The 102,069-nt window shown below is 60.1% G+C and carries 86 protein-coding genes and 1 pseudogene; 40 read left to right on the top strand and 47 right to left on the bottom strand.

The features are described from left to right. Positions 1-444: 444 nt before the first annotated feature. Positions 445-906: an HIT family protein gene (locus JJD66_RS16670; protein WP_200648574.1), complete on the bottom strand. Its 462-nt coding sequence runs from the start codon at positions 904-906 to the stop codon at positions 445-447. 105 nt (positions 907-1,011) lie between these two features. Continuing rightward, positions 1,012-1,956 (bottom strand): LysR family transcriptional regulator, encoded by a 945-nt coding sequence (locus JJD66_RS16675; RefSeq protein WP_200648575.1) that lies wholly within the window; start codon positions 1,954-1,956, stop codon positions 1,012-1,014. Between the two features lie 155 nt (positions 1,957-2,111). Between JJD66_RS16675 and JJD66_RS16680 the strand changes: the two genes are divergently transcribed. Beyond that, positions 2,112-4,427 carry a TonB-dependent receptor gene (locus JJD66_RS16680; RefSeq protein ID WP_200648576.1) on the top strand — a complete coding sequence of 772 codons (2,316 nt, stop codon included), beginning with the start codon at positions 2,112-2,114 and terminating at the stop codon, positions 4,425-4,427. On the opposite strand, the gene JJD66_RS16685 is transcribed toward JJD66_RS16680, so the two are convergent. Then, positions 4,398-5,585: a CynX/NimT family MFS transporter gene (locus tag JJD66_RS16685; protein WP_200648577.1), complete on the bottom strand. Its 1,188-nt coding sequence runs from the start codon at positions 5,583-5,585 to the stop codon at positions 4,398-4,400. The genes JJD66_RS16680 and JJD66_RS16685 overlap by 30 nt on opposite strands. Continuing rightward, on the bottom strand, positions 5,572-6,033 hold the full coding sequence (locus JJD66_RS16690) for a nucleoside deaminase (RefSeq protein ID WP_200648578.1): 462 nt from the start codon (positions 6,031-6,033) through the stop codon (positions 5,572-5,574). Before JJD66_RS16690 ends, JJD66_RS16685 begins: the two co-directional genes overlap by 14 nt. A 105-nt stretch (positions 6,034-6,138) precedes the next feature. Here JJD66_RS16690 and JJD66_RS16695 point away from each other — a divergent pair, with 105 nt between their 5' ends. The 12 genes from JJD66_RS16695 to JJD66_RS16750 all read left to right on the top strand — a co-directional run bounded on the left by JJD66_RS16695 (position 6,139) and on the right by JJD66_RS16750 (position 18,182). Continuing rightward, positions 6,139-6,990, top strand: coding sequence for a LysR family transcriptional regulator (locus JJD66_RS16695; RefSeq protein WP_200648614.1), 852 nt, complete (start codon positions 6,139-6,141; stop codon positions 6,988-6,990). Positions 6,991-7,225: 235 nt separating this feature from the next. Continuing rightward, positions 7,226-8,038 carry an energy transducer TonB gene (locus tag JJD66_RS16700; RefSeq protein WP_200648579.1) on the top strand — a complete coding sequence of 271 codons (813 nt, stop codon included), beginning with the start codon at positions 7,226-7,228 and terminating at the stop codon, positions 8,036-8,038. 25 nt (positions 8,039-8,063) lie between these two features. Further along, positions 8,064-8,786 carry a MotA/TolQ/ExbB proton channel family protein gene (locus JJD66_RS16705; RefSeq protein ID WP_200648615.1) on the top strand — a complete coding sequence of 241 codons (723 nt, stop codon included), beginning with the start codon at positions 8,064-8,066 and terminating at the stop codon, positions 8,784-8,786. A gap of 1 nt (position 8,787) precedes the next feature. Beyond that, entirely contained in the window at positions 8,788-9,189 is a 402-nt protein-coding gene (locus tag JJD66_RS16710; protein WP_105225387.1) for an ExbD/TolR family protein, read from the top strand. Between the two features lie 185 nt (positions 9,190-9,374). Beyond that, positions 9,375-12,305: a glycosyltransferase family 32 protein gene (locus JJD66_RS16715; RefSeq protein WP_200648580.1), complete on the top strand. Its 2,931-nt coding sequence runs from the start codon at positions 9,375-9,377 to the stop codon at positions 12,303-12,305. 191 nt (positions 12,306-12,496) lie between these two features. Beyond that, the gene (locus JJD66_RS16720; protein ID WP_200648581.1) at positions 12,497-13,078 is read left to right on the top strand and encodes an alpha/beta hydrolase; all 582 of its coding nucleotides are present in this window, start codon (positions 12,497-12,499) and stop codon (positions 13,076-13,078) included. Between the two features lie 48 nt (positions 13,079-13,126). Then, positions 13,127-14,053, top strand: a complete 927-nt coding sequence (locus JJD66_RS16725) for a sigma 54-interacting transcriptional regulator (RefSeq protein WP_054920316.1) — start codon at positions 13,127-13,129, stop codon at positions 14,051-14,053. 106 nt (positions 14,054-14,159) lie between these two features. Further along, positions 14,160-14,942, top strand: a complete 783-nt coding sequence (locus tag JJD66_RS16730; RefSeq protein WP_034125470.1) for a MetQ/NlpA family ABC transporter substrate-binding protein — start codon at positions 14,160-14,162, stop codon at positions 14,940-14,942. Between the two features lie 316 nt (positions 14,943-15,258). Next, the gene (locus tag JJD66_RS16735) at positions 15,259-15,924 is read left to right on the top strand and encodes an amino acid ABC transporter permease (protein ID WP_003187615.1); all 666 of its coding nucleotides are present in this window, start codon (positions 15,259-15,261) and stop codon (positions 15,922-15,924) included. After that, the gene (locus JJD66_RS16740; protein WP_034125471.1) at positions 15,905-16,564 is read left to right on the top strand and encodes an amino acid ABC transporter permease; all 660 of its coding nucleotides are present in this window, start codon (positions 15,905-15,907) and stop codon (positions 16,562-16,564) included. The genes JJD66_RS16735 and JJD66_RS16740 overlap by 20 nt, the downstream gene beginning before the upstream one ends. Continuing rightward, complete coding sequence (locus tag JJD66_RS16745; protein WP_198716283.1) at positions 16,561-17,337, top strand: amino acid ABC transporter ATP-binding protein; 777 nt, start codon at positions 16,561-16,563, stop codon at positions 17,335-17,337. The genes JJD66_RS16740 and JJD66_RS16745 overlap by 4 nt, the downstream gene beginning before the upstream one ends. Further along, positions 17,334-18,182, top strand: coding sequence for a transporter substrate-binding domain-containing protein (locus tag JJD66_RS16750; RefSeq protein WP_003187618.1), 849 nt, complete (start codon positions 17,334-17,336; stop codon positions 18,180-18,182). The genes JJD66_RS16745 and JJD66_RS16750 overlap by 4 nt, the downstream gene beginning before the upstream one ends. A 99-nt stretch (positions 18,183-18,281) precedes the next feature. On the opposite strand, the gene JJD66_RS16755 is transcribed toward JJD66_RS16750, so the two are convergent. Beyond that, entirely contained in the window at positions 18,282-19,442 is a 1,161-nt protein-coding gene (locus tag JJD66_RS16755; protein ID WP_200648582.1) for an AAA family ATPase, read from the bottom strand. A 121-nt stretch (positions 19,443-19,563) separates the two neighbouring features. Here JJD66_RS16755 and JJD66_RS16760 point away from each other — a divergent pair, with 121 nt between their 5' ends. The 4 genes from JJD66_RS16760 (at position 19,564) to JJD66_RS16775 (ending at position 27,183) form a co-directional block, all read left to right on the top strand. Next, positions 19,564-20,646 (top strand): efflux RND transporter periplasmic adaptor subunit, encoded by a 1,083-nt coding sequence (locus JJD66_RS16760; protein ID WP_200648583.1) that lies wholly within the window; start codon positions 19,564-19,566, stop codon positions 20,644-20,646. Next, entirely contained in the window at positions 20,643-21,713 is a 1,071-nt protein-coding gene (locus JJD66_RS16765; RefSeq protein ID WP_096143912.1) for an efflux RND transporter periplasmic adaptor subunit, read from the top strand. Before JJD66_RS16760 ends, JJD66_RS16765 begins: the two co-directional genes overlap by 4 nt. Continuing rightward, a complete protein-coding gene (locus JJD66_RS16770; RefSeq protein WP_200648584.1) occupies positions 21,710-24,775 on the top strand; it encodes an efflux RND transporter permease subunit in 3,066 nt (1,021 codons plus the stop codon). The genes JJD66_RS16765 and JJD66_RS16770 overlap by 4 nt, the downstream gene beginning before the upstream one ends. 218 nt (positions 24,776-24,993) lie before the next feature. Next, the gene (locus JJD66_RS16775; RefSeq protein WP_200648585.1) at positions 24,994-27,183 is read left to right on the top strand and encodes a glycoside hydrolase; all 2,190 of its coding nucleotides are present in this window, start codon (positions 24,994-24,996) and stop codon (positions 27,181-27,183) included. A 108-nt stretch (positions 27,184-27,291) separates the two neighbouring features. Here the strand turns inward: JJD66_RS16775 and JJD66_RS16780 are convergent, their stop codons facing one another. Next, entirely contained in the window at positions 27,292-27,918 is a 627-nt protein-coding gene (locus tag JJD66_RS16780) for a class I SAM-dependent methyltransferase (protein WP_200648586.1), read from the bottom strand. 176 nt (positions 27,919-28,094) lie between these two features. On the opposite strand from JJD66_RS16780, the gene JJD66_RS16785 reads away from it, so the two are divergent. Next, entirely contained in the window at positions 28,095-29,198 is a 1,104-nt protein-coding gene (locus JJD66_RS16785; RefSeq protein ID WP_200648587.1) for a hypothetical protein, read from the top strand. 2 nt (positions 29,199-29,200) lie between these two features. Here JJD66_RS16785 and JJD66_RS16790 read toward each other — a convergent pair whose 3' ends face one another. The 11 genes from JJD66_RS16790 to JJD66_RS16840 all read right to left on the bottom strand — a co-directional run bounded on the left by JJD66_RS16790 (position 29,201) and on the right by JJD66_RS16840 (position 40,452). Then, entirely contained in the window at positions 29,201-29,845 is a 645-nt protein-coding gene (locus JJD66_RS16790; RefSeq protein WP_003187635.1) for a methionine ABC transporter permease, read from the bottom strand. Continuing rightward, a complete protein-coding gene (locus tag JJD66_RS16795; protein ID WP_060772800.1) occupies positions 29,835-30,950 on the bottom strand; it encodes a methionine ABC transporter ATP-binding protein in 1,116 nt (371 codons plus the stop codon). The genes JJD66_RS16790 and JJD66_RS16795 overlap by 11 nt, the downstream gene beginning before the upstream one ends. Next, on the bottom strand, positions 30,947-31,762 hold the full coding sequence (locus tag JJD66_RS16800) for a MetQ/NlpA family ABC transporter substrate-binding protein (RefSeq protein WP_054896665.1): 816 nt from the start codon (positions 31,760-31,762) through the stop codon (positions 30,947-30,949). Before JJD66_RS16800 ends, JJD66_RS16795 begins: the two co-directional genes overlap by 4 nt. 142 nt (positions 31,763-31,904) lie before the next feature. Next, a complete protein-coding gene (locus tag JJD66_RS16805; RefSeq protein ID WP_200648588.1) occupies positions 31,905-33,257 on the bottom strand; it encodes an LLM class flavin-dependent oxidoreductase in 1,353 nt (450 codons plus the stop codon). Next, positions 33,257-34,450, bottom strand: a complete 1,194-nt coding sequence (locus tag JJD66_RS16810) for an SfnB family sulfur acquisition oxidoreductase (RefSeq protein ID WP_200648589.1) — start codon at positions 34,448-34,450, stop codon at positions 33,257-33,259. Before JJD66_RS16810 ends, JJD66_RS16805 begins: the two co-directional genes overlap by 1 nt. Before the next feature lie 39 nt (positions 34,451-34,489). Next, positions 34,490-35,731, bottom strand: coding sequence for an SfnB family sulfur acquisition oxidoreductase (locus JJD66_RS16815; protein ID WP_200648590.1), 1,242 nt, complete (start codon positions 35,729-35,731; stop codon positions 34,490-34,492). A 185-nt stretch (positions 35,732-35,916) separates the two neighbouring features. Further along, positions 35,917-36,705 (bottom strand): hypothetical protein, encoded by a 789-nt coding sequence (locus JJD66_RS16820; protein ID WP_105225398.1) that lies wholly within the window; start codon positions 36,703-36,705, stop codon positions 35,917-35,919. 370 nt (positions 36,706-37,075) lie between these two features. Beyond that, positions 37,076-37,822: an L-cystine ABC transporter ATP-binding protein TcyN gene (gene tcyN, locus JJD66_RS16825; protein WP_014716461.1), complete on the bottom strand. Its 747-nt coding sequence runs from the start codon at positions 37,820-37,822 to the stop codon at positions 37,076-37,078. A 3-nt stretch (positions 37,823-37,825) separates the two neighbouring features. Next, entirely contained in the window at positions 37,826-38,491 is a 666-nt protein-coding gene (gene tcyL, locus JJD66_RS16830) for a cystine ABC transporter permease (protein ID WP_003187646.1), read from the bottom strand. Then, a complete protein-coding gene (tcyJ, locus tag JJD66_RS16835) occupies positions 38,491-39,285 on the bottom strand; it encodes a cystine ABC transporter substrate-binding protein (protein ID WP_014716462.1) in 795 nt (264 codons plus the stop codon). Before tcyJ ends, tcyL begins: the two co-directional genes overlap by 1 nt. A 171-nt stretch (positions 39,286-39,456) precedes the next feature. Beyond that, positions 39,457-40,452: a D-cysteine desulfhydrase gene (locus tag JJD66_RS16840; protein ID WP_200648591.1), complete on the bottom strand. Its 996-nt coding sequence runs from the start codon at positions 40,450-40,452 to the stop codon at positions 39,457-39,459. A 166-nt stretch (positions 40,453-40,618) separates the two neighbouring features. Between JJD66_RS16840 and epsC the strand changes: the two genes are divergently transcribed. From epsC to mgrA, 3 genes are all read left to right on the top strand, one after another. Next, positions 40,619-41,545 (top strand): serine O-acetyltransferase EpsC, encoded by a 927-nt coding sequence (gene epsC / locus JJD66_RS16845; protein ID WP_014716464.1) that lies wholly within the window; start codon positions 40,619-40,621, stop codon positions 41,543-41,545. 399 nt (positions 41,546-41,944) lie between these two features. Continuing rightward, positions 41,945-43,906 (top strand): choline transporter BetT, encoded by a 1,962-nt coding sequence (betT, locus tag JJD66_RS16850; RefSeq protein ID WP_167514232.1) that lies wholly within the window; start codon positions 41,945-41,947, stop codon positions 43,904-43,906. Positions 43,907-44,033: 127 nt separating this feature from the next. Then, positions 44,034-45,071, top strand: coding sequence for an L-glyceraldehyde 3-phosphate reductase (mgrA, locus tag JJD66_RS16855; RefSeq protein ID WP_200648592.1), 1,038 nt, complete (start codon positions 44,034-44,036; stop codon positions 45,069-45,071). A 126-nt stretch (positions 45,072-45,197) separates the two neighbouring features. On the opposite strand, the gene tauD is transcribed toward mgrA, so the two are convergent. From tauD to JJD66_RS16890, 7 genes and pseudogenes are all read right to left on the bottom strand, one after another. Further along, on the bottom strand, positions 45,198-46,034 hold the full coding sequence (tauD, locus tag JJD66_RS16860) for a taurine dioxygenase (protein WP_200648593.1): 837 nt from the start codon (positions 46,032-46,034) through the stop codon (positions 45,198-45,200). A 14-nt stretch (positions 46,035-46,048) separates the two neighbouring features. After that, on the bottom strand, positions 46,049-46,885 hold the full coding sequence (gene tauC / locus JJD66_RS16865; protein ID WP_200648594.1) for a taurine ABC transporter permease TauC: 837 nt from the start codon (positions 46,883-46,885) through the stop codon (positions 46,049-46,051). Beyond that, positions 46,882-47,661, bottom strand: coding sequence for a taurine ABC transporter ATP-binding subunit (tauB, locus tag JJD66_RS16870; RefSeq protein WP_054896655.1), 780 nt, complete (start codon positions 47,659-47,661; stop codon positions 46,882-46,884). The genes tauC and tauB overlap by 4 nt, the downstream gene beginning before the upstream one ends. A 17-nt stretch (positions 47,662-47,678) precedes the next feature. Further along, entirely contained in the window at positions 47,679-48,656 is a 978-nt protein-coding gene (tauA, locus tag JJD66_RS16875) for a taurine ABC transporter substrate-binding protein (protein ID WP_034125493.1), read from the bottom strand. A gap of 183 nt (positions 48,657-48,839) precedes the next feature. Next, a complete protein-coding gene (gene gshA, locus JJD66_RS16880) occupies positions 48,840-50,423 on the bottom strand; it encodes a glutamate--cysteine ligase (RefSeq protein ID WP_105225405.1) in 1,584 nt (527 codons plus the stop codon). Between the two features lie 214 nt (positions 50,424-50,637). Further along, a pseudogene (locus tag JJD66_RS16885) lies at positions 50,638-51,020 on the bottom strand (PaaI family thioesterase). Continuing rightward, complete coding sequence (locus JJD66_RS16890) at positions 51,020-53,344, bottom strand: Tex family protein (RefSeq protein ID WP_105225407.1); 2,325 nt, start codon at positions 53,342-53,344, stop codon at positions 51,020-51,022. Before JJD66_RS16890 ends, JJD66_RS16885 begins: the two are co-directional and overlap by 1 nt. Positions 53,345-53,699: 355 nt before the next feature. Here JJD66_RS16890 and ompR point away from each other — a divergent pair, with 355 nt between their 5' ends. Together ompR and JJD66_RS16900 are read left to right on the top strand one after the other, a co-directional pair. Further along, entirely contained in the window at positions 53,700-54,440 is a 741-nt protein-coding gene (gene ompR, locus JJD66_RS16895; RefSeq protein ID WP_003187669.1) for an osmolarity response regulator transcription factor OmpR, read from the top strand. Positions 54,441-54,557: 117 nt separating this feature from the next. Beyond that, positions 54,558-55,871 (top strand): ATP-binding protein, encoded by a 1,314-nt coding sequence (locus tag JJD66_RS16900; RefSeq protein ID WP_003187671.1) that lies wholly within the window; start codon positions 54,558-54,560, stop codon positions 55,869-55,871. Between the two features lie 140 nt (positions 55,872-56,011). On the opposite strand, the gene rimK is transcribed toward JJD66_RS16900, so the two are convergent. From rimK to rimA, 3 genes are read right to left on the bottom strand one after another with little or no spacing between them, the layout of a single operon-like run. Continuing rightward, positions 56,012-56,917: a 30S ribosomal protein S6--L-glutamate ligase gene (rimK, locus tag JJD66_RS16905; protein ID WP_003187674.1), complete on the bottom strand. Its 906-nt coding sequence runs from the start codon at positions 56,915-56,917 to the stop codon at positions 56,012-56,014. After that, a complete protein-coding gene (gene rimB / locus JJD66_RS16910) occupies positions 56,914-57,396 on the bottom strand; it encodes a retropepsin-like aspartic endopeptidase RimB (RefSeq protein ID WP_003187676.1) in 483 nt (160 codons plus the stop codon). The genes rimK and rimB overlap by 4 nt, the downstream gene beginning before the upstream one ends. Positions 57,397-57,409: 13 nt before the next feature. Further along, positions 57,410-58,189 (bottom strand): S6 modification regulatory phosphodiesterase RimA, encoded by a 780-nt coding sequence (gene rimA, locus JJD66_RS16915; protein ID WP_054896652.1) that lies wholly within the window; start codon positions 58,187-58,189, stop codon positions 57,410-57,412. 116 nt (positions 58,190-58,305) lie between these two features. Here rimA and JJD66_RS16920 point away from each other — a divergent pair, with 116 nt between their 5' ends. Beyond that, positions 58,306-58,713, top strand: a complete 408-nt coding sequence (locus tag JJD66_RS16920) for an RNA-binding S4 domain-containing protein (protein ID WP_003236026.1) — start codon at positions 58,306-58,308, stop codon at positions 58,711-58,713. Positions 58,714-58,849: 136 nt separating this feature from the next. Here the strand turns inward: JJD66_RS16920 and JJD66_RS16925 are convergent, their stop codons facing one another. Then, complete coding sequence (locus JJD66_RS16925; RefSeq protein WP_034125497.1) at positions 58,850-59,653, bottom strand: phosphatase PAP2 family protein; 804 nt, start codon at positions 59,651-59,653, stop codon at positions 58,850-58,852. 124 nt (positions 59,654-59,777) lie between these two features. On the opposite strand from JJD66_RS16925, the gene hslO reads away from it, so the two are divergent. After that, a complete protein-coding gene (hslO, locus tag JJD66_RS16930; protein WP_054920269.1) occupies positions 59,778-60,680 on the top strand; it encodes an Hsp33 family molecular chaperone HslO in 903 nt (300 codons plus the stop codon). Between the two features lie 179 nt (positions 60,681-60,859). Continuing rightward, complete coding sequence (locus JJD66_RS16935; RefSeq protein WP_005783824.1) at positions 60,860-62,401, top strand: phosphoenolpyruvate carboxykinase; 1,542 nt, start codon at positions 60,860-60,862, stop codon at positions 62,399-62,401. Positions 62,402-62,483: 82 nt separating this feature from the next. Here JJD66_RS16935 and JJD66_RS16940 read toward each other — a convergent pair whose 3' ends face one another. The 4 genes from JJD66_RS16940 to JJD66_RS16955 form a co-directional block, all read right to left on the bottom strand. After that, entirely contained in the window at positions 62,484-63,347 is an 864-nt protein-coding gene (locus JJD66_RS16940) for a DMT family transporter (RefSeq protein WP_234452254.1), read from the bottom strand. A gap of 160 nt (positions 63,348-63,507) precedes the next feature. Then, on the bottom strand, positions 63,508-63,864 hold the full coding sequence (locus JJD66_RS28335; RefSeq protein WP_200648595.1) for a DUF1493 family protein: 357 nt from the start codon (positions 63,862-63,864) through the stop codon (positions 63,508-63,510). 726 nt (positions 63,865-64,590) lie between these two features. Next, entirely contained in the window at positions 64,591-65,190 is a 600-nt protein-coding gene (locus JJD66_RS16950; RefSeq protein ID WP_200648596.1) for a Fic/DOC family protein, read from the bottom strand. Beyond that, the gene (locus JJD66_RS16955; RefSeq protein ID WP_105225412.1) at positions 65,190-65,360 is read right to left on the bottom strand and encodes a YhfG family protein; all 171 of its coding nucleotides are present in this window, start codon (positions 65,358-65,360) and stop codon (positions 65,190-65,192) included. Before JJD66_RS16955 ends, JJD66_RS16950 begins: the two co-directional genes overlap by 1 nt. 175 nt (positions 65,361-65,535) lie before the next feature. Here JJD66_RS16955 and JJD66_RS16960 point away from each other — a divergent pair, with 175 nt between their 5' ends. The 3 genes from JJD66_RS16960 (at position 65,536) to JJD66_RS16970 (ending at position 69,318) form a co-directional block, all read left to right on the top strand. Then, positions 65,536-66,711, top strand: a complete 1,176-nt coding sequence (locus tag JJD66_RS16960) for a tetratricopeptide repeat protein (RefSeq protein ID WP_200648597.1) — start codon at positions 65,536-65,538, stop codon at positions 66,709-66,711. 225 nt (positions 66,712-66,936) lie between these two features. Continuing rightward, positions 66,937-68,874 carry a RecQ family ATP-dependent DNA helicase gene (locus JJD66_RS16965; RefSeq protein WP_200648598.1) on the top strand — a complete coding sequence of 646 codons (1,938 nt, stop codon included), beginning with the start codon at positions 66,937-66,939 and terminating at the stop codon, positions 68,872-68,874. Between the two features lie 12 nt (positions 68,875-68,886). Then, on the top strand, positions 68,887-69,318 hold the full coding sequence (locus JJD66_RS16970; protein ID WP_200648599.1) for an acyl-CoA thioesterase: 432 nt from the start codon (positions 68,887-68,889) through the stop codon (positions 69,316-69,318). A 146-nt stretch (positions 69,319-69,464) separates the two neighbouring features. Here the strand turns inward: JJD66_RS16970 and JJD66_RS16975 are convergent, their stop codons facing one another. From JJD66_RS16975 to fdhD, 3 genes are all read right to left on the bottom strand, one after another. Next, positions 69,465-69,947, bottom strand: coding sequence for a glycine zipper domain-containing protein (locus JJD66_RS16975; protein ID WP_034125502.1), 483 nt, complete (start codon positions 69,945-69,947; stop codon positions 69,465-69,467). A 348-nt stretch (positions 69,948-70,295) separates the two neighbouring features. Further along, positions 70,296-72,644 carry an FdhF/YdeP family oxidoreductase gene (locus JJD66_RS16980; RefSeq protein WP_198715432.1) on the bottom strand — a complete coding sequence of 783 codons (2,349 nt, stop codon included), beginning with the start codon at positions 72,642-72,644 and terminating at the stop codon, positions 70,296-70,298. Next, positions 72,641-73,480: a formate dehydrogenase accessory sulfurtransferase FdhD gene (gene fdhD / locus JJD66_RS16985; protein WP_003187702.1), complete on the bottom strand. Its 840-nt coding sequence runs from the start codon at positions 73,478-73,480 to the stop codon at positions 72,641-72,643. Before fdhD ends, JJD66_RS16980 begins: the two co-directional genes overlap by 4 nt. Before the next feature lie 242 nt (positions 73,481-73,722). On the opposite strand from fdhD, the gene lysM reads away from it, so the two are divergent. Further along, positions 73,723-74,163: a peptidoglycan-binding protein LysM gene (gene lysM / locus JJD66_RS16990; protein ID WP_200648600.1), complete on the top strand. Its 441-nt coding sequence runs from the start codon at positions 73,723-73,725 to the stop codon at positions 74,161-74,163. A 46-nt stretch (positions 74,164-74,209) separates the two neighbouring features. On the opposite strand, the gene yrfG is transcribed toward lysM, so the two are convergent. Then, a complete protein-coding gene (gene yrfG, locus JJD66_RS16995; RefSeq protein WP_054896644.1) occupies positions 74,210-74,872 on the bottom strand; it encodes a GMP/IMP nucleotidase in 663 nt (220 codons plus the stop codon). Between the two features lie 87 nt (positions 74,873-74,959). On the opposite strand from yrfG, the gene nudE reads away from it, so the two are divergent. Further along, the gene (gene nudE, locus JJD66_RS17000; protein WP_105225417.1) at positions 74,960-75,526 is read left to right on the top strand and encodes an ADP compounds hydrolase NudE; all 567 of its coding nucleotides are present in this window, start codon (positions 74,960-74,962) and stop codon (positions 75,524-75,526) included. Beyond that, on the top strand, positions 75,523-76,359 hold the full coding sequence (gene cysQ / locus JJD66_RS17005) for a 3'(2'),5'-bisphosphate nucleotidase CysQ (RefSeq protein WP_200648601.1): 837 nt from the start codon (positions 75,523-75,525) through the stop codon (positions 76,357-76,359). The genes nudE and cysQ overlap by 4 nt, the downstream gene beginning before the upstream one ends. 127 nt (positions 76,360-76,486) lie before the next feature. Here the strand turns inward: cysQ and JJD66_RS17010 are convergent, their stop codons facing one another. The 7 genes from JJD66_RS17010 to rfbB are packed head-to-tail and all read right to left on the bottom strand — an operon-like array spanning position 76,487 to position 83,556. Beyond that, positions 76,487-76,942: a thioesterase domain-containing protein gene (locus JJD66_RS17010; RefSeq protein WP_034125508.1), complete on the bottom strand. Its 456-nt coding sequence runs from the start codon at positions 76,940-76,942 to the stop codon at positions 76,487-76,489. 26 nt (positions 76,943-76,968) lie between these two features. Further along, positions 76,969-78,354, bottom strand: coding sequence for a sigma-54-dependent transcriptional regulator (locus JJD66_RS17015; RefSeq protein WP_198715434.1), 1,386 nt, complete (start codon positions 78,352-78,354; stop codon positions 76,969-76,971). Further along, positions 78,351-80,159 (bottom strand): sensor histidine kinase, encoded by a 1,809-nt coding sequence (locus tag JJD66_RS17020; RefSeq protein ID WP_198715435.1) that lies wholly within the window; start codon positions 80,157-80,159, stop codon positions 78,351-78,353. The genes JJD66_RS17015 and JJD66_RS17020 overlap by 4 nt, the downstream gene beginning before the upstream one ends. A gap of 34 nt (positions 80,160-80,193) precedes the next feature. Next, positions 80,194-81,063, bottom strand: coding sequence for a dTDP-4-dehydrorhamnose reductase (rfbD, locus tag JJD66_RS17025; RefSeq protein WP_200648602.1), 870 nt, complete (start codon positions 81,061-81,063; stop codon positions 80,194-80,196). Beyond that, positions 81,060-81,605: a dTDP-4-dehydrorhamnose 3,5-epimerase gene (gene rfbC / locus JJD66_RS17030; protein WP_198715437.1), complete on the bottom strand. Its 546-nt coding sequence runs from the start codon at positions 81,603-81,605 to the stop codon at positions 81,060-81,062. The genes rfbD and rfbC overlap by 4 nt, the downstream gene beginning before the upstream one ends. Beyond that, complete coding sequence (rfbA, locus tag JJD66_RS17035; RefSeq protein WP_200648603.1) at positions 81,602-82,477, bottom strand: glucose-1-phosphate thymidylyltransferase RfbA; 876 nt, start codon at positions 82,475-82,477, stop codon at positions 81,602-81,604. The genes rfbC and rfbA overlap by 4 nt, the downstream gene beginning before the upstream one ends. Further along, entirely contained in the window at positions 82,474-83,556 is a 1,083-nt protein-coding gene (gene rfbB, locus JJD66_RS17040) for a dTDP-glucose 4,6-dehydratase (RefSeq protein WP_198715439.1), read from the bottom strand. The genes rfbA and rfbB overlap by 4 nt, the downstream gene beginning before the upstream one ends. A 151-nt stretch (positions 83,557-83,707) precedes the next feature. On the opposite strand from rfbB, the gene JJD66_RS17045 reads away from it, so the two are divergent. From JJD66_RS17045 to JJD66_RS17055, 3 genes are all read left to right on the top strand, one after another. Further along, positions 83,708-86,617 carry an aminotransferase gene (locus JJD66_RS17045; protein WP_200648604.1) on the top strand — a complete coding sequence of 970 codons (2,910 nt, stop codon included), beginning with the start codon at positions 83,708-83,710 and terminating at the stop codon, positions 86,615-86,617. A 121-nt stretch (positions 86,618-86,738) separates the two neighbouring features. Further along, positions 86,739-87,845, top strand: coding sequence for an agmatine deiminase (gene aguA, locus JJD66_RS17050; RefSeq protein WP_200648605.1), 1,107 nt, complete (start codon positions 86,739-86,741; stop codon positions 87,843-87,845). A gap of 235 nt (positions 87,846-88,080) precedes the next feature. Then, positions 88,081-88,296 carry a hypothetical protein gene (locus tag JJD66_RS17055; RefSeq protein WP_200648606.1) on the top strand — a complete coding sequence of 72 codons (216 nt, stop codon included), beginning with the start codon at positions 88,081-88,083 and terminating at the stop codon, positions 88,294-88,296. Positions 88,297-88,480: 184 nt separating this feature from the next. Here the strand turns inward: JJD66_RS17055 and JJD66_RS17060 are convergent, their stop codons facing one another. Then, positions 88,481-90,556, bottom strand: a complete 2,076-nt coding sequence (locus tag JJD66_RS17060) for a TonB-dependent receptor (RefSeq protein WP_200648607.1) — start codon at positions 90,554-90,556, stop codon at positions 88,481-88,483. A 408-nt stretch (positions 90,557-90,964) separates the two neighbouring features. Here JJD66_RS17060 and JJD66_RS17065 point away from each other — a divergent pair, with 408 nt between their 5' ends. After that, the gene (locus tag JJD66_RS17065; RefSeq protein WP_034125518.1) at positions 90,965-92,251 is read left to right on the top strand and encodes an OprD family porin; all 1,287 of its coding nucleotides are present in this window, start codon (positions 90,965-90,967) and stop codon (positions 92,249-92,251) included. A gap of 81 nt (positions 92,252-92,332) precedes the next feature. On the opposite strand, the gene JJD66_RS17070 is transcribed toward JJD66_RS17065, so the two are convergent. Genes JJD66_RS17070 through JJD66_RS17080 form a run of 3 tightly spaced genes read right to left on the bottom strand, consistent with a single transcriptional unit; the run spans position 92,333 to position 95,671 of the window. Beyond that, positions 92,333-93,910, bottom strand: coding sequence for a M48 family metallopeptidase (locus tag JJD66_RS17070; protein WP_200648608.1), 1,578 nt, complete (start codon positions 93,908-93,910; stop codon positions 92,333-92,335). Between the two features lie 14 nt (positions 93,911-93,924). After that, complete coding sequence (locus tag JJD66_RS17075; RefSeq protein ID WP_014716500.1) at positions 93,925-94,290, bottom strand: hypothetical protein; 366 nt, start codon at positions 94,288-94,290, stop codon at positions 93,925-93,927. 37 nt (positions 94,291-94,327) lie between these two features. Next, entirely contained in the window at positions 94,328-95,671 is a 1,344-nt protein-coding gene (locus JJD66_RS17080; RefSeq protein WP_200648609.1) for a CHASE2 domain-containing protein, read from the bottom strand. A 303-nt stretch (positions 95,672-95,974) separates the two neighbouring features. Here JJD66_RS17080 and JJD66_RS17085 point away from each other — a divergent pair, with 303 nt between their 5' ends. The 4 genes from JJD66_RS17085 (at position 95,975) to JJD66_RS17100 (ending at position 101,772) form a co-directional block, all read left to right on the top strand. Continuing rightward, a complete protein-coding gene (locus JJD66_RS17085) occupies positions 95,975-96,751 on the top strand; it encodes a helix-turn-helix domain-containing protein (protein ID WP_200648610.1) in 777 nt (258 codons plus the stop codon). A gap of 104 nt (positions 96,752-96,855) precedes the next feature. Next, positions 96,856-97,794 carry an aromatic amino acid exporter YddG gene (gene yddG, locus JJD66_RS17090; RefSeq protein WP_200648611.1) on the top strand — a complete coding sequence of 313 codons (939 nt, stop codon included), beginning with the start codon at positions 96,856-96,858 and terminating at the stop codon, positions 97,792-97,794. A 1-nt stretch (position 97,795) separates the two neighbouring features. Further along, positions 97,796-99,598 (top strand): B12-binding domain-containing radical SAM protein, encoded by a 1,803-nt coding sequence (locus JJD66_RS17095; protein WP_200648612.1) that lies wholly within the window; start codon positions 97,796-97,798, stop codon positions 99,596-99,598. Positions 99,599-101,004: 1,406 nt separating this feature from the next. Next, positions 101,005-101,772 carry a DUF1883 domain-containing protein gene (locus JJD66_RS17100; protein WP_200648613.1) on the top strand — a complete coding sequence of 256 codons (768 nt, stop codon included), beginning with the start codon at positions 101,005-101,007 and terminating at the stop codon, positions 101,770-101,772. The last annotated feature ends 297 nt before the right edge of the window (positions 101,773-102,069 follow it).

Raw genomic sequence — 102,069 nt, forward strand, 5'->3', positions numbered from 1 at the left:
CCCAAATCACTGGCGGATTACGGGCACACCGAGCCTAAGCGAGGTGCCGAGTGGTGGGGCAAGAGCGCTTTGCTTACTTTCGCGCTTTTCGAAAGTGAGCCGCCGTCAGGGCGGAACCCTAAGTGGCAGTTACCGCAGGAATGGATATGTGCACGGTCCAACTGTGTTGACTGTCAGGCCGTCTTCGCAGGCAAGCCAGCTCCCACATTGGATCGCGGGGCATCAGTTATATCTGTGTCGGCTGCCAGGTCGTCACGGGAGCAAGCTCCCTCGCCACAGATTTAGCGTCGTGCCGAAGTTGTGTAGATACCTATGGCCATCGCAGGCAAGCCAGCTCCCACAGTTGAAATGCATTTCCCTGTGGGAGCTGGCTTGCCTGCGATGACGGCCTGACAGCAGATACATATCTACCTGCCACCCCGCGATCAAATGGTGGGAGCAGGCTTACCCGGCGAAGGACCTGATATGAGCGGCCAGTCCTGCCAGCGCTTTATCATCTGCCCTGGCAGCGTCATGGGAGGAGACATAGCCTTCATAACGCTCAAAATATTTGTCCTGGGTCGAACTGATTTTTTTGAAGGCGCTATCTTCCCCGGTCCCGTGCATCGGGAATAATTTGGCGTGCAGATGATCGACGCCATAACCCTCCAGAATCATGCCCGTTCTAGCCACACCTTTTAGCGCTTTGTCCAAAAGCTTCGCCGTCTTCTTGGCTGCGATGACCAAGTCACACAGCACGGCGTCCGGTTCGGCAAACGCATAGCTGCCGTGATGGGTTTTGGGGATAACCACACTGAACCCCGGCGTATTGGGAAATATGGAGAGAAAGGCCATGTGGGTCTGGTCTTCCCACAGGAGGTGGGAGGGTGCAGTACCGCGGGCAATGCTGCAAAAGATACAGTCCATCAAACGCGCTTCCTCGTGCGGGTCAAAAGGTAGACCCTCTTGTATGTGATCTTTGTTATCTAATGATGACTTCACTGACGTTGCGGGCCGCGGTTCACCGCTTGGTCAGACCGCAATATTTTCCAACGCATAAGCATCCTCGTCTCTCTCATCAATCTCCTTGATCTGCTCAATCATCGCCTGCGCCAGCGGCGACAACCGATACCCTGCGCGGCTGACGATCCCGTAGCGGGTGTAGCGCTCCTCCAGGTTTTCGTCCAAACCCTCAATCTGCAAACACACCAGTTCGCCGCGGGCCATGTGCAGCACGTCGCTGTTGGCGCTGACGATGCCGATGGCGTCCGAGCGCAGCACCACGCCCATCAGGCTATAGCCGTTTTCGCATTCCACATTGGGCTGGTAATCCGGCCGGCCGCTGAGGTCGACGATGACTTTGCGCAGGTTCGGCGGGCGGATGGTCACTGCCAGGGGGTAGCTCATCAGCTCGGCGGCGCTGACGCTGTTGCGCACGGTCAGGGGGTGCCCGGCGCGGCAGCAGAAGTGCCAACGGCGCGGGCGCAGGCGGTGGGTGTGGTAGTCGGGGTTGGCTTCGAAGTGGCGGGTGTCGGCGACGAAGAATTCGAACTCTTCGCTGAGCAGACGTTTGCCCAGGCTTTGCCAGTCATCCACCTGGAACTGCACGCGGGCCTTGGGGTAGCGCCCGATAAAACTGCCAATGGCACGCGGGACTAACCCACCGGCCGGCGCGGGGCCGCAACCGAAACGCAGTTCACCGGCTTCCAGGCCATTGAACTGGCTGATTTCGTTGGCCAGTTGTTGTGCGCCGCTGACCAGGCGCCGTGCATGTTCGAGCAGCACCTGGCCTTGCTTGGTGGGCGCCAGGTCCTTGCGGCCGCGGTCCACCAGTTGGCAGCCGGCGCTGTGTTCCAGGGCCTGGATGCTGCGACTGAACGCCGACTGCGACAGGTTCACGGCCAAGGCTGCCGCGACAAAACTGCGTTGTTCAGCAAGGGCGATGAAGTGGCGAAGCTGGCGCAAGTCGATATGCATTTTTCACATCAAAAATATCCGGGAAATGCATTGGCTATGCATTAGGTCGACTCCTTATAAAGGCTATCTCTTATGCAGTAAATGTTCGTAAAAACATAAATAAATAACCTTTGGGAATATGAGGCGACGAGTATTCCGGGGTTTTGGAGCCGCTTATGAGTTTGTTCAAGTCCTTGCCCCTGGCTGTTCTAGTGGCCGGTAGCAGCAGTTGGTCACCGTCCCAGGCCGCTGAAACACCCGCGCCTGCCGGCAAGGGCGAAAGCGCCAGTGGCCAACTGGAAACTGTCACGGTCACTGCCCGGCGGCGTACCGAAAGTGCCCAGGCCGTGCCGACGCCCATGAGCGTGCTCGGTGGCCAGGCCCTGGAAACCCAGCGGGTGTACCGCATCCAGGATTTGCAGCAACTGGTGCCCAGCGTCAACGTCGCCTATATGCATGCGCGCCAGTCCAGCGTGTCGATCCGCGGCCTGGGTAACAACCCGGCCAGCGATGGCCTGGAAGGCAGCGTGGGGCTGTATATCGACAACGTCTACCTCGGGCGCCCGGGCATGGCGGTGTTCGACCTGATGGACATTGAGCAGCTTGAAGTTTTGCGCGGCCCTCAGGGCACGTTGTTCGGCAAGAACACCACTGCCGGGGTCATCAACATCAGCACCCGCGCACCGAGCTTTACCCCGGAGCGCAGCATCGAAACCTCCCTGGGCGAGGACGGTTATTTCCAGACCAAGGGTACGATTTCCGGCCCCCTGACCGATGACCTGGCAGGGCGTTTCTCGGCCTATCGCACCCGCAGCGACGGCGACATCAAGAATGAACACGACGGCCATGATCTGAACGGCGGTTCACGCCAGGGCTTTCGCGGGCAACTGCTGTACAAGCCCAACGAAGCGTTCAACCTGCGCTGGATCGGTGACTACAACGAAGAGGATTCCAGCGCCGGCACCCGCGTGCTGTACAGCACCGGCCCGACCATCAATGGCACCAACCTGTATCAATCCCGGGCCAACGCGGCAGGCGCCACCCTGGTGGACGGCACCCATCGCAAGGTCAACCTGGACAACGACCAGCACGTCACGGTGTTCCAGGGCGGTACCTCGCTGGAAGCCAATTGGACGCTGCCCAGCGACTTCACCCTGACCTCGGTGAGTGCTTACCGCTGGTGGAATTTCACCCCGAGCAACGATGATGGCCTCAACGTACCGGCGTCGTATAACGCCGGGGTTTCGGTGGAAGATAAGCAGTGGTCCCAGGAATTCCGCTTGGCGTCGCCCAGCGGTGGTTTCTTCGATTACGTGCTCGGCGCCTACTACTTCGGCTCCGACCTGGATAACAAATCCTTTGCCTACTACGGGCCCAAGGCCGATATCTGGAACGGCACGCCCGCCGGTTCGTTGAGCAATGTGAGCAGTGTGGGCAACGGGCATATCCGCACCGACAGTTTCGCGCTGTTCGCCCAAGGCACCTGGCACCTGACCGAGCGCCTGGATTTCACCGCCGGTGTGCGCGGCACCTACGAAGAGAAAAGCGCCTGGGTCACGCGCAGTGCGCCCGTCGGTGGCGCGGCGGTCAGCGGGGCCGCCGCCATGGCGCGGCGTGGGCGTACCGGGGCCTATGACTCGGGCGACCTGTCGCAATACAGCGCCACGCCGTCGGGGCTGCTCAACCTCAGTTATCACTTCAATGAAAACCTGCTGGGCTACGCGACACTGTCCCATGGCGAGAAGTCCGGCGGTGTGAACCTGGCGGTGGGGTCTGCGCCGACAGCCGGAGCCGACTCATTGCTGATCGGCACCGAGCGCGCCAACAACGCCGAGCTGGGCTTCAAGAGCACGCTGTGGGACCGCCGCCTGCAACTCAATGCCAACCTGTTCTGGACCCAGGTCAACGGCTACCAGACCAACGCCTACGACCAGGACAACCGCGTGCAGTACCTGACCAACGCCGGCTCGGTGCGCTCGCGGGGCGTGGAAGTGGAAAGCACCCTGGTGCCGATCAAGGGCCTGACCCTGAACATCAACGGCTCCTTCAATGACGTGACGTACCTGTCTTACAAGGATGCGCCATGCCCGCCGGAAACCAGCCTGCGTCCAGGTGCGCCGGCGTCCTGCGACTTGAGCGGCCACCAGGTGGTGGGCGCGTCCAAGTGGATTGCCAACGCCAACGGCGAGTACAAGTGGAACCTGGCGAACGGCTTCGAACCCTACGTCACCGCCAGCTACGCGTTCCGTTCCAAGGCGGTGGGCACCGTGGAAGATTCCGACTACGGGCAGATCCCGGCGTATGCGGTGGTCAACCTGTCTACCGGTTTGCGCGGCGACTATGACCAGGGGCAGTGGGATGTGTCGCTGTGGCTGAAAAACGCCTTCGACAAAACCTACTACACCACCCTGTGGACCGGTGGTAACGGCGGTTACGAGGGCCTGCTGGGCACGCCGCGCACCCTAGGCGTGACTGGGCGCTACGACTTCTAGGTCGGTGCGATAGGTGGCCGGGCTGAACACCCGCGTCACCAGCAGCATCGCCACCACCGTCACCGTCAGCACCACCCAGGCACTGACAAAGTTGCCGGTAAGCTCGCGCAGCCAGCCGGTCAGCCACGGCGAAACCGCATTGATCAAAAAGCCCACGCCTTGCACGAACGCCGCCAGTTGCCCCGCTTGGCGTGGGTCGCGATGGTGGTCGAGAGTCAGCAGCAGGCTCAGGGCAAAGCACGCCCCTAACCCGAAGCCGCACAAGGCCACCCACAGGTGGGGATATTCCTGCGGCGCAATGATCAGGCCGAGGTAGCCGATGGTTTGTGCCAGTAGGCTGATGCTGAGCAATGGGCGGCGGTCGATACCGCGTTGCGCCAGCACCGGCATCAGTAGGGCGGCCGCCACCTGAAAAATCGTCATGAATGCCAGCAACGACCCGCTGGGCAGCACGCCCCAGCCCAGTTGCTGATAGTAGGCCGGCAGCCACGCGACCATGCTCATGTAGCCGCAATTGACCAGGCCGAAATACAGCGCCAGCAGCCAGGCGCGGCGGTTGCGCAACCCTTTGAACGCAGGTACCTGCTGTGGATTGCGTGCGGCGCCCAGCGGCAGCCAGGCCCACAGCAGCAATGCCCCCAGCGCCGGCAAGAGCCACACGCCCAGGCCTGCCTGCCATTGCTGGAAATGCGTGGCTACCACCGGACTGAGCAGCGCCGCCAGGCCGCCACCGGCCATCAGCGAGGCCGAATACACGCCCATCGCCACCGGCACACGGTGATGGAATTCACGCTTGATCATCGCCGGCACCAGCGCCTGGATCAGCGCCACACCCGCACCGCCAAGCAGCGCGGTAACCAGCAGTGCCGAAGCCTGGCCCATCAACCAGCGCGCCAGGCACGCCAGCAGAATCATCAACAAGCCCAGGGCGATACCGCGACGCTCGCCCAAGCGCGCCTCCACGCGCACGCCGACCAGTGCCACCAACCCCATGCAGATCACCGGCAGGCTGGTGAGCAGGGCGCTGCTCTGAAAGCTCAGGCCGGTGGCCTGGCGAATCTCGCCGAGCAGCGGGCTGATGGAACTGAGGATGGGGCGCAGGTTCAGGCCGAGCACCACCAGCAGGCCCCAGCCGGCGAGGGATTTATTCAGGGTCATGCAGGGTTTTCCACTGGTGATACAGCGCAGTCATAGCGGCATCGGGCAGGTGCTGAATGGGCAGGCGTTGCGCGTCGATGGGCAAGCCAACCTGTTGGCTGATGGCTGCGGTCGACAGGCCGAACGGCTCGGCCATTTCGTTGCTGGCGGCAAACACTACGCGCTCGACGCCGCACAAGTACAAGGCGCTCAGGCACATCGGGCAAGGCTGGCCGCTGGCGTAGATCACGCACCCTTCCAGGCGTGCACCCAACTGCCGGCTCGCTGCGCGAATTGCCAGCAGCTCGGCGTGGGCGGTGGGGTCCTGGGTCAGGTGGATCTCATTCACGGCTTCCACCAACATCTCATCGTTGCGCGTCAGCACCGCACCGAAGGGGCGGCCACCTTGGGCGACGTTGGCGCGGGCCAAGGCGATAGCGCGTTGCAGGTGTGGTTGATCGTTGGTCATACAAGGCCCCGGGGTGCGATGAAAGGTGAAGTATGGTCAGCCAGCAAGGTATGCTGAAATTAAATATAAACATGCCAATCAGTGGCAAACGAAATGGTGATGACGTTGTTCGATCCCGTGTTGTTGCGCAGCTTTGTCGCCGTGGTGGACTGCGGCAATTTCACCCGGGCGGCCGAGCGCCTGCATTTGACTCAATCCACCGTCAGCCAGCAGATCCGCCGTCTGGAAGACGCAGTGGCCTGTCAGTTATTGGACCGCGATCAGCGCCGGGTAGTGGCCACCGCCGAGGGTGAGCGTCTGCTCGCGTATGCGCGCCGTATTCTCGCGTTGCACGAAGAAGCCGCCGACGTGCTGATCAACCAGCAAAGCGACGGTGTGTTGCGCCTCGGCGTGCCGGAGGATTTCGCCGCCGAGCGCCTGATGCCGCTGCTATCGGCGTTTGTGGTGGCCTATCCACGGGTGCGTCTGGAGGTCACCAGCGGTCTGGGCCCCGAATTGCAGCGCCAGTACCGGGGCGGTGAGTTCGATGTGTTGCTGGTCAAGCAGATGGGCGACAGCGACGACTGCGTGGCGTCGTGGCCCGAGCCCTTGTATTGGGTCGACAGCCTGAGCACGCCGGCGCTGGGCCGCGACCCGCTGCCGCTGGTGGCTTTCCCCGTGGGCGGCCTGTATCGCAACGACATGCTGCATCATCTGGAACGGGCCGGCTGGCGTTGGCGCATCGGCTATTCCAGCGCCAGCCTGGCCAGTGTGTGCTCGGCGGTGGCGGCAGGCTTGGGCATCAGTTTATTGCCAGAACGGGTGTTGCAAGCGGGCCATCGCATACTCGGTCCAGAGAGTGGCTTGCCACCTGTTCATGGCGTGCGGTTGGCCCTGTATGGCCGCAGTGGTTTGGGCGCAGCGGGCCAGAGTTTGTTGGACGAGTTGCTGGCGTTGTGCAGTGGGAACCCGCACTGAGCCCATACCTTTGACGAATATTTTGTATGCCTTTAAGGCATTGAAAAACAACGGCTTGAAGCCAGGCCACGGACCCCATGGCTTTGGCGTAATCGGCTGTTTTATTTATGCGTTTTTGTTCTATATATAACTTTAAAGATTACTTTAAGAGATAAGTGTCTGGCACCGATGATTCAGCCCTCGACGGGCCTTCACGCTGGCCCGTCGGTTTTTCAAAACCGCAGGGAGTGAATCAATGGGCAAAGTCCAGACCGCCGCCAGTGCACCTGAGGCGCAGTGGCGTCAGGCACCGAGTGGTGAGCTGGTCGACCTTGGCCGGCCGCATCGCGCGCCGTTGGGTCAATTGCGCCTGCAGAAGACCCCGAAGCGTTTTTCCAGCCGCCGCGAAGGGGTTTTGCTCGGGTTGCTGGTGTTGGCGCTGCACGGTGCAGTGATCTATTGGGTGAGCCAGAAACCCACGCCGGTGCTGCCGATTGTGCCGCCGGAAATTCCACCGATGACCATCGAATTTTCCCAGCCGGCGCCGCCGGTGGTTGAGCCGCCACCGCCTGTACCACCACCACCGCCTCCGCCTGTGGTCGAGCCCCCGCCGCCGCTGGTGGATGAGTTGGCGGCCAAGCCGGCGCCGCCCAAACCCATTGCGAAACCCAAGCCCAAGCCCGTGCCTAAACCTGAGCCCAAGCCGGCCCCCAAGGCCGTCGAGCAGCCACCTGCACCACCGACGCCAGCGCCACCTGCACCGCCCGCACCTGCGGCGCCAGTGCCGGTGACGCCTGCTTCGGCCAACGCCGCGTACCTGAAAAACCCGGCGCCGGAATACCCGTCACTGGCTCAGCGTCGCGGTTGGGAAGGCACGGTGTTGCTGCGGGTGCAGGTGCTGGCCAGCGGTAAACCGGGTGAGATCCAGGTGCAAAAAAGCAGTGGTCGCCAGCAGTTGGATGACGCGGCATTGGCGGCGGTGAAGCGCTGGAGTTTCGTGCCTGCCAAACAGGGCGATGTGGCCCAGAACGGCTGGGTGAGCGTGCCCATCGATTTCAAGATTCATTAATTATTCAGCGGCGCAGAGGGAAAACATCATGGCATTGGCATCTCCACTTGAATCCATCGAAAGCGCGGTGATCTGGCTGCTGGTGGCCTTTTCGGTCGCCACCTGGGGCCTGGCCTTGCTCAAGGGCGTGCAGTTCGGTCGCCTCAAGGCCCAGGATCGCAAGTTTCACAAACAGTTCTGGGCGGCATCGAGCCTCGACTCGGCCGCAGAACTCGCCGAAACCCAGCCTGGCGCCGCCGCCCGTGTAGCCCAGGCCGGCTATGCCGCGATCCAGGTGGGCGATACCACCCACGCTGCGGATTTGAGCCAGGCGATCAATCACCAGGACCGCCTCGAACGCGCCCTGCGCCAGCAAATCGTGCGTGAGCGCCGCTCCCTGGAAACCGGTCTGGCTGTGGTCGCGAGTATCGGCAGCACCTCGCCGTTTATCGGCCTGTTTGGCACCGTGTGGGGGATCATGGAAGCGCTGAAGGGGATCAGTGCTGCCGGGTCCGCCAGCCTGGAAACCGTGGCGGGGCCCATCGGCGCGGCACTGGTGGCGACCGGCGTGGGGATCGCCGTCGCGGTGCCTGCGGTGCTGGTCTACAACTACTTTTTGCGCCGCCTGAAGCTGACGGCGGCAGACCTGGAAGACTTTGCCCACGACTTCTACAGCCTGGCGCAGAAAAACGCGTTCCGCGTGCTGTTGCACCCAGCGCTGATCAAGGCCGGCGTCGGCAGCCCGCAGAAAGTGAAGGAGGCGTCCTGACATGGCCTTCTCCACGCAAGACAGTGATGAGGTGCTGAGCGAGATCAACGTCACGCCGCTGGTGGACGTGATGCTGGTGCTGCTGGTGGTGTTTATCGTCACCGCGCCGCTGTTGACCAACTCGATCCCGATCAACCTGCCCAAGACCCAGGCCGTGGCGCCGGTTGAGCAAAAGGACCCGCTGGTGGTGAGCATTGATGGCGCCGGCAAATTGTTTATCAACAAGGACGAAATCCAGCCGGATCTGCTGGAGTTCAACCTGCAGTCGGCGAAGGCCAAGGACCCCGATGTGCGGGTGCAACTGCAGGCTGACGATGGAGTGAACTACGGCGAAGTGGCACGAGCCATGGCGTCGATTGAGCGTGCGGGCATAACCAGGTTGTCGGTGATCACTGCACGTTAGTTTCAAAAAGTCTCGACAGTTTTTGGGCCGCTTTCCTTGGCAGGGTGCGGCCTTTTTTTATTTAAGCATTACATGTTTACAGATGTTGCACAGGAAAAGAATTTACATGTTTCCGAGCGTGCAATTCTCGGCCGCATGCTTATTCTGGTCAGCGCATAGAGTGATTTAATTAATGGAGTAATTGCATGTCTATACGCGTTCCTGTCCAAGTCGTGAATACGTTCGTTAATCCCCATTTAACGGTTGAAAAGCCTGAAGAAAAGCCTGCGGTAATGGCATCTTCGAACAATCGTATGGCCGGCCTGCGACATCCATCTGCCTGTATCTTGCCCACGCTGGCTGACTATAAGAGAAAACAGAGTTTACTGCAGGGTGCTGAAGCACTACCTATACCAGGAGGCGGGAGCAACTCGTCATTGAAGAAAAACGCTCGTTTAGAATCTTATATCAGTAAGCAAACCGCCGACTTTGTAACGCCCGAAAACGAAATTTCCACTATTTTATCTGCAAAGATAAAGCAGCAATGGGGTGTGGATGTTGATCCGGATAAAACCTATCTGGTGACATTTAAAGATGACAGTGAGGATGAAAAAGAGGTGGTAGAAAAAATCACCCTGACGCAAGCAGCATTGAAAAACAGGCAAGATGTAACAATTAAGAAAGATGAAAGCTGGTTTGTAAAGATTGGCAAGTACTTTTCGCCAGCGATATATATTTACAACCAGATTGACGGTTGGGTGCAGGAAGCAAACACTCGACAAGGTATTTATAGGGAGCCCAGTGCGCCGGGCGATGCCCCCTATAATGCCGACACCCGCGTTTCCATACCGGTGGATGACTTCAAGGCATTAGTCTGGGATACAGACCGGACCCAACTGTATAAGAAAACCCTTGATGGGTTTTGGGACAAGCACAGCGAATCTTATACGGCATTGAGTAAAATCTCGTTTGTCAAAGCCATCAATCTGCAGCGCCTGGAAGGGAGCCTTGGCCCTGCCGAGACGGCACTCGCCCAGCGGGCGTTGGGGCCTGTTGCGCAAAAGGATTGGTCCAAGCTGACGGTCCAGGATTTTGAAGGGCCTGCCGTGAAGGACCCGGATCTGAACATCGGCCTGCTGAGCATCAATGGGTTTGAGTCGACCGACTTGATGTGTGTGACCGATCGGAAAACCCAGTTGACGTTGCTTTACATCCCTGGCAACTCCTCGCCAATACATCGCTTCGATAATCCGCAGCAAATGACAACGTGGCTGGCCGGGCAAGCCTCGGACCCCGTAAAGCGCGCGTCCTTGTTGACGCACTTTTCCCTCAAGGATCAAGCTGACAGAACGTTTTCAGACGGCGTACGTCAGACCCTGCAAGGGATGGGAAACTGGTCCGATGCGCAGGCATCAGGCAATGCTTTCCTTGCGAGCCTCAACGGTTGGGTGCCGGATCGTTTCATCGCTGTTGAGCAGTTGCACGGCGATCCTTTCGAAGCGGTCAAGGTTCGGCAAAAAGCACGGTCCTATTCGGACGCCGACAATGCGATTGTCAGTGACGGGGACTACACCAAGAACCAGGTGCTGCATGTCGTGGAAGAGGCTACCAAGGTCGCCATGTTCATGACGCCCCTGGCGCTGGTGATGCCCGAAGTCGCTATAGGGCTGGATGTTTTCTTCCTGGCCGCCGGGGCTGCGCAGACGGGTATCGGCATTGATGATGCCGTCCAGGGAAAAGCAACGGCTTCCGACCGCATTGTGTTTGGCGTGTTGAACGCCGTACCGCCGTTGGCCACTCACGCGGGGGCACCACTGGCGAAAGCGCTGACAGAGAGGATGTCTGGCGGTGGCGTTGCAGCAGGGGTTGATGCTGCAACCCGCACACCTGCTCAAGTGACTGAACAAGCGCGCCCATTCTTCAGGACACCACAACGTGTCAATGGGCATATCGGATACCCGATGGGGCCCGTCTCACCTCCAGTGATCCTTGACGAGGTCAGGGTGCCCATGGATGACGTGAGGCGCATGATCGGGAAAGACTATATGGTTTATGTCGGTCAATACGGTACCAAAGTTACGTATGACGTCGAAGCGGGTCTTTGGCGCGGGCTCCAGGCCAATGGTCAGGTGAACGACATCTTTTATTGGCGTAAAGGTCAAGGACGGTGGCTGGGTGGCACTCAAGCCGAAGCGATTGAGGCCAGTAAAAATGCGCCTGCTTCGATGACAACCAAAGTACTGAAACTACCGAGGATGCCGGTACTGCCGTCCGGCGCTACAGAGGTGCCGAAAGTGATCCACTATTTCTGGGCCGGCAATGAAATGCCGGAAAATCTACTCAATAATATTATGGAAAATTCCCGGAAAAGCCCCGGGTATAAATCGATTGTTCACGTTGATGCCAATGACGCGGATACTTTTCAGAAAATACATTCAGCGTTGGATCATAAAGTGGGCGGGCTTGAAGTACATGATTTAAAGGCCGATGAAAGTTTTCAGGCTCTGAATGCAGGTCAATACGGCGAGATGTATCAGTTTTTCCGTTCAGGGCGTGGGCAGAATTTAGCGGCGTCATCGGACGTCATGCGCGCGGTGCTAATGAAAAAGTACGGCGGTATCTATCTGGATACGGATGATGCACTGACCTTTAATGTGGGCGAGGTCACATTGAAAGCCACGCCTAATGATATCTTGATGAACGTGCCGGTTACTTATGAACCTACGGACTTCAATGGGTTCAACACCAGTAATTTTGCCAGCCATCCAGACAACCCTGTATTTGACGAGATTCTGGAGACAGCGTATGAGCGATTCAAGGCAAACGAAGAGTGGCTGAACGCTAATCGTCCCTTTCTGAAGGAAAATTCGACAGCCGCAGAGCGGCAAATTTATAACGAGTATGAAAAGAAAATTTTCGAGATCACTGGGCCGAGAATGTTTGGTGATGTATTGGCGCAAAAAGAGTATGGATTTTTTTCAGAAGTTGAGGAACTGACGGATCTGTTGAATGCGCGTATTTTACTTCCGCAAGCATATGCGGAAAAACTTACACAAGCGCGTGATTATTATATGGCGATGAATCATAAGCTCGGAGTTGCTATCGGCTCGGAACACTCTATGCATCATTCTCGCTGAGGTTGGCTCGGTCATTGCGCCGCGGTGGCCGGGGCGCAATGGCCGTTTTTAATGAAGGGGTGGGTACCAGCAAATTCTGAAAAGGTTTAAATTCCGTTTGGTTATTAACAAATTCTTTTTTATTCCTTATTGGTGTGTGAACCTCACCCTATACTGACCAGCAACGTTAAACGCTGCAGGAGGGCACACCCATGCACAGCGAGTCGATTCGTTATCTGATCGTGCCGGGCTGGCAAGGATCGCCAGAAGATCATTGGCAAACCCATTGGCAGAAGAGCTTGCCCAACAGCGCACGGGTGGAACAGGCCGATTGGCTGACGCCGCGTCGCGAGGATTGGGTCGCCGCACTGGCCGAGGCCATCGCTGCCGACAGCACGCCGGTCATCCTGATCGCTCATAGCCTGGGTTGCATCACCGTCACCCATTGGGCCGCCACTGCCCCCGTGCACTTCTTGCGGCAGGTACGCGGCGCGTTGCTGGTGGCACCGGCGGATGTCGAACGCCCTGCGTGTGCCCCTGCACTGCGCAATTTCGCCCCTATTCCAACTGACCTGCTGCCATTTCCCAGCCAGGTGGTCAGCTCCGACAACGACAGTGCCGTAAGCGCCCCCAGGGCTCTGGAACTGGCGCGTCAGTGGGGCGCCGAAGCCGGCATCTTGTCGGGCGCCGGGCATATCAATGTGAAGTCCGGCCACCGGCGCTGGGAGCAAGGGTTTGCTTACCTCTATCGCCTGCAACATCGCCTCGAGCACCACGCTCGGCGCAGCGCCTAATATTTTTTCAACGCCCCGTCCCTGAGTGGATTGGGGCGGGAGCCTGCCATGAGTCTGCATGAAACCTTCGGCCAGCCATTGCTGACCTTCCCGGACGCGGAAAAGAGTCCGCTGAGTATTCGCGCCAAAGCTCTGGTGTTTGTCGACCCACGCTCACGCCAACTGCGCGAAGAGCTGGAAAGCCTCGCACCACGAGCCTTGCCTGTGCTGATCCGCGGCGAGACCGGTAGCGGTAAAGAACTGCTGGCACGGCATATCCACCGTGGCAGTGACCGTACTGGCCTGTTTGTCTCGGTCAACTGTGGCGCAATCAGCCCCACCTATGCCGATGCCGAGTTGTTTGGCTATGCCGCCGGCAGTCACAGTGGCGCGGCGAGCAGCCGGGCGGGTTGGTTCGGCTCGGCCAATGGCGGCACCTTGTACCTGGATGAGATCGGCGACTTGCCGCTGCCGATCCAGGTGAAATTGCTCGCGGCTTTGGAAAACCACGAAGTCACCCGTGTTGGTGCCCACCAGCCCAGCCCGGTGGATGTGCGCCTGGTGGCCGCCACCAGTATCGACCTGGCCCAGGCCGTGGCCGTGGGCAAGTTTCACGAGCGTCTGTTCCATTATTTGAGTGAGGGCCGGTTGGACCTGCCGGCGTTGCGCGAGCGGGTGGGGGATATCTTGTCCCTAGCCGAATATTTCCTCGGCATCTACAGCCAGCGCCTGGACCTCCCGGTACCACTGATCAGCGACGCCGCCCAGCAGGTGCTGGAACACCACACTTGGCCGGGTAATACCCGCGAACTGGAAAACGTCATTCACTTTGCCTTGCTGGTGAGTAGTGGCGATGAAATCTTGCCCGAGCATTTGAACTTGCCAGCGGCGGGTTCGCCGCTGGAGCAAGTGCGTCGAATTTTGGCCAGCGCCAGCCCGGCCGAGCAGGAATCGGTGCGTAAATTCCTGTATGAGCAAAATGGAATATCAACGTGAATAAAAGATATTGTTCGGGAATAAAAAATCTAGGTATTGTCCTTTCCACGCCGCGATAGCACTTCGCTGGCACCTCACATAAAAACGGTCGTTAGAAGGACATTGCATGAAAAAGGTTCTGTTGTTTACCGCTCTGGCGGCTGCCCTGACTGCTGGCTTTGCCCAGGCCAGCGAGAAACTGGTGGTGGCTGCTACGCCGATTCCCCACGCCGAAATCCTCGAGCTGATCAAGCCGACCCTGGCCAAGGAAGGTGTGGACCTGCAGATCAAAGTCTTTACCGACTACGTACAGCCAAACGTGCAAGTCGCTGAGAAACGCCTGGATGCCAACTATTTCCAGACCCTGCCGTACCTGGAAAACTTCAACAAGGGTAAAGGTACCAATCTGATTACCGTGGTGGGCGTGCACGTTGAACCCTTCGGCGGCTACTCGAAAAAGATCAAGAAAATCGAAGATCTGAAAGATGGCGCCACCGTGGCTATTCCGAACGAAGGCTCCAACAGCGGCCGCGCCCTGTTGCTGCTGCAAAAGGCCGGTGTGATCACCCTCAAAGACCCGACCAACGCCCTGGCCACGCCGAAAGACATCGCCAGCAACCCGAAGAACCTGAAGTTCAAAGAGCTGGAATCGGCCCTGCTGCCACGGGTGCTGGACCAGGTTGACCTCGACCTTATCAACACCAACTACGCCCTGGAAGCTGGCCTGAACCCGGCCAAGGACGCGTTGATCATCGAAGACGCCAAATCACCTTACGTAAACTTCCTGGTGGCCCGCCCGGATAACAAGGACAGCGATGCTATCCAGAAGTTGGCCAAGGCCCTGACCAGCCCGGAAGTCAAAGCTTTCATCGAGAAGAAGTACAACGGCGCGGTGGTGCCAGCGTTCTGATGTAAGCCAAAACCCCCTTCAAGGTTTCAACGCCGACGGCTACTACAGCGTCGGCGTTTTTTTATCTGAAATACAGTCAAAACTGTGGGAGCTGGCTTGCCTGCGATAGCGGTGGGTCAGTATCACAGCTGTATCTGACAGACCGCTATCGCAGGCAAGCCACCTCCCACAGAGGTAAGTTTTTTGGTGATATGAATATGCTATCTAGGTATTTAAAATTTGATTTTTATACCTTTAAAGTTCGCGCTAACCGACGTTATCCACGTCGGAATGGACTGCGCTCGCGGCATTACCCATGCGGCGATATGGACTGCACATGACCTTTGATTTCGCTTTTATCCTCAGCACGCTGCCGGCCTTTCTCAAGGCCGTGGGTGTGACGCTGCAAGTCGGCCTGATCGCCATTGCCACGTCCTTGCTGGTGGCGCTGATCAACGCTGCGCTGCTGGTGTTTCGCACGCCTTACCTGTCGCGCCTGGTGGCGCTCTATGTGGAGCTGGCGCGTAACACGCCGTTGTTGATCCAACTGTTCTTCGTCTATTTCGCGCTACCGGCCCTGGGTTTCAATATTTCCGGGTTCTGGGCGGCGATCATCACCATGACCTTTCTGGGTGGCGCCTACCTCACCGAAGTACTGCGCGCCGGTGTGGAAGCGGTGCCGCTGGCGCAAATCGAGTCGGGCAAGTCCATTGGCCTGTCCGACTGGCAACTGCTGCGCCACGTGATCCTGCCCCAGGCCGGTATCCTCAGCCTGCCGGCGTTGTTCGCCAATTTCATTTTTCTGCTCAAGGAAACCACCGTGGTGTCGGCGGTGGCGGTGCCGGAAATTCTCTACACCACCAAGAGCTACATCGCCCTCTACTACAAAACCTACGAAATGCTCGCTGTGCTGACGCTGATTTGCGTGCTGTTGTTCCTGCCGTTGTCGCTGTTGCTCAGCCGCCTGGAAAGGAGGCTCCAGCATGGCCAGTTCGGGTCTTGAGTTGCTCTGGGTGTCGTTGCCGCAACTGGGCAAGGGCGCTGCGCAAACCCTGTCGATTTCGTTTTTGAGCATCGCCTTCAGTACGGTTGGCGGCGTGCTCTACGGCGTGCTGCGCACCTTGAATAACAAGGCGATCAACGGCGTGCTGCGGGTCTACCTGGAACTGTTCCGCGCCATTCCGGTGCTGGTGTGGTTGTACCTGCTGTTTTTTGGCGTGCCGATCTTCTTCGGTCTGAGCATCCCCAGTTTCTGGTGCGCGGTGCTGGTGCTGTCGTTGTGGGGCGCCAGCGAGGTGGGCGAAGTGGTGCGTGGCGCGTTGCATTCGCTGCCCCGTGGCCAGCGCGAAGCGGGCTTGTCGATTGGCCTGTCCGGCCCGCAGTTGTACGGCTATGTACTGCTGCCCCAGGCCCTCAAGCGCATGACGCCGCCGACCATCAATGTGTACACGCGCATCATCAAGACCAGCTCCCTGGCGGTGCTGATCGGTGTGGTGGATGTGATAAAGGTCGGCCAGCAAATCATCGAGCGCACCTATGAGTCGGTATTGATCTACGGTGCGCTGTTCCTGTTTTTCTTCTTTATCTGCTACCCGTTGTCAGCCGCCTCCAAGGTGCTGGAACGGCGCTGGGCCCAAGCATGAGCGCATTGATCGAGTTCCAGGGTTTCAACAAATTCTTCGGCGAGGCGCAGGTGCTCAAGGGCATCGACCTGAGCGTGCAGCGCGGCGAAGTGGTGGTGATCCTCGGCCCCAGCGGCTGTGGCAAAAGCACCTTGTTGCGCTGCCTCAATGGGTTGGAGGTTGCTCACAGCGGACACTTGCGCTTTGCCGGCAAAGAGCTGCTGGATAAAACCACCGACTGGCGCCAGGTACGCCAGGACATTGGCATGGTGTTCCAGAGCTACCACCTGTTCCCGCACATGAGCGTGCTCGACAACATCCTGCTCGGCCCGCTCAAAGTGCAAAAGCGCGACCCCCGGGAGGCCCGTGAGCAGGCGGAAAAATTGCTGGAGCGCGTGGGCCTTGCCGACAAGCGCGACGCCTTCCCACGCCAGCTTTCCGGTGGTCAGCAACAACGCATCGCCATCGTCCGCTCGTTGTGCATGAACCCCCAGGTCATGCTGTTTGACGAAGTCACCGCGGCCCTCGACCCGGAGATGGTCAAGGAAGTGCTGGAAGTGATCCAGGACCTGGCCCGCGATGGCATGACCCTGCTGATCGTTACCCACGAAATGGCCTTCGCCCGCGCCGTCGCCGACCGCGTGGTGTTCATGGAGGCCGGTCGCATCCTCGAACACAACACCCCCGAGGCATTCTTTACGAACCCGCAGACCGCACGCGCGCAGCAGTTCCTGGAGAAGTTCTCCTTTGTTTCAACACTGCCCAAAAAGATCAAGGAACTGGAGCTGATATGAAAAAGTTACTGCTGCCACTGTTTGCCGTCGCCTTGCTGGCCGGCTGCGATAAAAAGGCCGAAGAGCCGGTAAAACCCGCGGCTGTGAGCTACATCGACAAAATCAAAGCGCGGGACAAGCTGATTGTCGGCGTGTTTACCGACAAGCCGCCATTCGGTTTTGTGGACGAAGCGGGTCGTTATGTCGGCTTCGATACCGACATCGGCCGTCAATTCGCCAAGGACCTGCTGGGCGATGAAAACAAGGTGGAGTTTGTCGCCGTGGAACCGGCCAGCCGCATTCCCTTCCTGCAAAGCGACAAGGTCGACCTGATTCTCGCCAACATGACCGTGACGCCTGAACGCAAGGAAGCGGTGGACTTCACCAACCCCAACCTGAAAGTCGCGGTGCAGGCTCTGGTGCCGAATGACAGCGCCGTCAAAAGCCTGGATGACCTGGCAACCCGCACGACCATCGTCACCACCGGCACCACGGCGGATATCTGGCTGACCAAGAACCATCCGGACTGGAAGCTGCTCAAGTTCGAGAAGAACTCCGAGTCGCTGCAGGCGCTGTCGGCTGGCCGTGGGGATGCCTATGCGCAAGACAACCTGGTGCTGTTCAGCTGGGCCAAGCAGAACCCTGGCTACCGCGTGCTGGAAGAGAAGCTGGGTGATGAAGCGCCGATTGCCCCGGCGGTGAAGAAGGGCAATACCGAGCTGCGTGACTGGGTGAACGCTGAGCTTGCGAAGCTGGGCGAGGAGAAGTTTCTGCTCAAGCTTTATGACCAATATGTGCGAAAAGAACTGAGCGATGACACCAAGCCTGAGAGTGTGATTGTTGAGGGTGGTAAGTGGCAGGGCTGAGATCGCTATCGCAGGCAAGCCAGCTCCCACCTTTGAATGTATTCACACATCAAAATGTGGGAGCGGGCTTGCTCGCGAAGAGGCCGGTGCAGGCAACGCCTACTCCGGCCAGTGCCAGGCCGGCCCATCCAGCATCCCTTGCCCCACAATCCGTGTCTCCCCCAACACCTTCTCCAACACAATCGAGTTACACCCCTCATCCTGCTGCAACGCCGCAATCAAGCGGCTGGCATGGCTCACCACCCACACCTGGCACTGCTTCGACGCCTGGATAATCAAGCGCGCCAGTGCCGGCAACAGGTCGGGATGCAGGCTGGTCTCCGGCTCGTTCAGCACCATCATGGTCGGTGGCCGTGGAGTCAGCAGCGCGGCGATCAGCAGCAGGTAGCGCAGGGTGCCGTCCGACAGCTCCGCCGCCGACAACGGGCGCAGTAAGCCTTCCTGATAAAACTCGATGGCAAAGCGACCGCCCTGCAATGGCTGGATATTCAGGCGCGCGCCGGGGAACGCATCGCTGACTGCGCGTTGCAGCGCCTCGGGATCACCAATCTCGCGGATGGTCTGCAACGCAGCCGCCAGATCGCGGCCATCGTGGTGCAACACCGGCGTGCGCGTGCCCAACTGTGGCTGGCGCACTGGCGCGTCCACGTCGCTGCGGAAGTGATCGTAAAAGCGCCAGCCACGAATGCTTTCACGCAACAGCAGCACTTCCGGCGAGCCGCGCAGGTTGCCGACCTGATCGAACAGACTGTGGTAGTTCGGTGTGTGATGCGCCAGCACATCCCACGTACGGCCTTCGCGGGCACGCACCATCGGCCCTGAGCGCTGCACCAGCAGGCTGGCCGGACGGTAGACGTGGCCGGCCCAGATGCATTCCTTTTTTACTTCGGGGTCCAGTTTGAAGGCCGAGAGGGTTTTTTCGGGTAAGCCCAAAGAGATTGCGTAGCTGAAGTCCTCGGCGGCAAAGCCCAGGCGCAGGCGTTTGACGCCTTGGCGCACGTTGGATTCGACCGGCACTTCGCCGCTGCGCATACGCCGGGTGATGGTTTCCGGCCCGGCCCAGAAGGTCGAATCCAGCCCGCCTTCACGGGCCAGTGCATTGATCACCCCACCCTGGGCGGTTTCGGCCAGCAGGCGCAGGGCGCGATACAGGTTGGACTTGCCGCTGCCATTGGGCCCGGTCACCAGGTTCAGCCGGTCCAGGGGCACCACCAATTTGTTGATCGAGCGGTAATTGGCCACCGCGAGGGTTTTAAGCATGTGTATTTAGTCAGCATGGGAACCATTGGAGTATGGGATCCTCCATGCAGATAAGGAACCCTGATCTAAGCTCACAGTCGCATACACACTTGAACGTCGGCATCACGCAAAAGGAGCCTGCATGGGCGGTCGCACCTCGACATTTATTTTCAGCCTTGGCCTCCTGGCGCTGCTCAGCGGCTGTGGCCAGGACAAAGCCGAGCCCAAGCAGCATTCGCGGGTGTTCGTGCAGACCGTGCAGTCGGCGGATTTTGCCGCGGCGGTGACGCTGACGGGTGATATCCAGGCGCGGGTGCAAACCGATCTGTCCTTTCGCGTGGGCGGCAAGATTATCCAGCGCATGGTCGACGTGGGCGACCGCGTCACGGCCAGGCAAGTCCTGGCCAAGCTCGACCCCAAGGACCTGCAAACCAACGTTGATTCGGCCCAGGCCCAGGTCGTGGCCGAACAGGCGCGGGTCAAGCAGACCGCCGCCGCCTTTGTGCGCCAGGAAAAACTCTTGCCCAAAGGCTATACCAGCCGCAGCGAATATGACGCCGCCCAGGCCGCGCTGCGCAGCAGCCAAAGTGCCCTGGCCGCTGCCCAGGCGCAGTTGGCCAATGCCCGCGAAAAATTGGGCTACACCGCGTTGATTGCCGATGCCCCGGGGATCATCACGGCGCGCCAGGCCGAAGTCGGCCAAGTGGTACAGGCCACCGTGCCGATCTTCAGCCTCGCCCGCGATGGCGAACGTGACGCCGTGTTCAACGTGTATGAGTCCTTGCTGGTGGAGCCGCCGCCCGACGCGCCGATTACGGTGAGCCTGCTGGACAACCCGAGCATCAAGGCCGTGGGGAAAGTCCGCGAAGTCACGCCCGCCGTGGCCGCCAATACCGGCACCGTCCAAGTGAAGATCGCCCTGCAAAGCCTGCCCAAGGGCATGGAGCTGGGGTCGGTGGTCAGCGCCACCGCCAATGGGCCGGCCAAGGCGAGCATCGAGCTGCCTTGGTCAGCGCTGACCAAAGACCTCAACGAGCCAGCCGTTTGGCTGGTGGACGGCGAAGGCAAGGCGCAGTTGCACAAGGTCACCGTGGCGCGCTACCTCACCGGCAAAGTGATCATCGGCGAGGGCCTCAAAGGCGGTGAAAAAGTCGTGATAGCCGGTGGGCAATTGCTGCACCCCGGCATGGTCGTCGAGATCGCCCAAGCCGGAGCGCAGCCATGAAGCAACTGACGCTCATTGTCGCCGCCAGCCTGTTGCTGATGGCCTGCTCCAAGGAAGAGGCGCCGCCCGAACCCATACGCCCGGTGCTGTCCATGGAAGTGAAGGCTGAAGACCAGGAAAACCTCGGTCGTTTCGCCGGCACCATCCAGGCCCGCTATGAAAGCAACCTGGGTTTCCGTGTGCCGGGCCGCATCGCCCGTCGCGCCGTGGATGTCGGCGCCGAAGTGGAGAAGGGCGCCCTGCTCGCCGTGCTTGACCCCACCGACCAGCAGAACCAATTGCGCGCTGCCCAGGGCGACCTGGCGCGCGTACAGGCGCAGTTCATCAACGCCCAGGCCAACGCTCGGCGGCAACAGGAGCTGTTCAATCGTGGCGTCGGCGCCCAGGCCCAGCTGGATGTGGCCCAGACCGATCTGAAAACCACCCAGGCGACCCTCGACCAGGCCCGTGCTTCGGTCAACCAGGCCAAGGATCAGCTCAACTACGCAGAACTGCGCACCGACCATGCCGGCATCGTCACCGCCTGGAATGCCGAAGCCGGCCAGGTGGTCAGCGCCGGCCAGCAGGTGGTGACCCTGGCCCGTCCGGACATCAAGGAAGCGGTGATCGACCTGCCCGCCGGCCTGGCTGAACGCTTGCCTGCCGATGTGGTGTTCCTGGTCGCCGGGCAACTGGACCCCAGCGTGCACACCACCGCCGTGGTGCGTGAGATCGAGCCTCAGGCCCAAAGCGCCACGCGCACCCGTCGCGCACGCCTTAGCCTGGCCGAAACCCCGCCCGCGTTCCGCCTGGGCACGGCAATCAGCGTGACTTTGAGCACCGCCATCGCCCCGCGTATCGAACTGCCCTTGAGCGCCTTGCAGGAAGTCGACGGCAAGACCCGTATCTGGCTGCTCGACACCCAGAGCCAGACCGTACAACCCCGCGAGGTCACGGTTATCAGCCGTGATGCTCACAGCGCCTTGCTCAATGGCAGCGTCAAACCCGGCGAGCGCATTGTCACTGCCGGCGTGAACAGCCTGAAACCTGGGCAAAAAGTCAAAATTGACGAGGACAGCCCGCGATGAAAGGGAGCTTCAACTTATCCGACTGGGCCCTCAAGCATCAGTCCTTCGTCTGGTACCTGATGTTCGTCGCGCTGCTGATGGGCGTGTTCTCGTACATGAACCTGGGCCGTGAAGAAGACCCGTCGTTCACCATCAAGACCATGGTGATCCAGACCCGCTGGCCGGGCGCGACCCAGGAAGAAACCCTCAAGCAGGTCACCGACCGCATCGAGAAAAAACTCGAAGAGCTCGATTCCCTCGACTACGTGAAGAGCTACACCCGGCCGGGCGAGTCCACGGTGTTTGTGTTCCTCAAGGACACCACCAGCGCCAAGGCCATCCCGGAAATCTGGTACCAGGTTCGCAAGAAGATCGATGACATCCGCGGCACCTTCCCCCAGGGTTTGCAGGGGCCGTCGTTCAACGATGAATTCGGTGACGTGTTCGGCTCGGTGTACGCCTTTACCGGCGATGGCCTGTCGATGCGCCAGCTGCGTGACTACGTGGAGCAGGTGCGCGCCGAAATCCGTTCGGTACCGGGGCTGGGCAAGGTCGAGATGATCGGCCAGCAGGACGAAGTGATCTACCTGAATTTCTCCACGCGCAAACTCGCGGCCTTGGGGATTGATCAGCGCCAGGTTGTGCAAAGCCTGCAATCGCAAAACGCCGTGACCCCCGCCGGGGTGATCGAGGCCGGGCCCGAACGCATCTCCGTGCGCACCTCCGGGCAGTTCGCCTCGGAGAAAGACCTGGCCAACGTCAACCTGCGCCTCAATGACCGTTTCTACCGGTTGGCGGATATTGCCGACATCAGCCGTGGTTATGTGGACCCGGCGCGGCCGATGTTTCGCTTCAACGGCAAGCCAGCGATTGGCTTGGCCATCGCCATGCAGAAGGGCGGCAATATCCAGTCGTTCGGCAAGGCCCTGCACGGGCGCATGGACGAGTTGACCGCCGACCTGCCGGTGGGCGTCGGCGTGCACAAGGTGTCCGACCAGGCCGAAGTGGTGGAAGAGGCGGTCGGCGGGTTTACCAGCGCGTTGTTCGAGGCGGTGATCATCGTGCTGGTGGTGAGCTTTATCAGCCTCGGCATGCGCGCCGGGTTGGTGGTGGCGTGCTCGATTCCGTTGGTGCTGGCGCTGGTATTCGTGTTCATGGAATACAGCGGCATCACCATGCAGCGCGTGTCGCTGGGCGCGTTGATCATCGCCCTCGGCCTGCTGGTGGATGACGCGATGATCACCGTGGAGATGATGATCACGCGCCTGGAAAAAGGCGAAACCAAGGAACAGGCGGCGACTTACGCCTATACGTCCACGGCGTTCCCGATGCTCACCGGCACGCTGGTGACCGTCGCCGGCTTCGTGCCGATTGGCCTCAACGCCAGTTCGGCGGGCGAGTACACCTTTACCTTGTTCGCGGTGATTGCCGTGGCGATGCTGGTGTCGTGGGTGGTGGCGGTGCTGTTTGCGCCGGTGATCGGCGTGCATATCCTCAGCGCCAATGTGAAACCGCACAACGCCGAGCCGGGGCGCATTGGCCGTGCCTTCAATGGCGGCATGCTGTGGGCCATGCGCAACCGTTGGTGGGCGATTGGTATCACCGTGGCGCTGTTCGTGGCCTCGGTGTTTTCCATGCAATTTGTGCAGAACCAGTTCTTCCCGTCGTCGGACCGTCCGGAAATCCTCGTCGACCTGAACCTGCCGCAAAACGCCTCGATCAACGAGACGCGCAAGGCCGTTGACCGCCTCGAAGCGATCATCAAGGACGACCCGGACATCGCCCGGTGGAGCACCTACATCGGCCAGGGCGCGATCCGTTTCTACCTGCCTCTGGACCAGCAGTTGGAAAACCCCTACTACGCGCAACTGGTGATTGTGAGCAAGGGCCTGGAGGAGCGTGGCGCCCTGATCGCCCGCCTGCAACAACGCTTGCGCGATGATTTTGTCGGTATCGGCAGCTACGTGCAGCCGCTGGAAATGGGCCCGCCGGTAGGGCGGCCGATCCAGTACCGCGTGTCCGGCAAAGACATCGACCAGGTGCGCAAACACGCCATCGAACTGGCGACCTTGCTCGATCAGAACACCCACCTGGGCGAGATCATCTACGACTGGAACGAGCCGGGCAAAGTCCTGCGGGTGGACATCGCCCAGGACAAGGCGCGGCAACTGGGGCTGTCGTCGGAAGACGTGGCGCAGTTGATGAACAGCGTGGTCAGCGGCGCGGCGGTGACCCAGGTGCACGACGATATCTACCTGATCAACGTGGTCGGCCGGGCGGAGGATGCCGAGCGCGGTACGCCGGAAACCTTGCAGAACCTGCAGATCGTCACGCCCAACGGCACCTCGATTCCACTGCTGGCGTTCGCCACCGTGCGTTACGAGCTGGAGCAGCCGCTGGTATGGCGCCGCGACCGCAAGCCGACGATTACCATCAAGGCCGCGGTGCGCGATGAGATGCAGCCGACCGACCTGGTCAAGCAGTTGGCGCCGACCATCGAGAAATTCAGCGAGGGCTTGCCGCTGGGCTACAAAGTCGCCACCGGCGGCACTGTGGAAGAAAGTGGCAAGGCTCAGGGACCTATCGCCAAGGTGGTGCCGTTGATGCTGTTCCTGATGGCCACCTTCCTGATGATCCAGTTGCACAGCGTGCAGAAGATGTTCCTGGTGGCCAGCGTCGCGCCATTGGGGCTGATCGGCGTGGTGTTGGCGTTGATCCCCACGGGTACGCCCATGGGCTTTGTGGCGATCCTGGGGATCCTGGCGCTGATCGGCATCATCATCCGCAACTCGGTGATTCTGGTCACACAGATCCACGAGTACGAAGAGGCCGGCTACACGCCGTGGGATGCGGTGGTGGAAGCCACCGAACACCGGCGTCGACCGATTCTGCTGACGGCTGCGGCGGCGAGCCTGGGCATGATCCCGATTGCACGAGAGGTGTTCTGGGGGCCGATGGCCTACGCGATGATTGGCGGGATCATCATTGCGACGTTGCTGACGTTGCTGTTTCTGCCGGCGCTGTATGTGGCCTGGTACAAGATCCGCGAGCCGAAACAGGAACATCAGCCACAACAGGATTAATTCTGTAGGAGCGAGCTTGCTCGCGAAAAACGTCAACGATAACGCGTGCTTCCTGAGTAAACGCGGCGCCTGTGAGTTTTTCGCGAGCAAGCTCGCTCCTACAAAAGAGCCTTAACTGACTGAGGCTGTGTGAAGCTTCTGAAAAATCCCGACGTCGTCCTGGCTGACCCTTGCATGCTGTACCCTCTGGTCCTCATTCCAAACCCAGGTCGGTCCTCATGCAGTGCCTGCGTTTCACCTTGCTGTTTTGCGCGTTGCTCCTTGCACCGCCTGCCTTCGCCGCCACCGTACTGGAAAACGCCTTGTGGCGCGTCGAACTCGACCCCGCCACGCTGGCGCTGCGCGTGACACCCGCAGGGCAGGCCTCGGTGCAGGCATCCAGCGGTGTGGCCGCGCATGCCGTCAGCCAACTGCAGAACACGCCTGACCAAGCCACTTGGCAATGGGACAACGGCGCCTATCGCCTGAGCGCCGGCCTGGAGCAGCGCGACCTGGTCCTGACCATCAACGCCCGCGAGGCCGGTGAACTGGCCCTGCTGCGCCAGCCTGCCGAGGCCATGGGGCGAGGGTTGATCTGGCCCTTGGCCGAGGGGCATTACGTGCCTGCCGGCAATGCGATCTGGAAGGCGTTTCTGCTGGAGCGGGGTGAGCTCAATACCACCCAGGACCTGAGCCTGCCGCTGTGGGGCGTGGATCACGGTGCCTTCACGTTGAACTGGCTGTTGACCAACCCCTACAACAACCGCCTGCAATGGCAAGCCGACGGCAACGGCCTGGCCCTCTCCGCGGCCCATGAATTCACCCCGCTGGCGCCCGACGCACCGATGACACTGCGCCTGTCCCTGGGCGATGCCGACCCGTTGGCTGGCGCCAAGCGCTATCGCCAGTGGCTGGTGGAGCAGGGCCGCTATGAACCGTTGGCAGACAAGCTGCGGCAAACACCCGAAGCCCAGAAGCTGCTGGGCGCCAGCCATGTGTACCTGTGGGACAACGGCCTGCTGGCTTTGGGCGATGTGCGTGATTGGCCCAAACTGATCAAACGGCTGCGCAGCCATGAACTCAAGACGCTGATGGACAAGGAGAGCGCACAGCTGCTGGCGCAGCCCACTCCATTGAATCACTATGAGCAAACCGTGCTGCTGCGCGGCGTCAACGCGGCGATCAACACCAAGGCCCGGCAGGCCTGGCAAGTCGAAGACCCAGACATGACCCGCCTTGCCGCCCGCTACGGTGAGCTGCGCAGTGAACTGGCCGTGGACTTTGCGGGAGCCTTGAGTGACAGCCCGCAAACCTGGGGCAGTAGCACTATTCAAACGCTGCGCGACGCCGGGCTGCAGCGTCTGCTGCTGACCTTGGGCGAAGGTTGGGAGGGTGGCCTCTGGCATCCCGAGGCGATTCGCATGGGGGTGGAAGCCGGTTTTCTGATGGCGCCTTACGACTCCTATGAAACGGCCCTGTCCGCCACGGAAAACCCCGATTGGACCACTGCCCACCTGGGCGCCAAGGCCTATCGCGACTGCGCGATCGTGTTGAAAGACGGCAAGCTGAAAACCGGTTTCCAGAAGTCCGGCCATTACACCGACCCGCGGTGTGTGCGGCCGCTGCTGGAGGCGCGGGTGAAGGCGGTACACGCCAAGGCTGGCTTCAATGCCTGGTTTCTCGATGCTTACGCCACCAGCATGCTGTTCGACAGCTACCGCAGCAACGCCAGCATGACCCAGGCACAAAACGCCGAAGGCAATATCGACGCCTCCCGCTGGATCAACACCGTGCCGAAGCTGGTCACAGGCTCTGAAGACGGCAACGCGATCACCGCCCAAGGCATCCTGTTTGCCCACGGCATGCAGACCCCGGTGATCGGCTGGGGTGACCGCGAGATGACCCAGGACCCGCAGTCGCCGTACTTCGTAGGCAACTGGTACCCCACGGAGCAACCGGCGGTGTTCTTCAAATCGGTGCCGTTAAAGGAGCCGTTTCGCACGCTGTATTTCGAACCGACGATGCGCCTGCCGTTGTATCAGGCGGTGTTCCACGGCTCGGTGATCACCACCCATCATTGGCTGTTCGACAGCCTTAAACTCAGCAATGTGCAGGGCGACAATGAACTGACCCAACTGCTCTACAACGTGCCGCCGCTGTACCACCTCAGTGCGGCGACGCTCAAGGCGCGGCTGCCGATTATTCAGCGCCAGGACCGCTTCTTCCGGCCGTTGCACCAGCGCTTGGCGACCCAGGAAATGACGGGTTTCCGTTGGCTGACGGTGGACAAGCAACTGCAGCAAACCACCTTCGCCGATGGAACGCGGCTGGTGGCGAATTTCTCGGTGGTGGAAAACCAGGGGTATGCCGGGCGCAGTGTGACGGTGCTTGTGGAGGGGGAGGAGCCGGTGGTGTATCAGGTGAAATAACGCTGCCCGTTACGGCGCCATCGCGGGCAAGCCCGCTCCCACAGGGGAATGCATTCCAAAGGTGGGAGCTGGCTTGCCTGCGATGAGGCAGGTACAGGCGATGCAGTACTAAAGTTTACGCCACACACTCGCCAACCAAGGCTGCTGTTCCCGCGGCAACCCGGCCGGCCGGTAGTAATGCTCTAACTCTTCAAACCCTGCCGCGGTCAGCAAGGCCTGCCACGCCTGCAGGTCGTGATAAGAGCCATACCGCGGCCCATTCCAGCCCTCTTGGTTCTCACCCCGAGGGTTGGAGCTGAACAGCACGCCCCCAGGCTTCAACGCGCCGTGCAGCTCTTTGAGCACTCGGGGCAACTCCTGCTTGGGAATATGAAACAGCACCGCATTGGCAAACACTCCATCGAAGCGTTCGGCGGGCAGGTCCAGCTTGAGAAAGTCCTGCTGCAGCACCTCACAGCCGCTGTCTTCGCGGGCCATCTGCGCAAAACGTTCGGAACCATCCAGGCCCACGGCGATATGCCCCCTGCGCGTAAACGTCTGCAAGTCCCGCCCTGGCCCACAGCCGAAATCCAGCACAGTGAATGGCGGCGTGCCCTGGATATGCCGCAGCAACGCGTCGATGTTCTGGCTCACATCGTGATCGCGGGTGCCTTCACGGAAGTCTTCGGCCACCTTGTTGTAGTGGCCCAGGGTGGTGGAGGTGATCTGGTTGAGGTCGTCGGGAGCAAGTTTCATGGCATGGCGCACGGCTGCGGCTGAGGTAGGGGGACTATACCCCGGCCCATTCATCAGTTGAAAACCGTGTATCCGCTGTAGGGCGCTTCACGGCGGTCGCAGTGCGCGCATCCGACAGACCGCCACAGGAAATTGTGGGTAAGATTCGGCCCTCATTTGCAGAGGGCTACACATCCATGGAAGAGGAAAAATGTTCACCCGTTGGCAACGACACCGCACCGAACAAGGTCGACCAATACGCCACGAGATTGAGCAATGGGCTGTTCTGGCTCAATGAGCGTGCCTGGCCGCTGACGGTGGGGGTTCTCTCGGTGGCGGGCCTGTACCTGTACCAGTACATCCAGGTGGAAAAGGTGCCGCTGAGTATCCTGTCGGCGTCGGCGTTCACTGCCTTGCCGGCTATGTTCGCCATGTTGGTATTTGTGATCGGCATGATGGGTGCATCGATCCTGGTGCCCACGTTCATCTTATTCACGCGCCTGAACGGCACCGGTGTGCGCCTGAGTGATCAACTCAATCTCAGCCCGCAGTCGCCGCAAGAGACGGCCCAGCACAGGAGGTTACTGGGGCATTGGGCGGCCAGCCTGTTGGTGATGTTTGTGTTCTGGATGTCCGCCGTATACCTGTCCGTAAACGCCGAAAGTGGGCTTTTGCTGACGCTCAGTTGGATCGTGGCGATCATGGCGGCGGTAGTAGCCTATGTCGGCATCATCATTCGTGCGCGCCCCGCCGATGTTGCTCTGGGTGAGTTGTCCGGCGAGTTCTGGCTGGCCAGTGCTGGCGCCGGGATCATTCAAATGGTGGTCATTCTGATGGTGACGGTGCCGGTCTCCCAGGCCTTCAGCGAGTACTCCGACAGCGCCGTGTTCTTTGCGCCGTTCATGGCCGCCGAAATGGCCGTGCTGTTCCTGATCCAGGGGAGCGCCGCCTGCCTGGTGGTGCGCATGCGCGTGCAGAAAAACCCGGTGGCGTTTGCCTCATTGGTGGCCTTTGCGCTCATCGTTTTACTCGGGCTGATCCCGGCGAGCGGGGCGAAGTTGGGCGGCCTGCCGCTGCAAGGCTCCGCCTCGGGAGGGCGCGTTTGTACGTTGATGACCTGGGCGGCAGAGGCGAAGGTCCCCGGCGCGCTGGTAGACACCGACAACCCCAAACGCAGCGTGAAACTGCGGGTGATGGCCGACTCGGATGGCAGCTATATCGTGCGGCCCTGGCAGGCCAAGGAGAAAACCATCACCTTCGTGCCCCGTGCCAGCGTTGCCCAACTGGATGAGTGCCCGTGACGTCAGCGCTTGTTCAATACCCGCGCCAACCGGTCCCCACTCAGTTGGATCACCGCCACCAGCACCACCAGCAGCACGATCACCGTGAGCATGATCTGCGTATCGAAGCGCTGGTAGCCATAGCGGTAGGCAATATCGCCCAAGCCACCGGCGCCGATCGCCCCGGCCATGGCCGATGAGTTGATCATGGTCACCAGGGTGATGGTGAAGCCGCCGACGATGCCGGGTAACGCCTCTGGCAACAGCACATGCCAGATGATGTGCCAGCGGCGGCAACCCATGGCCTGCGCGGCTTCGATCAGGCCGTGGTCGACCTCGCGCAGGCTGACTTCGGCGATGCGCGCAAAGAACGGCGTGGCGGCGATGGTCAGCGGTACCACTGCCGCCCAGACGCCATAGGTGGTGCCGACGATCAGGCGCGTGAACGGGATGAGCGCCACCATCAGGATCAGAAACGGAATGGAGCGGAACAGATTCACGAACGCTCCCAGCACGCGGTTAAGGGCCGGTGCCTGGTAGATGCCGCCCTTGTCACTGGTGACCAGGAATACTGCCAGCGGAATGCCCACCAGCAGCGCGATCAGCGATGACACCCCCACCATCAACAAGGTGTCGATGGCGCCCTGCACTAACCGATCAAACCACATAGCCCAGCACCTCCACCTGTTGTGCCCAATTGGCCGCGCGTTTGCGCAGTTCTTCGGCGTTATGCGGCGATCCGTTCACCGCCAGCAGCAGTTGCCCCAAGGCATGCCCCTGGATGCGTTCCACGCCCCCTTGCAGTAAACGCACACGGCCGCCGAGGGCACTGAACAGTGCCGCGAGGTCTGGCTCCAGGGTGTCGCTGCCGGTGAACTGCAGGCGCAGCACCAGTGCGGCGTCGGCCGAGGCGGGCGTGGGTTGCAGGCGGCTTTGCAACTCTGGCGGCAAGCCGTGTTGCAGCGGGGCGAGCAGGGTCTTGCTGACCTCATGTTGCGGATCGCCAAACACCTGCCACACCGGGCCCTGCTCGACGATACGCCCGTGCTCCAGCACCACTACGCGGTCGCAGATGTCGCGGATCACCGCCATCTCATGGGTAATCAGCACGATGGTCAGGCCCAGGCGCTGGTTGATCTCGCGCAGCAGGCCGAGGATCGACTGGGTGGTTTCCGGGTCGAGGGCCGAGGTGGCTTCGTCGCACAGCAGAATCTCGGGGTCGTGCACCAGCGCGCGGGCGATGCCGACGCGCTGCTTCTGCCCGCCGGACAGCTGCGCCGGGTACGCCTTGTGTTTGTCTTGCAGGCCTACCAGCTCCAGCAGTTCATGCACCTTTCGCGCGCGTTGTGCCTGGGGCACACCGGCGACCTTGAGCGGCAACTCGACGTTCTGCCACACGGTCTTGGCCGACATCAGGTTGAAGTGCTGGAAGATCATGCCGATGCGTCGCCGCAGCGCCACCAGGTGGTCTTCATCGAAGCTGCCGATGTCCACCTGGTCGATCAGCACCCGTCCGCTGCTGGGTTGTTCCAGGCGATTGATAGTGCGGATCAGCGATGACTTGCCGGCGCCGCTGCGGCCGATGATGCCGAACACTTCGCCACGCTGAATCGCCAGGTCAATGCCTTGCAGCGCATGCACCGTGCCGTCATAGGTTTTGCCCAGGTTGATGAACCGCACATGGGCGCGGTTCAAGTCCGGGTGCAGTTCAGTCTGTTCGGCGTGGCTGGGTGCAGGGGCCAGATCGTGTAATCGGGCGTTGGCGGCACTCATGGTTTAGCTTCCCAGCCGACCTGGTAGAGCTTGCCGAGGGACTTGTCCAAGGCCGCACGCACCACCGGCGAGTGCTGGTAGATATCGACGAACTTGATCACCCGTGGGTCGGTTTTGCTCTTGGGCTGGATGACGAACTGAATCACGTATTCCGGGTGGTCGAGGCCGTCGAACAACAGCGCCGACTCGGCATCGAAGGTCTTGGACAGGCGGATGTATGCCGGGTAGCCCTGCACCAGATCGGCGTCGTCATAGGCGCGCACCAGTTGCACCGCTTCCACTTGCAGGATCTTGATGTTTTTCGGGTTCGCGACGATGTCTTCTTCGGTGGCCTTGTAGCCCACACCCGGCTTGAGGGTGATCAGCCCGGCCTTGGCCAGCAGTTGCAGGCCGCGACCGCTGTTGATCGGGTCGTTGGCAATCGCCACGCTGGCGCCTGCGGGCAGCTCGTTGAAGTTTTTGTACTTTTTCGAATACAGCCCGACGTTATTGATGATGCCTGGTGCATACGGCACCAGGTCAAACCCGGCGGCGGCCTTGGCGTTTTCCAGGAAGGGGATGTGCTGGAAGTAGTTCACGTCGATATCGCCGGCGGCGAGGCTGACGTTGGGCGCGATCCAGTCGGTGAACTCCACCAGTTCGACCTTCAGGCCCTGCTTGCCGGCCTCTTCTACGGCGGCTTCCAGCGGAATGGCGAAGGCAGCGGTGGTGCCGATTTTCAGCGGGGCGTCGGCGGCAAATACCGCCGAGCTGAATAAGCCGAAGGCCAGGGCCAGTGCTTTGACTGGGTGGTTTAGGAATGTCTTTTTCATAGCGGTTTTCCAGTCAGAGGGTATAGGTGCAAACAATGCGGTCAATGGTGGGAGCTGGCTTGCCTGCGATGGCGGTGTTTCAGCCACATTGGTTTTAGCTGGTCCACCGCTATCGCAGGCAAGCCAGCTCCCACAGTGTTGTTCAATGACGATAGGTAGAGCCGGTGTGTTGGTTGGGTAAGCGAGCCGTGTCGTGGAAGACTTTTTCCCGCAGCGTTCCCTGCGCATATTCCGTCTTGTACGAGCCCCGTCGTTGTAGCTCCGGTATCACCAGCTCAATGAAATCCACATAGCTCTCCGGCGTCACAATGCGCGTCAGGTTGAAACCATCCAGCCCGGTTTCACTGATCCAGGATTCCAGCTCATCGGCCACCTGTTCAGGCGAGCCCACCAGGGTGATATAGCGCCCGCCCAAGGCGTGCTGGTCGAGCAATTTGCGCCGGGTCCAGTCGTTGTTCTGCAGGTTCTGTGTGGCCGACTGGATCGCGTTGCTTTTGACATACTGGATCGGTTCGTCCAACGCGTACTGGGCAAAATCAATCCCGGTCGAGGCCGAGAAGTGCGCCACGCCGGCTTCCGCGCTGGCGTAGCTGAGGTACTCGGCGTGCTTGTTCCAGGCCAACGCTTCAGTGGCGCCAACGATGACGTTCAGGCCCATGAACACCTTGATGTCGTCCGGGTTGCGCCCAGCCTCCACTGCGCTGGCGCGCACCTTGTCCACCTGGCGCTTGGTCGCGGCCTTGTTCTGCCCGCTGATAAACACGCACTCGGCATGCCGCCCGGCGAACAGCAAGCCGCGCTCGGAACTGCCGGCCTGGAACAGCACCGGCGTGCGTTGCGGCGAGGGCTCGCACAGGTGGTAACCCTCCACCTGATAGAACTCGCCGTGGTGCTCTACCTTGTGCACCTTGCCCGGTTGCGCATACACCCGCGCTTGGCGATCGTTGCGCACCGCGTCGTCTTCCCAGCTGCCTTCCCAGAGCTTGTACAACACCTGCAGGTATTCATCGGCCTGGTCGTAGCGCCGGTCATGCTCGACCTGTTCGGTAAGGCCCATGGCCTTGGCGGCGCTGTCGAGGTAGCCGGTGACAATGTTCCAACCCACCCGGCCACGGCTCAGGTGATCCAGCGTCGACATGCGCCGGGCGAACAGGTACGGCGGTTCGTAGGTGAGGTTGGCGGTAAGGCCGAAGCCAAGGTGCTGGGTGACGGCGGCCATGGCCGACACCAACAGCAGCGGGTCGTTGACCGGTAGCTGGATCGACTCCTTGAGGGGCACGTCAATGGAGTCCTGATACACGTCATACACGCCGACGATATCAGCGATGAACAAACCGTCGAACAACCCGCGTTCAAGGATCTTCGCCAGTTCAGTCCAGTATTCGAGGGTCTTGTACTCGGTCGAGTTGTCTCGTGGATGAGTCCACAAACCGTGATTGATGTGCCCGATGCAGTTCATGTTGAAGGCATTGAGCAGGATTTTCTTTTTGCTCATCAGATGGTCCCCCGCAGCGGCGGGTTTTCATCGTTGAGGTAGTAGTTGCCGACCGCATGGTATTTCCAGCGCACCGGGTCGTGCAGGGTGTGCACCCGGGCGTTGCGCCAGTGGCGGTCCAGGCCGTGTTCGGCCAGGGTTGCCTGGCTGCCAGCCAGTTCGAACAGGGTGCTGCCGGCCGCCAGGGAGATCTCGGTGCTCAGGGCGCGTACTTCGGCAACGGCGATGGAGGCTGCGGCGACGGTCTGGGCATTGCTGTCGGCCTGGGCGCGGTCGAGGAATTCACCCGAGCGTTCCAGCAAGGCTTCGGCAGCGTGCAGCCGGCTGCTCAGGTGGCCGAAGCTCTTGAGTGTCAGCGGGTCTTCGGTGGCCTTGTCGTTGCCGGCGTCGATCCACGGGCGGGTCTTGGTGCGCACAAAATGCAAGGCATCCTCAAAGGCCGCGCGGGCGATGCCGGTGTCGATGGCTGCGTGGAGGATCTGCGCCAGCGGGCCGACGGTGGTCGGGCGTTCGAAAGCGCTCTGGAACGCCACCACGTCTTGCGCCGCGACCCACACGTTGTCGAACACTACCGAGCCGCTGCCGGTAGTGCGCTGGCCGAAGCCGCTCCAGTCGTCGATCACCGTCAGTCCCTCGCTGTCACGCGGTACGAAGGCCAGTTGCTGCACGCCATTTGCATCCACTACCGAAGTGGGGATGCGCTGGGCGTAGATCGCGCCGGTGGCGTAGAACTTGCGCCCGTTGATGCGAAAACCGTCGCCGTCACGGGTGAGGCTGGTAATGCGGTCGTGAGCGGTCTTGGTGCCCAGCTCCGCCAAGGCGTTGCCAAAGCGTTGGCCGGCCAACACCTCGGCGTACAGGCGTTGCTGCTGTTCGGGGCTGCCGTTCACGCGCAGTACTTCGAGGGCATAGAAATGGTTTTGCGGAATCTGGCCCAACGAGCCATCGGCCTGGGCGATCAGTGCGATGACCTTGGCCAGGGTGACGTTGGACACGCCCGCGCCGCCGTAGGCCTTGGGCACGCTGATGCCCCACAGGCCAGAGCGGGAAAACACGTCCAGTTCGGGCAATGGCAGGCGGCGTTCGCGGTCGCGCTGGGCGCTGTCGCGGCGTAAGTCTTCAGCAAGATCGCTGGCGACAATAAGCGCTTGTTCGTCGCTGGTGATGACCGCGACGGGGTGAGAAAGGGTCATGAGTTTCTCCAGAAGCTCGTGGAAAAGTGTTCTGGTTGGTTAAATCCAGGAATGACGAGCCGGTAGGGTGCCGTTGAGTCGATAGGCGCCGATGGCGTGGTACTTCCAGCGCACCGGGTCGTGCAGGGTGTGCACCCGGGCGTTGCGCCAGTGACGGTCAAGGTTGAATTCGGCCAGGGTGGCGCGGCTGCCGGCCAGCTCAAAGAGCTTCTCGGTGACTTGTAACGCCACTTCGGTGGTCAGCACCTTGGCCTCGGCCACGGCAATCGAGGCGTGGGCGGCGGACTGCGCGGTGATCGGCGCGGCGCTGACCTGGTCAAGCACTTGCCCGGCCTTGCGCAGCAGGGCTTCGGCGGCGTGCAGTTCGATCTTCAGCTTGCCGATATCGGCGATCACATACAGGTCGTCGCTGGCTCGCTCGACCTTGGCGTCGATCCACGGGCGTGAACGTTCCCGCACGAAGGCAATGGCATCGTCGAGGGCGCCTCGGGCGATGCCGGCGTCGATGGCGGCCTGGATCAGCTGCGACACGGCCCCCTGGATATTCGGGCTTTCCCCCAGGCGCCAGTTGTCGATGACCAGTTCCGGCTCTACGGCCACGCGATCAAGCAAGACGGTGCCGCTGGCGGTGGTGCGTTGGCCAAAGCCCGACCAGTCATCGACGATGCGCAGCCCCTCGCTGCCGCGCCGCACGAAGGCCATGACTTGCTTGCCGTCATCGTTCAACGCTTTTATGGCGACCCAGTGAGCAAACAGTGCGCCGGTGGAGTAGAACTTCTGGCCGCTGACCACGTACCCATCACCTTCGGCCGTAATGCGTGCCTTGAGCTCCAGGGTATTTTTGGTGCCGCGTTCCGGGCCGCCGTTGCCGATGCGCCAGCCGTCGAGCACGCTCTGGAACAGCTGCTTTTTCTGACGTTCGGTCGCGGTGCCCTGCAATACGTACAAGATGCCGAAATGGTTCTGCGGGATCTGCCCGAGTGCCGCGTCGGCTGCGCTGATGATCGCGAAGACTTCGGCCAGGGTCACAAACGACACCTGTGGGCCGCCGTATTCACGGGGAATGGAAATACTGCCCAAGCCGCTGCGGGTGAACTGTTCGAGCTGCGCCCAGGGCAGTTTGCGTTGCTGGTCGCGCTGGGCGGCGTGCAGGCGTGCAGCCTGGGCCAGTTCGTGGGCTGCACTCAGTGCCTGGGCGTCGTTGCGCAACACCGTGGCGGGCAACAGCAGGGGGGCTACGTCCAGATCACTCTGGGGGGGTGTTAGAGCCAAGTTAGACATCAGCGCCGCTCCTTGGCTGCACGCAATGCCCTGGCGTTGCGCACCGGGGTAATTCTGACCATACCGACCTCGCATTCAATGAAATAAACAGAAAAATCAGGAATGTCCGGTGGTCCGGTGCATATACCCTAAGCGTGTTAATTATTTAAATAAACTAACTTTTAGGAATATGCATAGAAGGGCTGTCACCCCGGTTCACAGGGTGAACCGAAGCGACGCGGTTGATAGCTCGGTGCGGGCGAGGCAGGGCGGGGCGGTATGCAGGCGGCGATGCGCAGCGTGCGGGCGGGCGCCCAGCGGGAGTTGTTACCCACGCGGTCGAGAATGCAGTAGGTGACTTCCAACCGGCAGTCGTCGCCGGCTTCGACAATCACGTGGGGCGGCACCCACACCTGCACCGCCAGGCCGACGCTGTTGGCTTGGATGCGGGGCAGGTCCAAGCGTACATCGCCCCAGCGCAACGTGATGGCATCGCCTGTGCTCATGTTCAGGTAAGGCTCGATGGTCAGCGGAATGCCGCGCCTTACCTGGCTGCTGTTGACGCCGTGGCGGCGAATCGTCTCGGGCAGGTTCACGGGCGCCAGATTCTGGTTTTCATTGTCGCCTTCAGGGTTCAGGCGCGGCGAAGGCTGACCGCCGGGGTAGTTGGTCTTGACCCGCACCAGCGTCACCGCCGAGCGCATCGGGCCATGGCCTATCTGCAAGACCTGGTAATGGACGCGTGCCGGTCCGTCCTGCACAAAGCTCTGCGGTACGTACAGGTGGGTGCACGTGCCGATCCTGCACGCCGTCACCTTGCGCGAGGCGGCGAAGCAGTTGTTCCAGAACAGTTCGATCAGGTCGCCTTCTTCCATGCTCGGGTAGGGTGAAATGTCGACCTGCAAGTGGGCGGAGGCCAGGGCGCTGATGCCGTTTCCAATAGCCTGGGGAAGCCTTGGGGCACTGAGCGTGGCCGGGGTTTGAGTGTGTGTCATAAGTAATCTCCTTGATGCAGCCAGCAGCAATCGTTCCGAAACCTGGACGCACAGGCGCCAGGGGGTTCGAAAGGTACGATTCAGTCAGTAGCCGGGATAGGATCCAATCCTCAAGGCGCTAGATAAGAGGGTTGGCCGAGGAGCGTCAATGGAGGCAAAGGGCTAAACGGCGAGTTTGGCGAGATTCAGACGGGTCTGACGGGGAGGGGGATTTCAGGGGGCAGGCGGCGGGGTCTTTTACAGGTTGCAATGGCGATTCCCTGTAGGGTCTCGCTTATGTGGGAGCTGGCTTGCCTGCGATAGCATCTCCCCATTTTGACTGCTACACCGAGGCGCTGCATCGCAGGCAAGCCAGCTCCCACACAGAACGTCAGTGGGCGAGGAATTTGCTCAGGAACTGCTTGGTACGTTCTTCCCTGGGGTTGGCAAACAGCGCCTTGGCTTCGCCCTGTTCGACGATCACACCCTTGTCGAAGAAGATCACCCGGTTGGCCACATCACGGGCAAAGCTCATCTCGTGGGTGACGATGACCATGGTGCGGTTTTCTTCGGCCAGGCTGCGAATGGTCGCCAGGACTTCGCCCACCAGTTCCGGGTCGAGGGCCGAGGTGGGTTCGTCGAACAGGATCACCTCCGGCTCCATGGCCAGTGCGCGGGCAATCGCCACACGCTGTTGCTGGCCGCCGGACAGCCGCCTTGGGTAGGACGCTTCCTTGCCCGCCAGGCCGACCCTGGCCAACAGCTTGCGCCCCAGTTCGGCCGCCGCTTCCCGTGGCATCTTCTTGACCACGATGGGGCCTTCGATGACGTTTTCCAGCGCGGTGCGGTGGGGAAACAGGTTGAAGTTCTGGAACACAAAGCCCACATGCTGGCGCAGGCGCCGCACCAGGCCCTGTTGCTGGTTGAGCGGCCTGCTGCTATCGATCTCGATGTCACCCACCTTGATACGGCCGCTGGTGGGTTCTTCGAGGAAGTTCAGGCAGCGCAGGAAGGTGGTCTTGCCGGAACCGCTGGGGCCGATGATGGCGACCACTTCGCCTTCCTTGACCTCAAGGTCGATGCCGTTGAGCACCACCTGGCCGTTGAATTGTTTGGTCAGTTTTTCAACCACGATCATGCTTCAAGACTCCAGGTCATGCCGGTTGACCCGGTCTTCCAGACGATTCTGCAGATGCGCCAGGATGCTCGCCAGGATCCAGTAGATCAGGGCTGCGGACAGATACATGGTAAAAATTTCGAAGGTACGTGCCGACACCAGTTGGGCCTGGCGGAACAGCTCGGGCACCTGGATGGTGGCGGCCAGCGCCGTGTCCTTGACCAGTGAAATAAAGCTGTTGCCCAAAGGCGGCAACGCCGTGCGCATCGCCTGGGGCAGGATGGCCCTGCGCAACGTCTGCGCACGGGTCATACCGATACTGGCAGCCGCTTCCCACTGGCCACGCTCGATGGAGGCGATGGCGGCCCGCAGGATTTCACACGCATAGGCAGCCATGTTCAGCGAAAAGCCGATCATGGCGGCCGGGATCGGGTCCAGCTCGATGCCCACTTGCGGCAAGCCGTAGTAGATCAGGAACAGCTGCACCAGTAACGGCGTGCCGCGAAAGAACGACACGTAGACCCGGGCGGTCCAGCTCAAGAGCTTGAAGCGCGAGAGGCGCATCAAGGCCAGGCCGAAGCCCAGCAGCAGGCCGAAGAACATCCCGCCCAGGCTGAGGATTACCGTGTAGTACGCGCCCTTGAGCAGAAAGGGCGCGGAGTCCAGCGCGAGTTGGAAACCTGCTTCCATTATTGCGTGACGTCAGCGTTGAAGTACTTCTCGGACAGCGTCTTCAACGTGCCGTCGGCGCGCAGTTTGTCCAGAGCCTTGTTCACCGCATCGAGCAGCTCGGGCTCACCTTTGCGCAGGGCGATACCGGATTCCTGACGGGAGAAGGCGTCGCCGGCAGCGGCGGTGTCGGGGGCTTTCTTGGCGTATTCCAGGGCGGCCAGGCGGTCGATCAGGATGGCGTCGATACGACCGATGCGCAGGTCCTGGAACTTGGTCGGGTCGTCGTTGTAGGTCTTGATAATGGCTTTTGGTTGGTTGTCCTTGAGCCATTGTTCGTAGTTGGTGCCCAGGCCCACACCGACTTTCTTGCCGGCCAGGTCGTCGGCTTTCTTGATCGAGTCGACGTTCTTTTTCAGCACCAGCGCCTGGATGCCGGACACGGTGTAAGGCTTGGAGAAATCGTACTTTTTCTTGCGCTCTTCGGAGATGGTCACCTGGTTGACCACGGCGTCCAGGCGCTTGGATTCCAGCGCGGCGAGGATGCCGTCCCAAGGGGTGGCTTGCAGCTTGACCTTGACACCCAGCTCCTTGGCCAGCGCCTCGGACAGTTCCACTTCGAAACCGCTGAGCTTGCCGCTTTCATCGACAAAGCTGAACGGCGGGTAGGTGCCTTCCAGGCCGATCTTGATCTCGCCGGCCTTCTTGATGGTGTTCAACTGCTCGCCGGCAACCGCCTGGCCCAGCCAGCCAGCGCCAAGCGCGAGGCCCAAAGTGCCAACCAACAGCGTGCGACGAAATGCAGAAATAGTCATGGAGAGCCCCTGTGTTTTTTATGGTGAGCGAAGCAGGTGACGCGGTAGTCGTATCCTGCCCTAAAGCGCGAAGCGCGTCTTCGCCTTCGGCGCGATGATAAGGTGGGTTTTTAAGTCTTGAAAATAATAAAAATACAATCTCATATTCTTTTTGGGTATATGCGTATCCAATCAGTTGAATAGTGAGTCATAGGCAAACAATGCCGGCGCGCCACCGGTATGCAGGAAAATGATCGGCCCCTCTTCAAAGCGCTGGCGCCCGATGCCGTCGAGCAAACCGGCCATGGCCTTGCCGGTATACACCGGGTCCAGCAACAGACCTTCCTGGCTGGCCAAAAGTTTGATCGCCGAGAGGGTGCCAGCGTTTGGCTCGCCATACCGCGGCCCGAAATACTCGTCCCACAGGATGACCTTGAAGGCGTCGGGGATAGCCACACCGAGCAACTCGGCAGTGCGTTCGGCCAGGCTCTGCACCTTGGGCAATTGTGCTTGCTCGGTGCGCGACACCGTGACGCCGATCACCGGTAACTGCGGCAGTGCTTCGCTCAAGGCCAGGGCCAGGCCGCTGTGGGTACCGGCGCTGCCAGAGGCGAGCACCACGGCGGCGAATTGAATGCCGCTGTCTTCAATTTGTGCGGCCAACTCCAGCCCGGCGCGCACGTAGCCCAGCGCGCCGAGTGCATTGGAACCGCCGATAGGCACCAGGTACGGCTTCTTGCCGTTACTGCGCAGACGGTCGGCGAGGGCGTTGAGTTGGTCGTCGGCGTTGTCGAGGTTTTCCACCAATTCCACTTTGGCGTCGAACAACTCCAGCAGCAGGCGATTGCCGTTGCCCAGGTAGTTGGGGTCGTCGGTGCCGGTAGGGTTTTCCAGCAGGGCAACACAGCCCAGGCCAAGCCTGGCGGCGAGCGCGGCGGTCTGGCGCACATGGTTGGACTGGATCGCGCCGGCGGTGACCAGGGTGTCGGCGCCCTGGGCGATGGCGTCGGCGGCCAGGTATTCGAGTTTGCGCAGCTTGTTGCCGCCCATGGCCAACGGCGTGGTGTCATCGCGTTTGACGTAGATGTCCCTGCCCAGCCAAGCCGACAGCCGCTCGAGTTTTTCCAGGGCGGTGGCACTGCCCAGTAGTTCCAGACGGTTAAAACGGTCGAGCTGTTGTTTGATCATGGTTACGCACGGTTGCTGAGTGATTGGGGGACTATAGGCAGGCACTTTTCATCGGGCAACCGTCAATCGCTTATGACGAAAGGTTCTTAGCGCCACACCATTGGTTCTTAAGAGCTGCCTAGGTGCATACCGTAAAGTGATGGCCATTTCGTCAGGAGTGAATACCGTGAGTGAGCGTTCCAGTCATTGGCAATTGCAGACCATCGTCAGCCAACTGCGCGGCGCCCGCGACCAGTGGCGAACGCGCAATGGGCGCTTGAGTGGCGAGCATGGTGGCCGTGAGTTGCCGTCCCGCGAGGCGGTGGCGCAGATTCTTGAAGCCTTGTGCGGCGCCCTGTTTCCGATGCGCCTGGGGCCGGCGGACCTGCGCGAAGAAAGCGAAGACTTCTACGTGGGCCATACCCTCGACGTCGCGCTCAACGCCTTGCTCGCCCAGGCGCGCCTGGAGTTGCGCTATGCCGCGCGCCAGAGCGGTGAGGACGACAGCGAAGTCAACGCCCACGCCATTCGCCTGATCCAGGATTTCGCCCTGGCGTTGCCATCCTTGCGCAGCCTGCTGGACACCGACGTACTGGCCGCCTACCACGGCGACCCGGCTGCGCGCAGTGTGGATGAAGTGCTGCTGTGCTACCCAGGCATCCTGGCGGTGATCCACCACCGCCTGGCCCACCACCTGTACCGTGCCGGCCTGCCGTTGCTGGCGCGGATCAGTGCGGAAATCGCCCACTCGGCCACCGGCATTGATATCCACCCCGGCGCACAGATCGGCCCGAGTTTCTTTATCGACCACGGCACAGGCGTGGTGATTGGCGAGACCGCGATCATCGGCGAGCGCGTGCGCATCTACCAGGCCGTGACACTGGGCGCCAAACGCTTTCCGGCGGATGAAGATGGGCAATTGCAGAAAGGCCACCCGCGTCACCCTATTGTTGAAGATGATGTGGTGATTTACGCCGGGGCGACGATCCTGGGGCGGATCACCATTGGCCAGGGTTCGACCATCGGCGGCAATGTGTGGCTGACCCGCAGCGTGCCGGCCGGGGCGAATATCACCCAGGCGAACTTGCAGCATGATGATGGGGCGCAGAAGTAATACCTGAGCCAACCGCCGACCAGTGTGGGAGCTGGCTTGCCTGCGATAGCGGTGTATCAGTCAACAGATGGGTGGCTGACCCAGCGCTATCGCAGGCAAGCCAGCTCCCACATTTCGAATGTATTTCAACTCGGGCTTGCTGAACGATTCGTCTCCTCCACGCGTCATACCAATCCCTGAGCTAGTGTAGGAAACACCTACCACTCAGCCCTGCGATTAGTCCAAGACCGCCTATTCATGTTTAACTTGAACGTTCGTTCAAGTTAAACCGGTGGTTCGCTGCCCGCTCACAACAGGAGGCTTACCTTTGCTGAGTCCGTTTTTTACAGCCATATCCCGCAACCTTGAGGTGCATCGTTCATGAGTGCATCGTCCACCCCTTCCAGCGGCATGGTGCGCATGAATGCGCCCGTTTTCTACTTTGCCGCCACCGTCATCCTGCTGTTCGGCATCACGGTCATCGCTATCCCGCAACAGGCCGGCGCCTGGCTGCTGGCGGCGCAAAACTGGGCGGCCAACACGGTCGGCTGGTACTACATGCTGGCGATGACGCTGTATCTGGTCTTCGTGGTGGTCACCGCGCTATCGGGCTACGGCAAGATAAAACTCGGTGCCGACCACGACGAGCCCGAATTCAGTTACCTGTCCTGGGCCGGCATGTTGTTCGCCGCCGGGATCAGCATCACGCTGTTTTTCTTTTGCGTCTCGGAGCCGCTGACGCACTTGGTGCAGCCGCCCCAGGGCGAAGCAATGAACGCCGATGCGGCGCGCCAGGCCATGCAGGTGTTGTTCCTGCACTGGGGCCTGCATGGCTGGGGCGTGTTCGCGTTTGTCGGCATGGCCCTGGCGTATTTCGCCTACCGGCATAACCTGCCGCTGGCGTTGCGCTCGGCGCTGTACCCGCTGATCGGCAAGCGCATCAATGGCCCTATCGGTTACGCGGTGGATGGCTTTGGCATCATTGCCACGGTGTTCGGCCTGGGCGCCGACATGGGCTTTGGCGTACTGCACCTCAACTCTGGCCTGGACTACCTGTTTGGCATTGCCCATACCCAGTGGATCCAGGTGGGCCTGATCACCCTGATGATGGGCGCGGCGATCATCGTGGCCGTGGCCGGCGTCGACAAGGGCGTGCGGGTGATGTCCGACATCAACATGCTGCTGGCCTGTGCGCTGCTGCTGTTCGTGTTGTTCGCCGGGCCTACCCAGCACCTGCTCAACACCTTGATCCAGAACATCGGTGACTATCTGGGGGCGCTGCCCACCAAGAGTTTTGATGTGTACGCCTACAACAAGCCGAGCGACTGGCTGGGCGGCTGGACGGTGTTCTACTGGGCCTGGTGGATCGCATGGTCGCCGTTCGTGGGCCTGTTTATCGCGCGTATTTCCCGTGGTCGTACCATCCGCGAGTTCGTGTTTGGCGTGCTGCTGATTCCACTGGGCTTCACCCTGGCGTGGATGTCGATCTTCGGTAACAGCGCCATCGACCAGGTGCTCAACCATGGCATGGCTGCACTGGGCCAGTCGGCGATCGATGACCCATCGATGAGCCTCTACCTGCTGCTGGAAACCTACCCGTGGAGCAAGACGGTGATCGCGGTCACGGTGTTCATCAGCTTTGTGTTCTTCGTGACCTCGGCGGACTCCGGCACTGTGGTGCTGTCCACCCTCTCGTCCAAAGGCGGCAACGCGGATGAAGACGGGCCGAAGTGGCTGCGTGTGTTCTGGGGCGCGATGACCGCCCTGGTCACCAGTGCGTTGCTGTTCGCCGGCAGTATCGACTCGCTCAAGTCTGCGGTGGTACTGACCTCGCTGCCGTTCTCGCTGATCCTGCTGCTGATGATGTGGGGGCTGCACAAGGCGTTCTACCTGGAGTCGCAAAAGCAGATCGCGCAGTTGCATTCCCTGGCACCGATCTCCGCTTCGCGCAAAGGCCGAGGTGGCTGGCGCCAGCGTTTGAGCCAGGCGGTGCATTTCCCATCCCGCGATGAGGTATACCGTTTCCTCGACACCACGGTGCGCCCGGCGATTGAAGAAGTGACCGCAGTGTTTGTCGAGAAGGGCCTTACGGTGGTGACCCAGCCCGACCCGTCCAACGACAGCGTCAGCCTCGAAATCGGCCATGGTGAAGAACGTCCGTTCATCTACCAGGTGCAGATGCGTGGCTATTTCACACCGTCGTTCGCCTTGGGCGGCATTGGCAAGAAAGAGATCAACAACCGCCGCTACTATCGGGCCGAAGTGCACTTGAGTGAGGGCAGCCAGGACTATGACCTGGTGGGCTACACCAAGGAGCAGATCATCAATGACATCCTCGACCAGTACGAGCGCCATCTGCAGTTCTTGCACATGGTGCGCTGATAGCGTTCCTCTCAAGTAGGTCTTTGCTGTAAAAGGAAGAGGCAGACTTAAGCGATTCAGCTGCTTAAAAGGCCCGGGAATATGCCTATTCCCGGGCCTTATTTGCCCTAGATCAAGAGAGGATTCGATGACGTACATTGCTGCCGAAAACCGCTATGAATCTATTCCTTATCGCCGCGTAGGCCGCAGTGGATTGGTGCTGCCGGCACTGTCCCTGGGGTTGTGGCACAACTTTGGCGACAGCACCCCGATCGACACCCAGCGCGCATTGCTGCGCACGGCGTTCGACCTGGGTATCAACCACTTCGACCTGGCCAACAACTACGGCCCGCCCTACGGCAGCGCCGAGATCAACTTCGGCCGTTTGCTGCGCGAAGACTTCAAGCACTATCGCGACGAGTTGATCATCTCCAGCAAAGCCGGGTGGGACATGTGGCCCGGCCCTTACGGCCAGGGTGGCGGTTCGCGTAAATACGTATTGGCGAGCCTGGACCAGAGCCTGCAACGCCTTGGCGTCGATTATGTGGATATTTTCTACTCGCACCGCTTCGACCCCAACACGCCTCTGGAAGAGACCGCCAGCGCCCTGGCCACCGCCGTGCAACAAGGCAAGGCGTTGTACATCGGTATCTCGTCTTACTCCGGGGTTAAAACCCGCGAAATCGCAGCGTTGCTCAACGAGTGGAAAGTGCCGTTGTTGATCCACCAGCCGGCCTACAACCTGCTCAACCGTTGGGTGGAAAAAGACCTGCTGGACACCACCGAAGAACTCGGTGCTGGAGTGATCGCCTTCACGCCGCTGGCCCAGGGTTTGTTGACCGATAAATACCTCAACGGGGTACCGGCCGATGCGCGGGTCAATCGTCCGGGTGGTGGCTCGTTGCAGGCCCAGCACCTGTCCGAAGCCAACATCGCCCATGTACGCGGCCTGAACGAAATCGCCAAGCGCCGTGGCCAGAGCCTGGCCCAGTTGGCGCTGGCGTGGACGTTACGTGATCCACGGGTAACCAGTGCGCTGATCGGCGCAAGCCGGCCGGAGCAGATTATCGAGAACGTCGGGGCGTTGAAAAACTTGAGCTTCAGTGCTGAAGAACTGGCGGAGATTGATAGGTTTGCGCAGGAAGGTGGGATCAACCTGTGGGAAAAACCGTCCACCGCTGAATAAGCTGCCGCACTCGGTAAATGGGGGAGCCGGGCTTGCTCGCGATAGCGGTTTTTCAGCCAATAATGCAGTGGCTGAACCACCGCTATCGCAGGCAAGCCAGCTCCCACAGTTGATCTGCGCTGGATTCTAGAACGGCACATCCCCAAGAATCGTCGCCCGGTGCATCACCCGCCGCTGCGGCCGGTAGTCATCCACAGCGTAATGCTGGGTGACGCGGTTATCCCAGAACGCCACGTCATTCTCTTGCCAGCGCCAGCGGATGGTGAATTCCGGGCGAGTGGCGTGGGCGAACAGCAGCTTGAGAATGGCCTCGCTTTCGGCCGCTTCCAGTTCATTGATTCGGGTGGTGAAGCCGTCGCTGACGAACAGTGATTTGCGCCCACTTACCGGATGCGTGCGCACGACTGGGTGCGATAGCGGCGGGTTTTTCTTGCGGGTTGCCTCCCAGCGCACCAGGTCCTCGGCGGTGTTGCCAAAGCGCTCCAGCGGGAACGACTTGGTGAAGTCGTGTGTGGCGGTGAGGCCATCGAGCAAGCGCTTTAGCGGTTCAGACAGTGCTTCATAAGCCGCAATCCCACTGGCCCACAACGTATCGCCGCCGAACGCTGGCAACAGCTTGGCGCTGAGCACTGCGCCCAGAGCAGGCGTGGGCAGGAACGTCACGTCGGTATGCCACACCGCGTTATCACGCACATCGGTGACGGCGGTGTCGAGGATCAGCACTTCGGGCTGTTCCGGCACGTTGGGGTAGATCGGGTGGATGTGCAGGTCGCCAAAGTTTGCCGCGAACCGTGCCTGTTGCGCAGGGGTGATCGGCTGGTCACGGAAGAACAGCACCGAATAGTCGAGCAACGCCTGTTCAATGGCGTCGCGCTGTTCGGGATTCAGCGGCTGGGTGATATCGACGCCGCCGATCTGGGCGCCCAGGGCGGTGCTTAATGGGGTAACGGTCAGGCTGCTCATTGTGGGTTCTTCACTCAGTGTGCCTGGCCATGCCAGGGCACTAATTTACGCTGCAGGGCGCGCAGGCCCATTTCCATGGTGAAGGCGATCAGGGCGATGACCAGGATGCCCAGCACCACCACATCAGTGACCAGAAACTGCGCCGCCGACTGCACCATGAACCCCAGGCCGCTGGTGGCGGCAATCAACTCGGCGGCGACCAGGGTCGACCAGCCCACACCCAGGCCGATGCGCACACCGGTGAGGATATCGGGCAGGGCGCTTGGCAGGATCACATGGCGAATCAGTTGCGCGCGGGTAGCGCCCAACGACTGCGCAGCGCGTAATTTGGCCGGGTCGACGGTGCGCACCCCAGTGGCGGTGGCGATGGCAATCGGGGCGAAGATAGCGAGGTAGATCAGCAGCACCTTGGACAGCTCGCCAATGCCGCACCAGATCACGATCAACGGCAGGTAGGCCAGGGGCGGAATCGGCCGGTAGAACTCGATCAGCGGATCGAGAATGCCACGGGCGATACGGTTGGCACCGATGGCGATCCCCACCGGCACGGCGGTCAGTACTGCAAAGCCCAGGCCCAGGCCGATGCGACTGAGGCTCGCGCCCAGGTGCTGCCACAAAGTGGAATCCATGTAGCCGGTGGTTGCCAGCAGCCAGCCTTTTTGCAACACGGCGGACGGTGGCGGCAGGAACAAAGGTTCGATCAAACCGGTGGCGGTCACCGCCCACCACAGGGCAAGCAAGGCCGCCAGGGTCAGCAGGCTGATCCAGCGCGTGCTCAGGCGACGGCGCAGCGGGATCACGGCATGTGTCGCAGGCTCGGTGGCCGTGGCGGGAAGTTCGTAGCTGCTCATGCGTACACCTGCCGTTGGGAGAACACTTTGCCCAGCACATGCTCACGGGTTTCGATAAAGCGCGGGTCGGATTTGATTGCGCGGGCTGATTCACCGGCGGCGTAACGTTGGCCGAAATCCAGCTGCAGACGTTCGACGATCTGGCCGGGGTTGGGCGCCAGCAAGATCAAGTCGGTGGCGAGAAACACCGCTTCTTCAATGTCGTGGGTAATCAGGAATACCGGCTTGGCCGTGCGCCGCCACACTTGCAGCAGCAACTCCTGCATCTGTTCACGGGTGAAGGCATCCAGGGCGCCGAAGGGTTCGTCCATCAGCAGTACACGCGGGTCGGCCGCCAGCGCACGCGCCAGGCCGACGCGTTGCTTCTGGCCACCGGAGAGTTGCCAGATGCGGCGGTTGTCGAAACCGGCCAGGTCCACCAGCGCGAGCATTTCACGCGCCCGCACGTCGCGCTGCGCCTTGGGCACGCCGGCCAGTTCCAGGCCGAAAGCCACATTGGCCAGCACGTCCTGCCAGGGCAGCAGGGCATCGTCCTGGAACACCACGCCGCGCTCGGCGCTGGGGCCTTTGACCGGCACGCCATCGAGGGTGATACGCCCGGCAGACGGTTCGACGAAGCCGGCAATCAGGTTCAACAACGAGGTCTTGCCGCTGCCGGAGGGGCCCAGGGCGACCAGCAATTGCTGGGGCCCAAGCTCCAGTGAAATATCGGACAGTACCGGTTCCGGGGCGCCTGGGTACTGTGCGCTGATGCGCTCCAGTTGTAGCAAGGCCATCGCAGTGAACTCCTGAGTCAGTTGGTAATGAACTTGGCGCTGACATAAGGGGCGTAGTCGGGCAGCACGGCCTCGACCTTGCCTTGCTCCTTGAGGAACGCAGCGGTGTCGGTGACGGCCTTGGTGGTCGGTGCGCCCAGCAGCGTTACCTGGTCGGCGGCCAACGGGTAGACGTTGCCTTGCAGCAGCAACGGGATATCGCTGGCCTTGGCGCCGGAGAGTTTCACCAGTTTGTCGACGTTGCCGGAATCGGCGAGCCAGGCTTGTGGGTCTTTGCGGTAGGCGGCGTAGGCATCCAGAGTGACCTTGGCGAAGGCGGTGACAATCTCTGGGTGCTTCTCGGCGAAGTCCTTGCGCACGATCCAGGCATCGAACGTCGGCGCGCCGAACTTGGCCAGCTCCCCGGAGGTGATCAGCACCTTGCCGGTTTCCTTGGCCACGCCCAGGGCTGGGTCCCAGACATAGGTGGCGTCGATATCACCGCGCTTCCAGGCGGCAATGATGGCCGGCGGGGCGAGGTTGAGAATGGTGACTTTGGCCGGGTCGATGTTCCAGTGTTTAAGGGCGGCGAGCAGGCTGTAGTGGCCGGTGGAAACGAAGGGCACAGCGATTTTTTTGCCGACCAGGTCCTGAGGGCTGTTGATCCCCGAACCGTTACGCGCCACCAAGGCTTCGGCGCCGCCGATCTGGGTGGCGACGAGGAAGGTTTGCACCGGGACTTTACGGGTTATCGCGGCGGTGAGCGGGCTGGAACCGAGGTAGCCGATCTGCACGTCGCCGGACGCGATGGCAGCGATGATGTCGGCGCCATTGTCGAATTTGCGCCAGTCGATCTTGGCGTTGGTGGCTTTTTCATAGGCGCCGTCGGCTTGGGCGACTTTGGCCGGGTCCACGGTGGTCTGATACGCAATGGTCACGTCCGCCGCCTGGGCAAACAGGCTGGCACCGGCCAGGGACAATGCGGCCAACAGGCGCAGAGGGGTCAGCAGTTTCAAAGGGAAGCTCCTCAATCAGGCGGCCGAGGGTCGGCGTGAGAGGAGACTAAATGATCTAAGAATTCGAAAATAAATAACTTTTTCGAATTAGCTTATGAGGGGAAATGGCGACGCCTGTTTTCAGGCTGGCAGAATAATGTGGGAGCAGGCAAGCCAGCTCCCACAGGGGGAGCGAGCCTTAGGTTAGTTGCTGATGGCGAGGATGCTTGCCTGGTACGAACCGACAAACACATCGAAATCGCCTACTTCGTTCTGCTCCAGCTCTGCCTGTTGCGCCAGCGACGCACGGGCCAGTTCTTCAAAGCGCGCTTGTTCCTCAGGCGCCAAAGGTTCTTTGCGGAAGTATTCGGCATGGACTTCGCTTTGATGCAGGGAGAACTGCGCAAAGCTTTCCTTGCGCTCAGCCATGGCTGCCAACACCTGCGCCGACGGCGTCAGGGACGGGTCCTTGACCTTGGCCAACTGGGCGTCCAATGCCTCGCTGTGCTCGGTGATGCCATGGCTCTGATCGAGCAGGGCGGCCAGCGGGGCAATCTTCTCCAGCAACTCGGCCGCCCACTCCTTCATGTCCACCGGCTGGCCGTCACGCTGCAATTGCAGGCCCGGACGACGGCCTTCCTTGACCACGCTGAGGAAGTTGGAGGTGGCGTTGCCGCACTCGTTGTTGGCGAACAGTGGGCTGTCGTTCAGCGCGCAGTACAGCAGGAATGCGTCGAGGAACCGCGACTCTGGCAGGTCGATACCCATCGGCAGGAACGGGTTGATGTCCAGGCAGCGTACTTCGATGTACTGGATGCCGCGGGCCATCAACGCCTGGATCGGCCGCTCGCCGGTGTAGGTCACGCGCTTGGGACGGATGTTGGAGTAGTACTCGTTTTCGATCTGCAGGATGTTGGTATTGAGCTGCACCCACTCGCCATCCTTGTGCGTGCCGACTTCGACATAGGGCGCGTAGGGTGTTGCCACCGCTTCGCGCAGGCTGTCGGTGTAGCTGGCCAAATCGTTGTAGCAGGGCGTCAGGCCGGCCTGGGCGTTGCTCTGGTACCCCAGGTCGCTCATGCGCAGGCTGGTGGCGTAGGGCAGGTACAGCGTGTCGGCGTCGAGGACTTCAAGCTGATGCGAGCGTCCGCGCAGGAAGCCGGCATCCAGGGCTGGCGAGGCACCGAACAGGTACATCAACAGCCAGCTGTAGCGACGGAAATTACGGATCAGCGCGATGTAGGCCGTGGATTGATAGTCACGGTCGGTGCCGACAAACCCTTCTGTTTCCTTGAGCAACGGCCATAACGCTTCCGGCAGGGAAAAGTTGTAGTGGATGCCTGCGATGCACTGCATGGTCTTGCCGTAACGCAGGGCCAGGCCCTTGCGGTACACGTACTTGAGCTGGCCGATGTTGGAGGTGCCGTAGTAGGCAATCGGAATATCTTCCTCGGCCGGCAACGGGCACGGCATCGAGGGGCTCCACAGGTATTCGCTGCCCAGCTTGGTGTAGGCAAAGCGATGGATCTTGTCCAGGCTGCTCAGGGTATCGGCCGGGTTCGGCAGGGCAGGGGTGATGAACTCCAGCAGCGATTCCGAGTAGTCGGTGGTGATCTGTTCATTGGTCAGCGCGGCGCCCAGGGCTTCGGGGTGCGGCGTTTGCGCCAGTCGACCTTCGTTGGTGACGCGCAGGCATTCGCGCTCGATGCCGTGCAAGCATTGCTCTAGCAGGGAGAGGTGTTCGCGCTTGCCGAGCAGGGCCAGGCGGCGGTTGAGAAGTTCGCTCAAGTTGGATTCCTTCACGCGTCAGTCGCCCCAATATGGGGGTGGGCAGGACGGTCTACAAGGGTGAAGTTGAAACTGGCGTGATCGCCTGGTTTTGAGTCGATTTGACCCGCTCTGAATTTGCCGACTTCACTCCATGAATTGGGCTACAGCGCAGCGAGAAAATTCCGACGCTGTTATCGCAGCGCCGAAATTAACTCAAATCGGGGGTGGGGAGCTATAGGACAGCGAACGTGCCCTGTGCTTTTGCGACAAGTCTTTCGCCCTGATACACGTCGGCCTCGACCACCAGGGTGCGGCGACCGGCGTGGATCACCCGGCTGGTGCACAGCACCTCACCGTCTTCCACGGCGCGGATATAGTTGATCTTGCATTCGATGGTGGCGCTCTGCTGGTCGAAACCATGGGCGCTGGAACAGGCCAGGCCCATGGTTATATCCACCAGGCTGAAAATCGCCCCGCCATGGAGCTTGCCCGCGCGGTTGCGCAGGTGCGGCTCCAGGGTCAGGGCCACCTCGGCAACGCCCTCTTCCAGGCGTGCAGGCGGCAGCCGATCAGTTCGCTGAATGCGCTCTGGGTCAAACCGGCCGGAATTTCCATCAGCGCTTCTTCAACTGTTTAGCGTTGGCAAACAGCGACGCCATGGCGTTGTTGCTTGGCGCGGCGGTGGTGGTTTCCTTGCGCGGGGCGTTGTTCTGCGACTGGCGCGGCGCCGAACCGGGGCGAGCGCCACGGGCACCGTCGATTTTCTCGCCGGGGGTATCGCTCATGCGCATCGACAGGCCGACGCGTTTGCGCGGGATGTCGACTTCCATGACCTTGACCTTGACCACGTCACCGGCTTTCACCGCTTCACGTGGGTCCTTGATGAACTTCTCCGAAAGCGCGGAGATATGCACCAAACCGTCCTGATGCACGCCGATGTCCACGAACGCGCCGAAGTTGGTCACGTTGGTCACCACGCCTTCGAGGATCATGCCCGGTTGCAGGTCCTTGAGGTCTTCTACGCCGTCCTGGAACTCGGCGGTCTTGAACTCGGGGCGCGGGTCGCGACCCGGTTTCTCCAGCTCTTGCAGGATATCGGTGATGGTCGGCACACCGAAGGTTTCGTCGGTGTACTTCTTCGGATCCAGACGCTTGAGGAACGCGGCATCGCCAATCAACGAACGGATATCGCGGTCGGTCTCGGCGGCAATGCGTTGCACCAGCGGGTAGGCTTCCGGGTGAACCGCAGAGGCGTCCAGCGGGTTGTCGCCGTTCATTACGCGTAGGAAACCAGCAGCCTGTTCAAAGGTTTTTTCACCCAGGCGTGCGACCTTCTTCAGCGCGGCGCGGGTTTTGAACGCGCCGTTTTCGTCGCGATGGCTGACGATGTTCTGCGCCAGGGTGGCGTTGAGGCCGGAGATTCGCGCCAGCAGGGCCACGGACGCGGTGTTCACATCCACGCCCACGGCGTTTACGCAGTCTTCCACCACCGCATCCAGGCCGCGTGCCAGCTTCAGTTGCGACACGTCGTGCTGGTACTGGCCGACGCCGATGGATTTAGGGTCGATCTTCACCAGTTCGGCCAACGGGTCTTGCAGGCGACGAGCGATGGACACCGCGCCACGGATCGACACGTCGAGGTCCGGGAATTCCTTGGAGGCCAGCTCCGAGGCCGAGTACACCGAAGCGCCTGCTTCGGAGACCATGACCTTGGTCATCTTCATGGCTGGGTATTTTTTGATCAGCTCGGCGGCCAGCTTGTCGGTTTCGCGGCTGGCGGTGCCGTTGCCGATGGCGATCAGGTCCACCGCGTGCTTGGCGCACAAGGCGGCCAGGATCGCCAGGGTCTGGTCCCACTTGTTGTGCGGTACGTGTGGGTAAACGGTGGCGTGGTCCAGCAGCTTGCCGGTGGCGTCGACCACCGCGACCTTGCAACCGGTGCGCAGGCCCGGGTCGAGGCCCAGGGTGGCACGCGGGCCAGCCGGTGCGGCCAACAGCAGGTCGTGCAGGTTATGGGCGAACACGTTGATCGCTTCGGTTTCGGCGCCGTCGCGCAACTCGCCCAGCAGGTCGGTTTCCAGGTGGGTGTAGAGCTTGACCTTCCAGGTCCAGCGCACCACTTCGCCGAGCCACTTGTCTGCCGGGCGGTTCTGGTTCTGGATGCCGAATTGTTGACCGATCATGCCTTCGCACGGGTGCATGGTGCCCGGCAGCTCATCACCGACTTTCAGTGCGGAGCTGAGAATGCCTTCGTTACGGCCGCGGAAAATCGCCAGGGCGCGGTGGGACGGCATGCTTTTGAGCGGCTCGTCGTGTTCGAAGTAGTCGCGGAACTTGGCGCCTTCTTCCTCTTTGCCGGCGATGACGCGGGCGCTGAGGATGGCTTCCTGCTTGAGGTAGGTACGCAGTTTTTCCAGAAGGCTGGCGTTTTCGGCGAAGCGCTCCATCAGGATGTACTTGGCACCTTCGAGCGCGGCCTTGACGTCAGCGACGCCTTTTTCAGCATCGATAAAGCGTGCGGCTTCGGCTTCTGGCGCCAGCGTAGGGTCGTTGAACAGGCCATCGGCCAAGTCACCCAGGCCGGCTTCCAGGGCGATCTGGCCCTTTGTACGACGTTTCTGTTTGTACGGCAGGTAAAGGTCTTCGAGGCGGGTTTTGGTGTCGGCGAGCTTGATGTCGCGTTCCAGTTGCGGGGTCAACTTGCCCTGTTCCTCGATGCTGGCGAGGATGCTGATACGCCGTTCGTCGAGTTCTCGCAGGTAGCGCAGGCGCTCTTCCAGGTGCCGCAGTTGGGTGTCGTCGAGGCTGCCGGTCACTTCTTTTCGGTAACGGGCGATGAAGGGCACCGTGGAGCCTTCATCCAGTAGCGCGACGGCCGCTTCGACCTGTTGTGGGCGTACGCCGAGTTCCTCGGCGATGCGGCTGTTGATGCTGTCCATAAAACCACCTGAAATTCTTAAAATCAGCGCGCAGGCCCGTAGAAAAAGGCCGGCGAGGCTGGTTGAGCGGCCCGACTGGCGCCGCTGCCTGGGTCAAGAGGCTGGCTATTGACCCTCGAAATCGAAAAATTCACGACAAGCGGGTAAAAAAAGCCTGGCAGTAAAGGGTAACGATCTGACGTTGCCCTGCACGGAGGCGCCGCATTATAACCAGCGTTCTGCCGTTGAGGGGTACTGCGCCGGCGGTTGTAGGGCGCGGGTTCGCTGGCAGTAGATGAAAAATCTGCTAACAATGCACACGGTGCGTATAACGGCAGCTACGCCATAATGCGCGCCGAGATAAGAGGAGCATCCAATGAGCAGCACCGCACAAACTGCTGAAGGCGAAAAAATTCTCATCGTTGATGACGATCCGGGGCTGAGCAGCCTGCTGGAGCGTTTTTTCAACTCCAAGGGCTATCGTGCCCGCGCGGTGCCGAACACCGAACAGATGGATCGTCTGTTAGGGCGTGAAGTTTTCAACCTGGTCGTACTCGACCTGATGTTGCCCGGTGAAGACGGCCTCACCGCCTGCAAGCGCCTGCGCGGTGCGAACAACCAGATCCCGATCATCATGCTCACCGCCAAGGGCGATGAACTGAGCCGCATCAAGGGCCTGGAGCTGGGCGCAGATGACTACCTGGCCAAGCCGTTCAACCCCGATGAGCTGATGGCGCGGGTCAAGGCCGTGTTGCGTCGCCAGGCACCGGCGGTACCGGGAGCACCGGGCAGCGAAGACGAAAGCGTCACCTTTGGCGATTACGAATTGTCGCTGGCCACCCGTGAGCTCAAGCGCGGTGAAGAAGTGCACATGCTCACCACCGGCGAATTCGCAGTGCTCAAGGCCCTGGTGATGAACGCTCGCCAGCCGCTGACCCGTGACAAGCTGATGAACCTGGCCCGTGGCCGGGAATGGGACGCCCTCGAGCGCTCCATCGACGTGCAGATTTCCCGATTGCGCCGGATGATCGAGCCAGACCCGTCCAAGCCGCGGTATATCCAGACGGTGTGGGGTGTGGGTTATGTGTTTGTGCCGGATGGCACCGCAACCAAGTGACCGATGATTTGCAGGGGCGGGTATCCTGGCGTTTGACTCCATGAGGGGCGACGGGGTGCCCGGCGTCTGCAATTCTGCGAGCGCCGCTCGTTCCTGCAAGGTGTGCAGCTTTCATCTATGAAAACCCCGCTGTGGTTCCCACAAAGTTTCTTCTCCCGCACCCTCTGGCTGGTGCTTATTGTCGTTCTGTTTTCCAAGGCGCTCACGCTGGTTTATCTGTTGATGAACGAAGACGTGCTGGTGGACCGGCAGTACAGCCATGGTGTCGCCCTGACGTTGCGTGGTTATTGGGCGGTAGACCCTGAGAACCGCGAAAAAGTAGCCAAGGCGTCGACGCTGACTCGGGTTGACGGCGCTGGTGTGCCTGAAGGCGAGCAGCATTGGCCTTACAGCGAGATCTACCAGCGCCAGATGCAGGCCGAGTTGGGCGCCGACACCGAGGTGCGGCTGCGTATGCATGTTTCGCCTGCGCTATGGGTGCGAGCGCCAAGCCTGGGGGATGCCTGGATCAAGGTTCCGCTTTATCCGCACCCGCTGCGGGGGCAAAAAATCTGGAACGTGTTGGGCTGGTTCCTGGCGATTGGCTTGCTCTCAACGGCGTCCGCGTGGATTTTCGTCCGCCAGCTCAACCAACCCCTCAAGCGCCTGGTGTTTGCCGCTCGCCAACTGGGCCAGGGGCGCAGTGTGCGCTTGCCGGTCAGCGACACGCCCAGTGAGATGACCGAGGTGTACGGCGCCTTCAACCAGATGGCAGAAGATGTCGAACAGGCCGGGCGCGAACGCGAGTTGATGCTGGCGGGGGTGTCCCATGACTTGCGCACGCCGCTGACGCGATTACGGTTGTCCCTGGAGTTGATGGGGGACCATACCGACCTCACCGATGACATGGTGCGCGACATCGAGGACATGGACGCCATTCTGGACCAGTTCCTGGCGTTCATCCGTGACGGGCGGGATGAAGTGGTCGAGGAGGTCGACCTCACCGACCTCGTGCGTGAGGTGGTTGCGCCCTATAACCAGAATGGTGAGCAGGTGCGCACGCGCCTGGAGCCGATCCAGCCGTTCGCATTACGCCGGGTGTCGATGAAGCGCCTGCTGAACAACTTGATTGGCAACGCCTTGCACCATGCCGGTTCCGATGTGGAAGTGGCGGCGTACGTTTCTGGCGACAGTGCCGCGCCTTACGTGGTGCTGAGCGTGATGGACCGTGGCACAGGAATCGACCCGGCTGAGCTGGAGGGTATCTTCAACCCCTTCACCCGTGGCGACCGCGCCCGAGGAGGCAAGGGCACCGGGTTGGGGTTGGCGATTGTGCGGCGGATCGCGTCGATGCATGGCGGCAATGTCGAGCTGCGCAACCGGGAAGGCGGCGGGTTGGAAGCGCGAGTGCGGCTGCCGCTGGGGTTGATGCTGCCTCGAGACGCTGTCTAACAAGCAATCTGAACGCAAATGTGGGAGCTGGCTTGCCTGCGATAGCGGTAGTTCATTCAACAACGATGTTGAATGTACCGGTGTCATCGCAGGCAAGCCAGCTCCCACAGTGGTTCGCGGCGTGTGGCAGATGTGGGTATTCAGCCCTTTCCCTTGGTCCGAGTCATATTCGGCCCGCCATTCTTCTCCAGATGCTGAATGATGATCCCCGCCACATCCTTGCCGGTGGTGGTTTCGATCCCTTCCAGGCCCGGCGATGAGTTTACTTCCATCACCAGGGGGCCATGGTTGGAGCGCAGGATGTCCACACCCGCCACGCTCAGCCCCATCACCTTGGCCGCCCGCAGCGCGGTCATGCGTTCTTCCGGGGTGATCTTGATCAGGCTGGCGCTGCCGCCACGGTGCAGGTTGGAGCGGAACTCACCGGGCTTGGCCTGGCGCTTCATGGCCGCAATCACCTTGTCACCCACCACGAAGCAGCGAATGTCCGCGCCGCCCGCTTCCTTGATGTACTCCTGCACCATGATGTTCTGCTTGAGGCCCATGAACGCCTCAATCACCGACTCCGCTGCCGTTGCTGTTTCACACAGCACCACGCCGATGCCCTGGGTGCCTTCGAGCACTTTGATCACCAGCGGTGCGCCATTGACCATCTCGATCAGGTCGGGAATGTCATCCGGGGAGTGGGCAAAACCGGTGACCGGCAGACCGATGCCCCGGCGCGACAGCAGTTGCAGGGAGCGCAGCTTGTCCCGCGAGCGCGCAATGGCCACGGATTCGTTCAGCGGAAACACCCCCATCATTTCAAACTGGCGCAATACCGCGCAGCCATAGAAAGTCACCGAAGCGCCGATACGCGGGATTACCGCATCAAAGCCTTCCAGGGGTTTGCCCCGGTAGTGGATCTGCGGCTTGTGGCTGGCAATGTTCATGTAGGCACGCAACGTGTCGATCACCACCATTTCATGGCCACGTTCAGTGCCGGCCTCGACCAGGCGACGGGTGGAATACAGACGCGGGTTTCGCGACAGCACAGCAATCTTCATGCAGCACCTGGGGCAGAAATAGTGGAGACCGGGAACACCGGCTTGTCTTGAACGTACTTGAGGCCCGGATTGACCACCAACTGGCCGTCAATCAGCGCCTTGGAGCCCAGCAGCAGGCGGTAACGCATGGCTTTGCGACAGGCGAGGGTGAACTCCACCCGCCATACCCGATCACCCAGGGCCAGGGTGGTGCTGATCACGTAGCGCACCTGTGCATGGCCGTTGGAGCTCTTGATGGTTTTCATCGTCACCAGGGGCGCTTCACAGCGGCGGTGACGTAGTTGCACCACGCTGCCCAGATGCGCGGTAAAACGCACCCACTTTTCACCGTCGCGCTCAAAAGGCTCGATATCGGTGGCGTGCAGGCTGGAGGTGCTGGCACCGGTGTCGATCTTCGCCCGCAGGCCCGCCACTCCCAAGTCGGGAAGTGCCACCCACTCACGCAGACCCACAACGGTCAAATGGTCAAATGTCTTCAATATGGTTAACCGGTCAATTCGCCCAGGCTTGAGGAGATACCTCAGCCAACGCTTTGAATGCAGGCTTGGCGAACCAGAAGCCCTGCATCAGAAATATTCCGCAGTCGGACAGGAAGTCGCGCTCGCCGGCACTTTCGATGCCCTCGGCGATGACAGTAACCCCCAACTGCTCACAGATTGTGACAATCCCCCGGACGATCACCTGACGGACACGATCCTGGTCGACATCGCGAATCAGCGCCATGTCGAGCTTGATCAAGTCAGGTTGGAAATCGGCCAGCAGGTTCAGCCCCGAATAGCCCGCGCCGAAATCGTCGATGGCGGTCTTGAAGCCGAATTCGCGGTATTCACGCAGAATATTCGTCAAATGGCGATAGTTATCTACGTGCTCGCTTTCCAGGGTCTCGAAAATCAGCCGGTCCAGCGGGAAATTGTGCGCCCGGGCGGCCTCCAGGGTGCTGCGGATACACAGTTCCGGACGATATACAGCATTGGGCATGAAGTTGATGGAAAGGTGAGTCTGCATGCCCAGGGCTGCGGCACCGGCGATGGCCTTGGTCCGGCAGCGCTGGTCGAAGCGGTAGCGATTGGTTTCGTTGACCTGAGCCAGCACCGACAGCGCGCCTTCTCCCTGGGGGCCGCGCACCAAGGCTTCGTTGGCGAAGATCGAATGGTCACGCAGGTCTACGATAGGCTGGTAGGCGAACGCGAAATCGAACCCCAGAGGCTCGCTTTGTTGGCAACCCACGCACCGCTGGTTGGGCGAGGTGAGTGAGAGGGGAAAGTCGGTCACGGCGTATCCTCGCGAAAACAGGGTGCTACCTGGCGTATCTTAGGTGAGCCTTGGGGTTTATGCGTCGAAGGGTTTCAACGGTAAAGTTGCGACATTTTTCAGAGCGAGGAATTCAAGTGGCTCAAAAGCAGGAAGAGGAAGAGAAGGTCCGGTTGGACAAGTGGTTGTGGGCGGCGCGCTTCTACAAAACCCGCGCTCTGGCCAAGGCCGCTATCGAGAGCGGGAAGGTGCATCATCGCGGCGAGCGCTGCAAGCCGGGAAAGGAGCCGCGCGTCGGCGACGAGTTTCAGATTCGTACAGGGTTTGATGAAAAAACCATCGTGGTACAGGCGCTTTCCATCGTCCGCCGGGGCGCGCCGGAAGCGCAGGCACTGTATGCCGAGACCGAAGCCAGCATCGCCAAGCGCGAAAACGCTGCGGCCATGCGCAAGGCAGGGGCTTCAGGCCTGACCACTGACGGCAAGCCGAGCAAGAAGCAGCGCCGCGATCTGTTCAAGTTTCGCGGCAGCGGCAATGACGATTGATTGCACGAGTCGCCCATGCAAACTCGATCAAATCTGGGAGCGGGCTTGCCCGCGAATACGGTGGGTCAGGCACAGATGCATTGATTGTCACCCCGCATTCGCGAGCAAGCCCGCTCCCACTTTTAGCCCTGGGGGGTTACGGAGTTGTGCGCATGACACTCAACCGCCCAATAACGGGCAACTTGCTCAGTAGCCCGAAAAGCGGCGCCGTCATCCGCAACAAAGCGCCCGACACCTTCGCCGCAAACGGCGTGTAATACCCCCACCCCAGCGCCAACAGCGCCAGCAGTACGCCACCGATATAATCGTCCTGGCCCCAGTGCGCGCCGGCTACCAGCCGCGGCATCATGAACAGCAGCGCCAGGCCCCAGATCACCAGCACCTGGCCGATGCGCCGGGCGAACACGCTCATGAACATTGCCCAGATCAATAGCACCGAAGCATGGTCGCCGGGGAAGCTCTGGCTCGAGCGGTCCTTCAATTCCCAGGTTTTCTCCAACCCTGGGAAAAAGTCGCTCATTTGAATCGCGCCGCTGATGACCATCGACGGGCTACTGTGCTGCCAGCCCATGTGCGCCGCGAGTTTGGAGAACAGCATGCGGATAAACAGCAATAGCAGCAGAATGCCGAGGAAGCCAAAAAACGCCTGGCGCACCTGTACGGCCTTGAACACCCAGTCGCCGCGGATCAACAGCGCCAGCAAGATCACGCCGACCACTGCATCAAACGGCCGCAGGCTGGCCACGGCCCACACATGCAGCCAGGTCGAGTTCGTGGCCAATGGGCCATTGAGCAGATGAAACAGCCACTCGTCGAAAATCACACAGAGCATCTGGCCCGTGGGCCACAGCCAAAAACACAGCAGCCCGATAGCGAGTAGATTGCAAAGAGCCCATCGCCGGAGGTTCCAGTTGGCTTGGAACAAACCCGGATTGTTCATAAACTGTCCCTCATCGCTCTATTCAGCTCCTTGAATTCAGGAGAAATCGCACCAAGATGGTGCTAAAGCGTTTAATTTTATAAACCTTGTAATCATTTTGTCATCACTTCAGATACCCAGACCTATGACTGATCTACCGGATACCGACTTCACCCAACGCTTCATCTTCGATGAGAGCGATGCCCGCGGCGAGATGGTTTCGTTGGAGCTCAGCTATGCCGAAGTCCTTGCCAAACACGCCTATCCGGAGCCGGTCGCGCAATTGCTCGGCGAGTTGATGGCCGCCGCGGCGCTGCTGGTGGGCACCATGAAGTTCGACGGTTTGCTGATCCTGCAGGCTCGTTCCGAAGGGCCAGTGCCCATGTTGATGATCGAGTGCTCGAGCGAGCGCGAGATCCGTGGCCTGGCCCGTTACGAGGCTGACCAGATTGCCGCAGATGCCACCTTGGCCGACCTGATGCCCAACGGCGTCCTGGCACTGACTGTCGACCCGACTGAAGGCCAGCGGTACCAGGGTATTGTCGACCTCGACGGCCAGACTCTGTCGGAATGCTTCACCAACTACTTCGTTATGTCCCAGCAAGTGGGCACCAAGTTCTGGCTTAACGCCGACGGCAAGCGCGCCCGTGGTTTGCTGGTGCAACAACTGCCTGCCGATCGCATCAAGGATGAGGATGATCGTGCCGAAAGCTGGCGGCATATCATCGCGTTGGCCGACACCTTGAAGGCCGAAGAACTGCTGGGCCTGGACAACGAAACCATCCTGCACCGCCTCTACCATGAAGAGGCCGTGCGCCTGTTCGACGCACAGGGCCTGCATTTTCACTGCAGTTGCTCGCGCGAGCGTTCCGGTAACGCGCTGGTCAGCCTGGGCCTGGAAGATGCGCAAAATCTGGTGGTGGAACATGGTGGCCATATCGAGATCGACTGCCAGTTCTGCAACCAGCGCTACCTGTTCGACGCGGCTGATGTAGCGCAGTTGTTCGCCGGCGCAGGCAGCGACACCCCTTCCGACACCCGCCACTAAAACGTTTAAGCACAGGTAAATCACCTGACAAACGCCGGATTAGAGGTGTTCTGACGGGAGGGCCCTACTCTTTTTGGGCTTTTCTGGCATAATCCGGCCCACTTTTTTCGCGGTAGTAGTGCGCAACTTTCTACTACAAAACGTTTGGAGCACTCGGCCATAGGCCGACGGGGAACCTCATGACGCAAGCCAATAACGCCGTATACACCGATCTGAGTGTTGACGATCTGGTCAAAGAAGCCCTGCAGCGCGGTGAAGGCGTGCTTGCCGATACTGGCGCGCTGGTCGTAGAAACCGGTCACCGCACCGGTCGTTCGCCGGTTGACCGTTTCATCGTTGAAGAGCCGTCCACCCAGGACGCCATTGCCTGGGGCCCGATCAACCGCAAGTTCCCTGCCGACAAGTTCGATGCCCTGTGGGCTCGCGTCGAGGCGTTCAATAACGCGCAAGAGCATTTCGTTTCTCATGTTCACGTAGGGGCTGCAGAAGACCACTACCTGGCCGTGAAAATGACCACCCAGACTGCCTGGCAGAACCTGTTCGGTCGTTGCCTGTTCATCAACCCGGCCCAGTACAACCCGGCCGGTCGTGAAGAGTGGCAAGTGCTCAACGTGGCCAACTTCGAGTGCGTACCAGAGCGTGACGGCACCAACTCCGACGGTTGCGTGATCCTCAACTTCGCACAGAAAAAAGTACTGATTGCCGGCATGCGTTACGCCGGTGAAATGAAAAAAGCCATGTTCTCGGTGCAGAACTTCCTGCTGCCGGCTGCCGACGTGCTGCCGATGCACTGCGCCGCCAACATCGGCGAAGCAGGCGACGTGACCCTGTTCTTCGGCTTGTCCGGCACTGGCAAGACCACCCTGTCCGCCGACGAAAGCCGTTACCTGATCGGTGACGACGAGCACGGCTGGGGCGAAGGCGTAGTGTTCAACATCGAAGGCGGTTGCTATGCCAAGTGCATCGACCTGTCCGAGAAGAACGAGCCGGTTATCTGGAAAGCCATCAAGCATGGCGCTGTACTGGAAAACGTCGTGATCGACGAGGCCAAGCACGCCGACTACGCCGACGTCAGCCTGACCCAGAACAGCCGTGCCGCCTACCCGCTGGAGCACGTTGCCAAGCGTTCCGAGAAGAACCTGGGCGGCGAGCCAAACGCGGTGATCTTCCTGACCTGTGACCTGACCGGCGTACTGCCGCCTGTGTCGATCCTCAGCGAAGAACAAGCGGCCTACCACTTCCTGTCCGGCTACACCGCTCTGGTGGGCTCGACCGAAATGGGTTCGGGCAGCGGCATCAAGTCGACCTTCTCCACCTGCTTCGGCGCGCCGTTTTTCCCACGCCCGGCTGGCGAATACGCAGAGCTTCTGATCAAGCGTATCCGTGGTTTCGGCTCCAAGGTCTACCTGGTCAACACCGGCTGGACCGGCGGCGGCTACGGCGTCGGCAAACGCTTCAACATCCCGACCACTCGCGGCGTGATTGCAGCGATCCAGAGCGGTGCGTTGATCGGTGCGCAAACCGAACACCTGGACACCATCAACCTCGACGTGCCATTGGCCGTACCGGGCGTTGAAACCGGCCTGTTGAACCCACGCAACACCTGGGCTGACAAGGCTGCCTACGACGAAGCGGCGAAGGCGCTGGCTGGCCTGTTCATCGAAAACTTCAAGAAGTTTGAAGTCAGCGATGCGATCAAGGCTGCGGGTCCTAAGTTGTAAGATTCGCCGGTTGTAAAAAAGCCGCCTTTATACAGGCTGTGTGAAAACGCAGCCTGTCTTAGGCGGCTTTTTTATGTGCGAATTAGTCGGCGATGTGCAGTACCACTGCACCGACCAGCACCAGTACAACGCCTGCCACCTGCACCGCTGATAACCGCTCCTTGAAAAATACAAACCCCAGGATCGCCGCGATCCCTCCAGAGAGCGTACTGATCACCGTCACCACCGACACCGAGCCGGCCATCGCGCCCCACGAAAATGCCGAGAACCCGCCGAGGTTCATCAAGCTCGCACCGGTCAACGTCGCGCAATTTTTCAGCGGCGGGATCTTCAAGCCATCCTTGATCTTCAGCACCATCACCACCAGCACGCATAAGCCCACCAGGTAACCCAGCCACAACATGGTGATTGGCCCCAGCGCTGGCAGTGTGTAGCGACCTTGCAGCCAGAAACTGGTGCCGTACAGGGTTGCGGCGAACATGGCGTAGGCAATGGACAGGCGCGGGTTGTTGTGAGGCGTACCGTTGTCCTTGTGAATGCTGGACAGTACAACGCCGATCACGCACAGGGCGATGCAGCCCAGTTGTATCAGGCTGATGTGTTCACCGCTGGCCCAGGACAGCAAGGTGGTCACGACCCCATAGGACGTCACCAATGGCGCGACGATGGCGGCTTTGCCCAAGGCAAAGGCTTTGGACAGCGCGAGGGCGCCAGACACCGTCAGCAGAGCGGCGGCGACGCCCAGGAGCCAAACGCTTAACGGTGCATCAAGGGATTTGAAAAGGAAGGCCGGGAAAATGACCAGCAGGAGGGTCATGATCAAAAAACCGAGGGCTTGGCCGAAATACACCGCGCGTTTAACGCCAACGGCTCGGGCGTTGAGGCCCACCAGAAAGTCCGTGCCGCCCCAGAGCAGGGCGGCCAGCAGGCCCATTGTTACGTCCATGTAAGGTCCTTGTTATTTATACGGCTCGCCAGATTAGCGCAGATCCAGTGTGGGAGCGGGCTTGCTCGCGAATGCAATGTATCAGTAGCGCAAATATTGGCTGACACGCCGTATTCGCGAGCAAGCCCGCTCCCACATTTTGCGCTCAGTGTTCCTCCGGTCAGCTCAGGTTTTCCAGCGTCTGCGTGTCCCAGCGGTGGGTCTTGATCGCCTGGTAGAGCATGCCGATGGTCAATGGGATCTTGTCACCACGGCCCTTGGCGCGACGCTTCAGGAACACGTCGAACACCGGCGGCTGGAAGTAACGATAAGCGTCGTAGTCGCCCAGGTCGACCCCGAAATCCTGTTCAAGCGCCTCCATGAATTGCTTGGCATCAGCGCCATCGCACCCGAGGTCGAAGTTCAGTGAGGTGTGCAGGTCGATGGTCTTGTGTTTTGGCAAGCCGATTTCTTCATGCAGCAATTGCAGGAGCTGCTGCATGACGGGACCTTCGGGGAAGTTGGGAGACAGGTTCATGGTGGGACCAATCATCAAAGGGTGAGTGTTGTTTACCCTGCAATAGATATTCGGGGTGCTCAGCAACCCGATGCCTGTCACAAAGGCGACTATCGGCAGACTTTCAAGCTGTGCCCCTATGATCCAAGACGTGGCATACAAAAGAAGGATTGGACCGGTTATCAATAGGCAGAGCCCGAGCCATTTTCTGAGTAGGGGCAACCTTATTGTTCTATCAATTACAGCGGCCAGTATTAAGAAGAGCAGCAGATTGATCCACTGAATGTACTCGTTCATCGCGCCAGCCACGCTGGCAATTCCGGTTTGCCAGTACCAAGGCGAATCATCGTGAAGGTGATGCCATAGTGGCTGAAGTGTTGAATCCTTTCGATGTTCACAAAGTTATGCCGAGAACGTTGGGAGAGGGGGCTAGTTTCGGCCAGGAAAAGGGCGTTTCTGTAGAGGGGCGAGACCCTGTTTGAGGCAGTTTGGGAAACGGACGACGCGCCGTTTTTTGGTTTCTTACAATGCCTTCCTGCATTTATGACGTGATACCGATTTTGCTAGCCGAACCGAGCAAATGTGGGCGCCGGGTTTGCCCTAAGGCTTTTTGTAGGAGCGAGCTTGCTCCTACAGGTTTAGCTGCGGGGTGGCTGTTTGGTCGCTGAATTGGCAGCGACGAGCCGAACCTTAAAAGTGAGGTTGTTCTCGAGCAATAAACAGATGGTTTAATCGTTCGCGGTTCGATCAGGCACTGAGAGGCCTACCGATACACCGCTCAAAAATCGCCTCCAAGCCCCGATAGTCGCACGCCACCGCATCAATATTCGCGGGTATCCAGGCCGCATGTTTTACGAGCCACCAATTCACCGAAAACCCCGCATTCACGATGATCTGTTCAAACAGGATCCGCTGCGCCCGTCCATTCCCCTCGCGGAAGGGATGAATGACATTCAGGTCGCCATAAGCTTCAGCGACTTGACGTACAAGGTCCGCCTGGGTCGCACCGACATACCAATTGGCGTCTTGCATATGCCGAACAATTTTCGCCGCTTCCGGTGGAATACGCTCCGGGGTGCAAAACAGCGTGTCGCCTTTCTGGATGTTGACGCTGCGCAGTTCGCCGGCCCAGTCATAAATGTCCCCGAACAGGATGCGGTGAATGTGTTGCAGGCGATCAAGGTCGTAGGGCGGTGGAAAGAGTGGAAGGTTGCCTACGGCGATTTCGGATAATTCCCGCTCGGCCTGGTGCAGGCGTGCTTCATCGAGCAAATCGAGGCGGTTGCGCAGAGTGCTGCTACCGGGGTAGCAGTATGGGTCCTGGCCCACCCCGTATTTGTCGAGCATCAGCTAGAGGTGTTGCGGTACTTGGCAAGGACGTCTTCGCGTGTCGGCAGGGGTTTGTCGACGTCGGTCGGTTGGGTATCGAACCCTTCCAGGCGCAGACTGGCCAAGTAATTGGAACGCCGGATCTTGTGATAGTGATCCTGTTTTTGCTCAAACGTCAGTTCGCTCATCGCTGCGTCCTCTTGGAAAGCAAGGCTTGATTGTAGCGCAATGCGTAGCTCGGTAGGCGGGATAAAACGCCCGTCACAACTTGTATAAAAAATCTGCCAGCGAGCTCATTTCAGCGTATGTTTCACCGCAAAATCTTGTAGGGCGATTCCGCCCACTACTTAAAGGGAGTTAAGCATGGGTTTGCTTCGTGTCGCCTCGGCGATGTCTTTGTGTGCGGTGGCGTTTTCTGCCCAGGCCGAGCAGTTGCCAATTGAGGTGCTGAGCGCGGTGGTCAAGGACCAGAAAATCGCCGATGCCGAAGTGCTGCTGCAACGTAATGGCGCGCAGAACGTGGTGGGCCGTACCAACGCGCAAGGCCAGGTAACGCTGACCAGTGAAGCGGCTGACGATGCCAGCAACCTGCTGATCATCAAGAAGCCTGGCTATTCCAACCTGGTGGTGAAGTGCCCGTGCAAAGGCATGACCTATGCCATCAGCCCGGTGATGGAAAATCTCGACGGCCTGCGTGTGGTGTTGACCTGGGGCAAGGCTCCGCGCGACCTCGACTCCCATATGATCTTCCCCGGCAATAACATCTTCTTCAACAATAAAAAGGGCACCGACGCCGAACTGGACGTTGATGACACCGATAGCTATGGCCCGGAGACCATCACCCTGCAGAAAAAGCATTACGGCGAAAGCTACGTCTATGCCGTGCACGACTATTCCAACAGCGGCTCTCCCACCTCCAGCGAGTTGTCCAACAGTGAGGCCAAGGTGTTCGTGTACATGGGGCAATCCCTGGTACGCACTTACTATGTGCCGCAGAACCGCACGGGCAACCTGTGGACCGTGTTCCGCATGACCGGCAGTGGCGACTTCCAGGACATCAACACCTTCACCGGCGTGAGAGTCGGCGCCGAAGATGTACTCAACGAGGTCAAGCCGTTGCTGGACGACAGCGTTGCCGTCACCGCCGTGACGGTGAGCTCATCGGTACAGGCCGATGCGAAGAGGCTGAACCTCAAGGGCGAAGCGGCCTACCAGGCCGGTAACCTGGACCAGGCCATCGACTTCTTCCGTCAAGCCATCGAGCTGGATAACGGCTTCGGCAAGGCTTACGGCAACCTTGGCCTGGCGTATCAGAAAGCCGGCAATACCGCGGAGTCGATCTGGGCCAACCGCAAGGCTATCGCCCTGGCCACCGGTACCAATGCCGCGACTGTGCGCGCCGGTGCTTACTACAACATTGCACGCATCTACGAAGCGGCCGGGCAGTTCCCGGATGCGCTGCGTCATTACCAGTTGGCCAAGGAGCAAAAGGCCAACCCGGTGTATGACACGGCGATCGAGCGGGTGCAGAACCGCTGATTCAGCAGTAGCACGGTTGTGAAATGTGGGAGAGGGCTTGCCAGCTCCCACATTTTTAATCTGCTGCTTCCTGTTACTTTCTCAGAAAACTCCCACTTCGGCCCTGAGCCATCCCTCCCCCTGTGTATCATCCTGTCTCTTTTTTCCTTGCGACCTTTCTCGATTCGCTGAGATTCCCGGGCTATGTTTTTGAGCCAACTCAGCGGTCAATGGAGTGACAGCCTTATGCACGACACCCTCCAGCAGGTCTTTGGTTACCCACACTTTCGCTTGGGCCAGGAAGAGGCGGTCAGCGCCGTGCTGGCGGGGCGATCTGCCGCCGCCATTTTCCCTACGGGGTCGGGCAAATCCTTGTGTTACCAGTTGTCGGCCGTGTTGCTGCCGCACCTGACGCTGGTGGTGTCGCCGTTGCTGGCGTTGATGCAGGACCAGTTGGGTTTCCTGCAGCGCCATGGCATTTCGGCGGGCAGTATCGACTCGGCCCAGAGCCGTGATGAGGCCAATGATGTAATGGCCCGTGCGCGATCGGGCGAGCTCAAGATTCTGATGATTTCCGTGGAGCGTTTGAAGAACGAGCGTTTCCGTAATTTCCTGAACAGCGTGCACATCTCGTTGCTGGTGGTGGACGAGGCGCACTGTATTTCCGAATGGGGCCACAACTTTCGCCCGGATTATTTGAAGCTGCCGGACTACCAGCGCCAGTTCAACATCCCTCAGGCGCTGCTGCTGACGGCCACGGCCACGCCCAAGGTGATCGCCGACATGCAGGCCAAGTTCGCCATTGCTGCCGAAGATGTAGTGACCACGGGCTTCTATCGCCCAAACCTCAACCTGCTGGTGGAACCGGTCAGCGGCCACGACAAACGCCGCAGGCTGGTGGAGTGGATGAAAGCGCGGGCCAACCAGCCGAGTATTGTCTACGTCACCTTGCAGAAAACCGCCGAACAGATTTCCGAGCATCTGAACCGCCACGGTATTCAGGCCGAGGCTTATCACGCGGGGCTGCCCCATGAAAAGCGCGAAGGTATCCAGCAGCGTTTCATGGGCGGGCGTTCCAATTGCATTGTCGCAACTATCGCGTTTGGCATGGGCATCGACAAGAGTGACATCCGCAATGTCGTGCACTTCGACCTGCCCAAGTCAATCGAGAACTACAGCCAGGAAATCGGCCGCGCAGGGCGTGACGGGCAGCCGTCGGATTGCCTGGTGTTGGCCAACCGCGACAGCCTCAATGTGCTGGAAAACTTCGTGTACGGTGATACGCCGGAGCAGGAAGGCATTTTTCGCGTACTGGAGGAATTGCAGGCCGCGCGTAGTGAAGGGCAGTGGGAGTTCCTGCTCAGGTCGCTGTCGGACCACAGCAATATTCGCGAGTTGCCGCTCAAGACGCTCCTGGTGCAGTTGGAGCTCAAGGGCGTGATCGCGCCGCGCTATGCGTTTTATGCGGAATACCGTTTTAAATACCTGATCGAACCCGAAGCCTTGCTGGCGCGTTTTTCCGGCGAGCGGCAGCAGTTTGTCGCGGCGATCATCCAGGTGTGCAAGCGCGCTAAAACCTGGGCGACGGTCGATTTCGATGCGCTTTATCAACAGCACAATGCCGAGCGTAGCCGGGTGGTGAAGGCACTGGATTATTTTCAGGAGCAGGGCCTGATCGAGCTCGAAAGCAAGCAGATGACTGAGGTCTACAGTTTGCTCGACACCCATTTCGACCCGCACGCGTTAAGCGCCGAGTTATACACAGGCTTCAAGCAGCATGAAATGACGGAGGTCGCGCGGATTCACGCCATGCTCGACCTGTTCACCACCGACCACTGCCTGGGGCAACGTCTGGCGCACTACTTTGGTGATGATAATGCGCCCCGGCGTTGCGGGCATTGTTCGGTATGCCACGGCCAGGTCGCCCATCTGCCGGCGCCGCCGAGCCTGCCGCCGCTTGTGGATAAAAACTTTATGGGGCTGTGCGGTGATTTTATCCACAGGCATCATGAGCACACGGGGCACTTGCCGAATGCGGAGCGTTTGACGCGTTTCCTTGGCGGTATCAGCGTACCGTTGTTTACCAAGTTGAAGGCGCGGGGCATTCCCGGTTTTGCTGCGCTGGAAGACTACCCTTACGCCGAGGTGCGCGACTGGGCCCATGCTCAATTGGATCAACTTTGATGAGACTTGCCGATGCCTGACTCAACGCCTGTGCGCGACGATTACCGCCACTTCCAACCGATCACCACGCGTTGGCACGACAACGATGCCTACGGCCATGTGAATAACGTCACCTACTACAGCTTCTTCGACACAGCCGTTAATACCTACCTGATCGAACAGGGCGGGTTGGATATTCATGACGGTGAGGTGGTGGGGTTTGTGGTGAGTTCGGCCTGCGATTACTTCGCCTCGATCGCTTTTCCCGAGTGCGTTGAGGTCGGTCTGCGGGTGGGCAAGCTGGGCAATAGCTCGGTGCAGTATGAGCTGGCGGTATTCAAGGCGGGCGAGCAGGAGGCGTGTGCGGCGGGGCGCTTTGTCCATGTGTTTGTGGACCGAGCCTCGAACCAGCCAGTACCGATTCCGGGAATGTTGCGCGACGCGATGCAGCGCTTGGTGGTTTGACGCACCTACAAGCAATACAGACCAAATGTGGGAGCCGGGCTTGCCCGCGATTGCGCAGTATCAGGCAGTACGTCTAAACCTGATTCACTGCTATCGCGGGCAAGCCCGGCTCCCACATCGGATGTGTTCGTCAGAGCGCGGGTTTATCAGTCGCGATAACGATGCTTGTTCTTGCGATGCCCATAGGCATGGCCGCGACCTGGGTGGCCATCGCGGTAGTAGCGACGATCGTCACGGTCGCGATCGCGGTAATGGCGGCTGTCGCGATCACTTTCGTTACCCATGTAGTTGCCTAGCGCGCCGCCTGCGCCACCGCCGGCTGCGGAGCCGATCAGTGCGCCGGTGCTGCCGCCAACGCTGCGCCCTACGACGTTACCGCCGGCTGCGCCCAGTGCGCCGCCAATGGCGGCTTCGCCACGGCTACGTTTGTCGGCGCCGACTGCACTACCGCCTGCGCCGCCCAGGGCCGCGCCAATGGTCGAACCGGTGTTGCCGCCCAGCTGCTGGCCGACAACGGAACCTAGTACCCCACCCAATGCGCCGCCTACACCGGCTTCGGTGGTGCCGCCTGCCATGGCTGCGCCACTGACCAGGCCAAGGGACAACAAGAGAATCGAGGAGAACTTCATTCAGGGAAACCTCAAGGGATGACGGCGCGATCCTGAGGTTGTATCGAGGCGCTGACAATCGAAATCCGACCGGCGGCAGAGGTTGTATACAATTTGCTAAGTTGCTGTTTTGTATGGGGAACTTAAGTCGTTTTTACGGGTCTTTAGCTACTTCGGAAGGGCCGCTTTTATGCAAAAGCGGCCTTTTTTGTGCCTGCCGAATGTGCGGTGCTTGTGCTGGTCTCTTCGCGGGAAAGCCCACTCCCACATTAGATCGGTCCACACAGTCTCAATGGTGAACCTATCCCAGTGTGGGAGCGGGCTTGCTCGCGAAAGCGGTAGTTCAAGCAACACACATTCCGGATCAAGTCAGGCCGAGCGCGCCATGATCAACCCAGTGTCACTCGCCGCTTCCAGGCGAATCGCAACAAACTTGGACGTTGGCGTATGGCTACCGTCGCCAGTGCTTTCCAGCGGCACCAACGGGTTCACTTCGGGGTAGTAGGCCGCCGCCTGCCCCGCCGGAATATCAAATGCCAGCAGCGTAAAGCCCTTCACGCGGCGCTCACGACCGTCTTCCCACAGCGACACGATGTCTGCCTTCTGCCCCGGCTTGAAGCCCAGGCGGATGATGTCGGCTTCGTTGACGAACAGCACGTCACGCTGGCCTTTGACTCCGCGATAACGGTCGTCCAGGCCATAGATGGTGGTGTTGTACTGATCATGGGAGCGCATTGACTGCATGATCAGGTCCGGCACCCGGCCCGTGGCGTGGGTGCGCTCGTGGATCAGGTCTTTGGGCAAGATGTTCGGGCGGAAGTTGGCGCGACCTGACGGAGTGTTCCAGCGGCGTGCGCCGGCGGAGTTGCCCAGATAGAAACCGCCTGGATGCTTGATCTTCTCGTTGAAGTCCTTGAAGCCTGGGATGGTGTCGGCGATCAGGTCGCGTATGCGCCCGTAGTCGGCCACCAGCCAGCTCCAATCCACGGGCTTGCTGCCCAGGGTGGCGGCAGCAATGCCCGCCAGGATCGCCGGCTCGGACTTCATCAGTTTCGACAGCGGTTGCAGTTGGCCGTTGGAGCCGTGGACCATGCTGAACGAGTCTTCCACCGTCACCGCTTGCGGGCCGTCCGCCTGGATGTCTATGTCGGTGCGGCCCAGACACGGCAAGATCAACGCATCTTTACCGTGCATCAGGTGGCTGCGGTTGAGCTTGGTGCTGATCTGCACGGTCAGGTCGCAATTTCGCAACGCTTCAAAGGTGCGCGTGCTGTCTGGCGTGGCTTGGGCAAAGTTGCCGCCCAGGCCGATAAAGACTTTGGAGCGGCCCTCAAGCATGGCGTGAATCGCTTCCACCACGTTATGGCCATTGTCGCGAGGCACCTGGAACTGGAAACGACGCTCCAGCGCGTCCAGAAACGCCACCGGTGGGCGTTCGTTGATGCCCATGGTGCGGTCGCCCTGTACGTTACTGTGGCCACGCACCGGGCACAGCCCGGCACCTGGGCGGCCGATATTGCCGCGCAGCAGCATCAGGTTGGCGATTTCCTGGATAGTCGGCACCGAGTGGCGGTGCTGGGTAATCCCCATCGCCCAGCACATGATTACATTCTTGCCTTTGGCGTACATGCGTGCCGCTTGCTCGATCTCCACCAGGGTCAGGCCGGACTGCTCGACGATCTCCTCCCACGAGGTGTCGTCGATCTGACCCAGGTATTCCAGGACGTTGGCAGTGTGCTCGTTGAGGAAGTCGTGGTCGAACACCGCTTCCTTGCCTTCGGCCAGGGCTTGGCGTTCCCACAGCAGCAGGAACTTGGCCATGCCACGCAAGATAGCCATATCGCCACCCAGCGCCGGGCGGAAGTAGGCGGTGTTGGTCGGCTTGTCGCCGTTGGTGAGCATTTCCAACGGATGTTGCGGGTGTTGGAAACGCTCCAGGCCGCGCTCTTTCAGCGGGTTGATACACACCACCTGAGCGCCGCGTTTCACCGCTTCGCGCAGCGGCTCGAGCATGCGTGGGTGGTTGGTGCCGGGGTTCTGGCCCCAGACGAAAATGGCATCGGCATGTTCGAAGTCATCAAAGGTTACGGTACCTTTGCCCACGCCGACACTCTGCGCCAGGGCTACGCCGCTGGCTTCGTGGCACATGTTCGAGCAGTCCGGGAAGTTGTTGGTGCCAAAGGCGCGTACGAACAACTGGTACAGGTAGGCGGCTTCGTTGCTGGCGCGGCCCGAGGTGTAGAACTCGGCCATGTTCGGGCTGGGCAGCGCGTTGAGGTGCTTGCCGATCAGGTCGAACGCCGCATCCCAACTGATGGGCAGGTAGCGATCGGTCTCGGCGTCATAGCGCATTGGCTCCGTCAGGCGGCCCTGGTACTCCAGCCAGTAGTCGCTTTGCTCCAGCAACGCCGTGACGCTGTGCTTGGCGAAGAAGGCCGCATCGACGCGGCGCTTGGTGGCTTCCCAGTTGACCGCCTTGGCGCCGTTTTCGCAGAACTTGACCATGCCGCTTTCCGGCGAGTCGCCCCAGGCACAACCCGGGCAGTCGAAGCCGCCGTTCTGATTGGTCTTGAGCATCATGCGCAGGTTTTTGAGGGCGTTGTCGCTGGTCAGCCAGGCTTGCGCCACACTGATCAGGGCGCCCCAGCCACCGGCTGGGCCTTTATAGGGCTTGTAGCGTGGGGTTGGGGTCTGGTCGGCTTGGTGGTGAAGGCTCATGGCTGGTGCTCCATCGCAGGGCTATAGACCCGTGGCGCGCTTTTTTGCGGCAGGTGGATGAGATTGAGGTTGTGCCGGCGTGCCCATTGCAGGGCCAGGCCCGTGGGCGATGACAGGCTGACCAGGGTCTGGATGCCCGCGCGCAAGACTTTCTGAATCAATTCGAGGCTGCAGCGGCTGGTAACAATCGCCAGGCCGCCGTCGGTCGGAATCTTTTGACGGATCAGCGCGCCAATCAATTTATCCAGGGCGTTATGCCGGCCGATGTCTTCGCGACCCATCAGCAATTCGCCCTGGCTGTTCATAAAAACCGCCGCATGCACGGCGCCGCTGTGCTGGCCAAGGGGTTGGAATGCGCTGATACGCTGGCGCAGGCCGTCGAGCCACTGCGCCGGCGGCAAGGGCGCGCCGGGCAGTACCTGGAGGTCGGGCAATGCTTGCTCTACCGCTTCCACGCCACACAGGCCGCAGCCGCTGGTGCCCGCCAATTGGCGGCGTTGCTGCTTGAGGTTCCAGAACGCACGGCTGGACACCTGTACCTGGGCGTACTGGGCTGCGCCTGAACCGCTGATTTTCAGGTCATAAATGTCGTTAACGTCGGTGATAATGCCGCTGCCGAGGCTGAAACCTACAATGAAGTCTTCCAGGTCTGTAGGCGTCACCAGCATCACCGCCTGGCTGATATCGTTATAGGCAATTGCCAACGCCACTTCTTCGGCCAGCGCAGTGCTGGCGACTTCAGTGTGTTCAAGATTGCAATAGTGATAGCTCTGGCTGGCGACGGGCGCGGTCGATTCGAGAGCGGGCGCCGCGCAGTGAGGGCGCTTGGCGTTCATGGGGCAGTACCATCGGCGGATTGATCAGTGATTAGACTAGGCGCGACAAAGGGTCGCGTCTAATCGCCTGTATTGATCTATTGATAGAGGGCGTCGATCAAGGTTCACCCGCGTTTTAGTCGGGCTTATTCCAGGCAGGGGTGATTGCGATACTTTTGAGTCTTTAGCCAGTCTGGAACCCAAGTCGGCAGGACTGGTCTAGTCTTGGGCATCTGGAAATTAAATCCCAAGGAGAGCGCACCATGAGTATTTTTAGCTTTATCAAAGAAGCCGGCGAAAAGATTGTCGACCTGTTGACGCCGGGTAATGCGAACGCCAGTGAGCAGTTGAAGGAGCATGTGAGCAAGGTGGGCCTGGGTAATCCAAACGTGCAGACCACGGTGGATGGCGACAAGGTCACAGTGACCGGTGAAGTGGCCACGCAGGAAGAGAAAGAAAAGATCCTGTTGGCGCTGGGCAACATTGCCGGCGTGGCAAGTGTGGATGACCATATTACTGTCAGTGGTCCAGTCGTGGTGGCTTCACGCTTTGTTGTTGTGAAAAGCGGTGACACTCTCAGCGCAATCTCTAAAACGGTCTATGGCGACGCGAATAAGTACAACAAGATTTTCGAGGCTAACAAGCCACTGTTGTCGCACCCGGACAAGATCTACCCGGGCCAGACACTGCGCATCCCTGAGTAATACGCAGAACAAAATGTGGGAGGGGCTTGCTCCCTCCCACACTTGATCAAAGCCCGGCAATGAGTTCTCGATAATCCCCGACGGCTGCAAATTCTGCGGTGTCCTTTGAGCCTTTTTTGCTATCAGGTTCTTTCACTGCCAGTAAATGTCCCACGCCGAAATCCCGGGCACTGCGCAGGATCGGCAAAGTGTCATCTATAAACAGGCTACGGGCCGGGTCAAAGTGGATATCCGCTTGTAAGGCCTCCCAGAATTGCGGGTTTTCCTTGGGGAAACCGTAGTCGTGAGAGCTGATCAATCGCTCGAAATACGGCGCCAGTTCAATGCGCTCCAACTTCAATGACAGCGAATCACGATGAGCGTTGGTGATCATGATCACGCGCTTGCCGGCCTGTTTGATCGCCGCCAGGAAGGTATCGGCATCCGGACGCAGGGCAATCAGGTGGGCGGTTTCCAATTTGAGCTCGCGCACCGGGATCTTGAGCTCGGCGCTCCAGAAATCGAGGCAATACCATTGCAACTGTCCGGCGTTACGCTCGAACAGTGGCTGCAACTCCATCTCGGCCATGGCTCGGCTTACGCCGTGCAGTTCGGCATAGCGTTGCGGCAGGTGTTCCATCCAGAAGTGGTTGTCGTAATGCAGGTCGAGCAGGGTGCCGTCCATGTCCAGCAGGACGGTGTCGATGGCGTGCCAGGGCAGAGAGGGCATGGTGGGGTCTCATGTAAGTAAAAATATCCGACACAGACAATCGGAAAAGCCACGGTATAGTAACCCGATCACGCCAAGGAGCCGTTTATGCGCCAGAAACCCACTGTCCTCGCCCGCGAAATAGTCGCCAATAGCCGTTTGTTCCGCGTGGAGGAAGTGCAATTGCGCTTTTCCAATGGCGTTGAGCGGACCTATGAGCGTCTTGTCGGGCGTGGCACGGGCTACGGCGCTGTGATGATTGTGGCGATGATCGATGAAGATCATGCAGTGCTGGTGGAAGAATACTGCGGCGGCACTGACGAATATGAATTGTCGTTGCCCAAAGGCCTGATCGAGCCCGGCGAAGACGTGCTTGCAGCGGCAGACCGCGAACTCAAGGAAGAGGCCGGCTACGGTGCACGGCAGTTGGAGCACATCACCGAGCTGTCATTGTCGCCCGGCTATATGAGCCAGAAGATCCAGGTGGTGTTGGCTACCGATCTCTACGAAGAGCGTCTTGAAGGTGATGAGCCCGAACCAATGCGGGTAGACCGGGTCAACCTGCGTGAGCTGTCGGCGCTGGCGCAAAACGAGCAGTTCAGCGAAGGTCGAGCCCTGGCTGCGCTGTATCTGGTAAGAGACCTGTTGACCCAGCGTGGAGCGTTCACCGCATGAGCGAACTGTTTTTAGGTCACCCGTTTATCGCACCGGTCATTGAGATGGCTCGGCAGGCGGGTGAAGCCATCCTGCCGTACTGGCGTGCCGAGGTAGCCGTGACGTCCAAGGCGGATGATTCTCCCGTGACGGCTGCCGACCTGGCTGCCCACCATCTCATTCTCGCAGGCCTCACCGCGCTGGACCCAAGCATTCCAGTGCTGTCTGAAGAGGACGCCGATATCGATCAGAACGTGCGTGCCGGCTGGCAGCGCTGGTGGTTGGTTGACCCTCTGGATGGCACCAAGGAATTCATTTCTGGCAGTGAAGAGTTCACCGTCAATATTGCATTGATCGAACAAGGGCGCGTGGTGTTCGGCGTGGTGTCGATACCGACCACTGGCCGTTGCTACTTCGGCGGAGCGGGCCTGGGGGCTTGGCGGTCGGACGTCAATGCAGCGCCCAAGCAGATTCAAGTACGCCAGGCCCCGGCCTCGGGTGAGGCCTTTACGGTGGTGGCCAGCCGCCGTCATACCAGCCCTGAGCAGGAGCGCCTGCTCAATGGTCTCAGTGAAGGCTTGGGCGAGTTGAAACTGGCGAATATCGGCAGCTCGTTGAAGTTTTGCTTATTAGCCGAGGGCAGTGCCGATTGTTATCCGCGCCTGGCGCCGACCTCGCAGTGGGATACCGCAGCGGCTCAGGGTGTATTGGAAGGGGCTGGGGGTGAAGTATTGGAGTTGAATGGCAAGCCGTTCAGTTACCCGGCGCGGGAGTCGTTGCTGAACCCGTTCTTTCTGGCGTTGCCGGCCAAGGCGGCGTGGCGTGAGCGGCTGTTGACCCTGGCCAGATCTTAAGGCCACTGCAGAGCAAAATGTGGGAGCGGGCTTGCCCGCGATGGCGCAGTGTCAGTCATACAGGTATTGGCTGATCCACCGCTATCGCAGGCAAGCCAGCTCCCACAGTTGTTTTGTGTCATGGCTGCTAGCGATGCAGGACGTATTGGCCGGTGAAGACGACGGCACGCTCCGCACTGCCTTCATTCACAATCCACGTCTCCAGCGCCAACCGCGCCCGCCCATAGCGCTGATAGGTCGCCACAAAGCGCTTCCAAATCTTTTCATCCGGCGCCGCGCAAATGGCTGTCGCGTCCTGGGTCACCGGCAGCGGATAGCTGATCTGCCCTTCCTGAATCACGATATGTCCGTCTTCAATCCCTGCTTCACGCAGCTTCAGGTGCAGCCAACCCCAACCCGCCAGCACGGCGCCGCAGTAGAGGCTGCCGCCGAACATGGTGCTCTTGTGGTTGATATTGGCTTGCAAGGGCAGGTGCAGTTGCAGTTGGTCGTGTTGCCAGTCGAGCACCCTGAGGCCCATTTCCCGGGTGAGTGGGATGTCGTGGTGAAGGATGGATTCCAGGTAACGGCTATCACGGCTCATGGCGGCCTCTTTGTAGGTGGACGATGTCATTCGTCATCGGCGCTCTGGCCGGCACTGTCGGCGAAGTTCAGGCCGTGTTTGCGCAGTTTGTCGTGCAAGGTTTTGCGCGGTACGCCCAGGGCTTCGGCGAGGCTGCGCACAGAGCTGTGGGGGCGGGTCAGTTCGGCGGCGATCAGGCTTTTTTCGAACTGTTCGACTTGCTCGCTTAGGCCTCCGGGCGTGGAGGTCAGCACACCGGCCGCCGGGTGGTCCTGGGTGTTATCCAGGGCCAACTCCAGGCCGAGGGCGAAACGCTCCGCGGCGTTTTGCAGTTCCCGCACATTGCCTGGCCAGCTGTGGCGCAGCAAAAGCGCGCGCTGGCCCGGTTGCAGTTCGTGCAAGGGCAGGCCGTGGCGGCTGCTGGCCTCGTCGGCGAAGTGCTGGAACAGCATCAGCGCATCTTCGCCCCGTTCTCGTAGCGGGGGGATGCGCAGCGGCGCCACATTGAGGCGGTAATACAAGTCGGCACGGAAGCGGCCCTGGTCGGCGGCCTGGCGCAGGTCTTCCTTGGTGGCGGCGATAATGCGGATATCCAGCGGGATCAGCTGATTGCCACCCAGGCGTTCCACGACGCGCTCCTGTAAAAGGCGCAGCAACTTGACCTGTACATCCAGGCTCATGCTTTCAATTTCATCCAGAAACAGCGTACCGCCATTGGCAAACTCGAACTTGCCGATGCGGCGCTTTTGCGCGCCGGTAAACGCGCCGGGCTCATGGCCGAACAGTTCGCTTTCCACCACCGATTCCGCCAGCGCCCCGGCGTTAATCGCCACAAACGGGCCGCTGCGTCGGCTTGAGAGATCGTGCAGGGCGCGGGCGACGACCTCCTTGCCTGCCCCGGTTTCGCCGAGGATCAGCACATCGGCCTTGGTCGCGGCCAGTGCACCGATTTGCTCGCGCAGGCGCAACATCTGTGGCGAGTGCCCTACCAGGCGCGTACTGAGTTGCTGGCGGTCGCTGAGAGCCAGGCGCAGGCTGCGGTTGTCCAGCACCAGCCGGCGCAGGGCCAGGGCGCGGCGCACGCTGTCGAGCAGCGCGTCGCTGGCGAAAGGTTTTTCCAGGAAGTCATAGGCGCCGGCACGCATGGCCTGCACCGCCAGCGGTACGTCGCCGTGGCCGGTGATCAGCAGCACCGGCAGATCGGGGTCCTGGCCGTGCAGTTCGGCCAACAGTTCCAGGCCGTCCATGCCGGGCATGCGAATGTCGCTGACCACCACGCCCGGCCAGTCGCGGGACAGGCGTGCGGTGAGCCCGGTGGCTTCTCCCAGGGGCAGGACTTTCAGGCCGGCCAGGTCAAGGGTCTGGCACAGGGCCTGACGCAGGTGTGGATCGTCGTCGATCAATACCACCTGAGTCGAGTTGTCGATACTCATACACTGCGGTCCTCGGACGGTTGCAGACTGACGCCCGGCGAGCCGGCGCGCAATTTCAAGGTTAACAGCGCGCCGCCCTCCTTGTGGTTGGCGAACAACAGTTCGCCGCCGAAGGCGCGCATCAGGGTGTCGCAGATCGCCAGGCCCAGGCCCAGGCCCTGGGTGCGCGTCTTGGTGGTGTAGAACGGCTCGCTGGCGCGGCCCAGGGCTTCCATGCAAAAGCCCGGGCCATTGTCGCGAATGTACAGGTTGACGCCCTGAGGCGTGGTTTCGGCACTCAGCCAGAGTCTGCGTGGCGGGCCTTTTTCGGTGAGGGCGTCCAGAGCATTGGCCAGCAAGTTACCCAGCACCTGGCGCAGACGGGTTTCACCGGCCTGCACCCACAAGGTCGCCTCTGGCAAGTCGCGAATCAACTCCACCTCCATCGAACGCCGACGCTTGGCCAGTAATGCCAGGGCGTCATCCAGTGCCGGTTGCAGGGCCACGCTCTCCGGCGCGTGACGGTCACGGCGGGCGAAGGCGCGCAAGTGGGCGATGATCGAGGCCATGCGCCCGGTCAATTCACTGATCAGCTTGAGGTTGCCGCGGGCATCGTTGGTGCGTTCATGGTCGAGCAGGATCTCCGCGTTTTCGGCATAGCTGCGAATCGCCGCCAGTGGCTGATTCAATTCATGGCTGATACTCGCCGACATGGTGCCCAGCGCCGAGAGTTTACCGGCCTGGACCAGGTCGTCCTGGGCGCGCACCAGTTCTTGCTGGGCATGCTCGCGCTCCAGCACTTCCTGTTTAAGGCGCCGGTTAAGGCCCTCCAGGTCGCTGGTACGCTCGGCCACGCGCATTTCCAACTCGCGGCGGGCCTTGGCTTCGAAGGCGATGCGTTCCAGATAGTGCCGGCGGCGCTGCATCAGCAACCCCAGCAACAGCATCAGCACCAACAACGTGGCACCGCCCACGGCGACGACCGTGCGCACTGGACGGTTGATCAGCGAGCGCGGCGCGAGGATTTCCACGTTCCAGCCAGTCTCGGCGATAGCCGTGGACTGGCGCAGCCAAGCGCTGCTACTGAGGCTCAACGGCTGCGGGTCGCGGGTGGGGTAGGGCTGGATAGCAATGATGGCCTGGCGTTCTTCGGAGGTCAGTGGCCGAGTGGCGCGGAATCGCCATTGCGGGCGCGAAGTGAGGATCACCACGCCGTTGTGGTCGGTGACCAGCAATTGTTCCGGGGTATTGCCCCACAGGCTTTCGGTGTGGTCCAAGTCGACCTTCACCACCAGCACGCCGATGACGGTATCGCCGTCACGCACCGCGGCGGCGAAGAAGTAGCCGCGCTTGGCCGAGGTGGTGCCCAGGCCGAAGAACCGGCCGAGGCGCCCGGCCATGGCTTCGCTGAAATACGGACGGAAGGAAAAGTTGCGCCCCACAAAGCTGTCTTGTTTGTCCCAGTTGGACGCGGCGAGGGTCTTGCCGGTGGTGTCCATCAGATACATCACCTCTACCCCGGCCTGGGCGGCGACGTCCTTGAGCAACTGGTTGGCATTGACCAGGTGGGTGCTGACGTGGGGCGCGCCCAATGCAGTGCGCAGGGCCGGTAAGTCCCCGAGGATCTGCGGCAGTATTTCATAGCGGTGCAGGGTGCCCAGCAAGTTGGCGACGTAGAGGTCGAGGGTCTGGCGGTTTTGCCCGGCCAGCTCGCTGCGGTAATAGCGCTCGGCCAAATGCTCCAGCGGCCACAACAGCGGTGCCAGGCACAGAGCCAGCAGGGCGAGGCTGCGCCAGCGGGGTCTTCGCGGAAGGGGTGGGGTCATGGAAGTCGCGCCTGTGGGTACAGGCGCATTATGCCTAGTGCTGCTGTGCAAGACACTCGTGCAATGCGTCTTGCCACTGTGGCTGGCTGACGTGCCATTGCTGTTGCAGGCGGGTGCAGTCCAGGCGCGAGTTCAGCGGGCGCTTGGCGGGGGTCGGGTAGGCGCTGGAAGGGATCGGCTCCAGCTCGGCGCAGGCCTTGCCCTCGGCGCGCAGTTGCTCGCCAATGGCTTGGGCAAAGCCGAACCATGAAGTCTCACCCTGGGCAGTGAGGTGGTAAACACCCCAATCCCCTGCCTTACCGGCCTGCCACTGCTCGATCAGCACGCGGGTGCTGTTGGCGATAGTCCCGGCCCAGGTCGGCGCACCGATCTGGTCGGCCACGATGCGCATCTGTGGTTTTTCCTGCAGGAGGCGCTGCATGGTCAGCAGGAAGTTCTTGCCGTGGCTGGAGTAGACCCAACTGGTGCGCAAGATCAGGTACTCGCCGCCTGCAGCCGCAATCGCCTGCTCACCCGCCAGCTTGCTCTGGCCGTAGACACCCAATGGGTTCGGCGTGTCGCTTTCGGTGTACGGGGCAGGTTTGGTGCCGTCGAACACGTAGTCGGTCGAGTAGTGAATCAGCGGGATGCCCAGGGCCTTGGCTTCTTCGGCGAGGATGCCGGGGGCGATGGCATTGATGGCGAACGCAGCGTCCGGCTCGCTCTCGGCCAGATCGACGGCGGTGTGGGCCGCAGCGTTGATGATCAGTCCAGGGCGATGGGTGCGTACTTGCTGGCGGATAAGGTCTGCGTCTGCCAGGTCAAGCTGGTCGCGGCCCAGGATGAGGAGTTCGCCCAGGCCCTTGAGCCGCTGTTGCAGCTCCTGGGAGACTTGGCCGTGTTGGCCGGTGATGAGGATTTTCATGGGAACAAGTCAGCTTCCATCAGCAGTTTGCCGACCTGATCCTTGGCGGAGAGTTGCGGCGGTTCGGCCAGCTCCCAGTCGATGGCCAGCGTCGGGTCATTCCAGAGAATGCTGCGCTCGGCGCTTGGCTGGTAGTAGTCGGTGGTTTTGTACAGGAACTCTGCGTACTCACTCAACACCACGAAACCATGGGCGAAGCCTTCCGGCACCCAGAGTTGGCGATGGTTCTGTGCCGACAAGCGGACACCCACCCACTGGCCAAAGTGGGGTGAGCTGCGACGGATGTCGACCGCTACGTCCAACACTTCACCGTAGGTAACACGTACCAGCTTGCCTTGAGTGTGTTCAAGCTGATAGTGCAAACCTCGCAGCACGCCTTTTTGCGAGCGTGAGTGATTGTCCTGCACGAAATTACGCTTGAGCCCGGTGGCTGCTTCAAAGGCGCGCGCATTGAAGCTTTCGTAGAAGAAACCGCGTTCGTCGCCGAATACCTTTGGCTCGAGGATCAGTACGCCGGGTAGTGTGGTTTCAACTACATTCACTGGGTCTCTCCGGCAAGCGAGTAGAGGTATTGGCCGTAGCCGGTCTTGCCAAAGTACTTGGCGCGCTCCAGCAGATAATCACGATCGATCCAGCCATTTTCATAGGCGATCTCTTCCAGGCAGGCCACTTTCAAGCCCTGGCGGTGCTCGATGGTCTGAACGTAGGTCGAGGCTTCCAGCAGGCTGTCATGGGTGCCGGTGTCGAGCCAGGCGAACCCACGGCCGAAGCGTTCAACGTGAAGATCGCCACGCTGAAGGTAGGCATTGTTGACGTCGGTGATCTCCAGTTCGCCGCGTGGCGAAGGTTTGACCGCCTTGGCGATCTTGATCACGTCGTTGTCGTAGAAGTACAAGCCGGTCACCGCGTAATGGGACTTCGGCTTAGCCGGTTTTTCTTCAATGGACAGGGCGCGGCCTTCGCTATCGAAGTCAATCACACCGAAGCGCTCAGGGTCTTTGACCCAGTAACCGAACACGGTAGCGCCTGAGGGGCGTTCGGCCGCAGTGCGTAGTTGATCGCCGAAATGCTGGCCGTGGAAGATGTTATCTCCCAGGATCAAGCACACACGGTCATTACCAATGAACTCTTCGCCGATGATAAACGCCTGGGCCAAGCCATCCGGCGAAGGCTGCTCCGCGTAGCTGAAGCGCACGCCGAATTGGCTGCCATCGCCCAGCAGGTTCTGGTATTGCGGCAAGTCTACTGGCGTGGAGATCACCAGGATGTCCTTGATCCCCGCCAGCATCAGTACCGAGATCGGGTAGTAGATCATCGGCTTGTCATACACCGGCAACAACTGTTTGGACACGCCCAGGGTAATAGGGTGCAAACGCGTGCCGGAACCGCCGGCCAATACAATTCCCTTCATCATGCGATCAAATCCTTCAAGTCAGTATTGCCCAGTCGTTCACCTTGATAACTGCCGTCCTGGACCCTGCGGCACCATTCCAGGTTATCGAGGTACCACTGCACGGTTTTGCGCAGGCCGGTCTCGAAGGTTTCTTCCGGGACCCAGCCCAGTTCGCGTTCGATCTTGCTGGCGTCGATGGCGTAGCGTTGGTCGTGGCCTGGGCGATCCTTGACGAAGGTGATCAGGTCAGTGAATTTCTCCACGCCGGCTGGGCGTTGCGGCGCCAGTTCTTCCAGCAGGGCGCAGATGCCACGTACCACGTCGATGTTCTTCTGTTCGTTATGGCCGCCGATATTGTAGGTTTCGCCCACAACCCCAGTGGTGACCACTGTGAGCAGCGCACGCGCGTGATCCTCGACGAACAGCCAGTCACGCACCTGCAGACCATCGCCATACACCGGCAGTGGCTTGCCCGCCAAAGCGTTGAGAATCACCAGCGGGATCAATTTTTCGGGGAAATGGAACGGCCCGTAATTGTTCGAGCAGTTGGTCAACAGCACCGGCAGGCCATAGGTGCGCTGCCAGGCGCGTACCAGGTGGTCGGACGCTGCCTTGCTCGCGGAATACGGCGAGCTCGGTGCGTAAGGCGTGGTCTCGGTGAAGAGGTCGTCCACGCCGTGCAGGTCGCCATAAACCTCATCAGTGGAGATGTGGTGGAAACGGAATGCGCTTTTTGCCGGCTCTGCCAGCTTCTGCCAATAGGCTCGCGTGGCTTCCAGCAGGCTGTAGGTGCCAACGATGTTGGTCTGGATAAAATCCGACGGGCCGTCAATGGAGCGGTCGACATGGGACTCGGCCGCCAAGTGCATGATCGCATCGGGTTCGAAGCGTGCGAGCAGGGCGCTGACGGTGGCCTGGTCGATGATATCGGCCTGGACAAACTCATAGCGGCTGTTGGACGCGATGCTGGTCAGCGACTCGAGGTTGCCGGCGTAAGTCAGCTTGTCCAGATTGAGCACTTCATGCTCAGTGTGTTGAATCAAGTGCCGGATCAGGGCCGAGCCAATAAATCCGGCACCGCCGGTGATGAGAATGCGCATGTCGAGGGCCTTTTCCTTAGACGGACACTGGGCGAAAGTAGCATAGCTTGAGTTGTGAATCGGGCCGGCGCAAGCGCCGTGAGCAGAAGGGGTTGATTAACGCCGCAGAACAATGGCGATATAGACGCCTGAAAAAACAAAGGTCGTCACAATGTCGTTAGCCACGTTGACCCACCGTGCCAGCTTGCCTTGCCCACAAGTAACCCCCGAGCAAGCAGCATGCCTGCTCGAGCGACACTATGGAATAACGGGCAAATTACACTCATTGGGCAGTCAGCAAGACCTCAACTATAGAATTGACAGCACACGGGGCCGCTTCGTTCTGAAAATCTGCCGGGGTGACTACGCCGCGGTTGAACTCCAGGCCCAGCACGCAGCGCTCAACAGCCTGGGCGCACATGCCAGCCTGCGTGTGCCCAAGGTCATCCAGACCTTGGCGGGTGAGGAGTTGCTAACGGTCAACGTCGATGACCAAACCCTGCACCTGCGGCTATTGGACTACATCGACGGCCAGCCCCTGACGCAGTTACCCCACCTGAGCCGCACCGTGATCGAAGGCTTTGGTGAGCTGTGCGGGCAGATGAGCCTCGCGCTGGCAGGTTTCGAGCACCCAGGCCTTGCGCGCACCCTGCAATGGGACCCGCGCCACGCGCAAGCATTGATCACCCACCTGCTGGCAACCTTGCCCGACCTGCCGCAGCGTGCTGCTTTGGAGCAGGTGGCCAGGCAGGTCGAGGCGCATGTCCAGCCGTTGGCGGCACACCTGCCTTGGCAAGCAGTGCACATGGACATCACCGACGACAACGTGATGTGGCAGCGTGATGCCCAGCGGCACTGGCGCATACAAGGCGTGATCGATTTCGGCGATCTGGTGCACACCTGGCGAATTGCCGACCTGTCGGTGACCTGCGCGGCGTTGTTGCACCATGCCGACGGTGATCCGTTTGCCCTCTTGCCGGCGATCCAGGCCTGCCACGCGGTCACGCCGTTGCAGCGCGAAGAGCTGGAGGTGTTGTGGCCGTTGATCGTCGCTCGCGCGGCGGTGTTGGTGCTCAGCAGTGAGCAGCAGCAACGCCTGGACCCGGACAACGTTTATCTAAAGAAAAACGCCGAACACGAGTGGGAAATCTTCCATATCGCCACGTCGGTGCCCTTCGAACTCATGCAAGCGGCGATTCTGCGCAGCGTCGGCAAACCATTACCGCCCGTCGCCAACCAAGACTTCGCGCCTTTATTGCCAGGCTTGGTGGGCCGCGAGTTTGCGCTGATCGACCTGGGCGTACTCAGCCCGCATTTCGAGGCTGGCAATTGGGAGACTCCCGGCATCGATCGGCGCTTGCTGGATCAAGCGGCGACGGTGCATGGGCTGGCGGCCAGTCGTTATGGGCAATACCGCTTGTCGCGCACCCGCCCCGACAGTGCGCTAGAGCCCGAGACCTTCCCCCTGCATGTCGAACTGCATCTGCCCCACGGCACGGTGCTGGAAGCACCCTTTGCGGGAATGCTGCGCGAAGGTACCGACGGCTTGCTGTGTTTGCACGACGGCGGTCTGAGCTTGCGCCTGTGGGGCGTGCGCACATCACTCAAGCCGGGCGCAACCTTGGTCAAAGGGCAGGTGCTGGGCGAGGTTCATGCGCCGTTGACTGTGCAGTTATGCCGCGCCGACCTTGAGCCACCGCTGTTCTGCACACCTTCCCGGGCGTTGGCGTGGCAGGCGTTGTGCCCGTCACCCGCAGCGCTGTTGGGCCTGGCCTGTGATGCGGAGCCGGAACTGGACCCAGAAGCCCTGCTGGCCCGGCGTGATGCCAGCTTTGCCCGCTCCCAGAAGCACTACTACGCCGACCCACCGCGTATCGAGCGCGGCTGGCGTAACCACCTGATCGATATGCAGGGCCGATCGTACCTCGACATGCTCAACAACGTGGCCGTGCTGGGCCATGGCCACCCGCGAATGGCTGAAGTGGCGGCTCGGCAGTGGTCGTTGCTCAACACCAACTCGCGGTTTCACTACGCGGCGGTTGCCGAGTTCTCCGAGCGCCTGCTGGCGTTGGCGCCGGAGGGCATGGACCGGGTGTTCCTGGTCAACAGCGGCACCGAGGCCAATGACCTGGCGATTCGTTTGGCCTGGGCCTACAGCGGCGGGCGCGACATGCTCAGTGTGCTGGAGGCCTATCACGGCTGGTCGGTGGCGGCGGATGCCGTGTCCACGTCGATTGCCGATAACCCCCGGGCCTTGAGCAGCCGCCCGGATTGGGTACACCCGGTGACCGCGCCCAATACCTACCGCGGTGAATTCCGCGGGCCGGACAGCGCGCCGGACTATGTACGAAGCGTGGAGCATAACCTGGCGAAAATCGCCGCGAGCCAGCGTCAATTAGCCGGGTTCATCTGTGAGCCGGTGTACGGCAATGCCGGCGGCATCTCCCTGCCACCGGGTTACCTGCAACAGGTGTATGGCCTGGTCCGTGCCGAGGGGGGCGTGTGCATCGCCGATGAAGTGCAGGTGGGTTACGGCCGCATGGGGCATTTCTTCTGGGGGTTTGAACAGCAAGGTGTGGTGCCAGACATCATCACCATGGCCAAAGGCATGGGCAACGGCCAGCCGTTGGGTGCAGTGATCACCCGCCGAGAAATTGCCGAGGCGCTGGAAGCCGAGGGTTACTTCTTCTCCTCATCAGGAGGCAGTCCGGTCAGTTGCCGGATCGGCATGGCGGTGCTGGATGTGATGGAAGAGGAAAAGCTGTGGGAAAACGCCCAACTGGTAGGTGGGCATTTCAAGGCACGGTTGGAGGAATTGATCGATCGCCATCCACTCGTCGGTGCCGTGCATGGTTCGGGCTTCTATCTGGGCCTTGAACTGGTGCGCGATCGCAAGACCCTCGAACCTGCGACTGCAGAAACCGCCTTGTTGTGTGACCGGCTGCGGGAGCTGGGGATTTTCATGCAGCCTACCGGTGATTATCTGAATATCCTCAAAATCAAGCCGCCGATGGTGACGCCCAGACGCAGCGTGGACTTCTTTGTGGACATGCTGTCGAAAGTGCTGGATGAGCAACTGTGATTTATCGATTCTTATCGGCTATTTTTTGCAGGCGCGAGTACCTATCATGTTTTTAGTCTGTTAAAGCCGATTTTTATCCATTATAAAGTTGCCCTTGATCCCATTCGGAGCCCTGATCGCCATGACCACCTTGCACAGCACACCTCGCGCCGATGGCTTTCACATGCCTGCCGAATGGGCGCCCCAGACCCAGACCTGGATGATCTGGCCCGAGCGCCCAGACAACTGGCGCCTGGGCGGTAAGCCTGCTCAGGCGGCCCATGTGGCGGTGGCCAAGGCCATCGCGCGTTTTGAGCCGGTGACCGTCGCGGTCTCCGCCAGCCAGTACGAAAACGCCCGTGCCCGCCTGGACGTACCCAATATCCGCCTGGTGGAAATGTCCAATGACGACGCCTGGGTTCGCGACACCGGCCCCACTTTTGTGATCAACGGCAGTGGTGAAGTACGGGGTGTGAACTGGGACTTCAACGCCTGGGGTGGTTTTGACGGCGGTCTGTATGCACCGTGGAATCGCGATTCCCAGGTGGGAGGCAAGATCCTCGAGATGGAGCGCGCACCGCGTTACCGCACTGAAGGCTTTGTGCTTGAAGGCGGTTCGATTCATGTCGACGGCGAAGGCACCATGATCACTACCGAAGAATGTCTGTTGAACCGCAACCGCAACCCGCACCTTGATCGTGCGGCCATTGAGGCGGTGCTCAGCGATAACCTGGCGGTAGACAAGATCATCTGGTTGCCGGATGGCCTGTTCAACGACGAAACCGACGGCCATGTGGATAACTTCTGCTGCTACGTGCGCCCGGGCGAAGTGCTGTTGGCCTGGACCGATGACCCGCAAGACCCGAACTACCCACGCTGCCACGCAGCCATGGACGTGCTGCAAAGCAGCACCGATGCCCAGGGCCGCTCGTTCATCGTGCATAAAATGCCGATCCCGGGTCCGCTGTATGCCACTGAGGAGGAATGCGCCGGGGTAGATCTGGTTGACGGTAGCCAGGAGCGTAATCCGACCGTGCGGTTGGCCGGTTCCTACGTCAACTTCCTGATCGTCAATGGCGGCATCATCGCGCCGAGTTTCGATGACCCGTTGGACGATCAGGCCAAGCAAATCCTGCAGAACCTGTTCCCACAACATGAAGTGGTGATGGTGCCGGGCCGCGAATTGTTACTGGGTGGGGGCAATATCCATTGCCTGACCCAACAGCAGCCAGCCCCGCAGCGAAAGTGAGTGCAGTTGTAACAGCGCCTTGATGGCGTACGAGCACTGCGCCTTTGCAGTGTTCCCCGCAAGCCCGCGACCCAGCCCGGTCGCGGGCTTTTTCATGCCTGCATGCCGGTGAACAGGGCACATTGGCATAGCTCTTGTATCGCTGAGGTTACAGTGGCCCAAGGGGGATGACCGTGCAGTTCTGTCATAAACCTTGAGTAAGTTAGCCGCTCACGCAGCAGGAGAGAGCGCTGAAATGAATGCCGATGTCCACCTGATGAACACGCGTACGTTCCACCCTTTGCGGGTCGACGCAGACGCCATCCATGCGTTGGCCCTTTGGTTGAAGGCGAACGGCTCGCCACAGGTCAGGCAATTGCCTGATTTGCGCAGCGTGATGAGTGAGCGCTACCCGGTGGGGTTGTTCACGGATGACGAAGTGCAGGCGTTGTGCGAGTTGATGAGCAACTAAAGAACACCTGAAACCAACGGTGGGGGCTGGCTTGCCTGCGATGGCGGTGGCTCAGTTGAAGATTTGGCGACTGGCACACCGCCTTCGCGGGCAAGCCCACTCCCACAGGGATCTGCGCCAGGCGCTGATGTTGTGGGCACTACCTAAGCAGTGTGGGAGCAGGCTTTGTTTCCCATGAGGAGTGTCAGAAGCTGTAGGTACCGGTGACCACCAGGCTTCGCGGCTCACCTGGTTGAATCTGCGCCGCACTGGTCGCCGAGGCGTAGTAGTTTTTATCAGCGATATTGTTCAGTGCTGCCCGCACGTCCCATTCTTTCTGACGGAACCCGGCCAGCGCGTCCCAGCGACCATAACCAGGCAACACCACGGTGTTGAGGTTGTCGGCGTAACGATCGCCCACCAGGGTCAAACCGGTTTCCGCGTACCAGCCCATCTCCGGCTTCCAGGTGATGAACAGGCTGGCGTTGCGCTTGGCCACGTCGCTGATCCGTTTGCCCTCAAAGCCGTTGTTGTCCTTCTCGACCTTGGCGTCCTGCAGGCCTACGCCGCCGCGCACATACCAGTTGTCGACGATCTTGCCGGTGGCGGTCAGCTCCACGCCGCGTGAGCGTTGTTCGCCGGTGAGCAGGGTAATGGTACGGTCCAGCGGGTCGCTGGTGCGGCGGTTGTAGAGTTCCAGTTCGTACACAGCCAGGGTGGTGCTCAGGCGCTCATCGAACCAGTCGCTCTTCACGCCGATTTCTTTTTGCTTGGTCAACTCCGGGCTCAGGTCGTTGACGTTGCCGGTGGCGTTCGGCGTGATGCCGATCAGGCCGCCGCCTGCCGGGGTGAAAGTCTTGCTCCACGAGGCGTAGAACGAGTGGTGCTCCAGAGGCGTCCACACCAGGCCGACGCGCGGGCTGGTGCTGTGGCTTTTCACGTTCTGTTGGATGTCGAGCAGCTTGTTGGTGGTGTCCACTTCGAAGCGGTCGTAACGCAGCCCGCCCAGCAGTTGCCACTGGTCATTCAGGCGCAGTTGGTCCTGTATGTAGAGGGCGCGGCTTTCGACTTCGGTGTGGTTGTTACTCGACAGTCGCATGCTCCCGGTGTGGCTCAGGCGGCGATTGGGTTGGTTGAGGTCCAGGCTCGGCACCGTCTTGCCATCGCGAGCGGAGTACAGCTTCGGATCACGGCGCTGGCTGCCCAGCTCAATACCGGTGAGCAGGCGGTGTTCCAGGCCAAAGGTGTCGAAACCGCCTTCCAGCTCGAGGTTGTTGAACACGTTGCGCGTGGTCAGGTCCTGCTGCCAGTGTTGGCGGCTGACGGTGTCGGTTTTCGGGTCATAGCCGGTCTGGTAGGTATTGTCGAAATCGCTGTCGAGCTTGAACACGCCGAGGGTGTGGCGCAGTTGCCAGTCGGCGTTGAGCTCGTAGGCAAGTCTGGAACGCAGGGACTGGGACTTATCGTCGATGTAATCGCCGTGATCAAAGTAAGTGGTGCTGCGGCTCACATCCGCCGGGCGCCCGTTGACACCAGGAATGCCACGGTCTGGGGTGCGGTTGTAGCGGCTGTATTCGTATTGCACCAGCCAGTTCAGCTCTGGAGTGAGCTGCCAGCTCATCGACGGCGCGAACAACTGGCGGTTGCCGCTGACGCCATCGCGAAAGCTGTTGTTGTCTTGGTTGCCCATGTTCAGGCGCAGGCTGATGTTATCGGTGGGGTCGGTACTCAGGTCGGCATACAGGCTGCGCAAATCGTTGCTGCCGCCTTGGGCTTCGATGCTGGACTTTTGCCCTGGGCTTGGCAGTTTGCTCACCCGGTTGACGATCCCGCCCTGGCCGCCTCGCCCGTAAAGCACGGCGGCCGGTCCCTTGAGCACTTCGATACGCTCGATGTTATGCAGGTCACGTACGTACTGGCTGTCGTCGCGAATGCCATCCAGATAGAAGTCATTGCTGGCGTCGAAACCGCGTATGCGCAGGCTGTCGAAGCGTGTATCGGCGCCGCTGCTGACGTTGGGGATACCGCTCAATGCCTGGCCCAGGTCGTTGGTGCCATAGGAGCGCAGGCTTTCGGTTTTGACTGAGTCGATCGCCTGGGGCACATAGCGAACAGCCGTCGCGGTGCGCGTGGCGGTGCTGGTCTCTTTGACTCTTGGGTCGTCTTCGTCTGCTTCCACACTGATCGAGGTTTCGGGCAAGACCGTGGCCGCACCGGCAAAACCAGCAGACAGCAGGACAGAGAGCCCAAGGGAGAGAGGCGTCAGGCGAGGGGCAGGCATGGGAGTGTATCCAAATGACGTGACAGGAAAATTGTGCGCGAATGGTAATGCTTTGCATTTGCGCGCGTTATCTATTCCCTAACGCATTGCCTGCGGATTTGTTACTTAATGTGTTTTCAAGGGCTGATCAAGGTGTTTTCAAGGCTTTCATCCCGCCGCTTTAGCCCGCTGCTTAGACGAATATCGCCTAAATACAGACGATTCACGAAATTGACACATAGTTCAACGCCCGCATAGGATTGCGCCCAACGCCTGTGGCTAACCACCATGACTAAATCCAATAAAAAAAGGCCCGCGGCAGTTCAGTCGTCCGCGGGCCTTCTTTTTGCTGGCAAGGTCGACACCAGAAAAGCAACAGGAGCCTGGTGTCACAGCGCGTACTCAACCCGTAATAAGGAATATAAGAAAATGTTGAAGCAACGGATGAGTCTGATCGCTCTGGGGATTTTGAGCGCATCGACAGCAATGGCAAACGACCAGGAGCAATCCAAGGGTTTCGTTGAAGACAGCCACCTGAACATCGCAGCACGTAACGCCTACATCAGCCGTGACTACAAAAACGGCAAGCAGGACAAAGCTGAATGGGGCCAAGGCTTCATCGGCAAGTTCGAGTCCGGCTTCACCCAAGGCACCGTCGGTGTGGGTGTGGATGTGATTGGCCAATACGCTATCCGCCTGGATGGTGGTAAAGGTCGCAGCGGCGCTGGCGGTATCGACTTCTTCAAGCAAGGTGACAGCGGAGAAGCCGCCAACGACCTGGCCAAAGGCGGCGCAGCCGTCAAGGCGCGTATCTCCAACACCGTGATCAAATACGGTCAGCAGATGCCGGCCGTGCCGGTCCTGCAATACGACAACTCGCGTCTGCTGTCGGAAACCTACGAGGGCACCTCGATCGTTTCCAAAGAGATCGCCGGCCTGCAACTGGATGCTGGTCACTTCACCAAGGAAGCTCGCAAGAGCGCCGAGGGCAGCGACAGCGGCCGCTTGAAGAGCATCAACTACATCGGTGGTAGCTACAAATTCACCGAAAGCCTGTCGGCTGCTTTGTACGCCTCCGACATGCAGGACGTGCTGAAGAAGCAATACGTCAACGTCAACTACGTGCTGGCCCTGCCAGAACAACAGTCGCTGACATTTGACTTCAACGGCTACAAAACCAAGCTGGACCGCAGCTTCGCCCTGGAAAACCAAGGTGATGCGGACGCTCGCGACAACAAGATCTGGAGCCTGGGCGCTACCTGGGCCGTTGGCGCGCACAGCTTCACCCTCGCTCACCAGCGCAGCACCGGTGACACCGGCTACCTGTACGGTGGCTACCGCAACGCTGGCGGCATTGGCGACGGCGGCAATACCATCCTGCTGGCCAACTCCTACTGGTCCGACTTCAACGGCAAGGACGAGCGCTCCTGGCAAGCAGGTTATGGCATCGACTTCGCCACCTTCGGCGTACCGGGCCTGACCTACAACATTGCCTACGTGCGCGGCACCAACATCGACGACGGCACTGGCCGTGGCGATGGCACCGAGCGTGAAATCTGGAACCAGTTCAAGTACGTGGTACAGAGCGGCCCAGCCAAAGACCTGAGCCTGCGTGCCCGTGCCTCGTGGTTGCGCGTTTCCAACAACGCCAGCAACTACAACGTAGGCGGTAACGAAATCCGTCTGTTCGCCGACTACCCGATCAACGTTTTCTAATTGATCGAATGTCGTGCCTGATGCCAGGCGATAAAAAACCCCGACTGGTTCGGGGTTTTTTATTGTCCGCTCGCGGGGGCGTCAGGCTTTGACCGGTGCGAGCTTTTTGCAGTTCTCTTTGCGCGTCGGGTACTGCTCGCATTTGCGCAGTACGCTTTGCACCTGCTGCGCATTCTGCAGTTGCTGGTTGGCCAACAGCTTCTCGGTAATAAACAGTTCTTCCGAGCCCAGGTTGCGTTCTGCCTTGTCGATCATCGCCAGTGCCGATTGCCCGTCACCGCGCTTGAGGTGGTAGCTGATCATCAAGTCATAGGTGGAAGGCCCTGCCAGGGACCAGTCCTTGATCGCCTGCAACTCTTTCACCGCTTCGCTGTTTTTGCCTTGGGCCAGGCGCACGGTATAGGCGGTGCGCCGAATGCTCGGCTGGTCTTTTACCGGCGAGGCCAGAGCCTTGCGGATGAAAGCGTCAGCCTGCAGCACCTTGTTTTTCTCCAGGGCATCAATTGCGAAGTACGCGTCTTTATAGCCCTGCAAAGCCTTCGCCACCTGAGGCGTGCTCTTCATTTTCGACCAGCTTTGCGGGTTGACCCGGGCGCGGCGTTCCTGGCGGTATTCGCGTTGCAAGTACTGGCGCAGCTCGGTGTCGCGGTCCATCGCCGACATATGTGAGCGGTTGAAGTATTGGCTGGTCGCGGTGATGCCGGTGGTCAAGCCATCCTTGACCAGCACGTCCAGCTCTTTGGTGAACTGGTTGAGATTGAACTGCTGCAGCGAATCCTGCATGGCATTCTTGCGCGCCGTGAGGAACCCCGTGAGCAAGGGCTTCTGCTTGCCCTGGAAGTCGTTGAGGCGCTCCAGGCTATGGGTGGCGGCTCGCGGCGCGTAACCGGCACGGATCATCAAGTCGGTGCCCAGCAAGTCGGCCTGGTCTTCCTGGCTGCGGCCCCAGGCGGTGCTCCATACCTGATCGGAAAAGGTATTGGCCAGAGCGGTGTACAGCACGGTGTTGCCGATGGTCTTCTGGGTGCCGGCCGGGTCCTTGCTGAACAGTTTCATCGTACCGGAGCTGCGGTCCACGCCCGTATCGGCAGCCATGGTGGCCAAGGCGACCGTGGAGGCGACGGTGGTGAACATGTCTTTCTGCTGCTGGAAAGCGGCCATGCGGTCATGGTGATGCAGCAATACGTGGCTCATTTCATGGCCCAGCATCGCGGCGATTTCATCTTCACTGGCGACGTTGTCCAGCATGCCCAGCGGCACGAACAGGTTGCCGTAGGGGTCTGCCGACGGCCCGAAGCCATAGCTGTCGGTGATCTTCACCTGCAGCGGCGGCAACTCCCCCGGCCAGCCCTTGGACAAGCGCGTGACGATGCCCTGCAAGTAGCCTTGCAGCATCGGGATATCCACCAGGTTCTGCTGGCGCGCTTCAGCGGCCGGTACCGCACGCCCGTCGTAGCTCAAACGCTGCTGGCTCTGGCGCTGTGGGTCGAGCTTGTAATACTGGCGTACGTCGCTGTTATCCACGTAATGGCCCTGCACCCTGGACTGGGTCGAGGGGCCCACCAGGTTCATAAACGCCTGGTCTGCGCCTTTCAAGGTGGCGCAACCACTGAGCACCGAACTGGCCAACAGGCTGGCTGCTACTAGATATCCCCTCACCGCAACGCTCCTTTTTATTGATTGCAGCCGGCACCAAAACCGATGGTGGAGTTATTGCGGCTGTCCTTGGCCTGGCTTTTGGTCAGGCCCTGGCAGGGCAGGTCCACGACGTTCAGCGGGGGTTCGATGCGCAAATCCATGGTGTCCAGCCACACCTTCTGGCCTGCCAGTTCTACCTGCACCAGGTCCAGCGCCTGGTTGTACTGCAATACCGGCAGGGGCTGGGTGGGCGCGTCCTTTTTCGCCAGCTCACGTTGTTGCTTGCCCTGCTCGTCCAGCACTGTCACCGGGTCGGCGAGGAACGCCTTGATACTGTGGGTTTCTGCCCAGGCGCCCTGGGTGAAGAGGGCGGCGAGCAAAACGATGAGGCTTCTGTTCATCCTTGGTTTCCTTGAGTCAGATAGCAGAGCGGTGCACTCAGCGATCGCGGTCGAAGAAGGCTTCGATCCGCTCGCTGAACAGCACCAACGACAGCAACACAATGCCCAGCACGTTGACCGGGGTGATGTCATTGAGGCTCAGCAACACACTGACCCCCGTCAACATCGACATCACCAACAGCCACGACGGGCACGGCGAGGTAAAAAACCAGATTTCCTGGCGCCGCCAACGGCTCCAGGTGCGATGGCCCGCCAGGCGACGTGCGTGCAGCGCCTTGAGCACGGCGATCAACGCCAACAGCCCGAGCTCCAGCAGGTCTAGCCAATTGAACGGCAGGTGGGGGAAATTGGCCGGTTCATGGTCGTAGTCCATGCCCGCATTGATCAGGTTGTCCAGCGCCATGGCGTGCAGGTAAACGCCAGGGAGTTGGCCGTGTACCGGCGACTCCACCAAGTCACCGGTGGAAGCGATATTGGCGCCCACCAACACCAGGCGGTCGCGCAGTAACTCGGCGACCAATGCCTGGTCATCGGGGTCGCTGACCTCCAGGTCACTGGCCGACAACGTCAGCGTATAAGGGCATCGCGCCTGGGCCGAGTCGTCGAGCTTCCAGAACACCGCCTGAAATAACTGCGCCACCCCATCCAGCAAAAAATGCCGTGCCGGCGCGCAGTGGCGGATATCGGCAATACGTGCCTGTTCGGGCGCCAGCTTCAGCCCCCACTGCACGGCGATGGGCTGGCGCTGCGCAGCGGCTTGCATATCCACCGGCGGCTGCTTGCAGTGCTGCGTGGCACAGAACACTCGATACAGCGACAGGGCGGGAGTTTCCATCAGCCCTGCCTGTGTGCGCATCGCCAGTGGATACTTGTCATCCACCCCTTCCCACACCACCAGGGCCGGCTGGCTCACCTGCATGAACGGCGCCAGCGTATTCGCCTGGCCCGCCTCTGCCCGAGTCAACCCAGTATTGGCCAGCCACAACGGGATGCCTTGGCGTTGATAACGCTCAAACACATTCGCCAGCAACTGGCTGCCCCGCGTCGGGTCGCCAAACGAGTGGTCGTGGCTATAAAGCAAATCCACAAACACCGCCTGGGGCTTGTACGCCAGCAAGCGCTTGAACAACTTGCTCTGCTCGCCATAAGGCATAGGCCACGAACTGTTATTGCGCATCAGGTAGGCATCATCGATCAACACCACCGCCACCCGCTGCTGCCCAAGGCTCGGGTAGTGACTGGCGAACATACGATTGAGCCACTGCGCCGACGCCTTGTCGCTGGAACTGGCCAGGCCGAAAGGATCAAGAATCGCCAGCAACACGATGATGACCGCCAGCCAATAGCGGCGGTATTTGAACAGCGGGGGTTTGGACAACATCCATGTCTCGATAAAAACGCAAGCAAGGCGGGGTTTTTAACGGAGTGGGGAGGGGGTGTCAATTGGAAAAGTGGCTAAGTGCCATATCACTATGGGCGCATGGGTCGTCATTCGTAAAAAGCCCTGGCCTATCCAGGCCAGGGCTTCGCTCTGTGGGAGCCGGGCTCGCCCGCGATGAAATCAGCCCGCGCCCCGCACGAGTTCTTGCCGATGACCCGTCGCATCTCCCCTGAGCGCTCGCGGGAGTGGCACCGGGTTCTCTGACTCAGGCATGATGTGAACCTGAGCCAACGGAGAGGCGCTATGGGCAGTCACGATAACCCAGCGGTTTCACTGGCCCTTCGTTCGTATTCGGGCCAAGTCGAATTGCACGATCACGACTTTCATCAGCTCGTGCTGCCGCAGTCCGGCTCCATGGACATCGAAGTCGACGGTCGGGCCGGCAAGGTCGACTGGAGTCAGGGCGTGGTAATTCCTGCCGGTGCTCGCCATGCGTTTCTGGCGCAAAAGGCCAATACCTTTCTGGTACTCGACGTGCCGGCCACGACCTTCGGCGGGCCCAAGAATCTCGACCTGTCGACCAGACTCCAGGCCGACAAACGCTTTTTCCCAATAGGCCCGGAAATCCGCCATTTACTCGATTACGCCAGCCGCAGCGCGCCCTTGCTGACCAGTTCACCTCAGGTGGCGGAGTCTTGGAGTACTTTGCTGCTGTCTTCGCTGACGCTGCCGCCCGGAATCATCCCTGAGCATGGTCAGTTCACCCTGGCACGGGCACTCGCTTACATCGAAAGCCATCTGGACAGTCGGCTTAGCGCCACCGAGATTGCACGGGTGGCAGGCACCAGCGAGCGGCAACTCTACGTGCTGTTCGCTCGGCATTTGAATAGCACGCCTTTTGCGCATATCGCCACCTTGCGTCTCAACCGTGCCATCGACTTGCTGTGCGAAACCGCGCTGTCGATCACCGAGATCGCCCACCGCGTCGGTTATGCCGATCAAAGCGCACTCACCCACGCCCTGAAAAAGAACCGCGACCTGACCCCGGCCACGGTGCGACGAAGTTCGCGGGTAAGGTGAATCAGGCAGGCCTGAACAAATCTTCAGCAGTGCTCATCAATACCCGCCCGGCCGGACCTTTCTATGATTGCCCCACCGACAAGGATAAATCAGACGGGGCGTAGATGACCGAAGTGACGCACACTGCCAAAACACAGATGTCTGTCAGAGCCGCAGCCTCGGCCACCGCCATCGGCGTGATCGCGGTGTTCCTGTGGTCATGCCTGGCGTTGCTGACCAGCCTCACCGAGGGCATTCCACCCTTCCAACTGCTGACCCTGAGTTTTGCCGTCGCGTTTGTAGCGAGCCTGTGCATCCTTGGCCGCAACGGCATGGCGGGGTTTCGCAGCTGGCGTCAGCCCTGGTCGGTATGGGCGGTCGGTTTTCTAGGGATATTCGCCTACCACGCGCTGTATTTTTTCGCCCTCAAGGCTGCCCCGGTTGCCGAGGCGAGCCTGATCGCCTACCTGTGGCCACTGTTGATTGTGCTGCTCTCGGCCTTCAGCGCGGGGGAACGGCTGCGCAAACGCCAGTTACTCGGCGCGCTGCTGGGGTTGGCCGGTACGGCGTTCATCATGCAACAGCGCGCCTCGGATGAAGCCGCCGCCATGCCGGTAGCCGGCTACCTGGCCGCCTTCGCCTGCGCGCTGGTCTGGTCGTCCTATTCGGTGATCAACCGCCGTTTCAGTGACGTGCCAAGCAGCATCATTGGTGGCATCTGTGGCCTCGTCGCAGTGGCCGGCCTGGCCTGCCATCTGGCGTTTGAAACCGCGGTCATTCCAAGCGCCGGGCAATGGGCGGCCATCGTCGGCCTTGGCCTGGGGCCGGTGGGCCTGGCGTTTTTCGCCTGGGACCACGCCACCAAGCACGGCAGCCTGGCGATGCTCGGCGCTCTCTCCTATCTGGCCCCCCTGATCTCGACCCTGCTGCTGGTGGCCATAGGGCAAAGCCATGCCAGCCCGATCCTGATTATTCCCACACTGCTGATCATCGTCGGCGCCGTTATCGCCACCTCGAAAACAGGCCAGCCCAAAGCCGACATTACTGTTGTAAAGGAGCTTTGAGATGGACCTGATTGCCTCTGAAGGCGCCACAAGAATTGAACGCGACCTGCCACGATTCAGCGTGGCGCCCACTCGCCCTGCGCTCCAGCATCTGGGACTACCGTCATTGAAGTCCAGCCGCAGCGGTATTCGCCGCCGCGCAAATGGCGAAGCGCCACGTGTGTTGCTGTTCGTGCCGCCTTACACGCGGCTGATTGAGCCGGTACCGCTGGGCAGCGCATTTGCCGACATCGGCATCGACACGTTCGAAGTAATGAAACGCGCCGGCACGCCCATTGGCCTGTTGCGCATCGCCACGGTGGCCAAGCGCGCCGGTTACGAGGTGCAGATCGTCGACGCGCCATTCGCCGGCTGGTCCCAGGAAAACACTCTGGTGAACGTCGATCAGGGCCATTTGGTCCGCTATGGCCTCACCGATGTGCAAATGCGCAAGATCATCGAAGATGCACAACCGGACATCGTCGGCATCCAGTGCAACTACACCGTGCAATGGGGCAACGCCCGGGCGCTGGCCGACCTGGTGAAATCCATCGATCCAAATTTGCTGCTGGTGACGGGCGGTGCCCATTCCAGCGGTGACTGGCAGAATGCCTTGCTGGACTCGCCTTTCGATTTCACCCTGATCAACGAAGCGGATCGCGCCTTCACGCTGCTGCTCGACGCGGTCACCCATGAAGGCGGCAATGTCGACGCGGTGCCGGGCATTGCCTATCGCAGCTACAGTGGCCAACTAGTTCGACCGACGCGCAAATCCAGCTACTTGAGCATTGTCCCGGCCCGGCAGGATCTGGATGAGCGGCTGGGCGTCATGCCGTTGCCGGATTTCAGTTTCCTGAACATGAACAACTACTTGCAGCCCTATCATTCCTCCGGTGCGCGGGTGCGCAAGACCGGCGCCTGGGCGCAGATCTTTTCCACCATAGGCTGCAACGTCAATTGCAACTTCTGCTATATCCCCAAAATCAACGGCCCCTGGCGGGCATTGGGGCTGGACTGGTTCGACCTGCATCTGGCGGATTTGGTCAAACAAGGCGTGACCGAAGTGTTGATCGAAGACGATCACTTGATGCATGACCCGCTGTACGCTATGGAGGTCGGCAAGTTGTTGAAGAAACACCATTTGCCGTGGGTCGAGGAAGGTGGGCTGAGCCTGTTCAATCTGGTGCTGCTGCACAAGGGCGAGCGATTTCTGGCGGAACTTGATGAGCAGGAACTCAAAAGCCCGCACTACCGCAACGTCATCGCTGCCATTCGCGGCGGTCTCACGGCGAAGACGTTTATCCGTTCAATCGCCGACAACGGTTGCTACAACATTTACCTTGCGGTGGAGAGCGCCAACGAAGAGAGCCTGGTGAACTCCAACAAGTCGCGTTTCAACGCGATTCAGCAGGCAACCTTTGAGATCATCCAGATGTTTACCGAGTGCGGAATTCAGGTGACGGGCGGCTTCATGCTCGGCTTCGTCAACCCGCCGGCCTCGGCTGCCGAACAGCCGTTCATCGAAAGCCTGGGGCAAATCGGTAATACCATTGACTATGCCGTCAGCCTTATGGGCGCAGGCATGGCCTACGCCAACCCGTTTATCGTGACCCCGATTCCGGGCACCGAGATGTGGGCATACCAACAGCAGTATGTGGTCCGTCACTACGACAATGGCTGGTCTCACGAAAAAGCCACCATGGCCACCGAGCAATGGAGTGCCGATGACATCGAAAAAGCCCGTATGGAATTGCTGGTACGCGCCAATGGTGCTGATCGGGTGCGGGAAATGGTGCGGCGCGGAACGTGGCCAGTGGATGTCTGATTTTTTACGCAGCCCTACTCGTTCAATGACTTCGAGCGAGTAGCCAAACAACCTCACACGTCAATTGAACCACTTACACCATCAGCCTGCTTCTGACCGGTTTTTGACCTTCATCTATAGGTTGAATTTTCCTAAGCGAAGAGTGAGCAAATGCGCGGTCAGTAGCCAGTAATAGCGCGTCGATTCAGCGTGCTGGTTCACGTGACGGTTTAGAAAACATGCGAGATGCTTTCGCTGCCAGGTCCATGGATTATCTTTGTGCAAGCGATTAGAGATCTCCGCTTGAATGGTCTTTGCTTGGCGTAGGTGACGTTCGCGAATGGCATGCGACCCGGTGAGAAGATCCGCCAGGAACAGCTCCATGTCGAATGTTTTGCTCGTGCTCGATCATCGTTATAAGCCGATACCACGTCGAGACGACCATGCCCCAGTTCGTCGCTGATTTGTGTGCAGGCCTGCTGATGAAGGATGGGGCGGGCAGGGCGGACGATTGCCCGTGAAAATCGAGGTGGTTTTCGGCTGGTATCCATAAGATTTTGGCGGAATCCGACGGAACGCCAAAACGAAAAAACCCGCCAGAAGGCGGGTTTTTCGGGGGTTCCAGAGATTTTGAAAGCCTTCTCTGGAACCTTGGATGGTGCGGCACCAGACGAACGGTATGTTTCGGCGAGAGTAGGTTTTTCGGGCATCTGGAGTTCGCTGGAAAATTCGGCGTACCCCAACTAGTAACTATAAACAAATCAGATAGTTATGGCGTTCGGTGGAATTGAACTCGGGATTTTTTAGATGTCAGCACGTTGTCGGTCTGCAAGTAATTCAGAGCCGCATACGGAATGGTAAACCTCCCGAATTCGAACGTTGTTGATCATCTCCTCCGTCGAGAATAGGTAGGAGTCCGCCAAAAGCTGCCGTGGTGACAGGCAGCAGACGGCCATTTCCGGACATTCGTGGCAGGCATAAAATCGCCAGTGTGACAGGCTTCGGTTGCTGATCACTGCCCTGAGAAATGGCGACCGTATCGGAGTTGCACCCAATCCGTCGCAGAGCCACAGCTATCGCATTTCATGTCGCAGAAAATTGAGCACCTGCGACAGGCTCACGCGACACCCCAAAACTTCACCCCGCGGTGCGAGCGAATCGTCGCATAACTTAGGAGTAAGGCGACAGATAAGGCTTGGCGCGACGTGTAGGTCGGGCGAAACGCAGACAGTGGACACTCCACTAATGCATTAGTAATTATGCACGCATCACTGTCGCGTTCTTACGTTATACTGTCGTGCTTACAAAACCACCTTTTAGGCTGATCAAGAGGTTATGTGTGGCGATGGAGCGTTATACGACATTCACTCAGCGATTATGCGATAGAAATGTTGCCTAATTAATAGTTATGCAAAAGGAGAAGGACTTTGAATTTTTTGCAATATGACTTAGGAAATAGAAAGCGTGGCGAAATTGTAGAGGTAACACTGACAAGTGGCGCTAATGTTCGCCTAATGACAAGCTCAGAGTTCTCTAACTACAAGAACGGTAGAAGGCATCGCTTTATCGGCGGACTGGCTAAACGCTCTCCGGTTAATTTGCAAATTACTAGTTCTGGCCGCTGGTATGTCGTGGTCGATATGCAGGGCCTACGAGGCAGCACAAACGCATCGGTTCGTATTTTACCAGGGGCGTTGCCGGAAATACAAGAACGCCCCCTAACAGAAGTTCCAAGCTTAGTTCGTGACAACATACCGCCTCCGACAGAGTCCGGCGGAGAAACACACGATGTCTTCATTTCTCACGCATCCGAAGACAAAGACGACTTCGTACGTCCATTAGCTAATGCACTGATAGAGCAAGGCTTGAGTGTTTGGTATGACGAAATGACTCTTAGGATAGGAGATAGTCTAAGACAGAAAATCGACAAAGGCCTTGCCAATAGCAGAGTTGGCTTAGTCGTACTTTCACCATCATTCATCAAGAAAGGTTGGACAAACTATGAACTTGATGGAATTGTCACTCGAACGGTATCTGGTGAGCAAGTGTTACTACCAATATGGCACAACATAACAAAGCAACAGGTTGTCGACTTTAGCCCATCGCTTGCCGACAAAGTAGCCCGTAGCACAGCTACACATACAATCGAAGAAATCGCATTAGAAATTGCTGAGCTTTTGCATTCAAGAACATAACAACTGGTTCAAACGCTTCGCTGTGTTCCCTGGAACGGGCTAAAGCCCGTCCCTTAACCAAACATCACACATCTTGGTGGCACTATGAAACTGTATGTTTATGACCACAAAACAAAAAATAAAAAATATATAAATGTAGCGGCCTCAAGCAGAAAAAAACTTGAAGAGAAGGCGGTTGCAGAAGCTGAGTGCAACACGGTTATTGATTTGAAGCTGGAGCATGATGCCGCATAGCCATGGCTTCCTGCATCACCTCGCCCATGACTTCGATCGGGCACTTGAAATCGAAGCGTTTAC

Origin of the sequence: Pseudomonas sp. MF6751 (assembly GCF_016613265.1) — a bacterium.
Classification (GTDB): domain Bacteria; phylum Pseudomonadota; class Gammaproteobacteria; order Pseudomonadales; family Pseudomonadaceae; genus Aquipseudomonas; species Aquipseudomonas fluorescens_BV.

Excerpts from the sequence above, each read along its gene's own strand:
- JJD66_RS16670 (WP_200648574.1), bottom strand. The coding sequence starts at position 906 with ATGGACTGTATCTTTTGCAGCATTGCCCGCGGTACTGCACCCTCCCAC.
- JJD66_RS16675 (WP_200648575.1), bottom strand. The coding sequence starts at position 1,956 with ATGCATATCGACTTGCGCCAGCTTCGCCACTTCATCGCCCTTGCTGAA.
- JJD66_RS16680 (WP_200648576.1), top strand. The coding sequence starts at position 2,112 with ATGAGTTTGTTCAAGTCCTTGCCCCTGGCTGTTCTAGTGGCCGGTAGC.
- JJD66_RS16685 (WP_200648577.1), bottom strand. The coding sequence starts at position 5,585 with ATGACCCTGAATAAATCCCTCGCCGGCTGGGGCCTGCTGGTGGTGCTC.
- JJD66_RS16690 (WP_200648578.1), bottom strand. The coding sequence starts at position 6,033 with ATGACCAACGATCAACCACACCTGCAACGCGCTATCGCCTTGGCCCGC.
- JJD66_RS16700 (WP_200648579.1), top strand. The coding sequence starts at position 7,226 with ATGGGCAAAGTCCAGACCGCCGCCAGTGCACCTGAGGCGCAGTGGCGT.
- JJD66_RS16710 (WP_105225387.1), top strand. The coding sequence starts at position 8,788 with ATGGCCTTCTCCACGCAAGACAGTGATGAGGTGCTGAGCGAGATCAAC.
- JJD66_RS16715 (WP_200648580.1), top strand. The coding sequence starts at position 9,375 with ATGTCTATACGCGTTCCTGTCCAAGTCGTGAATACGTTCGTTAATCCC.
- JJD66_RS16720 (WP_200648581.1), top strand. The coding sequence starts at position 12,497 with ATGCACAGCGAGTCGATTCGTTATCTGATCGTGCCGGGCTGGCAAGGA.
- JJD66_RS16725 (WP_054920316.1), top strand. The coding sequence starts at position 13,127 with ATGAGTCTGCATGAAACCTTCGGCCAGCCATTGCTGACCTTCCCGGAC.
- JJD66_RS16730 (WP_034125470.1), top strand. The coding sequence starts at position 14,160 with ATGAAAAAGGTTCTGTTGTTTACCGCTCTGGCGGCTGCCCTGACTGCT.
- JJD66_RS16735 (WP_003187615.1), top strand. The coding sequence starts at position 15,259 with ATGACCTTTGATTTCGCTTTTATCCTCAGCACGCTGCCGGCCTTTCTC.
- JJD66_RS16740 (WP_034125471.1), top strand. The coding sequence starts at position 15,905 with ATGGCCAGTTCGGGTCTTGAGTTGCTCTGGGTGTCGTTGCCGCAACTG.
- JJD66_RS16745 (WP_198716283.1), top strand. The coding sequence starts at position 16,561 with ATGAGCGCATTGATCGAGTTCCAGGGTTTCAACAAATTCTTCGGCGAG.
- JJD66_RS16750 (WP_003187618.1), top strand. The coding sequence starts at position 17,334 with ATGAAAAAGTTACTGCTGCCACTGTTTGCCGTCGCCTTGCTGGCCGGC.
- JJD66_RS16755 (WP_200648582.1), bottom strand. The coding sequence starts at position 19,442 with ATGCTTAAAACCCTCGCGGTGGCCAATTACCGCTCGATCAACAAATTG.
- JJD66_RS16760 (WP_200648583.1), top strand. The coding sequence starts at position 19,564 with ATGGGCGGTCGCACCTCGACATTTATTTTCAGCCTTGGCCTCCTGGCG.
- JJD66_RS16765 (WP_096143912.1), top strand. The coding sequence starts at position 20,643 with ATGAAGCAACTGACGCTCATTGTCGCCGCCAGCCTGTTGCTGATGGCC.
- JJD66_RS16770 (WP_200648584.1), top strand. The coding sequence starts at position 21,710 with ATGAAAGGGAGCTTCAACTTATCCGACTGGGCCCTCAAGCATCAGTCC.
- JJD66_RS16775 (WP_200648585.1), top strand. The coding sequence starts at position 24,994 with ATGCAGTGCCTGCGTTTCACCTTGCTGTTTTGCGCGTTGCTCCTTGCA.
- JJD66_RS16780 (WP_200648586.1), bottom strand. The coding sequence starts at position 27,918 with ATGAAACTTGCTCCCGACGACCTCAACCAGATCACCTCCACCACCCTG.
- JJD66_RS16785 (WP_200648587.1), top strand. The coding sequence starts at position 28,095 with ATGGAAGAGGAAAAATGTTCACCCGTTGGCAACGACACCGCACCGAAC.
- JJD66_RS16790 (WP_003187635.1), bottom strand. The coding sequence starts at position 29,845 with ATGTGGTTTGATCGGTTAGTGCAGGGCGCCATCGACACCTTGTTGATG.
- JJD66_RS16795 (WP_060772800.1), bottom strand. The coding sequence starts at position 30,950 with ATGAGTGCCGCCAACGCCCGATTACACGATCTGGCCCCTGCACCCAGC.
- JJD66_RS16800 (WP_054896665.1), bottom strand. The coding sequence starts at position 31,762 with ATGAAAAAGACATTCCTAAACCACCCAGTCAAAGCACTGGCCCTGGCC.
- JJD66_RS16805 (WP_200648588.1), bottom strand. The coding sequence starts at position 33,257 with ATGAGCAAAAAGAAAATCCTGCTCAATGCCTTCAACATGAACTGCATC.
- JJD66_RS16810 (WP_200648589.1), bottom strand. The coding sequence starts at position 34,450 with ATGACCCTTTCTCACCCCGTCGCGGTCATCACCAGCGACGAACAAGCG.
- JJD66_RS16815 (WP_200648590.1), bottom strand. The coding sequence starts at position 35,731 with ATGTCTAACTTGGCTCTAACACCCCCCCAGAGTGATCTGGACGTAGCC.
- JJD66_RS16820 (WP_105225398.1), bottom strand. The coding sequence starts at position 36,705 with ATGACACACACTCAAACCCCGGCCACGCTCAGTGCCCCAAGGCTTCCC.
- tcyN (WP_014716461.1), bottom strand. The coding sequence starts at position 37,822 with ATGATCGTGGTTGAAAAACTGACCAAACAATTCAACGGCCAGGTGGTG.
- tcyL (WP_003187646.1), bottom strand. The coding sequence starts at position 38,491 with ATGGAAGCAGGTTTCCAACTCGCGCTGGACTCCGCGCCCTTTCTGCTC.
- tcyJ (WP_014716462.1), bottom strand. The coding sequence starts at position 39,285 with ATGACTATTTCTGCATTTCGTCGCACGCTGTTGGTTGGCACTTTGGGC.
- JJD66_RS16840 (WP_200648591.1), bottom strand. The coding sequence starts at position 40,452 with ATGATCAAACAACAGCTCGACCGTTTTAACCGTCTGGAACTACTGGGC.
- betT (WP_167514232.1), top strand. The coding sequence starts at position 41,945 with ATGAATGCGCCCGTTTTCTACTTTGCCGCCACCGTCATCCTGCTGTTC.
- mgrA (WP_200648592.1), top strand. The coding sequence starts at position 44,034 with ATGACGTACATTGCTGCCGAAAACCGCTATGAATCTATTCCTTATCGC.
- tauD (WP_200648593.1), bottom strand. The coding sequence starts at position 46,034 with ATGAGCAGCCTGACCGTTACCCCATTAAGCACCGCCCTGGGCGCCCAG.
- tauC (WP_200648594.1), bottom strand. The coding sequence starts at position 46,885 with ATGAGCAGCTACGAACTTCCCGCCACGGCCACCGAGCCTGCGACACAT.
- tauB (WP_054896655.1), bottom strand. The coding sequence starts at position 47,661 with ATGGCCTTGCTACAACTGGAGCGCATCAGCGCACAGTACCCAGGCGCC.
- JJD66_RS16890 (WP_105225407.1), bottom strand. The coding sequence starts at position 53,344 with ATGGACAGCATCAACAGCCGCATCGCCGAGGAACTCGGCGTACGCCCA.
- ompR (WP_003187669.1), top strand. The coding sequence starts at position 53,700 with ATGAGCAGCACCGCACAAACTGCTGAAGGCGAAAAAATTCTCATCGTT.
- JJD66_RS16900 (WP_003187671.1), top strand. The coding sequence starts at position 54,558 with ATGAAAACCCCGCTGTGGTTCCCACAAAGTTTCTTCTCCCGCACCCTC.
- rimK (WP_003187674.1), bottom strand. The coding sequence starts at position 56,917 with ATGAAGATTGCTGTGCTGTCGCGAAACCCGCGTCTGTATTCCACCCGT.
- JJD66_RS16925 (WP_034125497.1), bottom strand. The coding sequence starts at position 59,653 with ATGAACAATCCGGGTTTGTTCCAAGCCAACTGGAACCTCCGGCGATGG.
- hslO (WP_054920269.1), top strand. The coding sequence starts at position 59,778 with ATGACTGATCTACCGGATACCGACTTCACCCAACGCTTCATCTTCGAT.
- JJD66_RS16935 (WP_005783824.1), top strand. The coding sequence starts at position 60,860 with ATGACGCAAGCCAATAACGCCGTATACACCGATCTGAGTGTTGACGAT.
- JJD66_RS16940 (WP_234452254.1), bottom strand. The coding sequence starts at position 63,347 with ATGGACGTAACAATGGGCCTGCTGGCCGCCCTGCTCTGGGGCGGCACG.
- JJD66_RS28335 (WP_200648595.1), bottom strand. The coding sequence starts at position 63,864 with ATGAACCTGTCTCCCAACTTCCCCGAAGGTCCCGTCATGCAGCAGCTC.
- JJD66_RS16950 (WP_200648596.1), bottom strand. The coding sequence starts at position 65,190 with ATGCTCGACAAATACGGGGTGGGCCAGGACCCATACTGCTACCCCGGT.
- JJD66_RS16955 (WP_105225412.1), bottom strand. The coding sequence starts at position 65,360 with ATGAGCGAACTGACGTTTGAGCAAAAACAGGATCACTATCACAAGATC.
- JJD66_RS16960 (WP_200648597.1), top strand. The coding sequence starts at position 65,536 with ATGGGTTTGCTTCGTGTCGCCTCGGCGATGTCTTTGTGTGCGGTGGCG.
- JJD66_RS16965 (WP_200648598.1), top strand. The coding sequence starts at position 66,937 with ATGCACGACACCCTCCAGCAGGTCTTTGGTTACCCACACTTTCGCTTG.
- JJD66_RS16970 (WP_200648599.1), top strand. The coding sequence starts at position 68,887 with ATGCCTGACTCAACGCCTGTGCGCGACGATTACCGCCACTTCCAACCG.
- JJD66_RS16975 (WP_034125502.1), bottom strand. The coding sequence starts at position 69,947 with ATGAAGTTCTCCTCGATTCTCTTGTTGTCCCTTGGCCTGGTCAGTGGC.
- JJD66_RS16980 (WP_198715432.1), bottom strand. The coding sequence starts at position 72,644 with ATGAGCCTTCACCACCAAGCCGACCAGACCCCAACCCCACGCTACAAG.
- fdhD (WP_003187702.1), bottom strand. The coding sequence starts at position 73,480 with ATGAACGCCAAGCGCCCTCACTGCGCGGCGCCCGCTCTCGAATCGACC.
- lysM (WP_200648600.1), top strand. The coding sequence starts at position 73,723 with ATGAGTATTTTTAGCTTTATCAAAGAAGCCGGCGAAAAGATTGTCGAC.
- yrfG (WP_054896644.1), bottom strand. The coding sequence starts at position 74,872 with ATGCCCTCTCTGCCCTGGCACGCCATCGACACCGTCCTGCTGGACATG.
- nudE (WP_105225417.1), top strand. The coding sequence starts at position 74,960 with ATGCGCCAGAAACCCACTGTCCTCGCCCGCGAAATAGTCGCCAATAGC.
- cysQ (WP_200648601.1), top strand. The coding sequence starts at position 75,523 with ATGAGCGAACTGTTTTTAGGTCACCCGTTTATCGCACCGGTCATTGAG.
- JJD66_RS17010 (WP_034125508.1), bottom strand. The coding sequence starts at position 76,942 with ATGAGCCGTGATAGCCGTTACCTGGAATCCATCCTTCACCACGACATC.
- JJD66_RS17015 (WP_198715434.1), bottom strand. The coding sequence starts at position 78,354 with ATGAGTATCGACAACTCGACTCAGGTGGTATTGATCGACGACGATCCA.
- JJD66_RS17020 (WP_198715435.1), bottom strand. The coding sequence starts at position 80,159 with ATGACCCCACCCCTTCCGCGAAGACCCCGCTGGCGCAGCCTCGCCCTG.
- rfbD (WP_200648602.1), bottom strand. The coding sequence starts at position 81,063 with ATGAAAATCCTCATCACCGGCCAACACGGCCAAGTCTCCCAGGAGCTG.
- rfbA (WP_200648603.1), bottom strand. The coding sequence starts at position 82,477 with ATGATGAAGGGAATTGTATTGGCCGGCGGTTCCGGCACGCGTTTGCAC.
- rfbB (WP_198715439.1), bottom strand. The coding sequence starts at position 83,556 with ATGCGCATTCTCATCACCGGCGGTGCCGGATTTATTGGCTCGGCCCTG.
- JJD66_RS17045 (WP_200648604.1), top strand. The coding sequence starts at position 83,708 with ATGTCGTTAGCCACGTTGACCCACCGTGCCAGCTTGCCTTGCCCACAA.
- aguA (WP_200648605.1), top strand. The coding sequence starts at position 86,739 with ATGACCACCTTGCACAGCACACCTCGCGCCGATGGCTTTCACATGCCT.
- JJD66_RS17055 (WP_200648606.1), top strand. The coding sequence starts at position 88,081 with ATGAATGCCGATGTCCACCTGATGAACACGCGTACGTTCCACCCTTTG.
- JJD66_RS17060 (WP_200648607.1), bottom strand. The coding sequence starts at position 90,556 with ATGCCTGCCCCTCGCCTGACGCCTCTCTCCCTTGGGCTCTCTGTCCTG.
- JJD66_RS17065 (WP_034125518.1), top strand. The coding sequence starts at position 90,965 with ATGTTGAAGCAACGGATGAGTCTGATCGCTCTGGGGATTTTGAGCGCA.
- JJD66_RS17075 (WP_014716500.1), bottom strand. The coding sequence starts at position 94,290 with ATGAACAGAAGCCTCATCGTTTTGCTCGCCGCCCTCTTCACCCAGGGC.
- JJD66_RS17080 (WP_200648609.1), bottom strand. The coding sequence starts at position 95,671 with ATGTTGTCCAAACCCCCGCTGTTCAAATACCGCCGCTATTGGCTGGCG.
- JJD66_RS17085 (WP_200648610.1), top strand. The coding sequence starts at position 95,975 with ATGGGCAGTCACGATAACCCAGCGGTTTCACTGGCCCTTCGTTCGTAT.
- yddG (WP_200648611.1), top strand. The coding sequence starts at position 96,856 with ATGACCGAAGTGACGCACACTGCCAAAACACAGATGTCTGTCAGAGCC.
- JJD66_RS17095 (WP_200648612.1), top strand. The coding sequence starts at position 97,796 with ATGGACCTGATTGCCTCTGAAGGCGCCACAAGAATTGAACGCGACCTG.